We start from the raw sequence: 115343 nt of genomic DNA on the forward strand, positions 1-115343 counted from the left end.
AGGCTCAATCAGCTCGCGTTTGCTTTTCCTTTGTCGAAGAGGAATGCAAGTTCCGCGAATAGGTGTAATGGGCATAGATGTTTATTTCAGTTGCTTTCAGAGGCGTATATGTCCCAAAAAATAAAAAAAGTCGTTATTGCTGGAGGAGGAACCTCGGGCTGGTGTACTGCTGTGGCGTTATCGCGTCAATTTGGCACTTTGCTGGATATCACCTTAATCGAGTCTGCCGAGATTGGTACTGTGGGCGTAGGTGAAGCCACCTTTCCCACCATTAATTCATTCCATAAGATTAACGGCATTGATGAGCAGGAATTTTTGACGGCTACCCGCGGCACCATTAAGTTGGCCATCTCTTTTGAAAACTGGGGCCGTAAGGGTGACAAATATATTCATCCATTTGGCTCAGTTGGAAAGCCTAGCTGGATTGGTGGTTTTTATCATTATTGGTTGGCGGCTAAAGCTCGTGGTTATGAAGGCGAGCTTGAAGATTTGTGCTTTGAGCGGCAGGCAGCAAAAGCTCATAAGTTTGCCCTAATGGAGAATCCCAGACTCAACTATGCCTATCACTTTGATGCGAGTCTTTATGCGAAATTTCTACGCAAGCTCAGCGAGGAAAAAGGCGTTAAGCGCCTTGACGGAAAAATTGTTGAGGTTAAGCAGCATCCAGATACCGGCTTTATCAAGTCTGTTGTTCTGGAGTCCGGTGTCAGCATTGAAGGTGACCTATTTATCGACTGCACAGGATTTCGCGGTTTGCTAATCGAGCAGACCTTAAAGGCCGGTTATGAAAATTGGGGTCATTGGTTGCGTAACGATAGCGCCGTGGCCTTGCAGACAGAGTTTTCCGGTGATATTCCTCCCTACACCCGTGCTATCGCCCATGACGCCGGCTGGCAATGGAAAATTCCCTTGCAGCATCGTCAGGGGACGGGCCATGTTTATTCCAGTGCGTATATTTCTGATGAGGATGCTCGTAACACCTTACTCAATAATTTGGATGGCGATATTCGGGTAGAACTTCGTTTGCTCAAATTTAATACCGGGCGCCGCAAACAAGCTTGGGTAAAAAATTGTGTTGCCGTAGGTTTGGCGGGTGGATTTATCGAGCCTCTGGAATCGACCAGTATTCACCTTATCCAGATGGGTATAACCAGACTGTTGCAGCTGTTTCCCTTTGAGGGATGTAACGAGCATTTGATTCGCCGCTACAACGAACAATCGCGTGCGGAATACGAGGAAACTCGCGACTTTATCATCCTGCATTACAAGGCAACGGAACGCGACGATACTCCTTATTGGAGAGATTGCCGGGACATGGTGATTCCAGATTCTTTAGCAGGAAGGATTGAACTGTTTAAGGAAACCGGTCACTTGTACCAGGGGCCTAATGATATTTTCAGTGTAGATTCCTGGTTGCAGGTGCTCATGGGTCAGCGGATAGAACCTCGCAGTTATCATCACGCCCCGCACGTCATTAGTGATGAAGAAATCCGTGCTGGCCTTGATAGCATGAGATCAAAAATTGCAGAGGCTGTTGAAAAAGTCCCGTCGCACACTGACTTTCTAAAATCCTACTGTGCGATAAGTTAATCCCTGCCAAGTTGAATCGGCCTGATTCGAAGAACCAGTAAGCTGGACTCGAATTAGGCTGGTTCGCCATTCGATATATCTAAATTCTGCGTTAACGGCTTTTTGACGCATTCCCTTATTAGGCTTGGTTGTAACGCTATGGTGCCACCTTGTTGGCACAAACCTGAACCATCCCACGTTCCAGTTTTCCCTAAATCTGGGACGAACTTGATCTCTTCAAAATGACATTGTGCTGCGGCTGCGCGCACAGGTCTCCATCACCCAATTTCAAAAAATTACTCCGGCGGTTCTCCATGCCCCTGGGCGCATCCAGCATACAAAAAGGCGTACCCCGGTCAATAAAACATAAAAAAGTCAGCGGACTACACCTGGGTTTAATAAAAATAATCACCATACGAGGTTCGATAAAATGAGCAGATACAAAAATAATTTTTTGGCCAGAGCGCGGCTTGCCGTACTGGCTGGCGCTATGGCGCTGACGGGGGCATCTGTTACGGCAGATGTGTTAAACCCGGTTGTAGGCCCGCTTTTATACGAAGAGAATTTTAATACGCTGGATTCCGCAGTGTGGAACTCCATTGATAGCGATGGCTGCAGCATCGGCTTGTGCGGTTGGGGTAACCAGGAGCTGGAATACTACCGCCCGGGTAACCTCAGTATTGATAACGTACCTTTCGAGCCGGGCACTAAAGCTTTGGCATTCCAGGCTCGTCGTGAAGCTTTTGGTGGCAAGCCTTTTACCTCAGGCAAAGTGACTACCGAAGGTAAGTTGCAAGTGAAATACGGTTTGGTTGAATTCCGTATGAGCACGCCGCAAGTGGGCACAGGTTTGTGGCCTGCAGGCTGGATGTTGGGCACCACTTTGGCAACCTGGCCAGCAAAAGGCGAGTTGGACATTATGGAGATGGGGCATCGCTTGTCTTCCATGATTCCATTAGGTTCAGATATTAATAGCTACACCGCTTCCAACGCGATTTTCTATGCGTCTGCTGCTTGTGTTCCGGGCAATGAATCTTGTGCGGCCTCTACTGCATGGCAAACCAAAAACTCTTACGTAGCAAGCACTCCGCTGACTAACCGTTTTGTGGTTTACCGCATGTATTGGACGGATACCCAAATTCGTTTCACCGTTGTGGATAACGGCGTTGAGCACGACATGTATGCAGCGCCAATTCCTGTTGGGGGCGAGTCATCTGAATTCCAGGCTCCGTTCTACTTCCTCTTTAACCTCGCTGTTGGTGGTAACTTCACCGATGCCGCTAACGACGCCCAAGTGACTGCGCCTTTACCAGCCAAGATGTACCTCGATTACGTTCGCGTTTACCAATTGAATGGTTTGGGTGAAGTAAAACTTGGTAACCAAACGCAAAAAGAAACCGGCACTTTCGGTGTATTCACTGATGCAAATGTCACCAACAAACAAGAAATTGGTGGCAGTGCTGATTTGTGGGTTTGGAACCCGGCTTCGCTCAGTGCTGGTACTACACCTCCAGCTGAAGGCGCAAATGTAATTGCCTGGAACTACACCGCGCCGCAATGGTTTGGTGCTGGTATTGCTTCCCGTCAGCCACGCGATATGAGCAACTTTGGCAACGGTAGTTTGAAATTCAAAATCAAAATCCCTGCGAATGTTGGTTTCAAAATTGGTATTGCAGATACTTACACTAACGAGAAGTGGGTGAACTTCCCCGCTAACACGACTGCGTATGGTTTGGTTCGCAACGGCGATTGGGCGCAAGCAACAATTCCACTGTCAGAAATTCGCGGCATTAACGCGCTGCAATCCATGTCGCAATTGTTCATGATCGCAAGTCTTGATCCAACACCTGGCAGCAATTTCCCATTGGCGATTGACGATATCGTATGGGATTGCGGTAGCGATGCAGTTTGTCAATCAAGCGGTTCTTCTTCATCTGGTTCTTCTTCGTCATCAGGCGGTGTTGTTTCTAGCAGCTCTTCATCTGTTGCAAGTTCAACTGCTACCAGCTCAAGCAGTTCATCGGTTGTGAGCAGTGTTGTTGCTTCTTCTAGTTCAAGCAGTGCTGCAACTTCTTCCAGCAGTTCATCTTCCAGTGCCGCTGCATTTGAGTGGTTCGTACAAGCAGAAAGTTTTGTTGCAACTTCAGGCGTACAAGTGATTAGCACGCAAGATGCTGGTGGTGGTCAAAACGTGAATAACGTAGGTGCCGGCAATTGGATGGCTTTCGCTGGTTTGAATGTTCCAAGCTCTGGCGTTTATCAAATTGAATACCGTGTGGCGAGCCCGGCTGCAACTATGTTCTCGTCTGATTTAAACGGCGGCTCAATTGTATTGGGCAACGTAAGTGTGCCAGCAACTGGCGGCAGTCAAACCTGGACCACCATCACTCAAGTTGTGAATTTGAATGCAGGTTCTTACAGCTTTGGTATTTACGCTCAGCAAGGTGGTTGGAGCTTGAATTGGTTCCGCATTACCAAAGTGACGGGTTCGTCTAGCAGTTCTTCTGTTGCGAGCAGTGTTGCGAGTTCATCTTCAAGCAGTGTTGCAAGCTCAAGTGCTTCTTCAACGTCCAGTGAATATGGCTACACACCTTTGTCGAGCAGCAGCCTTAAATTCTACGTGAATAATGCAATCTGGGCGGATATTCATTACATCGTAAATAACGAAGGCCAACAAAATATCCGCATGACTCACAACGTTGATAACACCAACGTATTTACGCTCAGCAATATTCCAGCGGGTGCCACCGTGAAATATTTCTTCACTGTTGGGCCATTGGTGAATGGTGCCTTTGATACGCCTTGGCAAACATTGAGTTTGGGTGGTGCTAGCTCGAGTTCAAGCTCATCTGCTGCGCCTTTGATGTGTGATGTCAACAACAGTAAAACAGTTGATATAGATGATATCGACATGATTCTCGCGCGCAAAAATACTCCGGTACAAGGCGCAAGTCCGTTCGATGTGAATAAGGATGGCGTTATCAATGTGCTGGACTCGCGCGCTTGCGTACTCAAGTGTACGAAGTTGTCGTGTGCTCGCTAACATCTAAAAATAAATTCAGGAATCATAAAAATGAAACTATTAATAAAAGCTCTGATTAAAAAAATTCTGGCAGTAGGTGTGTTGGGTTTGTTCGCATCCAGCGCCTACGCAACACCGGTATTATCTTTTGGTAATTCCGGCAGCAATCTTGCGCAGTGGTACAATGTTGGCGATACGGTTTCGCTCGATTTGTGGGTATCAGGTTTGGATGGCACTGATGGAGATGGATTGGGCGGTGTAGATTTTGCCGGCTTTGATATGAATTTGTCTTTCAATGGCGCTGTAACGGGCTATCAAAATACCAGCTTTAGCTCAGACCTGGATGACTCGCTGTTTTACGGTCTTTCCTCCAATCCGACATCCAGCAATAGCCTAAACCTTTCTGGTTTATCGCTCTCCTGGGATTTATCTGGCCAGGCCAGTGCATTGAAACTCTTTACGCTGGTATTTACGGCAGGTCAGGCAGGAACCAGCACCATTAAGCTAGACGATTTTCTGTTGTCGGATTCGTGGGGTCTGGATTTTGCCAGCAGCAGTTACCTGGCTGAAATTACCGTAAAAGATCGCCCAGCCTCTGTACCCGAGCCAAGCACTTTGATGTTGTTCTTAAGTGCCTTGGGTGTAATGGCTGTGCGTCGTCGCAAGCTCATATAAAGTTAAGTTTTAGTGAGTCAAAAAGGCGAATCTTTGCGGGTTCGCCTTTTTTTATACCTTTGTTTGGAGTGGCTAACAGCTTACAATTAGCGTCTTATCGCAATATCGCCCTTTAGTGAGTTGTTTTACCCATGGCTCGATCAAAAAGTAGTAACCGTTGGCTGGAAGAACATGTCAATGATCCCTATGTGAAACGCGCCCAGGTTGATGGCTACCGCGCGCGCGCGGCTTACAAGCTTATCGAGCTGAACGAAAAGGACAAACTTATAAGGCCCGGTCATTTGGTGGTAGATCTTGGCTCGGCCCCCGGTAGCTGGTCGCAAATTGCCGGCCGCATGGTGGGGGTGAAGGGGCGGGTAGTGGCTTCAGATATTCTGCCGATGGATTCCCTCGAAAACGTTGACTTTATACAGGGCGACTTTACCGAGGAGTCGGTGTTCAACCAGATTATGGAATTGCTTGGCGGTAATAAAGCCGATGTTGTTATTTCTGATATGGCGCCTAATATTAGCGGCGTAGATGCGGCAGATCAGGCCTCGTCCATGTATTTGGTTGAACTTGCGTTAGACATGGCGCGCTCGGTATTAAAGCCAAAAGGCGATTTTGTCGCCAAGGTTTTTCATGGCGAGGGCTATGATGATTACGTAAAGGAAGTACGTACCAGCTTTGACAAAGTGGTTATCCGTAAACCCGACGCGTCGCGTCCACGCTCCCGCGAAGTCTATGTGGTCGGTAAGGGTTTTAAGGGGTAGGGCTTCTGTTGGAAGCTGCGCTCATTGTCGTTTTGCTGGACCTTCTCGCTACTTGCATTTTCTTTGCTTAATTCTTTACACATCCACACAATTAAATTCATACAGGTGCATCTAAACTGCACTCTTATGCCGTCTAAAAAACCAATGACGTATCACCGAAACCTTTTTTACCACAATTGATTTATTAAGGAATTGCTATGCCGAATAAAACGCTTATTGCTTTGGGCCTGGCGGCACTCTTGTCTGCCTGCGGTGCATCCAAAGAGGCGCCTTCCAAAGAAACCAAGCAAGCCATGCTTGTTGTAAAGGAAGATTTGGTCACCATCTCGTCCAGCCGCGTTGCCTCTGGCCCCATTATCTCCGGTTCTTTGGAAGCCAAAAAGCAAGCCGATTTGCGCGCTGAGGTATCGGCCATAGTGGTGCAGGTGCTTAAGGATAACGGTGATAAGGTTCAGGCAGGCGATTTGCTCGTGCGCCTTGACGATACGATTTATCGCCAGGCCTTAATCTCCTCACAAGAAGCAGAGCGCGCAGCCCAACAAAGTTTTGATCAGGCTGAGCGTCAATTTAATCGCTTGAAGGCTCTTTCTACCAGCGGAGCAGTTTCCACCCAAGCCAGGGAAGATGCCGAACTGCGCCGTAACGCAGCGCAAAGTGAGCTTGCGGCTGCCCGCGCTCGTCTTGCACAGGATACCCAACAGCTCGCCCGCACCCAGGTTCGTGCACCTTTCGCTGGTGTTGTAGGTAATCGTGAAGCATCCAATGGCGATACCGCACAGGTAGGCAAGGCCTTACTCAAAGTGATTGACCCTAGCAGTATTCGTTTCGAAGGGTTTGTGCCTTCTGATCAAATCCAGCATGTCAAAGTAGGCCAAGCCGTTAATTTTTATGTGAACGGTTCGCGTGACCTTATGCACGAAGGCAAAGTTGAGCGCATCAATCCTGTTGCCGATACCAGCACTCGTCAGGTAGGTGTTCAGGTCAGCTTGAAAGACACCAAAAACCTAACCGTAGGTTTGTTCGCTGAAGGTCGCGTACAAAGTCTTACCGAACAAAGTTTAACTATTCCTGAAACGAGTTTGGTACAGCAGGGCGATCACGCTTATATCTGGCGTGTGCAACAAGGCAAGCTTAATAAGGTTGAAATCCAGCTGGGCACGCGCGATGTTCAGTCCGGTGATTTTGCCATCAAATCAGGATTGAACGAGGGAGATACCATTCTCCGCCACCCACGTGGCATTTTGGTTGATGGAGCGCTTGTAAGCGTTGAGAAAACGCCGGCTAATACTGCTAAATCTGCCATGAACGCCAAGCCGGCTGTTGCCCCTTCTGCTAAGAAGGAGGGTTAAAACCCATGTTCTTATCTGATTTTAGTATCAAGCGTCCGCTGGTGACTGTGGTATTGGTTATCGGTTTGATGGCGATTGGCTGGCTTGCATTAGGCAAGTTGCGTGTTAACGAACGGCCTGATGTTGCGCCACCTGTGTTGCGTATCACTATTCCATACCCTGGTGCTTCGCCGGAAACGGTTGAACGGGAAATTGTTGATCGACTTGAAAAAGCCATGCAGGGAATTCCAGGCGTGCATCAAATGCGCGCCTGGGCTAACGAAAGCAATGCGAGCTTTAGCATTGAATTTGAATTCAACAAAAATTTAATTGAAGCGGCGGATGAAGTTCGCAACTCAATTGCAAGTGTGCGCTACAAATTACCGATTGAAATGCGCGAACCGATTATCAGCCGGGTTGATCCTGATTCATGGCCCATTATGTCGCTGTCTTTATCTTCAGAAAGCCAGAGTCATATTGAACTATCCATTCTGGCGGAAAAAGAAATTGGCGATCGTTTGCGAGCAATCCCCGGTGTTGCCATTATTAATGTTTCCGGTGATTTGCGGCGCGAACTTTCGGTGTTGTTGCGCAGCGAAAAATTGCGCGCGCACAATATTTCTGTGGTTGAAGTTCAACGTAGCTTGCAGAGCCAAAACCTCACGGCGCCGGGCGGAAAAATCCAGGGCGATCTTGAAGACCGCAGTATTCGTTTGCTTGGGCGCCTCGCCACACCTGCAGATTTTGGCAACATAGTGCTTAAGCGCAATGGCAATGAAGTTTTGCGTTTGAGCGATGTTGCAGACGTTGTTGATGGCAACGCCGAACAAAACAGTATCAGTTTGTACAACGGCCACGTTTCTGTGGGCATTAACGTTATACGTACGCGTGAAGCGAGCACAGTGTCAGTTTCAAAAGCTGTTCGCAAAGAATTAACTGAAATTCGAAAAACGCTAAAACCCGGTACTCTCATTGAAATTGCGAACGATGGGGGTGAGTGGGCTGAATCAAGTTTGAATAACGTTATTGAAGCGCTAATTCTCGGTGCAGGTTTAACCATATTTGTGGTTTACGCGTTTTTGAATTCGTGGCGCTCTACTTTAATTACTGCACTTGCTTTACCAACCTCTGTACTCGCTGCATTTATTGCGGTTTGGTTGTTCGGCTTTTCGCTCAATTTTATGACGCTACTTGGATTGTCTTTGGCAATTGGTGTATTAATCGACGATGCGATTGTGGTGCGTGAAAATATTGTGCGGCACATGGAACGTGGGTCAGATCGTGTTACTGCATCGCGCGAAGGTACAAAAGAAATTGGCTTGGCCGTAATGGCAACCACTTTTTCTATAGTTGCTGTATTTATTCCCGTTGCCTTTATGAGCGGCGGCCCCGGTCAATGGTTTAAACCTTTTGCATTAACAGTTGTTGCATCTGTTTTAGTGTCCTTGTTAATTTCGTTTTCGCTCGACCCTATGTTGTCATCGCGTTGGGGTGATCCGGTTGGATATCAACATCAACCTAAACGCGGGTTTAGCGCATTGTTAAAACGTTTTAATGAATGGTTTGATCATCAAGCAGATCGTTACACCAATGTTATTCGCTGGGCTTTGGGTCATAGACGCTCCATGGCGGGCATTGCTATCGCCAGTTTGGTAGCTGCCTTGGCTTTACAATCTGTTAAAGGCGGTACCAGCTTTTTACCCGCGGCAGACAACGGTCAATTGGTTGTGAATATTCGTTTGCCCTCCGGCGCCAGCCTTGAATATGCGCGTATTAAAACCGAACAAGCTGCTGAAATAGCGCGCAGACTTCCTGAAGTTAAATCTGTTTTTAGCGATATCAGACGCAACAACAGTCGCCTTGATATTGATATCGATAAGCCGAGTTCACGCAAGAGAACTGCCGCAGAAATTGCAAAAGAATTGCGTACCAATACCAATCGTTTGGTTGGTGCTGAATACACCGTTCAGGACGATACTAGTAACGGCGGTGATAAACCTGTACGCATCAATTTCTACGGACAAGACTCGCGTAAATTGATGGAAATTACCGAGTCCTTTATGAGTGACTTGCGTAAAGTGAAAGGCGCTGTCGATGTTGGTCTCGCCGATCAGGATGCTATGCCGGAATTGCAAATTGAATTGGACCGCGGTTTGGCAAATAGCTTGGGTATTGTAATGAGCGATGCGGCACAAGCTTTGCGTCTTGCCTTCGCGGGTACCGAAGTGGGCGATTGGGTAGACCCCAATGGTGAAACTCGCGATGTAGCTATCAGGCTTCACCCTGATGACCGCGCAGACGCTTTGGCGTTGGCTCGTTTACCGCTGGTTCCCGGTGGTAGTAATTCCGTGGTTCCTCTGGAGCAAATTGCAAATATTCGTATGGACAAAGCGCCTTCGCGTATCGCGCACTCAGACGGTAAGCGTACCGTGACGGTTACCGCTAACGTTGAAGGCGCAAACCAGGGGCAGGTGATTGACGAAGCCATGAAGCTCACCAAGGCTATAGATTTCCCTCCCGGCTACGGCATTCAATTGCGCGGAGCAGGTCAGGATCAACAAATACTGTTCAGCGCCATGCTTACTGCGCTCCTTTCAGGTATTGCCTTAATGTATTTTATTTTGGTGATTCAGTTTGGTTCTTTCCTCGCACCAGTTCCGGTAATGATGAGTTTGCCTTTAAGTTTAATTGGTGTGGTAATCGCGCTGGTTTCAACGGGGCATACGCTCAACCTCATGAGTTTTATCGGCATCATTATGTTGATGGGATTGGTCGCGAAAAATGCAATCTTGCTTCTCGATTGCGCGCGCGCTAAAGAGAAAGAAGGCTTTAGTCGTGAAGAAGCTTTGATGTACGCAGGCCGCTCGCGTTTGCGTCCAATTTTAATGACAACATTCGCATTGATTGCGGGTATGTTGCCTGTAGCAATTGGAATGGGTGAGGGCGGCGAGTTCTATCAACCACTCGCAGTAGCGATTATCGGCGGAACCATTACCTCAACAATTTTAACGCTGTTAATGATTCCAACTTTTTACGATAGTATCGAAATTGCCCGCGATCGCTTGGTTAAAAAATTCCACCGCCGTGCCAACGAGCGCGGAACTTTTGCAAGCGGTGTAATTACTGCGGTAGAAACAATCCTTACCTTAGTATTTGTACGTTTAATTTATCGCTTGATAATGCGCGTGTGGGGAATGCGAGCTGCGCGCTCGGTTGCCGCACATTAGTTGATTCGATGAGTGAGTTAAAAATAAAGCCGCAATAGCGGCTTTATTTTTTTGTTTAAGTACCTGCAAGCTTGAGTGTGGTGATGAATGTGTAAAGGAGTTAATGTTGAAATTTAATGTGCAAGAAAAGTTTTTAATTGCGGGGGGTACGATTGCTGGGCTCGCGGCTATTTGGCATTTACTGATGATTGTCGGTGGTCCTGAGTGGTATGCTTTTGCCAGGGCACCCCAATACATTGTCGAGTCCGCAAAAGCAAAAACATTCGTTGCACCTCTAGGCGCTGTGGCGATAGCGATTTTAATGTTCACTTGCACTGCTTACGCATTCTCCGGTGCGGGTTTAATAAGGAAAATTCCGTTATTAAAATCAGCACTGACAACAGTGGCCTTAATTTGCTTGGTTCGTGGGCTCTATATTTCTCCTTTATTTTATTCGGTAAAAAAATTAGGTGTATGGCATCTAACAGCAAGTGCAGTTTGGTTTTTTGTCGGAGTTTGTTTTTTAATCGGTACAATAAATCAATTTGTTGTTAAGAAATAATAGAAAACGAGCGCGAGGTGCACAACGGTTACATCTTATTTCGCCTCTTGGCGAGTCACTTTTCTTTGTCTCGCCAAAGAAAAGTAACCCAAAGAAACGCGACCCATCTCGCACCTATTCCTCGGCAACTGCTCCTGCGTTGCTCTACCTCCTGCATCCATGCAGTCGTGCGCGCTTCAGAAAATCGCTGTCGTTCCGACGCGACATCCATGTCGCGTAGTCACTAAAACAAACTTCCTGTTTGTTTTACACCGATTTTCTTCCAGTGCTCGGGGTGCTCGCGTGGGATGGTGGAGCAAAAGCGAAAAACAACAAGCAAAAGCAATTACTGTTTGGCCAATCCATAAACCTCACTCGCTGCCATCAAAAACGCACCTGTTGCAAAAGGTTCTGAATGGCTTGGATCAAACCCGTGAGGTGCTGCGCCAATCGGTTGTACGTCTTCTAATTTGCCTTCGCTAGTTACGCTGGTGGTTAACGAATTCCACGCTTTAATCACTGCAGGTTTGTAAGTTTTCTCATCAAGCACTTTATGATTTAAACCCCACGCCAATGCATAAGTAATAAATGCAGTACCGCTGGTTTCGCGGGCGGTGTGGGTTTGTGGATCTAAAATACCGGGGCGCCAGAGGCCGTCTGGTTGTTGTGCGCGTAAAAATGCGGCAGCCATTTCTTTAAATTGTGCGTGATAGCGTGGGTAATCCGGGTGATCTTTTGGGAAGTGTTCCAACACTTGTACCAAGCCTGCAACTGACCAACCGGTGCCGCGTGCCCAGTGAATGGTTTTGCCATTGCGTTCGCGCATATCTAAATAAGATTCATCGCGAAAGTACATTCCAATTGCGGGGCGATAAAGTCTTTCTGTCGTTGCCCACCATTCTTTGTTCATAAAATCCAAATAGCGTTTATCGTTTGTGACTTCATACATTAACAACCAACTCATTGGCCCCATAAATAAAGCATCGCTCCAACTCCAGCGGTCGCGATCATTCGGTGAAGCCCAATCTAGCGATGATGTTGCAGGGTTTGCGAGTAGGTAATCCAAACGCGCTTTGGAGGGCGCAATCATTTCGGGCTTTTTATATTTCATGTAGAGATGCAAATAAGCCTGCATGACGCAGTGGTCATCGGCATCGTAAATTCTGTCGTGCGGTTGCCAATTAATTTTTTCAGCTTGCGCTAGCATTTTTGCTTCCAAATCCAGCTTTGGAATTTTGCGTGCTGCATAAATATTGCCGAGATAAAAAGGTGCGAATGTCCATGCTTTGGGGTCGTAATCCCAACCACTTGGAAAATTTTTCCACTGCCAATCCGCAGTTTGTTGCGCAATTTTTGCGATAGCTTTTTTGCGTAGTGGCGAATTTAAATTCGCAGGAATAGGTTGCTCAGGTGTTGGGTGCAACGCTTGATGGCGTTCCCAATTAGTATTCCAGGCGAGCAATGCAATTGGCGATGCAAGTTGGCTTGCTGCTTGGTCATTGCCGTCTAACTGCTGCACGTTTTGAATCAACATTTGCGCTTGTCCCATACGGCTCCATTGAATGGGGTCAAGTGATGGTTCCCACGCGCCAACACTATCTTTGGTGAGTAAGTGTTCTGTCCACACCGGCTTTTCCAGATTATCGATGGTTGCGGCAGTTACTTGCCCACGAGCGTTACGATAAATCAAATGCACCCATGAACCTTTCCAACCGTTTTCTACCAATAAAGCAGCGCGTGAAATGGGCGGATGTTTCGTACCCTTACCGTTCAAGCTGAAGTTTTCCGCCGCCTCTGGTCCTGCAATGGTTTGCCATTTTCCTTTATCGCCATAAACCACATGAAAGCGCGGTTTGCTATTCGCGGTTGGTGACCAATAGGAGGCGATAAAAGGGCGGCCACTATTGTCGATGGCAACGACAGGTGGATTCATTAAGTTGGAGTTCTGCGGGATTTTCAGCGCGTAATCTGCATTAGCTTGGGTAATAGGAAGCTTGAGTGTTTTGCCATCTAATCCTGTCCAGTTAATGCCGCCATCGATGGAGCGGGCATAAGCCAAGTCATGATTGCTGGCGACATCCGGTGTTTCTCGCCAAATCCAGGCGAGATGCAAACCGCCTTTTTTATCGACATTCATATCCCAATAAGCATTGCGTTTACCCTGGCCTTCGATCAATGAACTCTGAACACGCTGCCATTGTTGGGTTTTAGTGATGTAGCGATTCATCACCAGATTGCCGTTGCCGGAACCACCGTCGCGATATTGGAAGAGCAAATCACCATCGGGCAGGCGATAAAACTGGGGATAGGTGACGCTTTGCTCTTGCTTGCCGAGCATGGCTTGTGATTCACCAAGTTCAAGGCTGCCCGCAGTTTTGCTGCGAGCGTAGTTAAGCTTGTTGTTGTGGTGATCCCAACTTACATGCAAAAAGCCAGCACCATCAACTACGAGGCTAATGTGATTGTGAGCGTCTTTAACATTGCCTTTGTGTCCGGTGTTTTGGGTTTGCCATGTGTCCTCGCCGATGCGACGTTTAGCGAGCATCAAGCTATCATCGGCACCATAGTAAGCGGCATATTGGTAAATACTTTCGGTAAACAGGGTTTGATGCACACCGGCCAGCACATTGACCGAGCTGCCCGCCCAGGCTTGGGAGTCCAACGGGATAATTCGAGCGGTTGAGTCCGCTTCCAAGCTGAAGCTCGCATGGCTTATCAAAAGGCCTGCGCTGAGTAAGAGGGTGGTTACGCAAGTTGGCAGTTTATGGGAGAACAATTTCATAGCCTGTTCCTGTCATAGAGAGTTCCTGGGTTAAATTTTTATTTTGAGGTTACGGGGCTAAGTCTAGCAGGCTGTTAAGGAGAGTTTTTGCTAGACTGCGCGCCTGAATTTATCTTGAGCTAACTAATGTTTAACGAACTCTTCGCCATCCTAGCGCCCATTATGATTACAACCGGAGTGGGTTATGTGTGGGGTAAAAGTGGCGCCGAATTTCCTACCGAGTTTATTTCCCGCATCGTCATGAATATAGGCACTCCATGTTTAATCATAGGTGTAATGGCCAAAGTTGAAGTAAAACCTGAGGTTATGGGCGGGGTTGCCTTAGGTACGGCGCTGGTTATGTTGTTTATGGGTTTGATTGGTTGGCTATGGCTCAGGCTGGTTAAACTGCAAGTTGCGACTTATCTTCCACCGCTGATTTTTCCCAATAATGGCAATATGGGCTTGCCTCTGTGTTTATTCGCATTTGGGCAAACCGGGCTCGCTTTAGCCTTGGGCTCTTTCATGGTAATGATGGTTGCTACCTTCACGGTCGGTTTATTTTTAGTGGCCGAAGGCGGCTGGCGCGACCGGATAATGTCTGTTGCCAAACAGCCAGTCATTTATTCTATGGCCGTTGCGGTTATTCTGTTTGTCACTGATACCGCTCTGCCGCGCTGGGTCAGTAATACCGTAGATTTAATCGGCGGTATCGCAATCCCCCTGATGACAATTGCGCTCGGTGTCTCACTGGCAAGTTTAAAAATCCGTTTTTTAAAGCGAAGCATCGCATTTAGCCTGGCAAGGGTGTTCGGTGGCCTCTCGCTCGGTTATATTGTCTGCCATCTTTTAGGCCTAACGGGAGTGTCCCGTGCGGTTGTTCTCTTGCAGTCAGCCATGCCTATTGCGGTATTTAATTATTTGCTCGCGCTGCGTTACAACCGGCAACCGCAGGAAATAGCGGCCATGGTCTTGGTATCCACGCTTATTGCTTTTGCAGGCTTGCCATTTTTATTGGCGATCTTGTTGAATGTTTAATTGATCATAAAAATCGAAGAGTCATTTATGTCTGGCGTACAAGAAATTGTTTTAACCTTTAGCTGTCAGGATTCCAAAGGCATAGTTGCTGCAGTCGCTACTTTGTTCGCAACCCTGGGTTTTAATATTAAAGAGTCTTCGCAATTCGAAGATGTGGAACAGCGTCGCTTTTTTATGCGCACCGTATTCGAGTGCCCAACGGGCTACAACCTCAGCCAAATCCGTTCACTGTTTAAACCCTTGGGTGAACAGTATCAAATGGAATGGCAAATATCTGACGCGCACGTAAAACCGCGCGTGTTAATTGCAGTATCCCAATGGGGCCACTGCTTAAATGCCTTGTTGAATTCGTGGAAAAATGGCTCGCTGCCAATTGATATTGTGGGTGTGGTTTCCAATCACAATGTGATGCGCGATTTAACCGAATGGTATCAATTGCCATTTCATTATTTGCCCATTACATCCTCAACAAAAGCAGAGCAAGAAGCGCAGCTTTGGCAATTAATGCAAGATTTGCAGGCAGATTTTTTAGTGCTCGCGCGCTACATGCAAATTTTGTCGGATGATCTTTGCCAAAAATTGAATGGCCGTGCAATCAATATTCACCACTCATTTTTGCCCGGTTTTAAAGGCGCTAAGCCCTACCATCAAGCATTTGATCGCGGCGTAAAACTCATTGGCGCCACTGCACATTTCGTGACGGCAGATTTGGATGAAGGTCCGATTATCGAGCAAGCCGTTGAACGTGTATCACATATTAATTCGCCAGAAGATATGGCAGAGATTGGTCGTGATACTGAAGCAGTTGTGTTGAACCGCGCAGTGCGTTGGCATGCGGAACATCGCGTATTGTTGAATGGCAGTAAGACGGTAGTGTTTTCTAAATAATGACAATCCTTTTATTTAAACTACAAAACGTTCCCGACGATGAAGCTGCCGACGTGCGGGAGCTTCTTGCCGGGAATGATATCTATTTCTACGAAACCCATGCTGGCTTTTGGCGATTAGGAATCGACGCCTTATGGTTGCCAGACGATACAAATCTTGAGCGCGCGCGTGAATTAATTCGCGTATATCAAGCTGAGCGTACGGCTAACCAACAAAAAATTTATGCTGATTTGGTAGAACAGGGTCAGGCGCCCACGCTCTGGCAAAACTTTTTGTTATCTCCCTTGCGGTTTATCGCACTCATCATTGCGGTGTTTTTTATATTGACCCTGACCCTCGCTCCTTTCGGGTTTATGGGTAAACACTGATAACTGTTGTAACCCGCAAGTCATTTGGCCTAAACGGCCATCTCATGTAGAATGCCCGCCTCGCAATTTTTAGCCCCAAACCATGTATTTTGGGGCACAAACTAAGGCAACTTTACGCATTACCATGGAAATCAACCCGCTTTTAAACGCCCTGAAAGACCTCACTGAGCGCACCAATGTGCTTAGGGGGTATCTTTGACTATGCCACCAAAAAAGAACGCTTAACGGAAGTTGAGCTGGAGCTTGGTGAATCCAACGTCTGGGAAAACCCGGAACGCGCCCAAACCCTCGGCCGCGAACGCTCAAGCCTCGAAAACGTCGTAAAAACCATTGATGACCTTGATACCGGTGTAGCGGATTGCCGCGAACTGCTGGATATGGCCGTTGAAGAAAACGACGAAGACAGCGTTGCCGATGTTCAATCTGAAATCGACCGCCTTGATCAACAACTTGCCGCGCTAGAATTCCGCCGCATGTTCTCCAACGAGATGGACCCCAACAACGCTTATCTGGATATCCAATCTGGTTCCGGCGGTACCGAAGCGCAAGATTGGGCCGAAATGGTATTGCGTATGTACTTGCGCTGGGGTGAAGCCAAAGGTTTCAAAGTTACGCTGGAAGAATGCTCTGCCGGTGATGTAGCCGGTATTAAAAGTGCGACTATTCGCTACGAAGGTGAATACGCGTTTGGTTGGTTGCGCACCGAAACTGGCGTGCATCGTTTAGTGCGTAAATCGCCGTTCGATTCCGGCAACCGTCGTCACACATCTTTCTGTTCTGTTTTTGTGTCACCAGAAATTGACGACAATATCGAAATTGATATCAACCCATCTGACCTGCGTATCGATACTTATCGCGCGAGTGGAGCAGGTGGTCAGCACGTAAACAAAACCGATTCGGCGGTACGTATTACGCACATCCCAACCAACATTGTTGTGCAATGCCAAAACGAACGTTCACAACACGCGAACCGTGATCAAGCGTACAAAATGCTGCGCGCAAAAATGTACGAACACGAAATGCAAAAACGCAACGCTGAAAAACAAGCCATGGAAGACAGTAAATCTGACATTGGTTGGGGCAGCCAAATTCGCTCATACGTGTTAGACGACTCGCGCATTAAAGATTTGCGCACTAGCGTTCAAACCAGTAACTGCCAGGCCGTATTAGACGGCGCACTCGACCAATTTATGGTTGAGAGTTTGAAGGCCGGTTTGTAATTAATTTTCGATTTATTTTTAATTTACTTTAGCAATTATCACAGTGATGACTATGACTACCGAAAATACTTCAGTACAAGCGCAAGACGAAAACAAACTTATTGCCGAACGTCGCAGCAAGCTTGATGCAATTCGTGAAAAGGGTAATGCCTTTCCTAATGACTTTAAACCATCTAATAAAAGTCAGGAATTGCAAACTGCGTTTGGCGAAAAAACTAAAGAAGAATTGGAAGCATTGAATCATGTGGTAAGCGTTGCTGGCCGTATTATGGCAAAGCGCGGTCCGTTCCTGGTATTGCAAGATGGCAACGGCAGCATTCAGCTGTATGCCGACAAGGCGGCGCAAGAAGTAATTAAAGATAAATGGGGCGTGTGGGACATCGGCGATATCGTTGGTGTAAAAGGCGCACTGCACAAATCAGGTAAAGGTGATTTGTACGTAAATTTGGAAGAGTATCAATTGCTCACCAAAGGTTTGCGTCCATTGCCCGATAAATATCACGGCTTGAGCGATCAGGAAATTCGCTACCGTCAACGCTATGTGGATTTGATTGTAAATCCAGAAGTTCGTGACACTTTCCGTTTGCGTTCACAGTGCATCAATTTCATTCGTCAATACATGGTTGGCCGTGACTTCATGGAAGTTGAAACTCCAATGCTGCACGTAATTCCTGGCGGCGCATCTGCAAAACCATTTATCACGCATCACAATGCTTTAGATATGGAAATGTTTTTGCGTATCGCACCAGAGCTTTATTTAAAGCGTTTGGTAGTTGGTGGTTTCGAGCGCGTATTTGAAATCAACCGCAACTTCCGCAACGAAGGTGTCTCAACTCGCCACAATCCAGAATTCACCATGATGGAATTCTATCAAGCTTATGCCGACTACAAAGACTTGATGGATTTGACTGAAGATATGCTGCGCAAAATGTGTCAGGAAGTGATGGGCACTACCACGCTGAAATATCAGGAAAGCGAATACGATTTTGGTAAACCATTCACTCGCTTGACCATGTTTGATTCCGTGTTGCATTACAACCCGCAAATCACTGCAGAACAATTAAGCACGGTAGAAGGTGCAACCAAAGCCGCAGAAGCCTTAGGTTTAAAAATTAAAGCGGGCACTGCACTCGGTAAAATCCAAACCGAAATTTTTGAAGAAACCGTTGAGCACAAATTGGATCAGCCGACGTTCATTACCGAATATCCAATCGAGATTTCACCACTCGCACGCCGCAGCGATCACAATCCCGCAGTAACAGACCGCTTCGAATTTTTCATCGGCGGACGTGAGTTGGCAAATGGCTTCTCAGAGTTAAACGACGCTGAAGACCAAGCCGAACGTTTCATGCAACAAGTTCGCGAAAAAGACGCAGGCGATGATGAAGCCATGCACTACGATGCAGACTTCGTTCGCGCATTAGAATACGGTTTGCCACCAACTGCTGGCCAAGGCATAGGTATCGACCGCTTGATTATGCTGTTTGCCAATGCACCATCTATTAGAGATGTACTGTTATTCCCGCATATGCGTCCTGAATAATATGATAAAAAAATAGCGCCTAAGGGCGCTATTTTTTTTCTTGAAGCAACAGATGTACTCATCTTTTCGGACTTTTTTCACGAGCATTTCCATGTCCGCTTTTTACGTTGCTTGATTTCCCGGATTCGCTTTTACCGCCGGATTTTTTGCTTTTGTCTTCTGGATGTTGGCTCATAATAAAATCCTCTAATGATTAATTAGTTTGAGCATTGTCCGGCTTATATTAAGCCGTATGATGATTTTGGGTTTGTACGCTTTTCTATTCCGTGCGATAGCTAACCTCTACATTGGTTTTGAAAAGCGCCCGTGATAATTAACAATCCTCATCTATGTGCGCGTCACTTACTTTCTAGCCTCCTTTATATAATTATAAGCTGCCTGGATTTTTTGAAAGCACTCGGTTGCTGATTGGATCATGTAAGGTGGCAACCCTAAACCGATTAGCTTGTCGGGGTGATATTGGTTCACCAGGTTGCGATAGGATTTCTTTACTTCTGCATCGCTCGCAGTCGGCGGTAAATCAAATACAGCATAAGCTGCGGGTAGTTGATCGCTTCTGGTTTCAAAATCCTTGGTTTGTTCTTCGCAAGTTTTTTTGGATTTTTTTGCAGATTGATTTTCGGTGAAGGGTGTGGATTTTGATTCCGGCGTTCTATTTTTGATTGGTTTGTTTTGCGGCTTTTGATCTTGGATGGCGTCGCCAAATTTATTTTGCGCAGATACCATTTTTAACAAGTGTTGAAAGGTAATATTGGTGTAGCCAAGCCCTAAGGCAACTTTTTGCACGGCTTCAATTTCTTGGTTAACTAATAATCCATCCACCCTTGCCAAATTGATTAAATACACCAAAAGTATTTGTACCAAATTTGGGCTTTTCTCTGCCAGCCATTGAAATTGCTTGATGGTTTTATCAATTGTGAATTCCGGCTCTGCGCCCATTTTAAATAGACGAATAGCTTCGCGTTTGTGCGCAGCATCCAGTTCCATTTTTTCCATATAGGTTTCGGTGCGTTTAACTTCGCGTTGGTTGATGGCGCCATCACGTTTTGCTACATAACCGAGGAGGGTGAAAACAGTACGAAAGAATAATTCTTGAATATCTGTATGTTGGTTAGTAGACGTACTGGAGAACACGCCTATAAGTGCGCCTGAAAATGAGCTGGAAAGTTTGTAGAGGACGAATACACCTAAAAGAAAAAGCGCGAGATATGTAATCATTTTTTGTTGCCCTGTTAGCGGTAGCAACAATTAGGATTTGCTTATTTAGGTGAAGATTCAGTTCGTTAGCACACCTTATCTCAGTCAAGATAAAGCTGCATCCCTGCAGCTTTTTCCCGGACTAGGCTTGTTGAGGTAATTCCTGGTTTTGCTTTTTTTGTAGTGGCTGCCATTTTAAGTAGGTGGCGGAGCGCCATAACCATTCAACAGGGCCATAATTAAAATGTTGTAACCATAATTTACAAAACGCAATTTGCACGCCGAAGACAATGAAACAAAGAAGGGCGTTCATCGAAGGCGATGTGATAAAGAACAAACCTAATCCAAAATGGAAGAATAGGATTACGCCGAAGAGCGATTGGGTTAGATAAGAAGTAAGTGCCATTTTGCCGATGTGCGACAGTGGTGCCAAACGGGCGTGCCATTTCGGTTTTAACATAAGCAGCGAAATACAAGCGATATAAAAAATTGTAACGCTGGCATTAAAAACATCGACCAGCGATCCGCCTATCCAGCGTACCCAGGGCGCGTTTTTAACATCAACTGCCAAGACGTTAACGGCGATGCCAAAAGCAATACTTGCAAGGGCAACTGCAATAATCGTAAGTCCTGATTTTTTCCATACTTTTTTAAAGAAGGGTTGAGATGCTTCAATGTCCTCAAACCATTTTAATCTTCCTGCAAGCATGCCCAGCAGGAAAAAACCAAAGGTAATTAAGAAGCGGCCTGAGCTTAGCTGGTAATCAATTTTTTCTTGTATTGCGTAAATGTTATGAGCGACTACATCTGCAAAAGTGCCTTGGGTTATGGCTGCATAATACTTTGCGCCATTTTCAACGAAGTTATCAGCAATAAATTCGGGCTTGCCTTGCACAATGATCGAAATTGCTTCAATAACTTTTGTTGGTAGGTTCAAAATTAAAATCGCAGCCAGTATCGCGGTGGTTTTATTGCTTAGGTTGCGAGCAAATAATAAAAGGAATCCTAAAGGAACGTAGATGGTTAAAATATCTGCACGCCAGAAAAGGTGGTGGATAACTCCAATCACTCCAAGAATAAAAAGTCGCCACGCGAAACGTACAACTGCATTTTCATGTTTGGCCGTTAAGCCTTTTATTTGTATGTAAAAGCTCAAACCAAATAAAAACGAAAAGAGTGAAAAAAACTTGGCGTTAAAAAACAAAAAATTAAACGCAGTTGCGATGCCGTTGGGAATATCCATATAGGCGGTGTAAACGTACTCGGGCAATGGGCCACCGGAATACCAAAAAATCATGTGTGCATACAAAATGCCGAAGAGCGCAAATCCACGTAATACATCAATAGTGAGGATTCTAGGTTGCGTCTGTGCCGGAGGTATTGGCGGTACGTTTTTGAGGAAGCTAACATTGCCCATAATGTTTCCTTTTGCGTGAAGTATTGTTTTTATGCTTTTTGGGTGCAGGTGTAAAAGTCTATTTGTTAAGACGTATTTTGATTGATTTTGGATGCACGCCAAAGGTTTATTTGTCACCTTCTTATGCGTTAGTTTCCGTGAACGGCTTCCCGAATTCCCAGCGCATTGTTTACGTGCGTGATAAGATGCGCGCCCGCAGAACACCCATTCGGTCACACAGATACAGACCAATTTGTTTAGATATCAAAATAGGTAACCCATGAAAAAGACGTTTAAGCTCCATGTTGAAGGCAAAAACAGCGACCGCCTGTTGGAGGCCATTAAGCACGAAGTTCGCAAATACGTTAAACGCGAGAAACGTAAGACGCTACCGCAAGGGGCAAATTATTGGGCATTCGATTGTAAGTTTGGCGCGACCGTCGAAGTGGCGGAGCCTTTACACCTGGGTGAAATCACCAAGCAGATGGACGTGGTTTCCAAAGCGGGTGGCGATAGCTTTTATGTGGAAATTTTGGCGCGCCCGGCAGTGCGTACACCGCGTGAGCGAGCTGAATCTAGCGAAGATGAGCTGGATAGCGATGATGATATGTTTGATGAATAATCGAATATAAGTGATTGATTTAAAAGCCGCCAAGGGAAGCTTTGGCGGCTTTTTTAATGCTCGGTTTACGCTTTAGGCTTTTTAGGCGCAGCCGTTTTAGGTTTGGATGCATACACTTTTTTGGCGGGCGCATTGGCTGTTTTGCCTCCACCGCGACGTACTTTTGCAGGAGCATCCGCACGGCTTACGGGCTTCTTCGGCGCTGGTGCGGCGCGCACTTTGCGTTGATTCAGTGGTGGTGATTCAGTCACATCAAAACCTTTGACGCGCACACGTTTGATTTTGCTGCCCACCAAATCCTCAATCAGGGTGAGTTTGTATTCCTCGGCAGGCGACACAAGGGAAATAGCGGTTCCTTTAGCGCCCGCACGGCCTGTACGACCAATGCGATGAACATAGTCTTCGGTGAAGAAGGGCAAATTCAAATTCACCACAAAATCCAGGCCCTGGATATCTAATCCGCGTGCCGCAACTTCAGTAGCCACAAGCACCTGTAACTTTCCATCTTTAAAATCCTGCAACGCGCGGCGGCGCGAGCCCTGGGTTTTCTCGCTGTGAATTACGGCAGCGTCCACATTGTCTTCTTTAAGTGCGGCGATAAGTTTGTCGGCTTCTTCACGCGTGCTGCTAAATGCCATCACCTGATACCAGTTTTGGCTGCGTAGCAAGTGTACAAACAACTCATATTTGCGCGCGTCATCTACCGGATAAACAACATGATCAATGGTGTCTGCCACAGCATTGCGTTTGGATACAGCAATCAGCGTAGGCTTATTCATTGCCTGTTTAGACAGGTTGGTCACTAGCGGCGAGCTGGTTGCAGAGAAAAACAGGGTTTGGTGTTTACGGGTAATGCCGGTCAGGATTTTATGGATATCGTTGACGAAACCCATATCCAACATGCGGTCAGCTTCATCCAAAACGGCGAACTCAATTTTAGAGAGGTTGATATTTCCTAATTCAACATGCTCCAAAAGACGGCCGGGTGTTGCCACAAGGATATCTACCCCTGCGCGCAATTTAGCGGCTTGGCTGGTTGCTTTTACGCCGCCAAACGCGGTGGCGACTTTAAAAGGCAGAAATTGCGCAAGCTGTTGAATGCTCTCGGCCACTTGTTGCACCAATTCACGGGTAGGTGCCAGCACCAAGGTGCGTGGATGCAAAGGCTCAGCGCTTTTAGGTTTGTCGAGCATTTGTTGAAGTATGGGCAGCGCGTAGGCTGTGGTCTTGCCGGTTCCAGTTTGGGCTGTTGCAAGCATATCCACACCGCGGCGCGCGACAGGTATTGCCTGCTGTTGAATTGGTGTCATCTGCTTATAGCCAATGACTTTAATGGCATGAAGTAGCTCTGGAGCAAGGCCAAGGGAGGCAAAATTCATAATTGTTTAACTGGTAAAAAATAGGACGGGCAGTATAACAGCTTGCAGCCGGACATTTAGCTTTAAACGGGGTGCCCGAATCCGCGTTTGTATACTTGTCTGCCGTGTAAAACAGTGTAAAAGAGCGAAGCCAACTGCCTAGTAGGGCGTATATATCATATAAAATTCTCGCGCCTGACTAATAATGAATAACCTGGGCTTTTACATTTGCAACTCTGCTAGATACATATCTCCAGAATCATCAAAAAATCCATAAAACAAATGAGTAAACGTGCTATGCAACCATTAAAATTTTTACCTGTTTTGTGTGTAACCTCAATCTTCCTCATGGGCTGTGGCGGCGGGGGAGGCGGAGGTGGAGACACTACGCCGCCAGTAACCGTTCAGAGTTCGGCTGTGGCCACTTCTTCCTCAAGCTCGTCTTCATCCTCGTCAAGCTCGTCCTCAAGCTCAAGCTCAAGCTCAAGTAGCTCCAGTGTTTCATCATCCAGTTCAAGCACTGCTACAGGGTTTACATTTTGTGCAAAGTTAACCTCGGATCCGGATGGAGACGGCATTGGTTTGGAAAATGACAAGTCTTGCCAAATGCGCACCGGCTTCGACATTACCAGCGAAATGGGCATGGGTTGGAACCTGGGTAATACTATGGATGCTTCTGGCAACAAGGCTAGCCCCATAGATGACGAAACCTACTGGGGTAACCCAAAAACAACCAAAGCCAATATGACTGCGTTGAAAGCGGCCGGCTTTAACACGTTGCGTTTGCCAGTGAGCTGGGATGACCATACAGGCGCATCTCCAGATTTCACTATTGATGCAGCCTGGATGACCCGCGTAGAAGAAATCGCTAACTACGCCTTGGACAACGGCATGTATGTGATAGTCAACATCCACCACAACACCGGCTGGGAAAACCCGACGCTCGCCAACGAAGCTAACGCAAAAGCCAGATTGCAAAAACTTTGGACGCAAATTGCAACGCGCTTTGAAAAATACGATCACCATGTAATTTTCGAAACAGTGAACGAACCGCGCGATCAAAAAGTAGAATCAGATTCAGGCGATGATGATTGGTGGGGTAACGATTCCACTTATTTTGCAGTGCTTAATCGCTTAAACGCAGCAGCATTGGATTCCATTCGTAATACGGGCGGCAATAACGCAAAACGCCTGGTGATGATGCCCGGCTATACCGCAGGCGTTGCAGAACACCAACTCAACGCTGTTGTTATTCCCAACGACAAAATGGTCGCTTTATCTGTTCACTCTTATACGTCTTACAATTTCGCCCTTAATCTTGGCGTGGGTAGCGTAACTACCTTTGGCGCCGCCGACCAAACAGAAATAGATGCAATTTTTAACCGCATTGATAGCAAGTTTCTGAAGAAAGGCATTCCAGTCATCATGGGCGAGTGGGGTTCAACTGATAAGGGCAATTTGGCCGAGCGTATCAAGCAAGCCAAGTATTACGCGCAAAAAAGTAGCACCTACAAAATCCCGCTTGTTGTCTGGGATAACGGCAATATGGCCGTCTTTGACCCTAACAAAAACCAGGGGGAAATTATGGGGATTTTCAATCGCAACACTAATACCTGGGCCTTCCCAACCTTGTTGGATGCCATTATGGGCGGCGGCAAATAAACATTATTAATTTTGCGTGAAAAAGCCCGGCAATTTGCCGGGCTTTTTTGTTAGTGTGCAAGGCTCTCAATAATATTGCGTAAGGTTAAATCGTGAATTCCTTAAATCTCTCAAGCAACGCCATCTACTGGCTCGACTTTGTGGCAGATACCTACACGCCTTTGCTTCTGCTCGTCGCAGTCTTAGAGATATACCGAAGCTGGAAGAAAAACAATCGGGCGCACTTGCTGTATTTCATTTACGCAGTCACGATTGTTTACGCCCTAATGTTTGCAGATGCACGTTGGAGTCTCTGGGCATCTTGGGGGCTAGACTATTCTACGCATTCAGCGGCGGCATTTTGTTTGGTTGTGATTATGTGTTTGTACAAAGGCGCCAGAACTTGGGTGATCGCTCTATCGACGCTGATAGCTTATGGGCTGCTTATGCACATCTTGAACTACCACAGCTGGATGGACATGTTCACCAGCGTTTTTGCCTGCACTGTGGGTTTGCTGCCTTTAAGCAGGGCTCGTGGTCGCCGTTTAAATGGTATTGGACTGGGGCGCGAAAAAACCTGTGCAAGCTAGGGCAACCAAGGTATCCAGGCAACTACGCCAAGGAACCAAAAAGCCTAAAATCTACTCAATAGGATTTTAAAGGGTGCGCGAGAAACCGGTGGTTTTATGGTATTCTGCGCGCCTTTTCCGTTAAACCCGAGTATTCACTAGAGAGTCTTATGGCAGTAAAACCCGTTTACCGTGTAATTTTCCTCAATCAAAACCAGGTTTACGAAGTCTTCGCCTGTGCTATTTACCAAAGCGAAATGTACGGTTTTATTGAAGTGGAAGAATTCGTGTTTGGTGAGCGCAGCCAGGTATTGATTGACCCGGCAGAAGAGAAATTGAAAAACGAATTCGCCGGCGTAAAGCGCTCCTATATTCCTATGCACGCCATAGTGCGCATCGATGAAGTTGAAAAAGAAGGCCCCGCAAAAATTAGCGAAGTAAAAGGCGGTGGCGATAAAATTGCGCAATTCCCTTACGGCGGTTTTATTCCAAACCCCAATTTGGGCGAATAAAACGATTGGTTTCAAAAAGCGGCTTAGGCCGCTTTTTTTATGTTCGTAAAACGCCTTACTTACGCAGTTCGTCTTGCGGTGAGCTAGTGTCGATGCTTCAATTAACTCATATCCTTTCACGGCTTGCGATTCCACTTTATGACGACCCAATCACTCATTCTCGCTATAGACCAGGGCGGCCAAAGTTCGCGCGTTGCCGTTTATTCCGCTAGCGGAACGCAAGTGCATTGTTTTTCTGCGCCTTGTGCAACCTATCGCAAATCTGTCGATGGTGTGGAATATATAGAGCAAGATCCGCAGGATATTTTAAGCGGCATAAAAGAATGCCTTGATAAAATTCGTAAGCTTATGGGGGAAGATGTAAAAAATATTCTCGCTGCGGGTTTTGCAGGGCAGGGGTCATCGCTCTTATGTTGGAATAACAAAACCGGTGAAGCTTTGTCACCCGTTTTAAGTTGGCAAGATATTCGCGGTAAAGATTATCTGGATGAAACTCTACTAACAAATTCACAAACGCAAGCCATCACAGGTTTGCGAATGTCACCGCATTATGGCGCGAGCAAAATTCGCTGGTGTCTCGATCACAATCCACACGTCCAGCAAACCTATAAAAATAATTCGCTCAGCATTGGCCCCATTGTTAGTTATATCTTTTGGCATTTATGCAGCACAAATCTTGTAGACCCTGGTCACGCGCAGCGTACTTTGTTGTGGAATTTGCAAACGAAAACCTGGGATCAACATTTGTTGGATTTATTCCAAATCCCCAGAAGTGTTTTACCAACACCCAAATTGCACAACAGCCATTTTGGCTACATAGATGTAAATAATATTTCGATTCCATTTAAAGCTAGCGCACGCGATCAGGGTGCATCTTTATTTGCGCGTGGTTTGCCTGATAAAAATGCGTGCTACGTCAATATAGGGACTGGCGCGTTTATTCAGCGTGTAAGCGAAAAGTTAATCGCACCCGAAGGACTTTTGGTAAGCCCTCTGTGGATTCCGGAAAATACCTCACCAAAAAATAGTGTAGAAGTTTCATCACCCGTCTGTTACGCCGCAGATTTTGCAAGCGACTTTCAAAAAGCATTGTACGCATGGGAGGCAACGGTAAACGGTGCTGCATCTGCAATTGACTACATCGAAAAAGAAACTAACCTGAATATTACGCCACAGCAAATCAATAAATCACTCGCACTTGCTCCCACACGGGAATGTTATTTTTTAAATGCAGTAGGTGGATTAAGCGCACCTTATTGGCGAACCGATGTGCAATCGCGTTTTAGTGAAGATCTTTCGGCAGACGAAAAAGTTCTTGCATGGTTAGAGTCCATTATTTTTCAAATTGTAATCAATGTACGGCTCATGGATTCCTTGGGTAAAACGCAAAAAATTTATATCAGCGGCGGTATTAGCAATGCCGATGCAATTTGCCAAAAGCTAGCAGACTTATTAGAAGCTCCAGTTCACCGCAGCGAAAATACCGATGCAACATTGCAGGGCATTGCTTATCTTGCAGCGGGGCAGCCCGAGTTATGGGGGAGTGAAACGGCTGAGGATATTTTCACACCTGCACCTAATGCCGGTTTGTCAGCTCGCTTTCAGTTATGGCAAAACAAGCTTGGCGATTGGTTGAAAAATTGAGGGCATACTCCTTTTTTGCTCATCGTTGTATTCCCAAATATATTTGTAATTTATCGCAATTGGATGGCAAGTGTGGCTTGATGTGCCAAACTTATAGAAGTTTTTGACGACTATTGCCTAAAAACCTCTATTCCCCTTAAAACTCAGTTACACTTCGGCCATCTTCCGGTTGGACTCTACTTGATGAAATACGATTTAGTCGTGGTAGGAGCAGGTATTCAGGGTGCGGGAGTCGCCCAAGCAGCAGCGGCAGCAGGTTACACGGTACTGGTTTTGGAGCAATCCTCACCAGCGGCTGGTACGTCTAGCAAATCTTCAAAATTAATTCATGGTGGTTTGCGCTACCTGGAAAGTGCCCAATTCGGGTTAGTACGCGAAAGCCTGCACGAGCGCGCGCTTCTACTCAAGCTGGCGCCAGAGCTGGTAAAGCTACAGCCTTTACATATCCCCGTTTATAAAGATGCCAAGCGCAGTCCGCTAACGATTCGCGCCGGCCTAAGTCTTTATTCCATGCTCTCCGGCTTTAATCCAGATGCAACTTTCCGCAGCCTTCCCCAATCACAATGGAACGAACTGGATGGCCTAAAGCAAGATAACCTACAAGCTGTTTTCCGCTATTACGAAGCCCAAACCGACGACGCCGCGCTTACCCGCGCAGTGCTACATTCGGCAATGGAGTTGGGAGCAGAGTGTGAAATTCCCGGTTATTTTGTAAAAGCGCATGTGAACTCCCAATCTTGCCTGGTGGAATTTGAAAGTGAGTTCGGCTTCAAAACGGCTAGTTGCCGCGTGCTGATTAACTGCGCCGGGCCTTGGGCAAGCGATGTTATTTCCCGCATTGAGCCAGATATGTATTTGCCCAAAGTGGATTTAGTGCAGGGCAGCCATTTGATTCTTCCCCCTTTATTAAAAGATTACTTCTACCTGGAGGCTCCGCAAGATAAACGTGCAGTCTTCGCCTTACCCTGGCAGGGCAAGTTAATGCTAGGGACTACCGAGAAAACCCATTACGGCGCGCCAGAAGAAGCACAGTGTTCAGAAGCAGAACGCGATTACCTGTTAGAAGTGCTGCTCCATTACTTCCCGCATTTATCCATTGATATGAACCAGGTCGATAGCTTTGCAGGCTTGCGTGTTTTACCGCGCAGCGATCAAAGCGCATTCTCTCGCACGCGCGAAGTCTTGTTCGAGGTAGATAACGAAGCATGTCCTCGCGTGTTATCCGTTATGGGCGGCAAATTAACCACCTACCGCTCAACAGCCCTAATGGCCCTGGCTAAAGTAAGGCGATCTTTACCGGTTAAAGAGAAAATCGCCGATACCAGCCGAATTCCCTTGTCGCCTGTGGATTGGCATTAATTCAGCGATTGATGATAAAAATCATTGGTACCAATCGCATCTGCCGTTAAAATGCCTGCACTTCATTTCGGTAAGCTTTTCTAGCTTACCTTTTGTCCACCCTCAGCTTTAAGGACTCACTGTGAATTTTACTGGCGCCCACATTCTCTCCATCAAACAATTTGAACGTGCTGATATCAAGCGAATCTTCGACGTGGCCGACGCCATGGAACCCTACGCGCTGCGCAAAAAAGTCACGCGGGTGCTGGAAGGTGCAATTCTGGGCAACATGTTTTTTGAACCGAGTACGCGCACGCGGGTAAGCTTCGGTGCGGCCTTTAACTTGTTGGGCGGCAATGTTCGTGAAACAACAGGTTTTGAAAGTTCATCAATTACCAAAGGCGAATCCCTTTACGATACCGCACGCGTGTTATCGGGTTATAGCGATGTAATTTGCATGCGCCACCCCGCAGGCGGCTCAGTCGCCGAGTTTGCCGAAGGCAGCCGCGTGCCCGTGATTAACGGTGGCGATGGCCCTAACGAACACCCTACGCAAGCGCTGTTAGATTTGTACACCATTCGCAAAGAAATGCGTTCAAAAGGGCGCGGCTTAGATGGCTTACGTATCGCCATGATTGGCGATTTAAAACACGGCCGCACCGTTCACTCCCTGTGCAAATTGGTGAGTTTATTTAGCGATATCCAGCTCACACTCATATCGCCCAAAGAATTGGCAATGCCGGAATATATTGTTGAAGAGTTGCGCATGGCGGGCAACAAAGTCACCATCACCGACGATTTAACCCACAGCATTTCTGACATTGATATTGCCTACTCAACGCGTATTCAAGAAGAGCGTTTTGGCAATAAAGAAGAAGCGGATATGTACCGCGGCCGCTACCGTTTGAATCAACGTATTTACACGGAGCACTGCCAACCTAACACTGTCATCATGCATCCACTTCCACGTGATTCCCGTGAAGAAGCCAACGAGCTGGACAACGACCTCAACGCAAATCCCAACCTCGCCATTTTCCGCCAGGCAGATAACGGCGTACTCGTGCGCATGGCATTGTTTGCTCTGGTGTTAAACGTGGCTGATCAAGTGGATAAATATTCGCGCGAAGTGAACTGGCATAGTTCGTTGCGGGGATGATCAATAATTCAGAACGAAGCCGCGCGTTTTTGTGGAGAAGTGGAATGAATATTTCGCCTAAAAGCCTGACATTTGATGATAACAATATGTGGTTACTTTTAAGTGATGGTCGTACATTAGGTGTTCCGTTGGTTTGGTTTCCACGCTTAATGAATGCGCCCAAAGCCGAGTTGGAAAAGTTTGAGCTAAGCGCTCGCGGAATTCACTGGGATGCATTAGATGAGGACATTTCGATTGATGGACTATTGCTTGGTCAAGGTGATATCACGCACAAGCCTCATAAAGCTGCTTAAATTTTTCAAATTTGATTAAGAAGGGAATCATCCTCCTCACGAATCTATTCTCCAGCGGCTTATTTAACTCTTTACGAACTGGGTCCCCACTGCGCGAGGATGACGACTCCCTATTAAATCCTGTGTTGTACAACAATCAAAAATATTACATTAAGAGCCTTCCAAGCGCGCGTCACATTTTTCGCGTAGTCAACCTTTACGGAATCCCCAATGAAAAAAATAATAATCTATGTTCTCGGCACCGGTGGTGATATTGACCCTATGGTTGGGGTCGGTATCGAATTGCAGCGGCGCGGTTTTTCGGTGGCCTTTTTATCGAACGATTATTTTAAGCCAAGAATTGTTGCGGCAGGTTTGGAGTTTGTTTCCGTTGGCACTGTTGAGCAATACCACAAGGGAAACACTCCGGAGGCCTGGGAGCGTACAAATCGCGCGGACAATTTTGAGCACTACCATGCACCTGCATTTGAGCCAGCTTTTAATTATGTAAAAAGCCTGGCTAACGAAAAAGTATTAGTTTTGGCGTTAGGCGAAGAGAGTGGTGCAAGGGTAGCTGCACGAAAATTCAACCTTCCGTTTATTGATATTATTCTATCCCCAAATATTGTTTTTTCAGCATTTAAACCTCCTGCACCTACGAGTTGGGTAATTCCTTCTTACATTCCCGGTTTTATTATGCGTTTTTTATTGCGGCGAAATCGCAAAGCAAAATTTAAACGATTTTGTAATGCGCCTCACACGGCTGCATATCGCGCTGTACGTGAGCGTTTAGGATGCCCGTTACCATTTCGAAGCAAAGCTACTGCGCTATTGCACATTGGTTTTTTTCCAGAATGGTTTGGAATGCCTGCGAAAGACTGGCCAAGGAATTTAAAGATGGTGGGCTTTCCTTTATTAAACCATGCGAGTAGCAGTAGCCGAAGTGAGTTTGATGCCTTAATTGAAAAGCAGGGTGCCCCCATTATTTTTACATCTGGCACAGGCGTAAAAGATGTGGAGGATTTGTTTAAAGAAGGGCGAAAGATTTGCGAGCAATTGCAAGTGCCGGGGTTGTTCGTGGGTGGAAACATCGGTGTTGAATTTTTGCAGGGCTCTAGTCTGTGCGCTCATATGGGCTATATAGATTTTGAATACGCGCTACCAAAAACCTTGGCGATTGTTCACCACGGTGGAATAGGTACAACTGCGCAAGCAATTAAAGCTGGAATTCCGCAATTGATTCGCCCACTTAAATATGATCAGCCAGATAATGCTGATCGCATTTATAAATTAGGTTTGGGCACCTATGTGGTGCCAGAGAAATTTAAGGCGGAGCAGGTAGCTCCTATGATTGGCAATATGATACGGAAAGGTAAAACGTCTAAGGCCTTAGCCCATTATGCAGAAAGAGTTCGCAAGAGTGCTGCGATTGTTGATGCGTGTGATTTAATTGAGCGGGAATTTATGAGTTTAGAACAAAGTAAATATAAATAATTTACTCTGTTCTAAAAATTTACGTGCGAGCCGAAAAACGCCGTAGAGATTATTGATTGCTAACAGTAACCTCAGGGTCTAAGTAAAAAGCTGCATTGGTATCGTTGGTTTTATACATCCCCAATAAATGGAATACCCAAGAACCTACCCAAGCGTCGGTTACTGTAATAGGTTTATCGAAGTCATCGCTAAAATCCAGATCCGTTTCTTTTTGTGAAGTAGTGACGTTGTATTGGGTGAGCAAACAGCTATCCATTGTCACATTAGGGTTGGCTTGTTGGTAGGTAAACGTAAGCGTATCACCTATGTCAATTTGCGCTGGCATTTTGTTTTGAGCTAGCGGCGGTTCAATAGCTGGGTCACCGGTAACTTGAAAACCTACTTGGGTGACTTTGCTTTGATCAATAGCGGTAGGGAACAGAAGAGTAAATAGATACTTGGTCATGCTGAATCCTTTAGTAAGTGACTGTAAGACTTCATTATGTAAATTAGAATTTACCGCTTATGCGGCGTAACTCCATTAAGTCAGGCTCTGCTTGAATGAACTTGATCGGGTAACCAAGTTCAACAGCGGCAGAAAGTGCTGCAATTGCCGCATCACGCTCACCTAAGAGCTCGTAGGCTAAGCCTGCACGAAATTGAACACTAGCATTCTTTGGCGCGATTGCAATTACATGAGCTAACAGAGGTTTCGCTTGTGTACTTTCTCCCACTCTTGCCAGATAAAGTGCCTTGCGTGAAATTAACGTGACATCGTCTTTTTTGCGCTCTAATCGCGGAGTTAGTAAATCAATGGCTTTTAAATACGCTTTTTGCGCTTCTGTTTTTCTCCCTGGAATCCATAACAAAGTGTCCGCTAAATTCGCCCAAGCAAGGTGGCTTTTGGGGTTGCCTTTGTCGGGTGACACGGCGGCCTCAAATGCAGTTGCAGCGCCAACATAATCCCCTTTGTTGAACAACATATTGCCAAGGTTGCCAAGTAGCTGTTCACTGGAGCGTATTTGCAAACCTTGTTGCAAAATTTGCAGGGCTTCATCAGTTCGGTTTTGGCGAATAAAAATATAACTCAAGCCTGTATAGGCGAGCACTCCGTCAGGTTGAAGTTGAATGCTTAGTCGAAAAGCTTCTTCTGCTTTCAAATCATTTTTTTGATCGACGTAAGTCAAACCTAAAGCATCAACAAACAAACTTTCTTTAGGGAATCTCTCTAATGCAAGCTTAGCAAGTTGAATGGCTTCGTCAAAACGCTGTGAGGCTCTTAATGCATATATCTTACCGAGCCATGCAAAAATACTGGTTGGCTCAAGTGCAAGGGCTTTTTCAAACGCGACCAAGGCTTTATCCTGTTCTGCCTTAAGGTTAAAAACACGTCCTAAAGCAACATGAGCCAGTGCTAATTGTGGATTCAACTTCAGTGCTTGTTGTGCGCTGGCATCTGCCTTTTGCATCCAAATAGGATCTTCAAATTCACCACGGTATCTATAGCTATACACCAGTGATAAGCCAGCAACTGCCGCCGCATTGTTCGGCATATGGGAGACAATGGTATTAAAACTTTTTTCTGCCGCATCCAAATTCTCAGGGCGATCAAAAAGTTTGAGCGCCTCCAGGCCTTTTTTAAACTCCCGTGCTTGTGAATAGGGTTCGCCGGAAGTTTGCGTCTCTGCTATTTCTTCTTGTTCAATCTTAGGCTGCATCTTCCATATCAAAGCGCCCACTGTGCCCGCCAAAATCAAACCGAACACAGCGAAGGTTGCAATATTGTTGCGTAGATAATTTTTAGCGCGTACCGAAAATGGTGCGGACTTTTTCAGCAGGTGCGTTTCAAAAGTAGGGTGCTCTTGCGTTACACCTTTAGATATATTTATACGAATGCCAGAATTGGTATTGTGCAAAGCTTGGGTGTGGTCTTCATCTACTTTGGTGTTAGCCAAAAACCATTGGTACAGTTTTTCGCACTGTGCTGCTACCCAGCGAGAATTGGCAGGTCGGTTGTCAGGATTTTTGCTTAAGAGTTGCCCTAAAAGCTCAACGGCTTCTACCGGTAAATCAGGATTATTTTTTGTAGGCGAAATTGGCGGGTGCGAAATAATCCGCTGCATAATTTGCAGTTTGTTTTCGGCTTCGCCAAAGGGATGTGCGCCGCACAAAAGTTGATAAGCCAAAATACCAAACGAAAATAAATCGCTGCGGAAATCAATCGCTTCACCCATGGCTTGCTCGGGCGACATGGATGCATAACTACCGGTTACATGATCGGTAAGTGTTGCATTGTAGTCTTGCGATTTGGCGATACCCAAGTCGGTAATTTTGGCGAGCTTGTGGTGGCTGATTAAGATGTTTTCGGATTTTAAATCGCGGTGAATAATCCCCGCGTCGTGGGCAACGGCTAAGCCTTGTGCAATTTGGGTAAGCCATTGCATGCGCTGGGTAATGGGAACTATATGCTCGCGCAAATGCTGTTGCAGGTTTTGCCCGTCAACGTATTCCATGACCAACGCGAGTTTTTCGTCTGTCTCAATGTAGTCGTAGATTTGAACAATGTGCGGGTGGTTAAGCTTGGCGAGCAGCAGTGCCTCGCGCTTAAAGCGCTCGCGATAATGGGCTTCGTATAAATCGCTGCGTAGGCATTTGATGGCAACCTGACGATCTAACCGGGGGTCGTGCGCAAGGTAGACCAACCCCATTCCGCCACGCCCGAGGGTACGGATAATCGTGTAATGACCGATTTGGATTAGGTCTTTGTTTGCCGACAATTGGGTCATTCAATAATCAAATTATAAGATGGATGAACGTTGCTATTCGGTGGTTGCCAATGGTGACTCGACGGTTAATGCTTCACCTTTGTAGATTTTGAACTTCTCGCAACCAAAACGAATTTTCCCACCGCGCCTTTCTAATAGGTGCTGTTGCCCCAGTATAGTCGGCAAACTGTCGGCTATCTGTTTACGTAAGCGAAAAATGTGAATATTCATATGAGTTGTGTCCAACCCCAGCTCACTGGCGAGTCTATCGGTGTAAATCCAGCCCCGGCTTTTGCTATCTAACCCGCGTGCGGCATCGGCAACGCGATGGCGAGCCAGTTGTGCGAGGAGGTAATGGTGGTTACGTACGGCCAAGTCCACCTTTTGCTGGCCATGTACCAATTCCAGCTGGGTGCTTTCTTCGTCCAGGCTGAGGTTGAAGATAAATTCCATATCGCTGAGCTGATGCATGGGGAATGCATGGACTTCTGTAGGGCCATAAACCTGTGCACGCATCAACTGCCAGTGTTGGCTGCCCAGCTGAACCAAACCGCCATCTTCGACGGGATGGGTGTGGTGCTCCTGGTCAGCGGTCAGGGTTTCCAATTGCCACTGCTGGCTCTGCTCATCGAAATAAACGGCAAGCTCCGGGGTAATGGCGTCGGGCAATAAATGGTAGCGCGAGAGGTAAATCGGCTGGGGCGTGACGCCAGCGGGAGTGTCCAGCGGCCAAAGCATGTCGGCTGGTGCCGAAAGATCGCTGATTTTGAATGCCGGATCGGCGAGTTCCGCAAAATGCAGTTCGTCATTCAGGTTGAGCGTTACGGATTCGTTGGCCGACAGTTTTACATCATTCACCCAAGTGCCGTTAAGCCCCAGGTTTTTTATTCGCCACTCTTTGCCGCTCCATTCAATCGCAGCGTGAAGTTTGGAGATGTAAGGTTTGTTAATTTGGGTATCAACCGAGTTCGCAAGGCGGCCAAAGGTATGATGCGGCGCGAGTGCAATGTAGGTTTGGTGAGCGGTATCGAAAATATAAGCCATAAAATTGTATACAGGGTTGTATTTGTTGCTTCGTTAATTCCCTGTTTTATCTTCCACTGATGCTCATTGAACCGGCGTGTAATAACGCGTAATGGGCAAGTTATTTAATAAACCATAGAGTGCCACAGTCAAGACAAGGTTTCACCCGTTTATAGGCGCTTATTGCACGAATGGATGCACGCACCCCCGCAAGTACCTATAAATGGGTGAAATGCTTGTCCCTCTGGAGAAGCACTTATGATCTCATTATTTCAAAATAATAAATCCAACAAACCCGTCGCCAAGGCGGTTTATGCGTTTGATGAACAATCGGGCGCGAAATGGGTTCCGCTCAATAAAAGTTTTATCACCCTCGCCAAGATTGTCTTGCAAAGCGCGGCCGAGCGTATGGGCGTAAGTCACATTGCCGTTACTTTGCGTTGCATTACCCACCAGGGATATCGCCATTTACTGTTGGCGGGTGATGAGCCGGATTCTACTAGCAGTGCGTTGGGTTTGGTTGAAGAATTTATTATCTCTAATGATTCAGCTATTGCTCCATCGACTGAGTATTTTAATCATCAAGATACTATTTCTGTTTCCATGGATTATCAGGGGCAACGTTTGGGTTATTTATTAGCCACTTTGCCTGAAGCAGATTTTATTGAACAGACGATAAAACATTCGCCACGAATTATCGAATCTGAACTTCACATGATAGCGAGTGAGTTGGGCTCGATTATTACACGCTACCAAACTCGCTACCGCGCTATTTTTATTTACGGTGACCAAAGTTATTGGATTGGCCATAGCGCAGCGCTGCGCCAAATTGATAAGCGTATCGAACAACTAAAAGATGCCAGCCAGCCGATTTTAATTCGCGGAAATAAAGGCACGGGCAAAAGTATTGCTGCACGCAGCATACATTGCTCGCGTCATCAAAGCATTTTGCCTTTTATTGAATCATCTTGTAATGAGTGGCAAGAAGGTGCCGCAGCCAGCATTTTGCAAGCGCTTTATTCTTATGCAAAAGGTGGAACCTTATATTTGCGCAATGTGGATACCTTATCGCAAAACAATTTTCGAGTATTGCAGCGTTTTTGGGAAACCATCAAAAAGGAACATGCTTCAAAGGGTGTTACAGAATCTGTAGGTATTATTTTTTCGGTAAGCAGCAAGCAATACACCAACGAATTCGAAATGGTGGCTTGGCTTAAGGAAAATACACTTGAACTTCAATTGCCGGATTTGGCAGAGCGCAAAGAGGATTTGCGTGATTTGGTGAGTTTTTTTATCAAGGAATACACGCTTTCGGTTGAATTTGATTTTACCGAGCATGCGTGGCGTTTGCTTGAATCCTATAACTGGAGGGAAAACGTAGATCAATTAAAACGGGTTATTCAAAAAGTAGCCTTAGTCGCTGAAGAACCTTTAATTAGCGTAAGTTTATTGGAGCCATTAATAAAGGATTGGTAGGAGTATATAAAAACGCCGTGTCAGGATGATGCGGCGTTTTTTTAGGGACGGTTTATTGCTCTTTTTTGATATTTACAACAGTAGGGAAGGGAATGGTGATTTTGTTTTCATCAAAGGCTAGTTTGATTTTTTCATTAATAGCGAACTTCACCGCCCAGTAGTCTTCCGCTTTAACCCAGGGGCGCACTACAAAATTAACACTGCTTTGCGCTAATTCACCCACAGCAACTTCGGGCGCGGGATCTTTTAATACGCGTTCCTCATCGCTAATGACCTTCAAGATAATGTCTTTTGCAAGACGAATGTCGTCGCCGTAACTCACACCAAAAATCATGTCGATGCGGCGAGTTTTGCGTGACGAGTAATTGATAATGTTGCTGCTGTAAATTGATCCGTTAGGAATAATCACTTCTTTGTTATCGCCGGTATAAAGCTTGGTAGAAAAAATACCAATGGAATCGATAATGCCTGACGTGCCAGCAGTTTCCACAAAATCACCGGCTTTGAACGGACGGAAAATCAGCAGCATAAAACCAGCGGCAAAGTTTTGTAACGAGCTTTGCAATGCTAGGCCAATTGCAATACCGGCTGCACCTAGCATGGCAATTAATGAGTTTGTATTTACACCTAGCTTGTCCAGTGCGGCAACTATAACCACCACTAGAAGCAGCGCGCGCACTACGGAGCTTAAAAAATCGATAAGAATTTTGTCGAGCTTGGTGTGCGAAAGTAACTTGGCGATAACACCACTAATTACTTTTGCGACAAGTTGGCCGATTACGAAAATGGTTAGGGCTACGCCAATTCGCATCATCCAGGGCACAACATGAACGTGAAAAAAATCTACCATTTGAGTTTCATTAAACATAAAGTTTTCTCTATCAATATAATCTAGCTGGATTAGGCGATTTGGCCGGTAGTGCGAACACGCTTACCGCCCTTAACAATTTCTTTGGGGCCTGCTTTTGCGTCAGCGCGCTTCCTTAATTGGGAGTCAATAACATTTTTACCGGCCATTAAAAAGCCTACCACAATAAAAGCGCCCGGCGGCAAGAGCGCAAGAATCACTCCGGGGTAATTAGCACCTAACACATTAAGTTTCCAATTAAGGGCGGCGTCACCGAACAACAACTGCATGTTGTTAAAAATCATACCTGTGCCAAGAAGTTCGCGAATCGCACCTACGCAAACCAGTACCAATGTAAAACCTAGGCCCATCATAAAACCATCTACCGCTGACGGCAGGATTTTATTTTTACTGGCAAAGCTTTCTGCTCGCCCAAGCACGGCGCAGTTAGTCACAATCAACGGAATAAAAATGCCAAGGATTTGGTATAGCTCGTAGGTGTAAGCTTTCATTAATAATTCTATGCAGCTTACGAGCGAAGCAATAATCATCACAAAGGCGGGTAGGCGAATAGTATCGCTAATCTGGTTGCGGATTAATGACACTGCCGTATTAGATGCGGTGAGTACCATGAGTGTTGCTAAACCTAAACCCAAAGCGTTAACAACGGAAGCGCTCACGGCGAGTAGCGGGCACAGGCCTAATACTTGTACCAGGGCCGGGTTATTTTTCCACAAACCTTTTTCAGCTATGTCTTGGTAACTCACCAAGTTTTTATCAGCGTCTTCACTCATGTTTAGCCTCCAGCATTGCGCTGTTCTTTTTAAACAGCTCATCGCGATGTGCATCTACAAATTCTAATACTTTGCGAACCTGATTGACTACCGCGCGTGGTGTAATAGTCGCGCCAGCAAATTGATCAAAGGTGCCGCCGTCTTTTTTAACTTTCCATTGCGAGGCGCTAGGGTTTTGTAGAGATTTTCCATTAAAGTCTAAAATCCATTGGGCTTTTTTTAATTCTATTTTATCGCCCAGCCCCGGTGTTTCGTGATGATCTAAAATGCGAACACCTGCGATAGTGCCGTCTGCATTGATGCCAACAATCATGCGAATGTCCCCGCTGTAACCATCGGGCGCAATTGCAGGAATTATAACGGCAACAGTATTGTCCGCATGGCGAGCCACGTGAATCTCATCAGCACTTTTTAAACCCAGACCAGCCCAGGCATCTGCTGGAACCTCAATGGTCTCACTTAAAATATCATTGTCGTGACGTGCGCGCGGTACTATTTCAAATAAAGCTTTTTGTTGTGCTTCACGTTCAGACTTTGCAATGCGCGCTTTTGTAAATTCTGCGGTAAACGCGAGCAATGCCGTTGTTGCCAACGCAAATATGCCAAGCAATAAACTATTTTTGGTGATGGAGGAGCCAAGCATGCTATTTTTCCTCCGAATCTTTTGCGATCACAACTCTGGCTTTTTTATGGCCGTAAGTGCGCGGTGTTGTGTAGTAGTCAATAAAAGGCGCTGCAAAGTTTAAAAAGAGCACCGCGAAGGCAACACCATCGGGATAACCTTTGCCCCAAACACGAATGACATAAATCAAAACGCCAATAGCTGCACCATAAATAATTCTGCCCTTTTTACTGACCGCTGAGGTTACCGGATCAGTCACTATAAAAAATGCACCCAACATAGTAGCGCCGGATAGCAAATGGAAAACGGGTGAGCCACCGCTATGTGAGCTGCCGTTGTCGTAGAAAATTATCGCCATCAATGTCAGGGCAATTAACATTGAAATAGGAGCGTGCCAGGTAAATATTTTTTTATAAAGCAAAAATAAGCCACCGATTAAGAAGGCAATGTTTACCCATTCCCAACCTGCGCTGGCAAAGTAACCATTTTTAAACAGGGGTTCTTTTTTGTAGATTTCTTCCAATGCAAAAGCGGAATTTTGTTTCATTACGTCCAACACAGTTGCTGATGCATATCCATCTACTTGCTGACCGATAAATATTTTGCCTAGCGCTTCGCTAATGCTTACCGCCTGTGCGCCATCCAATGTGGCGGGTGTCGCCCACTGCGTCATTGGAATAGGGAATGACACCAATAAAATAACGTAAGCAACCATCGCAGGATTAAATGGATTTAAACCCATGCCGCCGTAAAGCTGTTTGGCTAAAACTATTGCGCAAAAGCTGCCGGTGACTACCAACCACCACGGACAGTAAGGGGGGAGTGATACTGCTAACAAAAATGCAGTGACCAAGGCACTGTAGTCGCGCAAGTAAAACCCAATGGGGCGACTGCGCAATTTTAAAATAGCTGCCTCAAATCCTAAACAACTTAAGCTGGCGATTATTAAATTTAAAAATACACCCGATCCAAAAAAGTAAGCCAGGGTAAGAATGCCAGGCACAAGGGCGTAAATTACTAAACGCATTATCTGCGCAGTAGATAAAGGCCCGTGGGTATGGGGTGATGTAATATTTAATAATGCCATTCTGATCTTCTATAAGAGTTCTTTCAGCTTTTCTTCAATATTAATAACGGCTTTTTTAAAGGCTTCTACATGTGGATCATTTTCTGATTCAGCCCTGGCTAAACGTTCTTTGGCTTTTTGCAAACGCGCTTCCATCGTCTTAATTTGATCTGCACGTTTTTCTTCTTCGCTCATATTCGCCAAAGATTCAGCTCTTGCTTTCGCTTTCTGCATGGCTTGCTCAACTGCTGTTTGTTCTGCTTTATTAGAAGCTTTAGGTTGAGCTTTTTCCAATTCTGCTAGCTCGGCTTTAACATCAGCAATTTTTTCCTGCATTTTTACTACGCCGAGCTGTAACGCATTTGCGCTCGGGCTGGCTTCGGCTTTCGCTTGCTCGGCCTTTTCTTGTGCTTTCTGAAGCCGCGCTTCCAATGCTTCCAGATTTGCTCTCAATTTTTCCGCCGGTGATAAACTTAACTTGGTTTGCGCACGTGCCATAGCTGCCGTTACCAAATCTTCTGTAGGTTGGCTGTTTGCGGTAGCAAGAAATTCAGAAAGCTTTTTTTCTGCTTCGGCCAGTTTGAGTTCGGTTTGCTTGATGCGCGATTGTTGGCGAACAAGTTGTTCTTCGGTGATAGGGAATTCAGGATTTTTAGGCACGAGCGGTGCGCGGGCGCTTTCCAAGCTATTTTTGGCGGCACCGACAATTCGCTCAAGCCTGGATTTTTGTTCTTCAAAACCGGGTTGCGCTGAATTGGCCTTTGCAACAGCAGTAACTACAGCGGCGACTTGTGGCGCTGCTGCCAATATATTTTCTTCAACCACCGGTTCATCGTTCGCTTTGGCTTTTTGTTCCGCTAACTTTTGTTTTACTTCATCAGCGGCTTTTTTTCGCGCTACACGTTTTACTTCTTTCGCGGCTTCTTCTTTTTCAATACGCGTTTGTCTAAATTCAAAACGTTGACGCGAGCGATCAGCTTTTTCTTTATCTGCAAGCTGTTGGCGAATATTGCCTTTGGCAGCGCGATAATATTGAACCAGTGGAATTTTACTGGGGCATACATAAGAGCATGCACCGCACTCAATGCAATCGAAGAGATTGTGTGCCTGCAAGCGATCTGTATCCTCTGCTTGTGCATACCAAAATAATTGCTGTGGCAACAAACTGGCAGGGCATACTTCTGAACACAACCCACAGCGAATACAAGCTTGTGCTGGAGGTGGTATAGGCGCTTCTTTTTTTGTGGGAGCAAGTATGCAGTTAGTGGTTTTTATAACCGGCGCGCGCAAATCGTGTAGCGTGAATCCCATCATTGAGCCGCCCATAATTACACGCGATGCTTTGGCGGGATTAAAGCCGTGATGTTTCAACACGTAATCTATGGGCGTACCAATTAATACGTCGATATTACGTTGCGTATCAAGCGATTCGCCAACCACCGTTGTGATGCGTGAGGTTAGTGGCTCACCAAAATGCACCGCCCGCCAAGCGGCTGCTGCGGTGCCTACATTTACGCAGCTTGCATTAATATCGGCAGAATGATGTCCATGCGGAATTTCATGGCCCGTAATAATTTGTATTAATTGTTTGGCGCCGCCAGAAGGATATTTAGTTGGCACACCAATAATCTCTATTGAGCTACCAGGATTTTTCTCTACGTAATTTTTCAGCGCAGTTTGTAAAGCGGCAATTGCTTTAGGTTTGTTATCTTCAACAGCTATGACTAAACGTTTGGGGTTGTGAAGAATATGCGCGAGTAAAAAGCTGCCTGCAATAATGTCATCAGCGCGAGCTTGCATGAGCATATCGTCGGCGGTGATGTAAGGTTCGCACTCGGCACCATTGATAATTAGGGTATCAATTTTTTGCGTAGATTTAATGTTGAGCTTTACCGACGTGGGAAAGCCAGCGCCGCCTAAACCAATAACACCAGCTGCACGAATTTTATCAAGCAATCTTAAAGGATCAAGCGCAGTAAAATCCTCGCACGCTTCAGTGATAAAAGATTCGTGTTTACCATCGGTAGTAATAGTGATGCATTCGCCGCTCATTCCAGATGGATGAGGCAATACGAAATTATTTATGGCGCTGACAACACCAGAGCTTGATGCGTGCACATTTGCACTGAAAGTCCCATCTGCAGCAGCAATGAGTTGGCCTGCCAATACCTTATCACCTATTTGCACAATTGGTTTTGCGGGCGCACCAATGTGTTGGTTGAGTGGAATAATTAATTGCGGCGGAATTGGCACACTGCCTAAAGGCAATTGCATGGATTGGGTTTTGTTTTCCGGTGGATATATACCGCCAGGAAATTCAAAAATTTTAATTACATTACTAACATTCATTATGCAGCTTTATCTCCATCTTCGTGGAGTTGATTTTTATCGCTGGCGATTAATTGCACTGGAGTTATAGCTGGTAAATCCCATGCCCAACTTTTTAAAGAAGTTTCAACCGGGATCATATCAATACAATCTACAGGACATGGCTCAACACACAAATCGCAGCCGGTACATTCATCGACAATCACTGTGTGCATTTGCTTGGCAGCACCGAGAATTGCATCAACTGGGCACGCCTGAATACATTTAGTGCAACCTATACATTCATCTTCACGAATAAATGCAACTGTTTTTACGGGAGACTCTATGCCGTGTTCTGCATTTAATGGTGGAGCTTCTACGTCCAACAAATCTGCCAGTGCATTAATAGTGCTTTGGCCACCGGGCGGACATTTGTTGATTGCATCGCCATCGACAATAGCTTGGGCGTAGGGGCGGCAACCGGGATAACCGCATTGCCCGCATTGTGTTTGCGGAAGTATGGTATCGATTTGGTCGACAATGGGATTGCCTTCAACTTTGTAACGAACTGCCGCAAAACCCAAAATGGCGCCGAACGCGCAGGATAGACTGACGAGTGCAATCAAGGCGGAGGCAATTGGATTTTGGAAAATGAGTTCGAGCATACACATATATTCTTCAGTAGCTTAGTGTGTTACTAAGCCAGTAAAACCCATAAACGCTAGCGACATTAAACCCGCGGTAATCATTCCAATGGCGGCGCCTTTAAATGGCAGGGGAACATCTGCGGCTGCGAGGCGTTCCCGCATGGCTGAGAATAAAATTAACACAATAGAAAAACCGAGTGCGCCACCAAAGCCATAAAGCGTTGATTCAAAAAAATTGTGGGCCTTTTGAGTGTTTAATAATGCAACGCCAAGCACTGCGCAGTTAACAGTAATTAAGGGCAAGAAAACCCCGAGTACGCGATACAACAAGGGGCTCGTCTTTTCCATAAACATTTTTACGAATTGTACGACGGCGGCGATTACTAAAATAAAAGCGATGGTTCGTAAATAACCTAAATCGAGCGGCGATAAAATCCAATGGTCAACAAGATAAGTGCAGACGGACGCAAGCGTCATTACAAAAGTCGTTGCGCCGCCCATGCCGATTGCTGATTCGAGTTTGTTGGAAACTCCCATAAACGGACATAAGCCCAGGAATTGCACGAGCACAAAATTATTCACAAAAATTGTGCCGAGCAAAATCAGGAAGAAGTCGTTAATGGACATGGCGTCACCTGGAATGAAGCGCATGTTGGGTTAACCCAACATGCAAATTACATAACGCGTTGGCCGGGTTGTGCACCTGTGTTTGGTTCAAGCAGATAAATTTCTTTATCGCCAGGGCCCGCGGCCAACACCATGCCTTCGCTCATGCCAAATTTCATTTTGCGTGGTTTAAGGTTGGCCACAACAACTGTGAGTTTGCCAACTAAATCTTTTGGATCGTAAGCGCTTTTAATGCCTGAGAAAACATTGCGTGTTTCACCACCTAAATCCAGGGTTAAACGCAATAATTTATCGGAACCTTCAACGTGTTCGGCATTAGCAATTAACGCAATGCGCAAATCTACTTTCGCAAAATCGTTAAATTCAATTTCTGCAGCGATTGGATCGTCGACTAATGGGCCAGTAGCTTTGGGAGCTGCCGCTGCTGCGAGTGCTTCTTTAGTTGCTTCCAACATTGCATCAACCTTTTCTTTTTCTACGCGAGTTAACAGTGGTTTAAATTCATTGATGGTTGAATTGCCACGGAAACTTACGGGCGAAGTCCAATTGAGTGTTTCGCCAAGGAATGCTTCTGCATCTGCTGCAAGCGTCGGCACAACGGGTTTCAAGTAGGTGAGAATTGCGCGGAACATATTTATACCGAGCGTACATACAGCTTGGGTTTGCGCTTCTGCACCAGCTTGTTTTGCCAATTTCCAGGGTTCTGCTGTGGCGATATATTCGTTAGCTAAATCTGCCAGCGCCATTACTTCACGCAGAGCTTTACTGTATTCACGCGCTTCATAATGCGCAGCGATAACTTCACCAGCATCCACAAATTTTTGCCACAAGTCTGCATCTACGATGTCGTTCACCAAGGTGCCGCCTGCGTTGTTAATAAACTTTGCAGTGCGGCTGGCGATGTTTACAACTTTGCCTACAAGATCACTGTTAACGCGCTGGATAAAATCTTCAAGATTGAGATCAATATCATCCACAGCGCTAGTGAGTTTTGCTGCGAAGTAGTAACGCAAATATTCTGGATTCAAATGGTCGAGATAAGTTTGCGCGTTAATAAACGTACCGCGCGATTTACTCATTTTGGTTCCGTTTACCGTAACAAAACCGTGCACGCAAATTTTAGTTGGAGTGCGCAGTTTTGCGGAATCCAACATGGCTGGCCAGAAGAGTGCGTGGAAGTTAACAATGTCTTTGCCAATAAAATGATAAACCTCGGTAGTGGAATCTTGTTTCCAATAATCCATCCAATCTATGCCGTGTTTATCCGCATAATTTTTTAAGCTTGCGATGTAGCCTATAGGTGCATCCAACCACACATAGAAAAACTTGCCGGGCTGACCGGGAATTTCAAAACCGAAATAGGGCGCATCGCGGGAGATATCCCATTCTTGTAAACCGCTATCCAGCCATTCGGCCATTTTGTTGGCAACTTCATCTTGCAGGTGGCCAGCACGAGTCCAGCTTTTTAAGAAATCGTTAAACGCTGGTAAGGTAAAGAAGAAGTGTTCCGAATCTTTTGCAATCGGCGTTGCGCCGGAAATGGTGGATTTGGCATCCAGCAAATCCATTGGCGAATAGGTTGCACCGCATTTTTCACAGTTGTCACCGTATTGGTCTTCGCTCTTACATTTTGGGCAGGTGCCTTTGATGTAACGGTCGGCCAGGAACAATTGCTTCTCGGGATCAAACGCTTGCGAAATTTTGCGGCTGGCAATGTGGCCGTTAGCCAGCAAACGGTCGTAAATCATGTACGAGAGTTCGCGGTTTTCATCCGAATGAGTGCTATGGAAATTGGCGAAATTGATATTGAAGCCCGCCGATACAGATTCGTGATCGCGCTTGATGTTGGCGATGTGCTCTTCCGCGGTAATACCTTTCTCTTCTGCCTTAAGCATGATGGCGGTGCCGTGGGCGTCGTCCGCACAAAAATAGAGACAATCGTTGCCGCGCAGGTTTTGGAATCTTACCCAAATATCAGTCTGGATTTGCTCGAGCATGTGGCCGAGGTGCAAATCGCTGTTGGCGTAAGGGAGGGCGCTGGTGACGAGGATTTTACGGGCTTGGGTCATAGTTCCTACGGTGTCCGAATGCTGATTTTCAAAAGGCGCGCACTATAGCATTTTGCAGGGGGCACGTCTGTAGAATCAGGCGTAGGAGGAGGGCTAATTCGACTTTTGCGCTTTGTGCTCGGCACTGATTTCATTGGAAATTTGCGTGATGGCGGCCGCAAAGTCGGGGTCTTCACCGTGTAGCAACTGCGGCAGGGCATTGCGGAAGTCTTCCCGTGCGCACCATTCGCGCATAAAGTCCTCCCAGCTGAGCCACATACGGAGTTGTTTGCGGTTCATTTTGTCTTCGTGGACTAACACATAAGCGCGCTCGAACAAGCTCACCAAAATCGAAAACAGCACAATTCGGCGTTCTTCCTGGTCGGGCGAAAGGGGTGGTGCAACATCTGTGGAACGCAGGCGCAAGTCAGCGTTCTGCAACACAAGCTCCATAAAGCGTGTGTAGTCGTCTGACAGTTGCAGGTAAATTTCTTCTTCCTCATTAGCGCGCTCGCGGCGCTGCTCCATAATGAAAACGGCAATACCAAAGGGAAGGCCAACTATAGTCACTATAAAGCTGGCCATTTCGAATAATTCGTGCAGATTTTCCATGGGACTTGTCCTGGCTCGCCTGCATTGCAGGTTATTGGGTTGAATTATAGCCTGCCTCCTGTGTGCTACGCCTATAAACATTTGTCAGCGAATGCTATCGCGAGCGCCGGTTTATTTTTCTAAAACGGTGAAAGGGCGCATTTTTTGCCGTTGCGGAGGACAAAAGACACTGGCTATAGTAGGCGCTCATGTGGTTTCCTCTCATTCAACAAAGGTGATACTTATGGAAGAACAATCCTTTTCAAGCCCTGTTACAACGCCGTCCCAGGATTCAAAAAATATTGCGCTGCTGGTATGGATAGGCACCATCTTTTTTGGGTTTATTCCCGCATTGATTGTCTACTTAATTAAAACTGACGATGCCTATGTTGCTGACCAAAGCAAAGAAGCCCTGAACTGGTCCATTACCGTCATCATCGGGGTCGCCATAGCCTGGGTGTTGTGCCTTATCCTGATCGGCTTTTTGATTCTGCCCGTTATAGGTATTTTGAATTTGGTGTTTTGTATATTGGGCGCATTGGGAGCTTCCAGCGGCAAATTGTTCCGCGTTCCTTTCGCTATTCGCCTGATCAAATAATTTCCCACCAACAAAAGAGCACTTTTTGTGCTCTTTTTGTTTTGACTGCACCAAATTTTTTTCTCCTGCCCTTCAAAATTTTTATCCCACATCCTATTTGCCTCAAAACGGCGCTGAATTGGCGTGCAACTAGCCGCTTGCGCTAATGCGGTGCGTTTATCGTCATAAACCCCTCGTAAAATCATGATTTTCTTGGCACGTATTTCGCTCCAATGAAATTATCGATAATAAATTTTTAAGGGTGTGTGATGGCTAAACCCGTTTTTTACGATGAGATGTTTTCTGCTCCAGATGTTTTACGGCCACATTACGAAGCTTATGGACAATGGCTACATATGTTGCCAAAAGAGCGTTTGGCCCGCAAAAAAGCTGAAGCAGATTTAACCTTTCATCGCCTGGGGATTACTTTTGCAGTTTACGGCGAAGAGGCAGGAACTGAGCGTTTAATTCCTTTCGATTTACTCCCACGCATTATTCCTTCTCACGAATGGAAAATGTTACAAAAAGGTTTAGAGCAACGCGTAAAAGCGCTCAATCTTTTTCTTCACGATATATATCACGGTCAGGAAATTTTGCGCGCAGGTTTAATTCCAGCCGAGCAAATTCTTCGCAATGCGCAATATCGCCCGGAAATGCAAGGTGTTGATGTCCCAAACCAAATATATGCGCACATTGCTGGTGTAGATATGGTGCGTGCCGGGGCGGGTGAGTTTTATGTGTTGGAAGATAATTTACGCGTGCCTTCTGGTGTTTCCTACATGCTGGAAAATCGCAAAATGATGATGCGATTATTTCCTGAGTTATTCGCAAAACACGCAGTAGCACCTGTGCAACATTATCCGGATATGTTGTTGGATAATTTACGCATGTGTGCGCCACAAGGTGTGGATAACCCAACGGTTGTAGTGTTAACACCAGGCAGCTTTAACTCAGCATATTTTGAGCATGCATTTTTAGCGCAACAAATGGGCGTGGAGCTTGTGGAAGGGCGCGATTTATTTGTGCGCGATGATTCCGTTTATATGCGCACCACCCAAGGGCCCAAACGCGTTGATGTAATTTATCGCCGTTTGGATGATGACTTTTTAGATCCGCTCGCGTTTCGTCAGGATTCTATGTTGGGTGTGGCGGGTTTACTGTCCGTTTATCGTGCTGGCCGTGTGACTTTAGCCAATGCAATTGGTACTGGTGTTGCGGACGATAAATCAATCTATCCCTATGTGCCGGACATGATTCGCTTTTATCTGGATGAATCGCCCATTTTAAATAATGTGCCAACGCACATGTGTAGAAAGCCAGATGAATTAGCTTATGTATTAGACAATCTTGCTGACCTGGTTGTAAAAGAAACCCACGGTGCAGGCGGCTACGGCATGCTGGTTGGCCCTGCGGCAACCAAAGTAGAAATTGAAGAGTTTCGTGCACATTTAAAGGCAAATCCCAGCAAATATATTGCGCAGCCTACACTGGCATTATCGACGTGCCCCATTTTTGTAGATGCTGGAATTGCACCACGCCATATCGATTTACGCCCGTTTGTTTTGTCGGGAAAAGATATTCGCATGGTGCCGGGCGGTTTGACACGAGTGGCCTTGCGCGAGGGATCTTTGGTGGTTAATTCGTCCCAAGGTGGCGGCACAAAAGATACCTGGATATTAGAAGAATAGCGTTCAATTTTTGTGGAGTGAAACCTATGTTATCGCGCACGGCAGATCATTTGTTTTGGTTGGCTCGCTATATCGAGCGTGCAGAAAATGTTGCTCGTTTATTAGATATTACCTGGCAGACCTCACTTGCACCGCAATCAGCCGAGAGCGCGAGTCGCAATTGGCAAGCGGCACTTTTATGCAATGATTTATTGCCTGCTTATTTAAAAACATATTCAGAAGTCACGGCTGAAAACGTCCTGGCTTATATGGTTTTTGATACACACAACCCGTCGTCAATTTATTGCTGTTTGAAAGCGGCGCGTGAAAATGCTCATGCAGTGCGCGGTACGCTTACATCCGAAATGTGGGAGACAATTAATTCAACCTGGTTGGAAATGGTAAACCACAGTAAGCGCAAATTGCAGGACGAAGAATTTTCCGGTTTCTTCGAATGGGTGAAGACCCGTTCCTCTTTATCGCGTGGAGTTACCTTTGGCACCATGTTGCACGATGATGCTTTTTGTTTTATCCGCTTGGGCACTTACCTTGAGCGCGCTGACAATACCGCGCGTTTGCTAGATGTGAAATATTATTTAATTGCTGAAGGCGAGCCCGTTGGTATTGCTGCGGATTATTACCAGTGGGGCGCGCTGCTGAGGTCAGTATCCGCTTTTGAAGTTTATCGCCGTGTTTATCGCGATAGTGTCTTGCCAAATAAAGTAGCGGAATTATTAATTATCAATCCCGAATTGCCGCGCTCGCTAACCACCTGTATTACGGAAGTGGCGTCAATGTTACATCACTTGGCAAACCAAAATTCTTACGAAACCCAGCGGTTAGCCGGACGGTTGAGTTCGCAATTACGTTACGAAACTATTGAAGAGATTTTGGAAGAGGGCTTGCACCCTTATTTGGAAAAATTTCAAAGCCGAATTTACGATTTAGGTATGCGTATTAGTCATGATTTTTTAATGCCGATGCGCGCCGCTTAGGAACCACTGTAAACATTTTTCAGTGGCTCCTTAAGCTGGAACATAATTCAAGCGAGAGGGAAATATCATGTTGCTCAATATTCAACACGAAACTGTTTACCGATATTCTGCGCCGGTTGATTACACCATCCAGCATTTGCGTTTAACGCCGCGTCATGAAGCGCATCAGCAAGCTATTGATTGGAAAATAAATACGCCGGGAAAATACCAGCGCCATTTAGACGCCTATGGAAATGTCGGCCATATTTTAGTGTTAGATAGGCCGCACGAAGAAATTCGCATCACGGTAAGCGGGCAGGTTGAAATTTCCAAGGAGAATGCGCATTTGCCGTCAGACGGAGGTGATGTTCCTTTGTTGGCTTATTTGCAACCAACAAATCTTACTACTGCGGATCATGCTGTTCTGGATTTAGCCAAAACGGCTTACAAAGCCAAACGAGGGGCGGTGGATTCCATGTTCACTTTAATTGACGGTATCCAGCAAGCCGTTGCCTATGTTCCCGGCACCACGCAAGTTGCCAGTACCGCAGCAGAAGTTTTGGAGGCTGGGGCTGGTGTCTGTCAGGACCACGCTCATGTGTTTATTGCTTGCTGCCGGGCGCTGGATTTACCCGCGCGCTACGTGAGTGGCTACATACACCCCGGCGATACGGATCACGCAGCAAGCCACGCGTGGGCAGATGTATGGCTAGAGGGTTTAGGTTGGGTAAGTTTTGACGTAACCAATGCGAATTTCGCGGCCTCTGAACACTGCCGCTTGGCGGTTGGACGCGATTATCTGGACGCATGTCCCGTGCGTGGTGTTCGCCACGGCGGTGGGGCAGAGGCAATGGAAGTTATGGTGCGGATTGCGCATCCAGATTCGGCCGGGGTGCTGCTACAATCTATTGTGTCTTATCCGCCGCGAGCGCCCAGCTCCAAAAAAAGTCTTCAGCAACAGTAATTTGTGCGCTCTGAGCCTGCCTTGGAGCAACTCCAGGGTTTAATCTATGACGTATTGTATCGGGCTTCAGGTCGATTCGGGTTTGGTGTTTTTATCAGATTCGCGCACTAACGCCGGTGTTGACCACATCAATACCTTTCGCAAAATGACTGTGCTTGAGCGCTCTGGTGACCGCGTGATGGTGTTGCTGAGCTCTGGCAATCTGGCAATTAGCCAGGCTGTTATCAATGAACTTAAACCCCTTGATAGCAGCTTGCTGGTAGATGCGAAAAATATGGTTGAGGCTACCCGCGTGGTGGGTGATGCGCTGCGTAAAGTGTACAGCCGCGATGCCGAAGCCTTTAAAGAGTTTGGTTTGGACTTTGCGGCAAGTTTTATTTTTGGCGGACAAATTGGGCAAGAGCCACCACGACTTTTCCAAATTTATGCTGCCGGTAACTTTATTGAAACAACCCGCGAGACGCCCTATTTCCAAGTGGGCGAATCAAAGTACGGCAAGCCAATTATCGATCGTGTGGTGGACCCTGATACCAGTTTAAAGGATGCTGCCAAGTGTGCCTTGATCTCAATGGACTCAACAATTCGCTCCAATCTAAGTGTAGGTATGCCGCTGGATTTGCTCGTCTACGAAGCCAACAGCTTGCATGTTAAAACCCATGTGAGCATCGGGTTGGATGATCCTTACTACCAACAACTGCGATCGAGTTGGGGTGATCGTTTGCGGCAGGCGTTTAACGATATGCCTGATCCAGCTTATTAATTTGGGATTGTGTTCGCTAGTGCAAACCCGACATAGGAGTTTGCTGCGACACTTGTTTGAAAAATTCTCCTATCCAAGAATCTCTATTGCTTAATCAGCATCGCATCTTCGTATTTGAAGATAAGGTATAACTGAATATAAGTCCTCGTATTTCCATTTTGTTAATTTGTATGAATTATTCATCTGCTCCAGGTTTGCAGAGTTAGTCTTATTTTGAATATTTAATAAGCTTGTAATGGGGCTTGGTGTTAATGGGCGTGGGCCGGTGTTACACGCTTCATTATTAGGGCTACATCACAGAGCTTGTGATGGTCATGTCATTGGCGCGGTTACAATTAGTGACATTTGTGAATTTTGGTTTCCACGGCGCCTATGCCACAATCCATCCTGATAATTTTTTACCTTTAATTCCGTAATTGGGTGGTCTTTTGTAATGAAAAAACATAAATCGATATTAATCGCTATAGCTGCAGTAGTAGGGATATTTCTCATTCTAGCCCTTACAAAATTCAGCCAAATATTTGCGATGGTACAAGCGGGAAAAGATTTTGTTCCGCCACCGGAATCCGTCGGCGCTTTTACCGCACAGCAACAAGATTGGCCGAATACTTTCACAGCGATGGGTACAGTAGAAGCTGATGAAGGTATTAATATTTCTGCCGAAGTTGCCGGTAAAGTAAAACAAATTATGTTTAAGTCGGGCGAGTATGTTAAAGCCGGCACCGTCATTCTTATTCAAGAATCAGGTAACGAGTCTGCGCAATTAAGTGCTGCAACAGCTCGTTTGCGCCTTGCAGATGCCAATTACGAACGTATGGTGCAATTGCGTAAGAAAAATACTGTATCGCAAAACGAATTAGACACAGCATTGCAACAAAAAGAATCTGCGCAAGGTGATGTAGATAATTTAAAAACTACTCTGGAAAAGAAAATTGTTCGCGCGCCTTTCGATGGACGTTTAGGTATTCGTAAAGTGGATTTGGGTCAGGACTTGCCTGTAGGTACACAAATCGTTTCATTGCAAGCTACAAATCGTGTACGTGTTAACTTCCCGGTGCCACAACATTGGCTGGTGCGGATGACTAAAGGTTTGCCAGTTACAGTGCAATTGGGCGATGGTTCGAATAATGTTGTGAAAGGCGAAGTCACTGCTGTAGGTGCAGATATAGATGCAGTAACGCGCAATGCAACCGTTCAGTCTTCACTTGAAAATAGCAACAATCAATTTATTCCCGGAATGGCAGTTCAAACCCAGGTAACCTTATCCAACCCGCAAAAAACTTTGGCGGTACCTACTACCGCCGTTATTTTTGCTCCCTTCGGTGATACGGTTTTCGTTATCGAAAAAGATAAAGAAAAAAATGTATTGAAAGCGCGTCAACAATTTGTACGTTTGGGTAAATCCCGTGGTGATTTCATTGAAATTGCAGATGGTATTAAAGCTGGTGACCAGGTTGTAAGTGCCGGTGCGTTCAAGCTTACTAACGGCCAGTCAGTGGTTATTAGCAAAACCGCGCAGCCGGATTTTAAAGCGGACCCTAAACCAGTAGATAACTAAGTTTTGTTGAACAAAATCTTAGTGTAAATCGCCAATAAATTGTTTTTCACTCAAACATAATTGAGTTATTTATATGAATTTTACCGATATCTTTATTAAGCGACCCGTGCTCGCCATGGTCGTTAGCCTGCTGATTTTGATCGCAGGTATACAAGCGGCTAGTTCGCTTTCTGTACGGCAATATCCTCGTAGTGATATTGCAGTAATTACTATTAATACAGTGTATGTGGGTGCGAACGCCGAATTGATCCGTGGTTTTATTACCACACCTATTGAGCGTGCAATCGCATCTGCCGACGGTATTGATTACGTTGAATCAAGCAGTGCTATGAGCATGTCTACCATCAACGTGCACTTGCGTTTGAACTACGATCCACTTAAAGCAATGACGGAGATTAGCGCGAAAGTGAATCAGGTTCGCGGCAATTTACCGCCTGAATCTGAAGTGCCGTCAATTACTGTAGAAGCAGCCGATAGCCAATTTGCTTCTGCATATTTAACCTTTAACTCAAAAATTCTTGAACAAAACCAAATCACCGATTTCCTGACTCGCTCTGTTCAGCCGCGCTTAACTGCTGTTGCAGGTGTACAAAAAGCAGAAGTGTTGGGTGGCCGTACCTTCGCTATGCGTATTTGGTTAAAGTCAGAACGATTGGCTGCGTTAAATATTTCCCCGTCAGAAGTTCGTCAAGCGCTTGCAAACAACAACGTGCAAGCAGCAATTGGTCAAACTCGCGGTAGCTATACCCAGGTGAATTTGCGTGCAGATACAGATTTGAAATCGGTTGAAGATTTTAAGCGTTTAGTCGTTCGCCACAGTGCTGAAGGGACTATTCGTTTAGACGATGTAGCAGATGTTGTTTTAGGTGCAGAGGACTACAACACCGAAGTTAACTACTCAGGTGATACCGCCGTATTTATGGGTATATGGGTCGCACCCAATGCAAACTCACTGGAAGTTATTCGCAACGTCACTAAGGAAATGGAAAAAATTCAAGCTGATTTGCCCTCAGGTTTGAAAGGTGCTGTGGCCTATGATGCGACTAAATATATTGAGTCAGCGATTCACGAAGTTGTTAAAACCCTGACCGAAACCTTATTGATCATTGTTGTTGTAATCTTCTTGTTCCTGGGTTTCAGTCGCTCGGTCATTATTCCGGTATTGGCAATTCCATTATCCTTGGTGGGCGCGCTGTTTATCATGCAATTGTGCGGTTTCTCGCTCAATTTGCTCACACTACTTTCAATCGTTCTTTGCGTAGGTTTGGTAGTGGACGATGCCATTGTAATGGTTGAAAACATCGAGCGTCATATTCAGGAAGGGAAAACTCCGTTTAACGCTTCTATTATTGCTGCGCGTGAATTAGCCGGTCCTATTTTGGCTATGACGGTTACGCTGGTATCTGTGTATGTACCTATAGGTTTGCAAGGTGGTTTGACGGGAACACTCTTCCGCGAATTCGCCATTACGCTTGCGGGTGCAATTACTATTTCTGCGATTGTTGCAATTACGTTGTCGCCAATGCTCGGTTCGCGCATGTTGAAAGCGCACCGTGAAATTGATGCGCCTTTGGCAAAAGTTTTTGATCGATTTCAAGCGTGGTATAGCAACAAATTAGAGTACACCTTGCAAAATCGTAAAGCGGTTTATGCATTCTGGGTTGGTATTGCTTTATTGTGTTTCCCGCTCTATAGCATGTCACCTAAAGAGTTGGCTCCAACAGAAGACCAAGGTGTAGTTTTCGGTGTTGTGGATTCGCAAGCTAATGCGACTATGGATCAATCTTCGCACTACGCAAAAGTTGTGAACAAAGCCTTTATGGATGTTCCGGAAACTGATTTTACATTCCAGCTGACTTTCCCTACTGGCGGTTTTTCCGGCATGGTATTAAAACCTTGGGATGAGCGCGATCGTACTGTGTTCCAAATAATGCCGGAAATTCAAAAAACGCTTGCGGAAATTTCAGGTGTTCGAATTTTACCGATCACGCCTCCTGCCTTGCCAGGTGGTGGTCAATTCCCGGTTGAATTTGTTATTGCATCTACCGAAGATTCAAAAGAAATTTATAACTATGCGCTCAAGCTGCAGGAAAAAATGACGGCTAGCGGCATGTTTTATTTTAATGTTCTGGATATGAAAGTTGACCAGCCTGACTACCAATTAAATATTGATCGCGAAAAAGTGGCTGATCTCGGTTTGAATATGCAGCAAGTGATTTATGATTTAGGAACTTTGTTGGGCGGTGGTTATGTCAATCGCTTCAACATGGCTGGCCAAAGTTACAAGGTGATTCCGCAAGTAAAACGCAGCGAGCGTTTAACACCGGAAGATTTGACCAAGTTGTACATCACTGGTCCTGAAGGTAAATTAATTCGTCTCGATCAAATTGCAACGCTGAATCATTCAACTGCACCGCGCAGCATTAGCCGTATGCAGCAGTTGAACTCAGTAAAAATCAGCGGTGTAAGTGGTAAACCTTTGGCAGAAACTCTTGCATGGCTGGAAACTGAAGCCGCGCAAATTTTGCCAAAAAACTACAGTGTTGATTACACCGGTGAGTCGCGTCAGTTGAAGCGTGAAGGCAATACTTTCTTGCCCGCATTCTTAATGGCAATCACCATGATCTTCCTGGTATTAGCGGCGCAGTACAATAGTTTCCGCGACCCAATCGTTATTCTTGCAGGTTCTGTTCCTTTGGCAATTTTCGGTGCATTGGTATTCACCTTCATCAAAATGCCTAACCCGCAGATGCCATCCTTGACCGAATCTTTCTCGAGTACATTGAATATTTACTCGCAAGTAGGTTTGGTAACCTTGATGGGCTTGATCGCTCGTAACGGTATCCTGGTGGTTGAATTTGCGAACCGTTTGCAAGAGCAGGGCGCGAGCAAGTTTGAAGCAATCCGTGAAGCCGCTGTAATTCGTTTGCGTCCGGTGTTGATGACAAGTATTGCGACTGTGGCTGGTCATACACCGCTGATTTTTGCCAGTGGTGCAGGTGCCGAAGCGCGTAACTCGATAGGTGTGGTATTGGTGTTCGGTATTGCGATTGGCACCATCTTCACCTTGTTTGTGTTGCCGTCTGTCTACATTTTGTTGGCTAAAGACCATCATTTGGACAAGCAGCGCTTGGCAGATTTGGAGCACGGCCAAGCTTAAAGCACGTACCGGCTGGAGCTGGTACAATAGCGTCATCCTAAAAGGGCACCATTAGGTGCCCTTTTTCTTGAGAGTTGTTTAGGAGTGTGAGATCCCCGTTTCTCAACTCTTGATTTTGTCTTTGAGGTATCCATGTCCGTTATTACTCCCGCTAGCGTTGAACAAGCGTTACAACAGGTTATTGACCCCACCACCGGGCGCGATTTAACCAGCCTTAATGCAGTAACCGATATTGCAATTAACGGTAGTAAAGTCGATGTCACATTGTTGTTAGGTTATCCCGCCAACAGTGTGCATTCGGCAATTGCCGTAGCTGTTAATGAAGCGCTGAACAGAATTGGTGTCGCACAAGTTGGGTTGGATATAGGTTGGACGGTTTACGCGAACCCGACGGCAAATTCGCAACAGGCATTGCCAGAAGTTAAAAATATTATTGCAGTTGCATCTGGCAAGGGCGGGGTGGGTAAATCTACTACCACGGCAAACCTGGCCTTGGCTTTAGCGGCAGAGGGCGCGCGAGTTGCTGTTTTGGACGCTGATATTTACGGCCCAAGCCAACCGCAAATGCTGGGCGCACCAGAACGTCCACCGCAAGTGATAAAACACAACGATCAGCAATTTATGGTTCCAGTTGAAACCCATGGTATTCAAGTCAATTCCATGGGATTCATGGTTACCGAAAATACACCCATGATGTGGCGCGGCCCTATGGTGAGTGGAGCACTGCAACAATTGCTGGCGCAAACCTATTGGCAGGACGTGGATTACCTCTTAATTGATATGCCGCCGGGTACTGGTGATATTCAGATAACCCTCGCGCAAAAAGTCCCTGTGACAGGTGCAGTGATTGTGACCACCCCCCAGGATATAGCCCTGCTCGATGCCAAAAAAGGCATAGAAATGTTCCGTAAAGTGAACGTGCCGGTCCTGGGTGTGGTAGAAAATATGGCAATCCATATTTGCTCAAACTGCGGACATGAAGAGCATATTTTTGGCGAGGGCGGTGGCGAGCGAATCGCGCGCGATTACGATACGGAATTGCTCGGTTCATTACCTTTGAACCTGTCGATTCGTGAAGATGCAGACAATGGCAAGCCTTCGGTAGCGACTGATCCTGAATCCGCAGTGAGTAAGATCTACCGCGATGTTGCACGTAAGTTATCGGCGAAACTGTGGGTCCAAAACCTGGATAGCCAAGCTATGCCGGACATTGAGATCACCGAAGATTAATGGCTGGGCTGAACTACTGAAAGCGGGGTAGGGTTTTCGTGCCAAGGTGCGCACAACCCTGTTTTTCGCCATCCGCTACAAGCTGCTTGCAAAGACGGTTTTTAAGCCGCTTGAAAACCGTTATCATGCCGCCCCTGTAAATACCTACTCACCCTAATCATTTGGGAGCTTCAATGAGCATCAAATCCGACAAGTGGATGCGCCGTATGGCGGAACAGCACGGCATGATCGAACCTTTTGAGCCAAATCAGGTGCGCTATGACGCCGGTGGTTCCCGTTTGATTTCTTACGGCACTTCAAGCTATGGCTATGATGTACGTTGTGCAGACGAATTCAAGATTTTTACCAATGTTCACTCCACCGTGGTAGACCCGAAAAACTTTGATGAAAAAAGTTTTGTGGATATTAAAAGTGATGTTTGCATTATTCCCCCAAATTCTTTTGCCTTGGCGAGAACCGTTGAGTACTTCCGTATTCCTCGTTCAATTTTGACTGTTTGTTTAGGCAAATCAACCTACGCACGTTGCGGCATTATTGTAAACGTAACGCCGTTGGAGCCTGAGTGGGAAGGTCACGTGACTTTGGAATTTTCTAATACCACGCCGCTCCCTGCAAAAATTTATGCAAACGAAGGTGTTGCGCAAATGTTGTTTTTTGAAACCGATGAAGTTTGTGAAACGTCTTATAAAGATCGCGGTGGAAAATACCAGGGCCAACGTGGCGTGACTCTTCCTCGTACTTGATTTTCTCTTCTACCGTAAATCGGTTAATAAAATTAACTGATTTACGGTAAGCATCTTCTCTGTTTATGTCTTCATCCTATGTCTTCACCACAAAACATTGATGTTTTAATTATTGGCGCTGGCGCAGCAGGTTTAATGTGCGCTGCTAATGCTGCTGCGCGCGGGCGCAATGTGGTAGTGGTGGATCATGCGAATAAAGTTGGCAAAAAAATTCTTATGTCTGGCGGCGGGCGCTGTAACTTTACCAATATGGAAGTTCTACCCAAGCATTATCTCTCGGCAAATCCTCATTTTTTCAAATCCGCTCTTGCACGTTTTACCCAGTGGGATTTTATTGCTTTGGTGTTAAAGCATGGCGTTGCCTACCACGAAAAAAAATTGGGGCAGTTATTTTGTGATAACAAGGCGCAAGATATTTTGGATTTGTTGTTGGACGAATGCGCAGAAGCTGGCGCCAGCATTTTCACTCATTGCGATATTAAAACCATTGAAGCTTTGTCAGCGGAGCATGCACCTGCGCGCTATAAAGTAGCGACGAGTTTGGGTGATTATCTGTGCGAGTCTTTGGTGATTGCTACAGGTGGTTTATCAATCCCCACTATGGGTGCAACGGGTTTTGGTTATCAGGTTGCTGAACAGTTTGGTTTGGCATTAAAACCACGCACTGCGGGTTTGGTTCCATTTACATTGTCGCCAACACAGTTAGAACAATTCAAAGATTGTGTGGGCAACGCGGCTGAAGTTACTGTCACTTGCGGCACGCAGAGTTTTACTGAAAATCTTTTATTCACTCACCGTGGTTTGAGCGGTCCGGCGATCTTACAAATTTCGTCCTACTGGCAGCCGGGTCAGAATCTTGAAATCAATTTGCTGCCGCAATTGGATTTGGTGGATTATTTAACTCGTCAGCAACAAGAACGCCCAAAAGTTTTATTAACGACTTTAATGAGCGAGCTTTTGACGAAAAGTATTGCCCAGAGTTTTTGCAGTTTTGTTACAGAAATTCGCCCCGTAAATCAGTACACGCCTAAAGAAATTCAGGCAATTGCCGATCTGTTTCATAAGTGGGAAATTATGCCCGCGGGAACAGAAGGCTATCGTACCGCTGAAGTAACTTTGGGCGGAGTTGATGTTGATGGTCTATCCTCTAAAACGATGGAAGCAAAAAACCAACCGGGCCTCTTCTTTATTGGCGAAGTTGTGGATGTCACCGGCCATTTGGGCGGGTTTAATTTTCAATGGGCTTGGGCATCCGGCTTCGCTGCCGCGCAGTTTGTATGATCATGTATTTGTCATGGTTAATTCGTATTCTCAGTAAACATTCATCATTCCTGTATTAATTGTTATGAAATTCAGATTTTTATTCCTGTTGGTCATTTCGTCATTTTTGTTAACAGCTTGCGTTAGCCATGCGCCTCAGCAAGCCAATTGGCCGAAAGATATTCCACCCCGTGATTATTTTGTGGCTCATTACGAAAATGATATAGATAACAAAGCAACAGAGGATCTCGACGAATATCTGCTATGGGTTATTCGCTTCTACAAAGGTTGGGAGTTGTACAGCAACGGCTGGACTAAGGTAACCGAGGATGCGTTACACGGTGTTAAAGATCCGGTTGTCGCGCAGGAAATAAAAACCAAGATGGATTTAATTGGTCAAGGTATTGCGAGTGAGTGGCCAAAGAATAAAAAAGACCGCCGTATTTTTACCCGTCACATTGTTGTCTGGGGAAATGCGTTGGTTGAAGCCATTAAACGCGACCAGGAGTTACCGCTGATTAATCGCGTGCTTGCAGATGTGAATGGTTTAGTGGCATATCAAGTAGCAGTTGATGACATTAAAGCGGAGCGCTATTTTCCCCGCGATAAAGGCGATGACGTTTTTTTGTAAGCTTAGTGTTTATTTAATTCATCCAGCAATTGTTTGCTCATAAGCTCAAGTCTTGAACGCAATTCTTTTTCAATATCGGGCATTAATTTTTCAATAATGCTATCGATAAGTTCTTGCTGACTATTGTTGGGCTTCTGGTTGCTGGAGAACGAAGAGGTGTTACCTAGTAAGCGCGATGGCACACTGGAACTGGCAATTTTACGTGCAGTTTCCTGTGCAAAGAGCGGTGGTGGATTATTGCCGTGCAAACGTGAGCGAATATGCGCTGGTAAAAAAGGATTCTCACCAGTCGCTTTAGCCAGTGAAGGGCGCGTTGCTGATTTATGGTTTTCACCGGGAAATTTATTGGCTGTTACTTCTGCGGTATGTTTTTCGAGTTCATCAATAGTGTCCAACAATTCACTGGCTGATTCCTGGTGATCTTCCAGGTCGTGTGTTGGCGAATTAAAAAAATCTTGCTGTTCTTCAACAATAATTCGTGGACTGGGTTTGGGCTGTGGCTCTGCTTCAACTTTTTCGTTATAGCTGGAGCTTGCAGCTTCGTTGTTTACCTGCTGATCTATAACTTCAACTTCCTGCAATATAGGAATGTCGTCTTCCTCTAACAAAAGCCCTTTTATGGATTCCAATTCATTCAGCATAGCTGCTTTGGTTTTAATTTTGGTATCGACCATGAAAAGCCTCAATCTACCTTTCTTAGTTTAAGGAAGTTCTAACATCCTCACTCCATGTGATAAACCTTTGCCTCGTGCGACGAATTACTGCGTATTACCAATAGTGGTTACTCAGCGTTGGTGTTGGGTAATAGGATAACCCCGCTGCTTGTAAAATCTATAGTGCTCACGGGTGTTTTCTAAAATTTTTGGTTCTTGAATCACAATTTCTGCCAGGCGCGCAAAGCGACTGAAGAATTCTGGAATTTGGCTACTCAGGTTTATGAGTACATCTTGATGTGCGCCAGATTCGATAACACCTCCGCCAGTTGCATAGGTTATCTCCACTTTGGCCTCTTCACCGCCGCCAATAATTTGGTGGGCGATGAAGCTCTCGGGTTTGAAGCTCCACAGCAAATCATCTAATTCTTGGGCTGCTTCTTGTGAATCTACCACCACCAGAATACTGTGGCCGAGCCGTTCTACTTTTTCAATAAAACGGCACACATACAACCAACGCGCTTCCACGCTGGCGTCTTGAAGGATATGAAAGTCAATCTGGGTCATTTATTGGTTATCTAACAAATATTGAACGAGTAATGGCACCGGGCGGCCGGTTGCGCCCTTGGCTGCACCCGAAAGCCAAGCAGTACCGGCAATATCCAAGTGTGCCCAGGCGAAGTTTTTGGTGAAGCGCGAGAGGAAACACGCTGCGGTAATGCTGCCACCCGCTGGGCCGCCGATGTTGGCGATATCGGCAAAATTACTGTCGAGTTGTTTTTGGTAATCATCCCACAAGGGCATTTGCCATGCGCGATCATTGGCCGCTTGGCCGGCTTTTAAAATGGCTTGCGCGAGGTCTTCGTTATTGCTGAATAATCCGCTCGCGTGATTGCCGAGCGCAACAACACAAGCGCCGGTGAGGGTGGCAATATCAATCACAGTTTTAGGTTTGAAACGCTCGGTATAGGTGAGGGCATCGCACAACACCAAACGGCCTTCAGCGTCGGTATTAAGAATTTCAATGGTTTGGCCGGACATGGAGGTCACAATATCGCCCGGCTTGGTGGCACTGCCGCCCGGCATGTTTTCGCTGGCTGCAATAATTCCTACAACGTTGATGGCGGGTAGGAGTTCTACCAAGGCTTTGAAGGTTCCCAATACGCTGGCTGCGCCACACATGTCGTATTTCATTTCATCCATGCCGGCGCCCGGTTTCAGGCTAATGCCGCCGGTGTCAAAGGTAATGCCTTTGCCGACAAGAGCGAAGGGCGCATCTTTTTTGTTACCGCCTTTGTATTCCAAAACAATCAGTTTGGCAGGTTGGTCACTTCCAGCAGATACGGATAAGAGTGAACCCATGCCCAATTCCTTCATGGCTTTTTCTTCCAGAACTTTTACGCTCAGCGCTGTCTGACCACGTGCGAGGCGTTTGGCTTCGCTCGCTAAATAGGTGGGTGTACAAACGTTTCCGGGCAGGTTGCCTAGTTCGCGCGCCAAATCAACGCCCTTGGCAATGGCTTGGCCAATTTTTATGCCTTTGGTCGCATCTGCAAGTTGGGCTTTGTGAAAACCCAGGCTGACTTTTGTAAGCACAAAACTAGGTTCTGCTGGTTTACTTTTAAGGCTGTCGGCGCGGTGTTGGCTGGCGATTAATACTTCAACTGCCTGGCGCGCTTGCCATTCGGCGTTTTTTTGATCAACTTTGATGTCGCCAAGTACCAAGCTTATTTCGCTGCAGGGGGTTGGCCTTAAGGCTTCGGGGATTTTTTGTAATGCTTTACGGAAGTTGTCAGGCGATGTGCTGCCTTGTTTGTCTTGTTCGCCCAGACCAAGTACCAGCAAGCGCTCGGCAGTTATACCTTGTGGGTTAAGTAACAGTATTGATTGGCCTACCTTGCCAGAGAATTTTTCACGCTTTAATAGGGCCTCAAGTTGTTTCGCATCTGCAGCGTTTATGGCGCTAGCCGCAGCCGATAATTTGTTGCCGTCAAAACAGGCAACAACCAGGCATTGGGTGGACTGCTTTACCGAATCTACAACTTTGGCGCTAATTTGCATGAGTAATTCCTCTCGTAGGGCGAATAGATTGTGCAAGCGGGTTTAGCATTGTAGGAGCAAAAGTTCCAAGACAAACCTGCGCAGGTACGTGATAATGCCACACTTTCAGGGCCCGTGTTTAATCACTTTTGGCGCCGCTGCAGCTTTTTTATTAAAGGTTGATTTTTAAGCAAAAATTACTTTTTGCGACACAGAATTTTGGGGAATGCTGCGTGATTATTTTTCGCTATCTCAGTAAGGAAATCTTGATAAGCACCTTTGCGGTTTGCTTTTCGCTTTTACTGATTGTTTTAAGCTTACGCTTTGCGAATTTGCTGGCAGAGGCCACCGCGGGCAAATATGCAGTTAATGTGCTTTTTGAAATGATTGGTTATCGCATGCCGGGTTTTGTACCCATCATTCTTCCATTTGGTTTTTATCTTGCGATTTTATTGGCCTATGGACGGCTGTATATGGAAAGCGAAATGGTGGTGTTGTTTGCAGGGGGTTTAAGTCATCGCCAATTGCTTGCAATAACCATGGGGCCTGCCTGTTTGATTGCATTATTGGTTGCGGTTTTTACATTTTGGGTTGCGCCCAGCGGTATAAGAAATTACGCGAAAATTCTGGATGAACAGCGCAACCGTAGCGAATTTGATATGTTGAACTCAGGTCGTTTCCAGTCGCTATCCCAAGGGCAGACGATCACTTACGTAGAAGAAATTACCAACGATCATAAAAATTTAAACGATGTATTTATTGCGCGTGACAGTGGTTCCAAAACATCGCCCACCATTTTACTTGCGCGTGAGGGAACACAAATTGAACATCCTGAATATGGTCAACGTTATTTGGTTTTGAATGATGGTTATCAATACGAAGGTCAACCTGGCACTGCTGATTTCCGTATCACTCATTTTTCATCTTATGGGCAATACATGCCGCCGGTAGTTTTGTCAGGCGATTACACTAATGAGTTCGATGCAAAAACAACAGCGGAACTGTGGGCGTCCGATGAAATTGCGCAGCGTACAACTTTTCAGTGGCGTTTATCTTTACCCTTGATGGTTTTTGTAATAGCTATTCTTGCGGTGCCGTTTAGCAAAACTAATCCACGCCAGGGGCGCTATTTAAAAATGCTGCCGGCATTTTTAGTATTTGTTTTTTATTTTGTATTTTTGACAACGGTACGTGAGCTTATGGCGCAAGGTAAATGGCCTTTGTTCCCCGGATTTTGGGTTGTTCATGGTGCCTTTGCAGCACTGGGTTGGCTACTATTTAATTGGGATAGGTTGACGCTGCCTAAACGCCGACCTGTGCAGGAGATTACCACTCATGCGTAAAATATCCCGTTACGTTTTTATGAGTGTATTCAATGCTACGGCATTGACCTTATTTGTATTTATCGCGCTCTTTTTTATTTTTACATTAATTGAGCAGCTGCAAGGTTTACGTGGCAATTACACCGCACTCGAAGCCTTAATTAATGTTGTGCTGCGAATTCCCACCTATCTGAATGTATTGATTCCTTTCTCTTGCCTTGTTGGTTGCTTGGCGGGGTTGGGAGCTTTGGCTACATCCAGCGAATTAACGATTATTCGCGCCTCGGGTGTTTCTACCAAACATATTTTGTGGTTGGCCCTGCGCCCGACAATTGTATTTATGCTGTTGCAATTCTGGGTGGGTGAATATGTTGCACCTTACTCTGAGCAAATGGCCGTTAATCGCAAAGCCATCGCGCAGGGATACAGCGTTAAGCAATCGCAACAAAAACTATGGAATCACGAATCCAACGAGTTCATGCATTTTAATGCTGTCTTGCCGAGCGGTGTTATCTACGGATTAAGCCGTTATCAACTCAACGAAGAACATCAATTAGTTGCCGCCAGCTTTTCAAAGCAGGCAATTTATCAAGGCGATCATTGGCAAGAGGAAGATGTGGCTATTACTCACCTGGAAGCGGATTCAACCCGTATAGAAAATACAGCGTCGCGCCGCTGGGATACGCAACTCACTCCTGATTTGCTCAACGTTTTGGTGCTTGACCCGGATAATTTATCGATTCGCAATTTGTACTACTACAACAATTATTTGCGCGATCAACATATTGAAAATAACGATTACAGTTTGGCTTTTTGGAAAAAGGCGCTTGAACCTTTAGCTACCGCAAGCCTGGTATTAATCGCAATTTCGTTTATTTTTGGGCCATTGCGCAGCGTGACTATGGGGCAGCGTGTATTTACAGGCGTTATTGTTGGGCTGGCATTCTTAATTGCCCAACGTTTATTTGGTCCTTCCAGTTTGGTATTTGGTTTCTCGCCCGCATTTGCTGTGCTTTGTCCGATCCTTATCTGCATAGGTATAGGATTATTTTTATTGCGCAAAGCCCGATAAAAAAACGCGCCTTGAGCGCGTTTATTTTATTCAGCAAGTGATCTATTAATTGATTAGAAATTGAATTTTTTGCAGAAGCGCGTCTTTATCAACAGGTTTTTCCAAACAGCCACGAATTCCGATCGTCATATCAGAAATCGGGCGTAGACTGCAGCTGTCGTCAGAAATTAATACAATAGGAATATTGTTGGTTTTTGGATTGCGCGCCAATTGACGACACAAGCGCTCATCATTCTCGTCAGCGATACTTGCATCCAAAATAATGGCCTCTGGATGTATATCAATACAAATATCCAATGCTTCTTCAGCGGTTTCTGTGTACAAAATATTGTATTGCGGCGTTAGCATTTGGATGAGTGTTTTAGTCGCTAAAGTATCTTGCTCAACCACCAAAATAGTTTTGTGAATCGCAATATCATCTACCAAAGAGCGATTGCGACCAGAGTGCTTGGCTTTATAAAGTGCACGGTCCGCACGTTTAATTAATTCTTCCAGCGAATAGGACATGGTTTGTCCGCAGCTTGCACCACCAATACTTACAGTGACATGCTGACGAGTAGGGGATACCTCGTGGCGCAGACCAATTTTTTCCATCTCCGCATTAATTAAATCTGCAACTCGCAGCGCGCCCAAGCTGTCGGTTTCAGGCAAGAGCACAATAAACTCTTCGCCGCCATAACGCCCCAATAAATCAAATGGGCGATTTAAACAATCGCGAATTGCCTGGGTAATTTTTTTCAAGCAGCTATCACCCGCCGGGTGGCCATAATGATCGTTGTAGAGTTTAAAATGGTCTACGTCGATCATAAGCACGCTAATAGGATTCTGTTGACGCGCGGCTAGCAACCATTGTTGCTGCGCCATTTCATTGAAGGTGCGACGATTGTAGGTTTGCGTCAGGCTGTCGAGTTGGCTCAAGGCTTCCAATTCGGCATTTAATTGGTTGAGCTGGTCGCGCATTTCAGTAATGCGTTCCATAGCACGGATCTTGGCTTTGATGATCATGGCGCTAACAGGTTTGATGAGATAATCATCACCGCCGGCTTCAATGCCTTCGCGATAACTTTCATCTTCATTGCGGCCCGTAACGAAGATAATAGGAATCCAGTGCCCACCTAACCATTCGCGGATTAAACGTGTAGTTTCAAAGCCGTTTAAGCCGGGCATTTCAACGTCCATAATGATCATATCAACGGGTGTTGTTTCCAGCATCTGCAAGGCTTCTTCACCACTTTGCGCAATAAGCGGCGTATGGCCAGCCTCAATAATATAATTGCGCATGGCGTAGCGAAGGGTAGCGCTGTCTTCTACAAGGAGGATCTTCATCAATTGGGAGAACTTATGTGTGAGGTTTTATTGGTCTTAGTTTGCGCAATCAACCACTTTTAGCTGAGTGTAGCCGATAATTTATAGGCTGTAGTTTATTCTTTCTGCGCGATTTTAAAGCGGGAATATCGATGAGTCGATTATAAACAGCGATGGATGGTCATTATTTGTTGGCTTCGTAATCCCTGTCACAAAATCCAACATTTTGTCGTATAAATCATTTCAAAAAATTACGCATCTTTGTGGTTTACGTAATACCAATTTTGCAGAGTCTTTTTGAAGATCGAAATTTCATGATGTTCGTGAATTCGCCCGTGCTGCCGAAACAGTGCAACAAAACTTACCAAGCCCTCTGAATCTTGCGGCTGGCCAGCTTTTGTTTCCAAAATACGTAAACCTAACCATTCACAGCTGCTCGCCCAAGCCTGAATTTCCTGTTTGCTGGAACGAATACGCTGCTCCGGGCTCCAGGTATTCCACAGGTAATCTATCTCCAGCAGCACGTGCGCTGTATAGCGTGAACGCATGAGGGATTCCGCCGTTGGTGCTATGGACTTGCCCTGGATAAAGGGCAAGCAGCAATCCGCCAGGTTTTGTGAGCTGCCACAAGGGCAGGGCGATTGCGGCTGGAACTGTTTTGCAGGTGGCAATTTTGACCTCTTTTCGGTATGTTGTGCGGCTATTTTCGCCAGGGTTGACGGTGGTTTGCCCCGGTATTTCCTTCTGTTTGTAAAGTGAACCAAGCATGACTCAATTTGACGATATTCGTCCCTATCACGACGCTGAAGTACGCCCGACCATCGATCGCATTCTAGCTGATCCAGAGTTGGCGGATGCAGTAGCGCGTTTAAGATTCCCCAAATTAACCCAGTGGTTCGGTTGGGTAATCAAACCTTTGGTGAAAAAGAGGTTGGCGCAAGAGCTGGCGAATGTAAATGACGTGCGCGGATTTCAGGAAGTCGTTGAACGTTATATGGCGGGAATGCTTGCAGAAGCCACAACCGCGCTGACGATTTCTGGTTTGGATGTGTTGGAGCACCATCAATCTTATTTATTTATTAGCAATCATCGCGATATAGCCATGGACCCTGCATTCGTGAATTGGAGTTTGTTCCACAATGACTGCAACACCTTGCGTATTGCGATCGGCGACAACTTGTTAACCAAGCCTTACGTGTCGGATTTAATGCGTTTGAATAAAAGTTTTATTGTTAATCGTTCAGCTAAAGCGCCGCGCGAAAAATTAAAAGCGGCGAAACATTTGTCTGCCTATATTCATCATTCAATCGTCAATGAGGCTTCCAGTATCTGGATTGCGCAGCGCGAAGGTCGCGCTAAAGACGGTTTCGATAAAACCAATTCCGCTGTGTTGGGCATGATTATGCTCAATAAACCGAAAACCCAAACCTTGGATGAATACGTAAAAGAATTACGTATTGTTCCTGTTTCAATTTCCTATGAGTTAGACCCCTGCGATGCCGCAAAAGCGCGCGAGCTTTATCATCAGCGCACGCAAGGCGGTTATCAAAAAGAAGAGCACGAAGACGTAAAAAGTATTGCCATGGGTATTGCCGGCCAGAAGGGCCATGTGCACGTCGCTTTTGGTAGCGTATTAAATCATCACTATGAAGATACTGACCAAATTGTCGCGGACCTAGATCGACAAATTGTTGATAACTACGTATTGCACGCAACTAACTGCATCGCCTATGAAATTTTGCACGGTACTGTACCGGCGGTAAATTACACCGAAAAAAATATTCCGTACGATCCCGCTGCTGTTACTGAGCAGAAAGCTGCATTTGTTGCGCGCATGAATGAAATCCCTGCGGAACATCGCGATATTGCCCTGGCGATTTATGCGAATCCTGTTGTGAGTAAATTAACCAAGCCTGCGGCTGAGCCGGATGCATGCTAACAGACGCTGTTAAAAAGCAAATTCAAGGTGCTTATAGTAAATTTTTGGAAAGCAAAAATTTAAAATCCCGTTATGGCCAAAAATTGATGATTGCCGAAATTGCCAAAACCCTTGGCAATATCGAATTAGATGAAGAAAATGTGCGTGAATCATCAGGACACATTTGTGTTGTGGAAGCGGGAACAGGTACAGGAAAAACAATCGCCTATCTATTGCCTTCAATTGCAATTGCAAAAGCTCTCGGTAAAAAATTGGTGGTATCTACCGCTACTGTCGCCCTGCAAGAACAAATTGTTTATAAAGATTTGCCTGAACTGCATAGGCACAGTGGTCTATCTTTTTCATTCTCCCTTGCTAAGGGGCGCGGTCGTTATTTGTGTTTAAGTAAGTTGGATAACTTACTCGCCGAATACGAAAGCGGGTTGAACCCAACGCGTGCGCTTTATGAAGATGAGATGCCGAGTGTAACCGCGCAAGGCATAAAACTTTATCAAACTATGATGGAGGCACTTGCATCCAATAAATGGAATGGTGAACGCGATACCTGGCCGCAAGCGCTTGAACAAGATGAATGGCAAATTATTACTACAGATCATCGCCAATGCACTGGCCGTCGCTGCTCTAATGTTTCTGCTTGTAGCTTTTTTAAAGCGCGTGATTCTCTGCATAGCGTAGATTGCATTGTCACCAATCATGATTTGGTGCTGGCTGATTTGGCGTTGGGCGGCGGTGCAATTCTGCCGGACCCAAAAGATACGCTTTATATTTTTGACGAAGGCCACCACCTACCGCAAAAAGCGCTCAACCATTTTGCTCATCACAGCCGCATGACCTCTACCAGCAAATGGTTAGATCAATCCAACAAAGGCTTAGGCGCAATTCTCGGCCAAATTAGTGGTGCTGGAAATGTTGATAGGTACGCAGAACAATTACCGGCGGCTTTTATCGATTGCAAACAAAGGCTCGATCAACTTTATCCTTTGTTGGGCGAATTGGTAGAAAGCATTTCCCTGGATGATCGTCAATCTAATTACCGTTTTAAAGATGGCGTAGTGCCACAAGAACTATTATTGCCTTCGGTAGAGTTGCAGCGCAGTTTTGATCGCTTGAGTGATTTGCTCAGCAAAATGTGCGATGAGTTGACTGAGGCGATGGAAGATCCCCATTGCCCCGTTCCGAAAATCGATTTGGAAAATAACTTTCCAGTTGTGGGAACATGGCAGTCCCGCGCGGAAGCAAATCGCGAGCTTTGGGCAAGTTATGCCGTGCCTGATTCCGCAACTTCAGTGCCCAAAGCGCGTTGGCTTACACCTGTGGATAGTTCGGGCAATATGGATATTGAAGTTTGTTCAAGCCCCATTCTCGCTTCCAAAACCCTTGAATATAGTTTGTGGGATAAGTGTTGTGGAGCGGTTATTACCTCTGCAACTTTAACTGCACTCGGTAATTTTCAGCGATTCCAAATGCGTGCCGGCACACCCAATGATGCAAATTACCAAGTTGTGCCGAGTCCCTTTAATTTTACGCAAGCCACAATTGAAGTTCCCACGTTTGCAGTTGATGCAAGCAATGCGGATGTCCATACAATTTCGTTGATTGATCATTTACCAACTTTGCTGGATAAGAAAGAGGGCAGTTTGGTTTTGTTTTCATCGCGCCGACAAATGTTGGACGTTTATGATGAAATGCCCGATAGCTTGCGCGATTTGATTTTAATCCAGGGCGATAATTCCAAGCAGGAAATGTTGTCGCAACACAAACAAAAAATTGATGAGGGCGAGGGCAGTATTTTATTTGGCCTTGCCAGTTTTGCAGAGGGCGTAGACTTGCCAGGTAAATATTGCACCCACGTTATTATTGCGAAATTACCTTTTGCTGTACCCGATGATCCTATTGAAGCAGCATTGTCCGAATGGGTTACTGCGCGCGGTGGAAATCCATTTATGGATATAACTGTTCCGGATGCTTCATTAAAATTAGTACAAGCTTGTGGCCGTTTATTAAGAACAGAAACTGATACCGGAAAAATCAGTTTATTGGATCGTCGAATTATCACCAAGCGTTACGGAAAAGCGATTTTGAATTCTCTGCCACCCTTTACTCAAGTAGTACATAAATAAGCGCAGGTTGTGCACAAATAGCTTAAATGTTAGCGAAAACTATATGAGCCATAAACATATTACTGTTGCAGAAATTCTGATAGATATCGAAAAAGAATTGCGTGAGTTGCGTCTATGGGAATTTGAATCTCCTCCAGAAGAAGCGCTTGCAAGCACTCAACCCTTTGCAATTGATACCTTGAATTTCCCACAATGGTTACAGTTTATTTTTATTCCTCGCCTTTACTTTATGGTTGAACAAGGTTTGCCATTGCCGCGCGTGAGTGGTGTAAAACCTATGGCAGAAGAATATTTTGGCGTACTTTCGCTAAATAGCGCCGCATTAATTATGCATTTAGATGCAATGGATAAATTGCTGACTGAATAATTTGGATTTTTGAATGACAACTTACCAATATTCCACTGACGATCTTCTGTATTTAATGGCACGCTTGCGCGATCCCCAAACGGGTTGTCCTTGGGATATCAAACAGGATTATGCCAGCATAGCGCCCTCTACATTGGAAGAAGCCTATGAAGTGGTTGATGCCATCGAGAAACAGGATTTTGTTCATTTGAAGGAAGAGTTGGGCGATTTATTATTTCAGGTTATTTTTTACAGCCAGATAGGTAAAGAAGAAAACCGTTTTGAATTTGCCGGGGTAGTGAACGATCTTGTGGAAAAATTAGTGCGCCGTCATCCTCATGTTTTCCCTGATGGAACCTTGCACAGTAAAATAGATAATCGCCATACACTACCTGCTGACGTGAAAGAGCGGTGGGAGGCGATCAAGCAGCAAGAGCGCGATGCGAAAGGAGCAAAAGGTTTGCTGGCAGATGTTCCTGTTAATCTTCCTGCATTGAGTCGTGCGGCTAAATTACAAAAGCGAGCAGCAACTGTTGGTTTTGATTGGACTGATGTCCAGGGCCCTATTGCAAAAGTGCGTGAAGAGCTTATAGAAGTTGAAGAGGCCTTAACGACTAATGACAGCGAAGCGATTGAAGAGGAGTTAGGCGATCTGTTTTTTGCGGTGGTGAACATCAGCCGCTACTTAAAAATTGATCCGGAGCAAGCCTTGCGCAAAGCCAGCCGAAAGTTCGAAACCCGTTTTAACTATATTGAAACCCATCTTGATAAACCCTTGAACCAAGCCACAATTGAAGAGATGACTGTCCTCTGGGATGAGGCCAAGCGGGGGGATAAGGCCAAGCTTAAAAAATAACCAAATTTCGGGGTTGAGGAATAATGGGTTTGCTGCTTAGATTTTTTTGTTTTCGCCGAAATTCTGGAAAACCGCTAGACTAAAAAAGACTCTAATAATTATGCGTGTGCTTCCATAAGGCACTGATGTTTTACCAGTGAGGTTTAGCTTGGATTTCAACGAAGTGCGCCCTGGTTACCTTAAGTCTTCGGAAAAGACGATCAAGATTCATATCTCTGAGCTCAAGATTGGAATGTATGTTTCCAAACTTGATCGCCCGTGGCTTGAAACTCCCTTTTTAATGCAAGGCTTTATGATTGAAAGCCTGGATGACATTGATGCAGTTGCAGAATATGCGCAACACGTGTGGATTGATGCTGTGGGTGAGGAATGGGTAGCTCCGGAGGAGCGAGCTGCTGTTAAAGGGCAGGCCAAAAAAGTTTCCTATATCAACAAGATCGATGCCAAGGCTGAGCATGCGGCGGCCATGGATACCTACCGCGAAGCGCGTCGACTTACTCGTAGTTTGCTTGATGATTTGCGTCTTGGTGGAGTGATAAATTCCGAGCAAGCAAAGTCCACCGTTAAAGAATGTGTACACAGTATTCTTCGCAATTCAGATGCATTGATCTGGATGTCTAAAATTCGCACGCAAGACGAATACACAGCGGAGCATTGCTTGAACGTGTGTATTTTGGCAATCGCATTTGGTCGCCATTTAGGTATGAGTGAGGGTGATCTTGAACGTTTGGGGTTGTGCGGTTTGTTGCATGACGTAGGCAAAATGCGCGTTCAGCCCGAGGTGCTACACAAACCTGCGTCGCTCACCGAAAAAGAATTCAATATGATGAAGGCCCATACAGTGCACGGGCGTAATCTGTTGATGTCTTCGCCAGGAATTCCTAATAGCACTATAGATGTAGCTTATAGCCATCATGAACGAATCGATGGTACGGGTTATCCGCGTGGGTTGAGTTCATCGGGGATTTCTGAATTCGCAAAAATTATTGCGATTGTTGACGCCTATGATGCTATGACTGCTGATCGGTGTTACTCGCCGAGTATTCCTTCCACCGAAGCTTTAAAAATTATTTTTAAAGACCGCGGCACACATTTTGATGATCGCTTGGGATTGGAGTTTATCAAAAGTGTGGGCCTTTACCCGCCCGGAACTTTGGTTGAATTAGTCAATGGCTTAATTGCAATTGTGTTTGAAACCAACAGTAAATATCGCCATTTACCTAAAGTTATCGCCGTTAAAAAGCAAGATGCCAAACTGGAAAAAAATGTGCTGGTTGATTTGTCAGGTGTTGAACGCGGAAGCCTGGACAAATCTTTTTTAATCAAACGTGCACTCAACGATGGCTCTTTCGGCGTGTACATCAAAGATTATCGTGAACAGGGTTTGGCCTTAGGATAATCTCTGTTGTATTGAAATTTATTTCTCGCCTGCGGCCTCATCTACTTCCTTCATTCTCTCTTTATTGGTTTTATCCAATAACTCTTCCGTCTGTTTGGCTTTGTCCAACGTTTGTTGTTGGCTATCCGTTAGTACGCCTTGTGATTTCTTTTCCGGTAGTTGCGCAGGTTGTTGCTCGGGTTGTTTGGGTGAACATGCGCAGACGAAGCTTGCCAACAATAAGGAACCTAGCATTTTTGTGATATTCATAATCTCACTCCAAAGAATACCCTATGAATTTGTGTACTAGATAGTAATAGCACACAAATGTCGTTATATGGAGTTTAAAGATGCTATGCAGACGCGATAACGGTAATTAATCGAGTAAATCTTCGTAAGCGATAGTTTGGTATGCAGCCAGCTTACTCCAAGGCAAAGTTAACGGGGCAGGGGTGAGGGCCAGGGTTATTTTGTTGCTCATGGTGCCATCAAATCTGGTTGTTTCAATGCTCAGAGGGATTTCTTTGCGTTCGTCCCACAGGATGCGAGTAAATTGTGTGGCGTCTTTTTTCTCATACCAGTTAGTACCTTCAGCTGAACTCTTTTTCAAAATCTGCATTTTCTTCAGGGCCGCACGGTTCACTAAATAGTAAGCGGTTTCCCATTCACCATCAAAACCAAGGGTGCCATATTCGGATACTCGTGGAGCGATAATTTTTTTCTCATCGCTGCGCACGAAAGCAAATTTAATTTGATTGTTATTGTCGCGTACAATCCATTTCCCTGCGGTAGCGAAATTTAAATCATGATGATGTTCGTGGTCAGATGCTGGTTCATGAACGTGATCGTGATGAACTGCCATGGGGACTATGCGTTCGGTCCAAATCACATTGGTGTCGCGGATAAAACGCTCCTGGAATTGGGTTTGTTTTTTCACCCCGTCTGAAGTGAGAGTCATGCTCTCAAAAGTCATAATTGCAGAGAGCGGCGCAGCAATTGCTGCTTTCGCCAAAAACAAAATACCAACACACACTAAAATTTTTTTCATAGCAATTCCAAAAAAGAAAGCACCTGATCGCGGGATCAGGTGCTTTTATTAAAGCCAAAGTGGTAGAACATGTACCGCGACCAAATTAAAAACCGAAAGCTGTATTGATCAAGCTAAATACTTTGGTGTTGTCGATAGTGCCTTTAAAAGTCTTTGACGCAGCACCGGCACCTGTGGCAAACAGCATAACGTCGCCGCCACCGTGACTTTCACCGCCTACACTGGTTTTAACGGCAGATTCTTGTAAATAATCATCGTGCAACACTTGGGTTGTATCAGCAGAACCTTCAATCAATGTGCTGCGTACCGCTGGGCGATTAGGTCCGTTACCGAATACCAATGTGGTGTAATTTTTACCGTCCACATCTAACAAGTCTTTGCCGTCTTTGTAGCTTTTAACTATACCTAATACGTTGCTTCCGCGTTTACCGTAACCGTTAAACGTCATGGTGTGATCGTGGTCGGCAGTAACAACAATCAAGGTGTTTTTCAATTCCGGATCGCGTTTTTTCATTTCATCCAAGGCCGCTTTAATGGCGTCATCAAAAGCGATGGTATCTTCCAACACACGTTTTGCGTTAGTGCCGTGCAAAGCGTGATCGATGCGACCACCTTCCACCATGAGGAAAAACCCTTGCGAATTTTGCCCTAATACATCAATGGCTTTTAATGTCATGGCTGCAAGGCTTGGCTCGTCGATATTTTTCTTAACGCGATCCAATTCGTATTCCATATGGCTTGCGTTGAAGAGACCAAATAATTTGGTAGTCGTTTTGCCATCAATTGCTGCAAGGCTGCTTCCGGTATTGGCGTAGGTGTATCCAGCGGTTTTCATTTCTGCTACAAGATCACGGCCATCGGTACGCTTACCTTTGCCATTTGCAGTTGCTGCGGCTGGCAAGAAGTTATCGCGGCCACCACCTAACAAAACATCCAAACCTGTACCCAGTTTTTGGTTGTAGCCAGCGCCGCCGACTACGGCTTGTGCTGCAATATTATTTTCAGCATCGCGATGGCAAATGTGAGAAAAAGTTGCCGCAGGTGTTGCGTGAGTTACACGCGTGGTTGTCACCGCACCAACAGATTTTCCTTTTGCTTTTGCGAGTTCAAGAATGGTATCCACAGCTACACCATTGCCGGTAGCAGGGCAGTTTGAATCTGCGCCTGTAGGTCGTATAGCTTTGGTGTCGGCTGACATGGATAAGACTTCGTTATTCATTTTTACGCCGGTCATATAAGCCGCCATTGATGGCGCTGAGTCGGTGGTTTGTGCATCGTTAGAAAAAGTTTTTATACGAGCGGTACGTGTTTTACCGTCGAGTTTTTCCATATTCAATTCACCTTCTTCCTTATATTTGTAAATGCGCGCAGCAGTTACAGTGGTTGGGCCCATGCCGTCACCGAGGAAGAAAATAACATTTTTTGCTTCGCCAGCGGCGAAGGCTGCCTGCGAACATGCTGATGCTAAAACAGCAGCGAGTATTAATTTTTTCATGATCTATTCCTATAAGTCTTGGACGTTATGACAGAAGGTTCTGCAGGAAATTACAGGTCAATTGCGCTGCGAATTAGCGTAAAGACTTTGGTGTTGTCTATTACTCCGGCAAAGGAGTCTGCATTTTTGCCCATAGCGCCAAGGAATACGTTTGTACCGCCGTGAGTTTCACTGCCAGCTGCAACAGGAATGGCTGCTTCCTGATGATAAGAATCAGCAAATACTTGTGTGTCGGTTAAGGCGGCGAAGTTTTTACGGTCGCCTGCAACACGATTTTCACCGTTACCAAAACCTATAATGCCAAATGGCATGCCTTCCACATCTTTAGCAACTGATCCGTCGGTGTAATTTTTCAACAGACCCAAAACGCCAGGATTATTAACGGTGGTTTTACCGGTTCTTGCAGCGTAACCGTTAAGTACCAAGGTGTGATCGTGGTCAGCTGTTACGACAATCAAAGTGTTTTCTAAATTAGGATCGGTTTTTTTGATTTCGGCAATGGCTGCTTTGATCGCGTCATCAAAAGCGATTGTGTCTTGCAGTGCTTTGATTGCGGTAGTTTCGTGCAGCGCGTGATCGATACGGCCACCTTCAACCATAAGGAACATACCGTTAGGATTTTTCTTCAAAGTTTGAATGGCTTTCACGGTCATTTCTGACAAGCTAGGCTCACCAGTACCGTTGCGAACCAAATCGTAATTCATATGGCTTGAATTAAATAAACCGAGCAACTTGCTGGTTGATGTTGGCGTGAATGCATTCAATTCAGTTTGATTGCTGGTGTAGGTATAACCTTTCGCTTTCATTTCGGCGATTAAATCGCGGCCATCGGTACGCTTACCGCCAACGGATGTTGATTGGAAGAATTGACGACCACCGCCGAGTACAACATCAACACCGTCTAACAATTTATCGTTGTAACCTTTATCGGTCGCAGCAGGAGCAAGTTGCGCTGCAATAGTATTTTCCGCATCACGGTGACAAATATGCGAATAAGTTGCAGCGGGTGTTGCGTGAGTAACGCGTGTAGTAGTTACAACTCCGGTTGCAATGCCTTTTGATTTTGCTATTTCAAGTAGCGTGGTAACAGGCTTGCCATTGGTTGTTGGGCAAATGCTGTCTGTACCTTTCAAATAGCTTGCGCCTTTTTCATCAAAGGCTTTGGTTTCCGGTGTCATTGAAATAACTTCGTTATTCATTTTTACGCCGGTCATGTAAGCAGCCATGGATGGTGCAGAGTCTGTTACTTGTGCATCGTTTGAAAAAGTTTTTACAAATGCTGTTTCGGGAAAGGTATCGATAGTCAAACTGCCATCTTCACCGGCACCGTAAATGCGTGCTGCGGTTAAGGTGGTAATACCCATTCCATCACCTAAAAAGAACAATACATTTTTAGGCTTGGTTGTTGGGACAGGTGAAGGTTCTACAGTTACAGATGTGTTTGATGAACCGCCGCAGGCGGTTAATATTATTGAAATGGTGGTGCAAAGTAAGAGTTTTTTCATAGTAGCCTCCTTAAGCTGTCGCTAAAGTAGACTGCAAATATGAACGTTTTAAGTAGGAAAGGTGACGATTTAATTACAGTTGGGTGACGGCCAAAATAGGTTGTTTAATATAGGGCTACAGACTAAAACAATTGCGACCTGCTTGCTTCGCTCGATAAAGCGCGCGGTCAGCGTTGTTTACGAGTTGATCTTTATCCATATTCTCACCGCGATAAAAAGCAACACCGATACTGGTAGTGACATTTAATTCGACGTTATTAATATTCATTGCCTTTTGTACGTTCTGAATAATTTTATTGGCGATTTGCTCAGCGTCTGGATCACTGGCTATTGATTCAGCAATGATGGTGAATTCATCACCGCCCAAACGCGCAACTGTGTCTGATGCTCGTACAGAGGCTCGCAAACGTTGCGAAAACTCAATCAGTAATGCATCGCCGGTGGCGTGACCGTAGGTGTCATTTATTGATTTAAATTTATCGACATCCAAATACATAAGCGCCAACAAATCACCTGTCCGTTTACTGCGCAACATGGCTTCTGTGAGCCTGTCGTTAAATAAACTGCGATTAGGTATTCCAGTGAGGGCATCATTGTGCGCGAGATAAACCAGGCGTTCTTCGGCATGTTTGCGATCTGTAATATCGCGTAAAAATGCACAGAATTCATAACCATTTTTATAGGGTAGGGCTCGAATGGTAACTTCTAAAGGAAATTCCTCACCATTTTTTCGTAAGCCCGGTAATTCAATACGTTTGCCTAAAACGTTAGCAACCCCGGTTGCCACAAATCGTTTCATCCCTTCGGTGTGAGCCTGCCGGAAACGTTCGGGTATGACGAGGTCTCCCAGGATTGAGCCTATAGCCTCCTGGCGCGTCCATCCAAATGTAATTTCAGCTTGTTGATTCCAATCACTAATAACCCCATTGGCGTCCATAGCGATAAATGCATCGTAAGAACTTTCTAAAATCATGCGCGTACGCAGTTCGTTTTCGCGCACTGCTTGTTCAATTTCGATACGGCGTGCAATTTCTCTCTCTAGTGCGGCTACTGCTTCGGTGCGCTCGGAAAGTAAACGTCGGTTAGTGTCGTAATCAGCTTGATGGCCAATCGCGGCACCAATAAGGCCTGCCATTAAACGCAGGGTTTGCAAATCACGATCTGTAAAAGAGTTGGCTTCAGTAGCCATAATTTTGAGGACACCTACCGGAGTGCCCGAGTTAAACAAAGGAGCAACCACCATGGCCCCAGCTTTGACTTTTCGGCAAGCTTCGAGGTTTACCCGAGGGTCATTTTCAGTATCAATACAATTCAATACTTCGCGGCTGCGAATGCATAGCCCGGAGAGACTTTCACCAATTTTTAGCCGCATACCCACGTGTTGGGCGACTGTTCCATGAGCGGCGGTATAAACCATTTCATCGCCATCTACCATTTCCACTACGGTGCCAGTCGCGTTGGTAAGAATTGCCATGCGTTCAACGACGAGCTTAATAAATGCGTCGAGGTCGAGATCCGCTTTAGCGAGCATGGTTTGGGTGGCGATAATTTCATTCAAGCGTGATGAGTCGCGTTGTAGCGCTTCCACCGCCGCTTTGCGAATTTCGTTATGGCGCGCTAACTGTTGATTGGCAGATGCAAGCTCTGCAGTGCGATCTGCAACAGTTTTTTCAATTTCGCGATAAGCCTTATCCAGTAAAACTTTTGAGCTTATCTGGTCTTCAATATCTGCACACACACCAAACCATTTAATGATCTTGCCTGACGAATCTTTAAAGGGTAGGCCGCGCCCCAAGTGCCAGCGGTAGGCGCTATCTGCTCGTTTGAACCTATATTCAATTTCGAATGGCTCGCCAGTTGCCAGTGCGTTCTTCCATACGGAGAGACAATTTGGCAAATCATCCGGGTGCAACACTGGCGACCAGTCCCAGCCTTTGGTTTGTTCTACTGTGAGCCCGGTGTAGCTTTCCCAGCGGTGGTTGAAGAAATCTACTTCACCATTTGCTTTTGCCGTCCATACGATAAGGGGAATGGCATCCGCCATGGAGCGAAAGTATTCCTCGCTCTGGATATTGAGGGTCGTTATGGCAGCTTGGGTATCGGTCATATAGATTTATCAGAATATGCAAGATGGAAATATATTAGCGAAAATTTGGTTAGTAAATATTATAGACGGTGGAAAACCCAAACAAGGAAATTATCCTTTCCTTGTGGGCTTTTCCACAGAAATACTCTCACAACGACCTCAGAACCAAAAAGCGGCCCCTGCGACTAAACTTGTATCAGAAATTGAATTCCCTTGTCGTTCAAAGCTGTCAGCCGTTTTACCGAATTTTTTACTCCAATTCACACCAATATAGGGGGCGAATTCGCGGCAAATTTCATAGCGTAAACGCAACCCTGCTTCTGCATCGGATAAGCCTGAGCCAGTAGATGTCGCTGCATCACCTTGTCCATAAAAATTAATTTGTATTTCAGGTGAAAGAATTAAATTTTGGGTAATTAACACATCGTATTCTGCTGAAAAACGCGCAGCAGTACGGCCAGCTTCGCCCACAAATATCGCCGCATCTATTTCAAAAAAATAGGGAGCCAGGCCTTGCACTCCAACAACTCCCCAGGTTCGGGATGGCGAGGGTTCGATATCTTTTCGAATCCCTGTTTGTAGATCCCAATAAGGCGATATGGCATGACTATAAAGCGCTTGCAGTTCAGCGTGTTCAGTTTTTTTGTCATGGATTTTTATATCCGTTTTTAGCCAGAGTTTATTTATATCTTTACCAATCCATGCATCAGCCTCAAGGCTGGTTTCTTCGCTAGTAAATTCCAATTTATCCAATACCAGGCTTGCTAGTAATGGGTCATCATGCTCGTGACTGTATGCATAATTGCTTGCGAGAGTAGTAGAAATACAAAAGGTTATGGAGAAAATTGTAAATGTATTTTTCAAATTCATATTTATCTCCTACACCACCTTAACCATACGCATCATGCCGAGCATGTGGTAAAGCAAATGGCAGTGATAAGCCCAACGACCTTTTGCATCGGCAGTGACTAAGTAACTAATTTTTGAACCCGGTTGCACGAGTATCGTGTGCTTGCGCGGAATAAAATCCGGGTCACCGGTTTCAAGTTCACTCCACATACCGTGCAAGTGAATAGGGTGTGTCATCATAGTGTCGTTAACCAAAATAATACGTATGCGTTCTCCGTAAGTTAGTTCTATGGGCGCGGCATTCATAAAACTTTCGCCGTTAATTGACCACATGTAGCGATGCATATTTCCGTTGAGATGCAACTCAATTTCCCGTGTAGGTTGGCGTTTGTCTTGTGTGGGATGCAAGCTGCGTAAATCAGCATAACGAAGAACTTTACGATTATATTTTTCCTGGTGATCGCGCAAACCAATACCCGGATCATTTAAACCGCTACGCGGCATTTCCGAATGCATATCTACATGGGGGCCAAATTCTGTAGCGTAGTGAGTAGATTTGCTGCCCTGATCGAAATTGCTCCCGAATCCGGCCTTTGCGAGATTTTCCATAACGGAAGATGGTGTCGCATGCATATTGTGATTGCTGTGATCCATGCCTTCCATCGCACTCATGTCATGGCCACTGTGATCCATTTCAGCAGCATTCATATTGTGATGACTATGGTCTGGTTCGCTCTTGTTCGCAGTATTCATATCGTGAAGACTGTGATCAATCTTTGCAGGCGCTGTGTGATTACTGTGATCCATCCCAGACATATCCATTCCCATATCCTGATGACCAAGAACAGGTGCTGCATCAAGCGCGGGAATTTCAGCGCGCAGGTTTAAATTGGTTGTGAGTATGCCGCAGGTGAAGCCGGTACGATCTATGGTTTGTGCGAAAAGTGTGTGAGCTTTATCTGTATCCAGTGTCACTATCACATCATAGGTTTCGGCATTGCCTATACGAAATTCATCAACAATTACCGGTTGAACTGCTTGGCCATCAGCAGCAACGACTGTCATTTTTAATCTGGGAATACGCACATCAAAAATAGTCATGGCCGCGCCATTGATAAATCGCAAACGAATTTTTTCGCCGGGTTTACAAAAGCCAGTCCAGTTTTGGGCAGGGCTTACACCATTCATTAAATAAGTGTAACCACTAACGTCTGCAATATCTGTATCGCTCATGCGCATGCGATTCCACATGGCGCGTTCGCTCCAGGTTTGTGCAATGCCATTGGCTTTAATATCTGCCCATGTATCTGCAATAGTGCGTTCGCGGTAGTTGTAGTAGTGGCTCATTTTCTTGAGTCGCGAATAAATTTTTGCGGGCGCTGTATCGGTCCAGTCACTCAATAAAATAACCAAGTCGCGATCATAACTAATCGGGTCGGGCTCTTTGGGGTCAATAATAATCGCGCCCAGCAAACCAGTTTGTTCCTGAAAACCGGAATGGCTGTGATACCAGTAGGTGCCGCTTTGTTTTACGTCGAACTCATATTCAAATGTTTCGCCGGGTTTTATGCCCGCAAAATCAAAGCCGGGGGAACCGTCCATGGTGGAAGGCAAAATAATTCCGTGCCAATGAATTGAGCTGTCCTCATGTAAATTGTTAGTCACGCGCAAGCGCACGCGTTCACCTTCTTTCCAGCGCAAAATAGGTGCGGGCAAGCTGCCATTAACAGTAGTAGCGATTGAATTTTTACCGGTGTAATTCACAGTTTGGTAGCCAATCTGCAAATCAAACTGGTTACCGCTTAAAATTTTAACCTCGCTGTTTTTTGAATTTAAAAAAGTTTCCGCTGAAAGTGCTTGTGAGAATGGCAGTGCAGTTAATGCAACAGCTGAGGATGCACCTAGTACGAAATGTCTGCGAGATATCGGTGGTGAATTAAAAGTGTTCATTGAGCCTCCTGTTTTCAGCTCATGATAAGTAATCGATTTTTCGATAAGAATATATGTGTGCTTTTAAACGCTTTTTTTTTAGGGCGTAGCTATTTTAAGACGTAGCTGTGCCGTATTAGCTGAAAATGGGAGGTCGATAGAGGGAAGAAATATGCGGAGCGGGAAGTTTGCCTGAATAAAAATCTACTACGAGGGTAGTTGACTTAAGTACCCATAAAATCGGGTTGCTATTAGCGGTTGCCAATGAGCAAGAACCCATTGCGCAGTGCCCCATGTTTTTGCAGCAATCTGACGTGTGATGTTTTTGTGGCGAATGATCCGCATGATGCTCTACATCATCCGCATGAGACATAGCTGCCATGTCATGCATTGGCAATTCACTCATGTGATGATGTGAGCGTGTGTCTGAATTGCTGGCTGAAATCTGCGTTGATGTTTCTAACTCACATCTCATAGCCGCATTGGATAATACTTGGCAGGTAAAGGCCAAGAGCAGAAATGCGATCAGAAGATGTGAGTAGCGAGTCAGGGGCATTTTCAGTGTGCAAAAAAGTTGTTGGTGTGCAGCTTAGTTTAATTTCGGTATCCAGGTCTAGCCACAATTTTTCCCCGCGAAATTAAACTAGTTTTTTTGAAAGCTACCACTCAAGTCCGCCTGGTGCTCCAAGCCATCGTCCACCAAATTCAAATAATCCTTGCCAACTAACACGCCATTTAATGTCAGCACCGGTTTGCCCGTGCTTTGGGTAATTGCAATGTGATAAAGGCTTTTGCCAAAGCGGTAGCTCACCTTGTAACCCGGCCAGTTTTCTGGAATGCACGGGTTAATGTGCAACTGGTTACCAACACGGCTAATGCCCAAAAGCGATTCAATAATCAGGCGATAGAAAAGCCCGGCGGAGCCTGTGTACCAGCTCCATCCACCGCGACCAATATGGGGCGCAACGCCGTACACATCGGCGGCGACTACATAGGGTTCGGCCTTGTAAATGTTGAGCGTCTCCTCGGTATCGGTGTGGTTCAAAGGGTTGATAAGTGTGAGTAATTCCCAGGCGCGTTTGCTGTCGCCCAGCGCTGCAAAGGCCATAATTGCCCAAACTGCTGCGTGCGTATATTGGCCGCCGTTTTCGCGTACACCGGGAACATAGCCTTTGATATAGCCGGGGTTCATGGTGGACTTGTCGAAGGGTGGGTTTAGCAACTGGATCAAGCCGTGATCGCGGCGCACCAAATGTTTATCCAGAGATTCCATAGCGGTTTGCGAATGTGTATCGCTACCAGCACCCGAAAGCACAGACCAGCTTTGGGAAATGGAATCTATAGCGCACTCACTATTGGTTGCTGTGCCAAGCGCAGTGCCATCGTCAAACCAGGCGCGCTTGTACCAGGCGCCGTCCCAGGCGTGCATTTCCAGATTACGGCGAAGCTGGAAGGCTTCTTTTTCACAGAACTCAACGTAAGCCTGGTCGTTATAAATACCTGCCAAATCCGCAAATTTGACGAGCACATCGTACAGGAAGAACCCGAGCCAAACGCTTTCGCCCTTGCCGTGAATGCCCACCAGGTTCATGCCGTCGTTCCAGTCACCCGATCCCATAAGTGGAATGCCGTGCTCGCCATAGCGTAAACCATGTTGTATGGCGCGTTGGCAATGCTGGTAAACGGTGGCTGCCTCGGCAGAGTGGCCGGGCAGGTCGTAATAGGATTCCTCATCAGGATTAAGTTCGCGACCGTCGAGGAAGTGCAAGCGTTCATCCAGCACACTGGTATCGCCCGTGGCCTGCACGTAGCGACAAACGGCTGCGGGCAACCACAGGTAATCATCCGAGCACCGTGTGCGCACACCGCGACCAATGGGTGGGTGCCACCAATGTTGTACATCGCCCTGCGGATATTGGCGTTGCGCGCTGCGTATTAAGTGTTCCCGCATTAGCTCAGGGCGCGTATGTACCAGCGCCATGGTGTCTTGCAATTGATCGCGGAAACCGTACGCGCCGCCAGACTGGTAATAGCCGCTACGGGCCCAAATGCGGCAAGCCAGGGTTTGATACATGAGCCAACCATTGGCAAGCATATTGATGGATTCGTCGGGTGTTTCAACTTGCACGGCACTAAGGGTTTGTTGCCAGTAAGCCTGAACCCGTTGCAACGCGGCGCGTGCAGTGCCGGTCAGGCGCAGGCGTTGTGCCAGCGCACGTGTCTGGGTGAGATCGTGGCCGGAGCCCAGACGGAAAATCAGCTCGCGACTTTGGCCGTTGCCCAGCTCAAACGGGACTTGAATCGCACCGCAGGGATCAAACGCAGCACCCAGTCTGCCGGAGAGCTGCACTCGGCTCATGGCATCGGGGTTAGAGATTGAGCCGTTGCGGCCAAGGAATTCTGTACGGTCACCGCTCAGGGTGCGCGATATATCATCCACATCGAAAAAAGAAACGCGACTGCCAAATTCGGTGCTGTAGGCGTTGTAGGCAAACAAAGCTCCGCTGGTAGCATCGATTTCGGTGACTACGTGCATAGCTGTTTTGCTGCGTAAATCACCCAGCACCCATTCCACATAACCAGTTGCTGATAAGCGGCGGTTGCGGCCGGATTGATTGCGCACTTTGAGCACGGAATATTTCACCGATTCGACCAGATCCACGTAGACCCAAAGCTCGGAAACAATCCCATCTTCAATATGTTCAAACACGCTATACCCAAAACCGTGACGCGTTATGTAAGGCGTTTTGCTGCGGCATGGCAGGGGCGAAGGTGACCAGAAATGGCCGGTTTCTTCATCGCGCAGGTAAATCGCTTCGCCGCCGGTAGCGCCAACGGCATCATCGCTCCAGGGCGTAAGGCGATATTCATGGGCGTTCTCGCTCCAGGTGTAGGCGAGGCCGCTTTCGGTCACCACGCTGCCAAAGTTAGGATTGGCGAGTACATTTACCCACGGCAGGGGTGTGACCTGGTCAGGATGGGTGACTATGACGTATTCGCGTCCGTCGGCGCTAAAGCCGCCAAACGGGTTGCGCAAGCGCAGATCGGGTAGGGGCAAATCTTGCGGTTCTTCGGCTCGGTAGCGACGGCTGGGTTTTAAGCGCGGGATGCGCTTTTCTACCGGTGGGCGGCGATTGATCTGCTCAAGTAAAGTGCCGCGTCCGTCTGCGACAATTACCCGCGCTACCGATTGCAAAAGCACGCGGTCTTCATGGGAGATTTGCTCCGCAGAGCGCACGAAAATACCGCCGGGTCGGTCAATGGTATTGGCTTCGGTGCCGGTTGCAATCAGGCCAATAATTTGGTCTTGCAGACGTTGACGATAACCCGCGTGATCCTCGTTCCAAATAACCAGATCCACCATCAGGCCTTTCATACGCCAGTAAATGTGGCATTGAATAAGCTGGCGAGCCAGTTCGATATGGTCGCTGTTGGCGATTTTCAAAAGTACTATGGGTAAGTCGCCGGAGATTGCATAACCCCACAAACCAGATTGGCCCCGACGATTTTGCTGGATGATTGCGGGATCGGCACGCAGGCCAGAATGGCTGTAAATGACCGAGCGGGCGAGGCGACGATACAGAAGTGCGTCTGATTCGTTGGCGTTAATCTGGCGCAAGGTCACGCCGCTATGGGTTGCGGCCAGGTCAAAAGCGCGGTCCGCAAAATGATAATCCTGATACTTCTCAATCATTATCATGCTGGCATCGCGGCTAACAGCAGCGCCGGTAACATAGTTGAGCGTTATCCATTGATCGGCTTCCAGCACTATCTGGCAGCGAATTGCCACCACTGGATCCAGCACCGATCCCTGGCTGCCCGATAATTCATCTGTCTCGGTCAAGGCTTTGGGTGATACGAGCGTACGGCCACGGCCAATGAATTTAAGGCGATCAGTTTCGTAAGAAACTTTAGTCACTTCGCCGCCCTGAACGGCGAGCAAGTGGAACATCCAGGGCGTGAATTCTTCGGCAGAACGGGGGCGCTTGGTACAGAGCAGGGCGCGGTTGTTAGGCAAAATTTCCGTCTGCACAAAGAGTTTGCCAAAAGCAGTTTGGGTTGCATCGGCGGCTTGGGTGCCCAATACAACTTCTGCATAGCTAGTGACTTCTATGACGCGGCGGCGACCTGAGCGGTTGGTGATGCGCACCCGGCGCAATTCAATATCGTCCTCAGGAGATACCACGATTTCCGAATAGGTTTCGATATCGCTATCGCGACGGCGATATTCCGCACGGCCTTCGCTAAACATGGCGGCGTAGCTATCGGCGCGTTTCAAAGTGGGTTGATGGGCTGCCGACCAGAAATCTGCGCTCTCCACATCCCGCACATAAATAAAACTACCCCAACTGTCGCAGGTGGTGTCCTCGCGCCAGCGCGTCACGGCAAATTCACGCCAGCGGCTATAGCCTCCGCCCGCGTTGGTAAGCATAACTTGGTAGCGACCGTTGGAGAGCAACTGCACATCCGGGGTTGGGGTGTCCGCGCCAATCGCTGTGTGGACCGAACCTTCGGTGGTATCGAAGAAAGCGCTGCCTTCGTTATCTTCCGCGCTGCGGTTGTGGATGACAGTGCGTTTTGGGATTCGCTCTTGCAAGAGCAGCAAGGTCGATTGTAAGGCCGGGTCTGATTCGAAGCGGGCTTGCATGGGGCGGTTCAACAAGACATAGGCGAGTGACAACAAACTCATGCCTTGGTGATGAACCATGAAAGAGCAAATAAGCGCGTTGGTTTGGCCACGGTTTAAGCGGGCGGGTGTGTAATCCATGGCCTCATAAAATCCGTAGCGCCCCTCTAAACCAATGGCTGAAAGACGGCGCAAATTATCGCAAGCTGACTCAGGGTCAACCATAAGCGCCATCACCGTTGCATAAGGGGCAATTACTGTGTCTTCAGACAAGCCGCGCTTTAATCCAAGCCCGGGCACACCAAAGGCGTGATATTGGTAATTCAGTGAAGCATCAACCGTGTTGTAGCCAGATTCCGAGATTCCCCAGGGCAAACCACGCTGTTTACCATAGGCAATTTGGCGCGCAACGGCACCGCGGCAGGTTTGGTCGAGCAGTGTATTGTCATAGGTAGGCATCACCAGCATGGGCATGAGGTATTCGAACATGGAGCCGCTCCAGGACACCAGGGTCGGCTCACCACCCGTACTGGTGCGCAGGCGGCCAAGGGCAAACCAACTCTCTTGCGGCAACTGGTCCTGGGCGATGGCAATGAAATTACACAAACGTGCTTCCGAGGCGAGCAAATCATAGAAGCTGGCATCGCGGCGGAAATCATCTACGTTGTAACCAATGGCCAGGAGCTTGCGGTTGGGGTCGTACAAAAATTCGTAATCGATAGTGGCGAAGTCAGTGCTCTGTGCCACTAGCTGGTTAATTGTCTTGATGCGTTCTTTGGCGCGTTCATGGGCCACCCTGTAAAAACCGCGTTTTTCATCAAGCCATGCTTGTTCCGCGAGCGTGAATTCGGGGTTGGGAACAAGGCTGGTGGCCAGTATTTGGTGGGCGAGCAAAACGTCCTCGTAGCGAGCCAGTTCCTCCAAGGTGGGAATGCGGTCAAAGTCATTGAGGTGCGCGATATTTGACGGGGGATCAGCTAGTTCCAGCCAGGGCGCGAGGAAGAATAATTCTTTGTGAACAGCACCGGTTTGCCGGATAAAAGCCTGCGCCCAAAAACCGGCCTCGGTATCCAGCAATGTATCAAATTGTTCACTGACCATCGCCGAGCCCGCGAGAATGGGGTTCAGGAAATGCAGCATGCCTTTCAATGTGTTGGGTTGAGCGTTTGAAGCGGCTTTTACCAAATTGATTAGCTGTGCAATCAAAGGCTGATGGGGCAAGGGGGAGTTGTCTGCCAGTATCAACAAGGTATCCATCAATCCATCAAACACCTGTGGTCCTGTAATCGGGTGTTTGGGTAGATCGATAAGCCCCGCACGTAAGGTCAGTAAATGGCCCACCAGATTGCCACTGTCTACGGTGGAGATGTAACGCGGGGGCAAAGGTTGGAGGTTACGGGTGTCGTACCAGTTATAGAAATGGCCGAAGTGCCGTTCCATTTTACCCATGGTGTCAAATGTGTCGGTGGTACGAACAAGAAGCTCACCGGTAGTACTGTAGCCAAAATCGTAAGCGGTAAGATTGGAAAGCAATGCCAAGCCTATATTGGTAGGCGAGGTTCGGTGCGCAATGATGGGACCGGGGTCTTCCTGCATGTTATCCGGCGGCAGCCAGTTATCTTCCGCTGTGACAAAACGATCAAAGAAAGCCCAGGTTTTTCGCGCAATTTTGCGCAGAAACACCAGGTCGCGGCTCGGTAAATCAGCGGCTTTTGGCTCTGCAGGTTGGCTGATTTTCCAGGCAATATAGGGCGTTGCCAACCACAGCAAAATAACCGGTGCTGCAGCCACCAAGCCAAATGGATTGAGCAAGCTGAGGCCGAGTATGGCGATTATGCTTATCGCATAATTGGACCACATGATCCTGGCGGTTTCGGGCAGGCTGGAGGCGTCACTGTTGTAGGAGTAAACGTTCCATTCCAGCAACAGGCGACGGGTAAACAGCACTCGGCCCATGCTACATAAAATAGCGGCAAGGCTATAGAGCGCCTCGTGCGGCAAGCAGCCTAAACGAAACGCCGCTTGGGCAACATTGCGTGCAGCAGATTTCACTACCGCCGCAAGATGTTCCTGAAGGCTCACTTCCTCTGGCTTTATCAAGGTATCTACCACCGCAAACAGCAGCGTTGGGATGAGAATAATGCCGGTAACCGTGAGCGTCCAAAACCAGACATCACCCGCAATGCACCAGCCGAGCAGGAGCAATAACAGGAGCGCTATGGGCGCGAGGCTGCGCACCAAATTGTCCATAATTTTCCAGCGCGATAAGGCAGACAGCGGATTCCCTGCACTTTTGCCATTAGCGCCGGGCACACGCGGTAAAATCCAACTGGCGATTTGCCAGTCACCGCGAATCCAGCGCGAGCGGCGGGTAACATCGGCGGTGTAATGGGTGGGATATTCCTCTAAGAGTTGAACATCGCTAATAAGGCCAGAGCGTGCATGGCAACCTTCCAACAAGTCATGGCTGAGGATTCGATTTTCTGGCAGGCGATCTTTGAGTGTGAACTCAAATGCATCTATGTCGTAAATTCCTTTGCCGATAAACGAACCTTCGTTAAACAAGTCCTGGTAAATATCGGAAACCGAGCGAGTGTAGGGGTCAATACCCGGTTCACTGCCAAATAAGCGCGCATACACTGAGCGGTTTGCGCCCGCCATACTGGCGGCAATACGAGGCTGTAAAATTCCGTAGCCACCAATGACACAGCGTTTATTTTTATCAAAGCGTGGACGATTTAGCGGATGAGCCATGGTGCCCACAAATTCACGGGCGCTATCGCGTGGCAGTTGGGTATCCGTATCCAGCGTTATGATGTATTTCAATTCGTGCAGTTTTGCGGTCTTGCCCACAATCAGTGAAAACTTCGCCCGTGCCGCTTGGTCGTTGTCCGCATCTGCGCGCAAAAAAGCGTTGAGATCAGCAAGCTTGCCGCGCTTACGCTCGTGGCCCATCCACACCTGATCCACCGCGTTCCATAAACGCGGGCGATGGAATAAAAAAAAGCGGCTTGTCTCTGGCTCAATGCGAGTGTCGCCATCAAATGTATCGATTAGCGGATACTTTTCATTGAGCCGTTCAATACCTTTCTGCGCGTACTCCAATAGAGTTGAATCGGAAGGCAAAACTTCTTCAGCGGCATCACCAAAATCTGTGAGCAAAGCGAAATATAAGTTGGCGTCGCGGTTGCCGAGGAAGCGAACTTCAAGAGCTTCCAGCAACTCATCGGTGTGCTCAATGGAGCAAAGCAGGGTGGGAATTACCACCATGGTGCGAGCATCCTTGGGCAAGCCGTCGTCAAAGTTCATGCGTGGCAACAAGGTTGGTTTGACCATCATCATAGCCAGCCAATTCACCAGCGCTGAAGCCAACTGGCTAGTAGCAATTAAGGCCAAAATACCTATTACCCACAAGGGCCAACCATCGACGTCACTCGCTCGCACTTGCGCTAACAAACCACTGGAAAAAAGCAGCGTGAGCAGCACAATACTGCCTACATGCAGGCTTAAGGGGAAATACCCGGCAATACGTCGCAAACCAGTCATTATGGGTAAGCGCGCTCTTACGGCTCGCTCTAGCTGTGGTAAACCCTTATCAACAAGGTAGTAACCTACGTGGGCAGTGTGCGCTTTATCAGGATCGCTTTTATTAGCGGATGCATGTGCAAGTTGAATGGCAGAGTTTGCAATTTCTCCTTCCGAAAATTTGCTGTGCTTGGCAAGATTATCAATCACACGACGATAAGAGTCGCGTGTTGCAAAATCCATTTTTCGATAAATATCCGCAGGGTCCTGATGCAAAGTTTTTTCAACCACACTCATTGCTTCCACAAAGTAGCGCCAATCAGTTGCACCCAACACACGCAAGCTGCCAATGCTATTGCTAATTGAAACCTGATCAGCAGCTTGTTGCTGGGTTTCAATTAAAACCATTTGTTCAATCGTTAAACTGGATTCGGCAAGGCGTTGCTCAATCCAGGTAAGCGGCAATGCAAGAGCGGGGCCGTGGCCTTGTAAACGGCGAGTAAGTTCCGCCACAAATGAACTCACCATAGGTGGATTGGAACGCGCCATATCGGCGATAACCACAATCAAATTTTTTGGATCGCGCTCGGCTATTTCAATCATGGAATTCGCCCATTCCTGGGCTTTATTAAAATATTCGCGTGAGCTGCTAATGCGTGCAGCAACACGTCGTAAATTTTCAATTAGCGCGAGCCGCAACATAATCGGCGTGGCCCAAAGTTCACCCAAGGTTAAGGGGTTGAGTGTTTGATAGGCTGCAATAAATCGGCTCAGGGTTTCTATATCTATACGGCCATCTCCGTGAGAAATAACCGCTAAGGCTAAATCGTAAACACGGGGTAAACCTTCTGAGGGGCCATCGGCTAATCGTGGCAGTTCGCGGTTAAAACGTTTGGGAAGATGTTTGCGTGCAGTGCGAATTTGTTCTTCGATTAAATAAAAATTATCGAGCAACCACTCGCCCGCGGGTGCAATGCGAGTTTTGGTTTTTACTGTTTCAGTGAGCAGCGCGCGACAATCGAGTAACACTTGCTCGTTGTCATCGAGGCGCTCCAGCAAGCGCGTACTTTTTGCCAAGGGACCTAAATGATGAATGCCGGCAAGTGCCCTGCCATGTTGCTCCATTTGATCAGCGCTGAATAATTCGGCGCGCAGGGGAGGCTGGTTATCTTGTTCCAGATTGTCATTGCGTCCAAACAGACGTCCAGTATCTAACTCCAGGGTTTTACCCCAGCTCGTTGGTTTCATAATGTCAGCCTTGGGAAATAAATATTTTTAGTCTCTTTTCTTAAGAAAGAGCCAATTCAAAAATAAAAATTGCTGACTACTTCGTCTGTACGCTAACCGGCTTAGCTGCGCTTGAACTTAAGCGCCAAATAACATTGCCTACATCGTCTGCAACCAGTAAACCGCCTTTGCGATCAAGCGCGACTCCAACCGGGCGGCCATAGGCTTCGCCTTGCTCGCTTAAAAATCCGGTGAGCACATCAATTGGCATACCTTGCGGCTTACCATTTGCGAAGGGCACAAAAATAACTTTGTAGCCGCTAGGTGGTTTGCGATTCCATGAACCGTGCTGACCAATAAACATGCCCGAAGCGAAAGTGGTGCCTAGCGTTTTACCGTCGGAAGCTGCGAGTCCGAGCGGAGCTGTGTGTGAACCAAGCGCATAATCGGGAACAAGGGCGGTGGCCACTAAATCGGGGCGGGGTGGTTTTACACGTGTATCAACATTGGAACCAAAATAACTATAAGGCCAACCGTAAAAGGCACCGTCTTTTACGGAGGTTAAATAATCTGGAACCAAATCATTACCCAACTCATCGCGTTCATTAACGACTGTCCAAAGTGCGTTTGTAACCGGCTCCCATGCGAGTCCGTTGGGGTTGCGCAAACCGCTGGCAAATACGCGTGAAGAACCGGTTTTTGTATCAACTTCTAAAATAGCAGCGCGCTCGGCTTCTACATCCATACCGCGTTCAGCCACATTGCTATTTGAGCCGACAGTTACGTAAAGCATTTTGCCGTCGCGATTGGCAATTAAATTTTTAGTCCAATGATGATTAATATCGCCGGCAGGCAAAGCACTTATGCGAATCGCCGGCGAGTTGATGCGAATGTCACCGGGCGTGTAATGAAAACGCAAAATGGCATCTGAATTTGCAACATAAAAATCATTGCCAATTAATTCCATTCCAAAAGGTGAGTTGAGTCCTTCCAAAAAAACGGACTGCAATTCTGCAACGCCGTCACCATTGGCATCGCGCAATAAGGTAATTCTGTTTGCGCTTGGTGTGGCAGAACCCGCGCGTTTCATTGCAACTTTCATCGCCAAACCTTTCACGCCTTTGCCTTCTTCCGGTTTTGGTGGCGCATTAGTTTCTGCAACTAGCACATCGCCATTCGGTAAAACATAGATCCAGCGTGGATGATCCAATTTTGTCGCAAACGCATTTACCTGGGTGCCATCGGCCGCTAGTGGAATTTTATTTGCTGGCCAACCAATAGCTTTTGCAATTTTTATGGTGGGTACTAAAGATTTTTCTGGCGCAGGCAATGTGGGGTTGGGGCCCACACCTACATTAGTTGGTGCTGAAGCAGCTTGGGCATTTATAACAAAGGTTAACAATTTCACAGTAATGGATATGGTAAAAATGCTGCGCAAGCCAAGGCTCACAATATTTTTTATGTAATACATTTTTCCGATAATTTGCATAACCAATTCCCGTTAATAGATCTATGGAAGGATCAGGCGTTTGACAAAAAACATTCGCTAGGGTTTTGGAGGATACGCTTGGGTAAGCGGGCGCTCGGTTCGTCAACACACGGAAATCTTTGTTCCGCCTGGGCAGAATTTATGAGCGTTACCGCACCGACGAAAAGGACTTGCGCGCCTAGTGTGGGCACTGTTGGTTCGCACCAGAGTTTTTTACTGTTCAGTCTGTATGAGATTTTAAAAGAGGATTTTTTATGAGTACTTATGATGATTTTAGTGTCAGTCGTTTTAAAAATTTCCTTGCAGCGCACAAACCACGTGCCTGGAAGCAAGAGGCGCCACTGGATATGACTGTTTATTCAAAGCCGGAACCAACTTCCAAAACGCGTATTCCGTCCAAGAACTCATTTACAAATGCGGTAACTGAATCTGTTGTGCATCAACATCTTGGGTAATCCAGGAAACATGTGAGTAGAAGGAATCGGTTAAATGAAAAGGAATCTTTTCTGAAAAGGAAGTTGCATCATTAGAAAATACCGCTGTGAGTGAGGCACATTTATGACAATTACCCTAAGCGACATTGGAAAATTACGTAACCAGGCAAGTGATCACATAGAGCAGGGTGCAATTACCCCAAGCTACACGGCAGATCGGCTAGAAGTTATCAATTTATTGAATCAAGCCTTGGCGACTGAGTTGATATGTGTGCTGCGCTATCGTTGCCACCATTTTATGGCGCGCGGAATTCAGGCAAAAAATGTTGCTGCTGAATTTCTTGTCCACTCCAACGAAGAGCAAGCTCACGCTGATCAAATCGCTGCGCGAATTGTACAGTTGGGCGGGGAACCAGACTTTTCTCCCAATACATTAACATCGCGCAGCCATGCAGAATATCAGGTAGGCGCTTCGCTTGCTGATATGATTAAAGAAAATTTAATTGCAGAACGCATCGCAATTGATAGTTATCGCGAGTTAATTCAGTACATTGGCGATAAAGATTCAACGACAAGTCAAATGTTGAAATCGATTCTCGCCGTGGAAGAAGAACATGCAGATGAACTTGCCGATTTCTTGCAAGATCTTCCCGAAAGCATCCAATAGTAATTCTGGTTAATTGCTGTCATATACTGGTTTAGATGAGAGAGGTTAGCATGGAAACCCATGAGCATGACATGGTCACATTATTCCAACAGTTAGGTCTGCCCTCTGGTGAAGATGACATCCAAAACTTTATAGAGGAGCATCCACTCAATGCGGAAACTAATATTTTCGATGCAAGTTTTTGGACTCCAGCCCAAGCAAAATTTTTACGCGAGCAAATAAAAGCAGATGCAGATTGGGCGGTTGTTATAGATACGCTTAACACCAGCCTTCGGCAATAAAATACTTGGTCTTCCCCAAAAAATAATGCGCCTTTTGGCGCATTATTTTTTTCTGCCGAATGATTTACGCCCTGGCTGCGGCTAGATCCTGATAATCGCCAATTAACTCTTTAAAAATCGCTTGGGCCGCTGCTGTTTCTTCGGTTGATTGGGTTTCAACCACCAAGGCTATTTGCCCGGCCTTAATTGCATCATTAACCAATTCAGATAAGGGTTTTGCTTTAGCCGCTGCGCCTGCAGATGCACCTAATATACCGCCAATTCCTGCACCCCAACCCATCATGACTAAAGGCGCGATTAATGGGCTTGCTACAAATAAAGTAACGTTGGCCGCTACCAATGCGACTTGTGCCAGCCCACCAATAGTCATACCTACTGCTGTACCTACTGCACCATCGACCAAAACTTCTTTAAGAACTTCATTGCTTCCTTCAGTTGATCTGTGAGTAGGTGCGACTGACTGAGAATCGAAAATTTGTAAACGCGAACGCGGTATGCCGCTACCCATTAATTGCGTATATGCAGTTTCGGCTTGGTCGCGATGAGAGAAAAATCCTGAAATATAATGCCGATAAGTGCTCATAATAAATTACCTGATGTTTATATTTCACACGTCGTATTTTTTCATTGCTGTTCGAGATTGTAGAAATCAATTAATGATTTTTTCCAGTTTGTCGTCTTGAATATTTTTTAAAGCGTTGCGCATCTCTAATAGAATAAAAGCATCAGCTAAATCATCGTCAATATCAGGTGAATTGTCTTCAACAATTGAATGATATTTTTCAATGAGATTTCTAACATCCTCAGCGATGCTGTCGCGGTAGTTTGCTAAATCTATATGAGCGACATGTGTCATTGTGTGCCTCTTTGGTAGAAAAAAATGAGTGAGTTTAGATTACGAAATGCACACGAAAGACTCTGTTCGGCAACGAACGGATTCAGCATAGGTTTCAGTTCAGTCTTGGAACTGTAGTTGCTGTTATTAGTAGTTGCTTTTATTAGGAGTTGCTTTTATTAGCGGTTACTGTAATTAAAAGATTCCATAACTATTAATTAACAGTGTATTGAAGCTGATTAGAGGAATTAAACATGTTGCATACACTACATGATTTGGAAAGTTTTACTGTGAATGCTGCTGACGGCTACATAGGAAAAGTAAAAGATTTTTATTTTGACGACAGAACATGGACGATTCGTTATCTGGTTGCTGAAACAGGGACATGGTTAAAAAATCGCAAGGTTTTGCTGCCTGCAACAGCCATTAAATTTGTTAACCTGCAAGAGAAAAATCTGACGTTGGATATTTCCATGTATCAGGTTAAAAATGGACCAGCTATTGATGACAATATTTCCCTCACGCCACAAACTGAAATTGATTATCTCAGCTACTATGGTTATTCATTTTATCGCGGTGTTACCGATGCGCATGGTTATGATCAAGAAGATGACAGAAAGCTTGCTGAAATTTTTGCATGTATAGATGCAGTAAGACGTACCTATGGTGATCGCCATTTGCGCAGCTGCCAGGAAATCATTAATTACGATATTGAGGCCAGCGACAGTGATGTTGGTTATTTGCAGGGCATGGTGTTTGATGAAGATACCTGGTCTGTATCTTATTTAATGGTGAATACCAGTAACTGGTGGTTAGGGCATCAAGTATTAGTAGAGCCCCAATTGATCAAGGATATAAGTTGGGGAGATGCGAGAATATACGTGGATATGTTGCGCCAGCAAGTTCAGGATGCCCCCATTTTTGATCCCGACACACTGGCTAGCCTCGATAAAAATCTCGGCGAACATCTTTATCAACGCAATAAAAATATTTACGAAAAAAAGCCTCTGTTTAAGCTTGTTTAAATCCCAGATAACAAACTGTTTAGTGCCTACTAAGCAGTTTGTTCCCTCCAGGTTACTTTGATAGCATCCCGCCTGTATTTAGAACCCATTCATTTTGGTGTTACAATCTTTCTAATCATTGACCGTTTAAGCCATGGCTTTGCTTTCACGTATGCGAAGCTGCTATTTTTATAATTTATAAATATGAAGACACCACTAATAACTCGAGAAGGTCTGGAAAAGCTCAAGGCTGAGCTAGATCATCTATGGCGCGTTGAACGCCCGGACACTACGCAAAAAGTAAGTTGGGCTGCAAGCCTGGGCGACCGCTCTGAAAATGCGGACTATCAATACAATAAAAAGCGTTTGCGTGAAATTGATCGCCGTGTGCGTTATTTGCGCAAATGCATTGAGGATTTAAAAGTCGTAGATTACTCACCTGTGCAAGAGGGCAAGGTATTTTTTGGAGCCTGGGTAGAAATAGAAAATGATGACGGCGAGCAAAAGCGCTTCCGCATAGTCGGCTACGATGAAATTTTCGACACCAAAGATTATATTTCCATTGATTCCCCCATGGCGCGCGCGCTCATCAAAAAAGAAGTGGATGATGAGGCAGTCGTGCGTACAGAAGCGGGGAAGTTTGTTTGGTATGTAACTAAAATAGAATATCAGAAGTGATCTGAAAGACTCGCCATTCCGTGAAAGCCGGAGACGGCGAATCCTTAGATTTGTTAAGCTTGCTTGTGGTTAAAAACCTCTAAATAAAATTCCAGTTCTGCTTCAATCGCTTTTTGAATCGTTTCTGCCTGCCTGAAACCATGGCCTTCTTCTGCAAAGGTCACGTAGGCTGTTTTAATTCCTTTTGATCTTAATGCTGCAACCATAGCCTCTGCTTGATTCGGTGGTACAACTTTATCCTTTAACCCCTGTAAAAAAATCACCGGACAATTTAATTGCTCAATGTGATGAATAGGTGAGCGAGCGCGATAAAGGTCTTGTCGTGCTGGGTATTCGCCTACCAAAGAATCCAAATAACGCGCTTCAAATTTATGGGTGTCTTTGGCAAGTGCTTCCAGGTCGCCAATACCATATAAACTTGCACCGGCCTTAAAAGTATCGCTAAAGGTGAGTGCTGCAAGTACAGTGTAACCACCTGCGCTGCTACCGCGAATGGCGACTTTGTTTTTATCAACCAAGCCGCGTTCAATTAAATAGCGCGCGCCGCTGCATACATCAATAACATCAGTTACACCCCAATTATTTTTTAAACGATCACGATATTCACGGCCATAACCCGTGCTGCCGCGATAATTCACATCCAACACCGCAAAGCCACGGCTGGTCCAAAATTGAATTTTAATATTAAGCGATGTTTCTGTTGCGCCAGTGGGACCACCGTGACACATCACAATCAGTGGTGGGCGTAAGTTTTGAGGAATGATGGCGCTTTTATTTTTAGGTGCGTAATAAAATCCATGAGCAATTTCGCCATCGGTTGTCGCAAAGCTAATAGCCTCAGGTTGGGCAATATCATCACTGCTTAATAGGCCGGGATTTGCGGGAAGTACAGCTTTTATTTGGTGCTTGTAAAAACGATAAAGGACAGTGGATTGAACGGCGCCAGCTGCCAGGAAGTATGCCTGTGAGTTGTAGCAGTGAACACCCGCAATATCTTTAAAATCATTTGGAATTGTCGTGAGCGATTTATTTGGGATATTGATTAAGCCCAGATTCCATTGTCCCTTTTGGCTAAAACAACAAAATATTTCTGTGTGATTAAGGAACCCATAAGTGCTCATACCGAATATCCATTGCGGTGTTGCAAACTCCGCGGGCATATCACAAATACAGTCGACAATGTCTAGTTTGTCAGTGCTAGGGCTTTGGGCGCGATTACCGTCGGCGCTATTGAAAGTATGGCGATAAATATTCCACCAGTTATTGCGATCAGAGACAAAAAATAATTCGTCGTTTGGCGACCATTGGGGTTGGAACACAGATTCTGTTTTGCTGCCTGCAATAAATTGTGTGGTAGTGATATCTCCCGCAGCATTGATGCTTGCACAGTAGCATTCGCTACCATCCCATGGCATTTGCGGATGGTTCCAGCATAAGTAACTTAATTTATCGCTGGTGGAATTTAAACGCGGATTGCTGTAAAAATCGGCTCCGCTCACCAATACTTGTACATTGCCTTTTAAATCAATCGCCACAATTTCACTGCGCTCATAGATTTGTGCGGCGTGATTCGCGTGGGTGTGGTCTTCACGAATACATATTAAACGCTGCCTTCTTTGGTCCCAGCAAAAATCAGCGTATCGATAATTATCCGGTGCTGAAAGCGCTTCTAATGTATGTGTTGCACGGTCAATTACATAAATACCTTGGTCGGCATCCAGCACACAAAAAATACGCTCAGGCGTTACCAAATAACTTGAACCACCATATTCGTGTGCACGTGAGCGAACGCTATGAGGCGCCGCTAATACATCTTGACGCGCGCCATTGGTGAATAATTGAACTAAAGCGTTGCGGCCTTTTTCAGCCGGGCGTGATTCAAGCCAAAACACATCCAGGCCACAGGCTTGAGGCTCACTGATTTTGGCGCTCTGTTGCGTCAACATTTCTGCGGTTATGGGTGAAGGCCAATTTCCGTAAGTATTAGTCATTGATGAAGCCCAGCAATTTCTGATGATGTATTGTGGCGGCTCCAGAAATTCTTTTACAGTTTTTATTTCTCCCAATTTCCGCTTTAATGGCGCATTGTTGGTCAAGAACCCAATCCATTTTATGAACTTTTCACCTGCCAAGTTGCTGCCCAAGCTTCCACAAACATCGCCGAATGTTTGGTGGGTCGCGTTATCTGGCGGGCTGGATTCTTGTGTTTTATTGCATTCGCTCGCGGCTTTACAGCTGCCCGTTAAGCTGCACGCTTTACACGTTAATCACCAGATTTCTCCCAATGCAAATGCATGGCAACAACATTGTGCGGATTTGTGTGCAAGGCTAAACATTCCCTTTACGGCAGTGAGTGTTCATGTTGAAAATAGCGGGCGCGGGATTGAAGATGCTGCGCGTGAAGCGCGATATAAAGTATTCGAGCAACATCTTGCGGAGGGGGATTATCTGCTCACTGCTCACCATGGAGATGACCAAACCGAAACCATGCTGCTGCGCCTCATGCGCGGTACCGGTCCCCGCGGTCTGGCCGCCATGGCCCAGCAGCGGCCTCTAGGTGCAGGTATCTTGTATCGCCCGCTGTTAAGTTTCATGCGGGCCGATCTGGAAGCCTACGCGCAAGCTGCCGATTTGAGTTGGGTTAATGATGAAAGCAATGCTAATGACCATTACGACCGCAACTACCTCCGCAATCAGGTGATGCCGCTATTGCGTAATCGCTGGCCATCGTTCGCGAACAAATGGCAACAGACCGCTGATTTATGTGCTGCCAATGAAGCTTTAATTGAGGAATTGGCGGTACAGGATTTAGCTTTAGCTGATTTTAATCTTGAGCTTGTAGGCACCAGTATCAGCCTTGCGTATCTCGAAGGGCTATCTGTCAGTCGTCGCCACAACCTGGTCCGTAATTGGTTGCGCAGACAAGGCTTGAGTACTCCGGAGCAGCAGCATCTGGATCAAATCGAACAGCAAATTATTGCTGCCAGACAGGATGCAGAGACTCAGGTAACTTGGGGCAATGTGTCGTTACGCGTTTATCGGAACAGAGTCTATGCATTGCCTTCTGCTAATTTACCGTCCGTACCTGAAATCTTGCCCAGCTTTGCCCCTGTTATTGAATTGCCATCAGGTTTCCAGCTTAGGTTTGAGTTGCGAGAAAGAGACGCGAAACCTTTGTTAAAAGCCGATCTTCTGTTAAAAGCCGATCTTCCCAATTTGCATTGCCGTTTTCGCCAGGGCGGTGAGCGCTGCAAACCCACTGGACGTAACCACTCCCAGACTTTGAAGCGTTTGTTGCAGGATTACGGTCTGGAGCCTTGGTTGCGCGAGAGCCTGCCACTCATTTATAGCGGCGATACTTTGGTGGCCGTAGCAGATCTGTGGATTTGCGAGGGTTACCAGGCCGAGGCGGGCGGTTATTGCCTGAAATACGAGCGAACCTCAAAATCAACTGGCTCATAAGACAGCTTTTCGTTGAGCCAGCATCCTCTTTCGGGTAGACTGGCGCCCCGTCCTGAAAGATAAACCTCACGCCCCGCAACGGGTGCAAATTTGATCGTTTATCTCCATCTCTTTGTTTATTTACAGCTCAATCAATTACTTGCAATTAGGTTTTCAATGACACGATATATATTCGTTACCGGCGGTGTTGTTTCTTCTTTGGGGAAAGGCATTGCGTCTGCCTCTTTGGCGGCCATCCTTGAAGCTCGGGGTCTGAAAGTGACCATCATGAAGCTCGACCCCTACATCAACGTTGACCCCGGTACCATGAGCCCCTTCCAACACGGCGAAGTTTTCGTAACTGAAGACGGTGCAGAAACGGATTTGGATTTGGGCCATTACGAGCGTTTCATTCGTACCAAAATGACTCGTCGCAACAATTTCACCACTGGCCGTGTCTATGAAACCGTGCTGCGCAAAGAGCGTCGCGGAGATTATTTGGGCGGTACTGTACAAGTTATTCCACACATCACGGATGAAATTAAACGCCGCATTTTGGAAGGCGGCCGCGATGTTGATGTTGCGTTGGTAGAAATTGGCGGAACTGTAGGCGATATTGAATCCCAACCATTCCTTGAAGCTGTGCGTCAGTTAAAAGTAGAAATGGGTTCACGTGCGTTGTTGATGCATTTGACATTAGTTCCTTACATTGCAACCGCAGGCGAAACTAAAACCAAACCAACACAGCATTCCGTAAAAGAATTGCGTTCAATTGGTTTGCAACCCGATATTTTGTTGTGCCGTTCAGAAAAATTGGTTGATGAAGATTCACGCCGCAAAATTTCCCTGTTCACCAACGTTGCCGAGCGCGCTGTTGTGCCTCTGCCAGACGCAGACACCATTTACTCAATTCCACGTTTATTAAAATCATTCGGTTTGGATCAAATCGTTGTGGAATTATTGGGTTTGCAATGCCCTGAAGCAGATTTGAGCGAGTGGGACAAAGTTGTTGAAGGCAAATTGAATCCAACAAAAACCGTTACCATTTCCATGGTTGGTAAATACATGGAGTTGTTGGATGCATACAAATCCTTGATTGAAGCCTTAACGCACGCCGGTATTCACACCAGCACTAAAGTGAACATCAATTACATCGATGCAGAGCGTGTTGAAAACGAAGGTATTGAAATTCTGAAAGATGCCGATGCGATTTTAGTTCCCGGTGGTTTCGGTGAGCGCGGTGTTGAAGGTAAGTTGATGGCCGTTCAATACGCACGTGAAAACAAAGTGCCTTACCTTGGTATTTGTTTAGGTATGCAATCTGTTGTGATTGAGTTTGCCCGTAACGTATTAGGTTTGAAAGGCGCTAACTCAACTGAGTTTGACAAAAATTCTCCGCACCCAGTTATTGGTTTGATTACCGAGTGGATTACTGCTGAAGGCGAAGTTGAAAAACGCGATGAGTCGTCTGATCTCGGCGGCACCATGCGTTTAGGCGCACAAGAATGCCGTTTGGTTGCTGACGCAAAAGCTCGCGATATTTACGGTGCTGATGTCATTGTTGAACGTCACCGTCATCGCTATGAAGTGAACAACAACTATGTTGATCAAATGCAAAAAGCTGGCTTGAAAATTGGCGGCTGGTCTGCAGATGATACTTTGGTTGAAATGGTTGAATTGCAAGATCACCCATGGTTTGTTGCATGCCAATTCCACCCTGAATTCACATCAACTCCACGTGATGGTCATCCATTGTTTACCAGTTTTGTGAATGCGGCTTTAGCGAATAAGAAGTAAAGTTTGAATCTAAAATATTTGAAGTGTAAATCCCGGAGTTAGTCATGCAAAAGGTATTGTTTGTAATATTTGTCAGTTTGTTTTCGATAGTTGCTAAAGCTTCCATTATATATGAGTCTGCAGCAGGAGGATTCGATAGCACTTTTTGTTGTGGATCAATATTGAATACCAATCAATATATTGGAGCAACTTTCACTATTAATGAGAAAACAAAAATAGATGCAGTTGGCGGTCATTTTATGGCAAGTAAGAGCTTTGGCGGCAATCTATTTGGCGCCATAGTTAGACTGAATAATAGCGGATACCCATCAAATAGTGCATTTAAGTTGGATAACATTCTTGCTTATACGATTTTCACCCCTGAGACAGGCAAAGATTACTTGGCTCCGATTGCTGTTAATCTTGATTCCGGATCCTATGGTATCGTTTTTGGTGCGGGTTTATTTGGAACCTCAGGCTTTCAAGCATTAACGTTACTTCAGAGTCAACCAAGTTTCAGCAATGGTAGATCCTATGGTACGAGCCCCGGAAGAAATTGGCACATCGAAGATTCTATGCCATGGGCTAGGTATCGAATAATTGTGTCTGGGGAAAGGATAGTTAATGCAATTGAGCCATCTTCGCTCTTTCTATTGATTTTTGGTGTCCTTTGCATTTTTCTAAAAAAAATATCTTTATCTTTTCATCGCAAAAATACAGTTGGTTAATGTGTCCCAAGAAATTGTAAAAGTTGGCATGCTTCAAGTAGGTAACTCGTTGCCGTTTGTTTTATTCGGCGGTATGAACGTACTTGAATCGCGCGACATGGCAATGCAAGTTGCCGAAGCTTACGTGCAAGTTACGCAAAAGCTGAATATCCCTTACGTATTTAAAGCTTCATTTGATAAAGCTAATCGTTCATCAATTCATTCCTACCGCGGTCCCGGTATGGAAGAAGGATTAAAGATTTTTCAAGAAATCAAACAAACCTTTAACGTTTCTGTGATTACTGATGTGCATGAAATTCACCAATGCGCACCAGTAGCAGAGGTGGCCGATGTAATTCAGTTGCCAGCATTTCTCGCGCGCCAAACTGATTTGGTTGTCGCTATGGCGAAAACCGGTGCTGTGATCAATATCAAAAAGCCACAATTTCTAAGCCCTGGCCAAATGAAAAACATCGTTGAAAAGTTTGGCGAGTGTGGCAACGAACAAATTATTTTGTGTGACCGTGGCACTAACTTTGGTTATGACAATTTGGTTGTTGATATGCTCGGCTTCCGTACCATGCGTGAAGTAAGCGGCAATGCTCCTGTTATTTTTGACGTAACTCATTCGTTGCAGTTCCGCGAATCCAAAGACAGCGCTTCTGGCGGTCGTCGTCATCAAGTTGCTGAATTAGCGCGTGCAGGTATGGCGGTTGGTTTGGCAGGTTTGTTTTTGGAAGCGCATCCAAATCCAGATCAAGCTAAATGCGACGGCCCAAGCGCATTGCCATTAGATAAATTGGAACCCTTTTTAGCGCAAATGAAAGCCATTGATGATTTGGTGAAAGGTTTTCCATTGCTCGATATTAAATAAGACGCTGGATTCCCAGTGGGAATAACAGTGTAGTTACAACGACATTCGAAGAAGATGTCATTGCACGATAAAAGACTTTGACAGCAGTAAACATACGAATTTTTTATAACACTCGATTTAAACATTTGGAGTACACACATGACTAAGATTGTTGATATTAAAGCCTTTGAAGTTTTAGATAGCCGCGGCAACCCAACTGTGTTGGCAGAAGTTATTTTGGAAGATGGTTCAGTAGGCTCTGCAATGGCTCCTTCTGGCGCATCTACCGGTTCACGCGAAGCATTGGAATTGCGCGATGGCGATAAGTCACGTTACTTAGGCAAAGGTGTGTTGAAAGCAGTTAACAACATCAACACTATTGTTAAAGATTTGGTAGTAGGTTTGGATTCTTTGGATCAACGCGCGCTTGATAACGCCATGATCAAAGCTGACGGTACAGATTTTAAAACTGTATTGGGCGCAAACACTATTCTCGCTGTGTCATTGGCAAATGCTAAAGCAGCTGCAATTTCCAAAAAAGTTCCACTCTACGCACATATTGCTGACATCAATGGCACTCCAGGCAAATACTCAATGCCAGTTCCAATGATGAACATCATCAACGGCGGTGAGCATGCTGACAACAACGTAGACATCCAAGAGTTTATGGTTCAACCAGTAGGCGCAAAAACCTTCGCAGAAGCATTGCGTGTTGGTGCTGAGATTTTCCACACTTTGAAAAAAATCCTGCACGACAAAGGTTTGAGTACCTCAGTAGGTGATGAAGGTGGCTTCGCACCAAATTTGCCATCAAATGAAGATGCTTTGAAAGTTATCGCTGAAGCTGTTGAAAAAGCAGGCTACAAGTTGGGCGAAAACGTAACTCTCGCGTTGGACTGTGCTTCTACTGAATTCTACAAAGATGGCAAATACGATTTGGCGGGTGAAGGCCGTGTATTTACCACTAACGAATTCTCTGATTACTTGGCTGACCTCGCTGCTAAATATCCAATCATCTCTATCGAAGACGGTAAAGACGAAAGCGATTGGGCTGGCTGGGCAGATTTGACCAACAAAATCGGTCACAAAATCCAATTGGTGGGCGATGACTTGTTCGTAACCAACACCAAGATTTTGAAAGAAGGTATCGATAAGAAAATCGCTAACTCAATCTTGATCAAGTTTAACCAAATTGGTTCTTTGTCCGAAACTTTGGACGCGATCAAAATGGCACAAGATGCTGGCTACACTGCAGTTATTTCTCACCGTTCAGGTGAAACTGAAGATACCACTATCGCTGACTTGGCTGTTGCTACTGCTGCTGGCCAAATCAAAACCGGTTCTCTGTGCCGTTCAGACCGTGTATCTAAGTACAACCGTTTGTTACGCATTGAAGCTGAATTGGGTGCTGCTGCTCCTTACAAAGGCCGTGCAGAATTCAAGTCTTAAGTTGTTAAAAAACAAAGGCCGACTAGTTCGGCCTTTGTTTTTATGTGCTGATTTTTATTTAGTAAATTTTTAACTCCATAATAAATATACTATGAAGTGGCTTTTTGCAGTTTTATTGATTTTACTCGCTGCACTCCAATATCGCCTTTGGCAAGGTGAGGGGAGTCTTGCGCATGCTGCAAAATTAGAGCGCGATATAAAACAGCAGCAAGCTGAGAATGACCGTATGCGTGAACGTAACCGCATATTGGATGTAGAAGTACAGGATTTAAAATCGGGTGCGGATAGCGTGGAAGAGCGTGCACGCAACGATATAGGCATGATTAAAAAAGACGAGACCTTTTTTATGATTCCCGCCAAGAAAAAATCTGAACAGTAATGCCCCTATTAACTCCTCCTCGTTATTGGTTTGTTATTCCTGCTGCAGGAATAGGTGCGCGTATGGGCGCAGGCAAACCAAAACAATATTTGATGCTCGGCGACAAAACAATTCTTGAGCATACGCTATTGCGTATTTTAGCCCTGCCAGGTTTAGCGGGAATTGTTGTTCCTTTAAGTAGTGAAGATAGTTATTGGACATCATTAACAATTCTTCAACATCCTTTAGTGCATACCATTCACGGCGGCACAACGCGTGCTGATTCAGTGTTGAGTGGCTTAGATTATTTGGCAGATAAATCTCACGCCTTGGATTGGGTTTTGGTTCATGATGCTGCGCGCCCATGTGTAACCGTGGAAAATATTCAAACACTTTGCAATGAACTTTCTGATAGCGATATTGGTGGGATTTTAGCTGTGCCTGTTAGCGACACGCTTAAGCAGGTAGTTAACAAAAAAGAAATACAAACCACAGTTGATCGCAGCGCATTGTGGCAAGCACAAACTCCACAAATGTTCCGTTATAAGTTGTTGCGCGATTGTTTAACGCAAACTATCGCGAACAATGAAACTATCACTGATGAGTCTTCTGCCATAGAATTGTGCGGATATAAACCGCTCGTTGTTGAAGGTCGAGCTGACAATATCAAGATCACTCGTCCTGACGATTTATTATTAGCTGAGTTTATTTTGCAGCAGCAACAGAAAAGCCATGTTTAGAGAAGTCATTATGAGAATTGGTCACGGTTATGACGTCCACGCTTTTGGCGATGGCGATAAAATTGTTATCGGTGGTGCAGTTATTCCACATTCTCGCGGTTTAATCGCGCATTCAGATGGGGATGTTTTACTGCACGCGCTATGCGATGCACTTTTAGGTGCAGCTGCACTCGGTGATATAGGTAAACATTTTCCCGATACAGATATGCAGTACCGCAATGCCGATAGTCGTTCTTTGTTGCGCATGGTTTATGCAAAAGTAAAAGCCAAGGGTTGGAAGCTTGAAAATGCAGATATGACCATTGTGGCGCAAAAGCCGCGCATGGCAAACTACATTCCGCATATGGTGGAAAATATTGCTGCTGATTTACAGTCAATAAATGATCAAATCAACGTGAAAGCTACCACCACTGAAAAATTGGGTTTTACCGGGCGTGAAGAAGGTATTGCCGCTTACGCAGTTGTTCTTTTGTCAAAAATTTAAATTCGATCTTCCTGTTTTAAATCCAACATCTAAAAATGGAATGTTGGATTTTTTATTTTTCCTTCATTGAAAGTATTTTATGCAAAGTAATTTTTCATTGGATTTTCCTTACGCCTACGGTCAGCCAGAGGTAACAGCAAATTTTCGTGTTGAGCCAGAAGACTTTCAGGTTGATGAAAATTTAGGTTTTGCACCAATAGGTGAGGGTGAGCACGTTTACTTACATATTTGGAAACGCGGTGAAAATACTGCCTGGGTTGCAGAGAAAATTGCAGAGCTGGCGCAAGTGCAAGTTATGGATGTTGGCTATTGCGGTCGCAAAGATCGTCACGCCGTTACAACTCAATGGTTTAGTATTTATTTACCTAAAAAAGAACTTGAACCCGCTTGGTCTGCGCTGAACTCTGAATATATAAAAATTCTATCTATTGGCCGCCATCAACATAAGTTGCGTCGTGGCGATCACGACACTAATAGTTTTATTATTCGTTTACGCAATTTGGCTCCAGTGGATAAAACTGCTTTAGAACAAAAAATTGAAAAGATATTCGCACAAGGTGTTCCCAATTATTATGGTGAGCAAAGATTTGGCCGTAATGGAAATAATCTTCCCGAAGCACAAGCAATTTTGGTAGAAGGTAAGCGAATTCGCGACAAACAAAAGCGTGGACTAATTTTGTCCGCAGCTCGCTCTTATTTATTTAATCAGGTCTTGGCAGCACGTATTTGTGCAAATAATTGGCAAGCACTTCTGGAGGGCGAGCCACAAACATATCCTTCAGCACCTTTATGGGGGCGTGGCCGTTCAGCTGCAACGGGAGAAGCCTTACAACTGGAAAAAACTACATTGGAGCCTTGGGCTGATTGGTGTAATGGTTTGGAGCACGCGGGCTTATCGCAAGAACGTCGAACGTTGATGTTAAAACCGGAAGCAACTTCGTGGCGCTGGATAGACAACGATCTTGAAGTCAGTTTCAAATTGGGTAGTGGTGAATTCGCTACAACAATTTTGCGCGAATTAGCGATTTTACAATCGGCGATAAAAACAGAACCAGCTTCTGTGTGATATAGTTGACGCTTTAATAAGCGCGTTAATTTTAATAAATTCAAACGGGGGAGGGCTAATAATGAGTGACTTGATGTTGCAAGGTGTCGGCATGACTTCTGCCCGAACTCGTGATCGTTTGATACAGCGTTTGGTTGACCAAGGCGTAACCAACATGCGTGTGTTGGATGTTATGCGCAACACGCCGCGCCATATATTCCTCGATGAAGCGCTGGCTCATCGCGCCTACGAAGATACTGCGTTGCCTATCGGCCACGGCCAGACTTTATCTCAACCATATACCGTCGCACGCATGACCGAAATTTTACTCGGTGCGGCAGGAAAATTGGATAAGGTTTTGGAAGTGGGTACAGGCTCAGGCTATCAAACCACTGTTTTAGCCCAATTGGTTCCCCAGGTTTATAGCGTAGAACGTATTAAACCTTTGCAAGATAAGGCGCGAGAGCGTTTGCGCCAGTTGGGTTTACGCAATGTAAGCCTTCGCCATGCAGATGGCGGTTTCGGTTGGCCGGAAATGGGGCCTTACGAAGGCATATTGAGTACCGCAGCTCCTCATGCGGTTCCGCAAGAACTATTGAAACAACTCGCTCCATCTGGAGTGTTGGTAATTCCCATTGGCGGAAGAGAGCAGCACCTGCATCTTATTATGCGCGATGGCGATAGTGACAATTTCGTTACTCGCGTTATTGAACCGGTAAAGTTTGTCCCCCTCGTTTCCGGTACTTCTCGCTAAAATCCCTCCGCGATTTTGTTTTTTTATCCTTGATATTCAAATTGCCTAAATACAAGATTCGCGTTTAACTTGTGCATGACTATTTCAAAAACGGATTAAAAACTCCTAATTGGCGATTAATTAACCACTAATGGTGCACATTTATATGAAAATTTTAGATAATTTTAAAATAAATTTCATATATTTAGCACTAAAAGATATAACAAAGATCAAAAATTAACCTAATCTCTTGTGCTCTATTATGGGTAAAAAATGGCTAAAAAGTTCAACTACTGCTTTAAGCATGTTCAGTATATTGATCATTTTTTTAATCGTTTCCTCATGTTCATCCAATCGGGCAGCAGATGTATCTGACCGCTCCAGTCAACATTCCTATAAAGGAAAAACACACCGTGTGGCCAAGGGCGAAACGCTCTTTTCCATCGCATGGCGTTATGGTGTTGACTTAAAAAAACTCGCTGAATTTAATGGTATTAAGTCTCCGTACACAATATATCCTTCGCAACAGATTAAGCTTGATATTCGTGCTTCAAACGGGAGAGCTTCCCAATCTAATGGTGTTGGTGATGTATCAAAATATCCTGCAACTAAAAATCCTTCTGGCCGTTCAAAAAATGGAACGGCTGTAAGCAGATTGTCATCAAATAGTGATAATTTACAAAGCTCGCCCAAGTGGCAGTGGCCGGTGCCTGGCAAGCCAATTGCACTTTTTCAGGGCGATTCAGGTTTAAATAAAGGTATTGATCTTAGCGGTAAATTGGGAGAGCCTGTGCTTGCAGCAGCTTCCGGACGTGTCGTTTACGCAGGAAGTGGGCTGAGTGGGTATGGCAAATTGCTCATCATAAAACACAATGAAACCTTCTTAAGTGCCTATGCACACAATGATGAAATATCAGTAAAAGAAGGTGATTTAGTTAAAGCTGGGCAAAGAATTGCCGATATGGGTTCAAGCGGTACTGATAGAGTTAAGCTTCACTTTGAGATTCGTAGCGAAGGTAGTCCAGTGGATCCACTGAAATATTTGCCCAAGCGCCAATAGAGTTCACACATTCGATAAGTAAAGATAAATGGGGTCTGTGAAGCGACTCGTTAACCTGATCCAGAATAAAGAAGTAGGCTGAAGGGAATGGTATAGCTTGGGTGAGCTAGTTCTAACTGGCTAAATTTTACGATTTAAGGGGCTGAAAAATGACTTTGCAAACTAAAGAATCAAGCGTATTTGATCGCGACGACGTGTTCATGGCGCAAGAAATTGATTTCGATGAAAGTGATATGTTACTGACGGAAGAAGACGAAGTAGTACCGAAAGCAACGCGCTCAGCAGGAATTAGTGAACGAATTGTAGATGACAAGTTTAACAAAACCCTCGATGCAACTCAGATTTACCTCAACGAAATTGGATTTTCCCCATTATTAAGTGCAGAAGAAGAAGTCTTCTTCGCTCGCAAAGCCCTGAAAGGTGATGAAGCAGCGCGCAAGCGTATGATTGAAAGTAACCTTCGTCTGGTTGTAAAAATTTCCCGTCGTTATGTAAACCGTGGTTTGGCGCTTCTCGATTTAATTGAAGAAGGCAACCTGGGTTTGATTCGCGCTGTTGAAAAGTTTGACCCCGAGCGCGGCTTCCGTTTTTCTACCTACGCGACTTGGTGGATTCGTCAAACCATCGAGCGTGCCATCATGAACCAAACGCGCACTATTCGTTTGCCCATTCATGTTGTTAAAGAATTAAATATTTATCTGCGTGCTGCACGCGAACTTTCCCAAAAGCTCGATCACGAGCCATCACCAGAAGAAATTGCACATTTATTAGAAAAGCCGGTAGCCGATGTAGAGCGCATGCTGAGCTTGAATGAGCGTGTAACGTCTATTGATACTCCTATTGGTCCATCGTCTGACAGAACCATCGTTGATACGATTGCCGACACTCATGTTTCAGATCCAGCTGCGATTTTGCAAGAACGCGATTTAACGATGAGTTTGGATTCATGGTTAGACGAATTGACTGAAAAGCAACGTGAAGTGCTTTCTCGCCGCTTTGGTTTGCGTGGCCATGAAGTGAGCACTTTGGAAGAAGTTGGCCATGAAATTGGTTTGACACGCGAGCGTGTTCGCCAAATTCAAGTAGAAGCATTAAAGCGTCTGCGTGACATTATGGAAAAGCAAGGTTTGGATAGCGCCGCTTTATTTAGCGCTTAATCGATTCCAGCTTAAAAACAAAAGGCAGCTTCGGCTGCCTTTGTTGTTTCTGGGTATATCTATTCAGAATTGGATTTTCGGACAATAAAAAACCGCGGCTAGCGCGGTTTTTGGCAATAAATTGGGGCGATTAACGCTCTAAATATTGCAACTTGCCAGGAACGCCATCCCATTCAGCGGCATCAGCCGGAGATTCTTTAATCTCGGTAATGTTTGGCCAAACTTCTGCGAGTTCAGCATTAAGCTGCAGGAATCCGGCTTGGTCTTCCGGTAATTCATCTTCGGAGAAAATGGCACCTACGGGGCATTCGGGCTCACAAAGCGCGCAATCGATACATTCGTCCGGGTGAATAACCAAAAAATTGGGGCCTTCGTAGAAGCAATCTACCGGGCAGACTTCCACACAATCTGTGTGCTTACATTTAATGCAGTTTTCCCCAACAACAAAAGTCATAGTTGACTCCCCACGACAAAATAAAGTTACAACATCAAGAAGCGCGCATTCTAAACAGCCTAGGCTCTTTTGAATAGCATTTTGCGCATTGAGTTTTTACGAGCCTAAGCTGCGCTCGTCAAAACTCCGGTAAGCTTTTAAAAAACTAACGTCCTTTCTTTAAAATCTCTTTCAGGCGATAGAGTTGTTCCAGGGCTTCTCTCGGTGATAGGTTGTCTGGATTGATCTTCTTCAAAGCCTCTACCGCCGGGTTAGGTAAGGCATCGAATAAGCCCGATTGCAGTGGAGATGTAAGCTCTGCTGTGACTGATAATTCGGCTACTGGCGCAGGTGCTGTTTGGGTAATCGCTAAAGTTGAATGTTCCGGATGAACACCTTGCTCCAGAAGTTGCAACTGAGCTTGTGCTTGCGCCAATACCTCTGCAGGAATGCCTGCTAGCTTGGCGACTTGTAAGCCGTAACTCTTGCTCGCCGGACCCTCCTGTACCTTATGTAAGAACACTATATTGTCGTTGTGTTCAGTCGCGTTTAAGTGAACATTGGCGATCCCCGGAATAGTCTCCGGCAAGCTCGTAATCTCAAAGTAATGCGTGGCAAACAGGGTGAATGCGCTAACTTTCTCAGCAAGGTGTTTTGCGCATGCCCAAGCTAAAGATAAGCCATCAAAGGTACTGGTGCCGCGACCAATTTCATCCATTAATACCAAGCTTCGGGCAGTGGCGTTGTGCAGGATATTGGCAGTTTCGGTCATTTCCACCATAAAGGTTGATCTGCCACCAGCCAAATCATCTGACGAGCCTATACGCGTAAAAATGCGGTCCACAATGCCTATTTCTGCACTCTGGGCAGGAACAAAACTACCTATGTGGGCAAGCAATACAATTAATGCGGCCTGACGCATATAGGTCGATTTACCGCCCATGTTTGGGCCGGTCACAATCAGCATATGGCGTTCGCGGTGAAACAATAAATCGTTGGGAACAAAGGGCGCCGTAGTAACTTGCTCGACGACTGGATGCCGTCCGCCTTCGATATTTATGCCAGCTTTTAGCGATAGGGTTGGACAGCAAAAGCCAAGTGCATCTGCGCGTTCAGCCAAGGTTGCCAGCACATCCAGTTCCGATACAGCATTTGCGGAGTTTTGCAGCGGAATGAGCTGTTCGTTAAGAATATCCAGCAGTTCATCATAAAGCGCCTTTTCACGGGCAAGAGCGCGGCTCTTGGCAGACAGGGCTTTATCTTCAAACTCTTTCAGTTCTGGCGTGATGTAACGCTCGGCATTTTTCAACGTTTGGCGACGAATATAGTCAGCAGGGGCCTTTTCAGATTGCGCGCTGGTTAGCTCAATAAAATAACCATGCACACGGTTGTAGCCCACCTTGAGCGTTGGAATCCCCGTACGTTCACGCTCGCGAAGCTCAAGGTCCAGCAAATATTGGCCTGCATTAGTGCTGATGTTCCGCAAGTCATCCAGTTCAGCGTCATAACCGTCTGCAATCACGCCGCCTTCACGAATGACAACCGGTGGGTTCTCGATAATAGCGCGTGACAACAATTCTACGAGCTGGGGAAAGGTGCTTATCTGGATTGCCAGATCATTCAACAGTGGCGATTTGTGTTTGGCGAGTTCAGATTGCAGTTCTGGATAACAAGCAATCGACATCATTAAGCGGGACAGGTCCCGCGGACGCGATGAGCGCAAAGCCAGGCGTCCTAGAATTCGCTCCATATCGCCGACTTGCTTCAAAATCCCATTGATCACTTCAAAGTTGTAGTTGTGACGCAAGGTTGTAATGGCGTTTTGGCGCGCGTTGAGCAATTCAATATCGCGCAAAGGGCGGTTTAACCAGCGGCGCAAAAGACGGCTGCCCATACTGGTGGCGGCGCGATTCAGCACCGAGAACAAGGTGTGTTCATCCCCACCGTTAAGATTGATATCCAATTCAAGATTGCGACGAGTTGCGGCGTCCATGATTACCGCTTCGTCACGGTTTTCATGGGAGAGGCTGCGTACGTGCGGCAGGGCGGTGCGCTGGGTTTCACGCGCGTAACTGAGCAGGCAGCCAGCGGCGCAAAGTGCAGTTTTAAGATGTTCGCAACCAAAGCCAGCTAAATCTTTGGTGCCGAATTGTTGAATCAGCAGGCGCTCGGCAGTTTCGTAATCGAATTCCCAAGGACCGCGGCGGCGAAGGCCTTTGCGGTTTTCAATCAGGGCCGGGGTCGTTAAATGATCGCTTAACAGCAGTTCGGCAGGGCTTAAGCGTTGTAATTCTCCCAATGCAGCATCCAGTCCTTCAACTTCCAGAACTAAAAAGCGGCCGCTCGCCATATCGAGAGAAGCGATGCCAAAGATGTCGCCGGCCTGGTGTAACGCAACCAATAAATTATCGCGGCGAGAATCCAGCAGCGCCTCGTCGCTTACAGTGCCGGGTGTAACAATACGCATAACCTTGCGTTCTACAGGTCCTTTGCTCGTTGCCGGGTCGCCAATTTGCTCACAAATAGCGACAGATACACCTTCTTTCACCAGCTTTGCGAGGTAACCATCGGCAGAGTGAAAGGGAATTCCCGCCATAGGGATAGGTTCCCCATTGGATTTACCACGGGCGGTGAGGGTGATATCTAAAATCTCGGAGGCTTTTTTTGCGTCGTCGAAAAACAACTCATAGAAGTCGCCCATACGATAAAACACCATTTCGTGCGGGTGCTGAGCCTTGATCCGCAGGTATTGGGTCATCATGGGCGTATGAAGGGCTTCTTGGCTCGCTTGCAACTCGTTGTTTTGCATAATTATTCTGTCTAGGTTCCGTGGATCTATAGATGTTCTGGCGGGTGACCTGATATTTGAAAATCATTTCAGCTTAGGTCATTAAATCAGTGGCAGGATTCTACCAAACACCCAACCGCACTCACAGCAAAAGAGTTCATAAACTGAAATGATTTGAAGGCAAATTGTCGGCAGTTAACTTCTTCATGTGGGTGATTGGGATGATGTGAGTAGGAATTTCTCAATTCCTTAACGCATATACCGTCTTATCACAGAAATAAATTTTTTATATAAATAAATCTAGCAAACACATAAAGCTGAACTATTATCAGCTTATGTATATCCACACCAGTGAGGCGACATCATGAACTTACAAACTCTAATAGATAATGCTCAAAAATTGCCCAACATTCCTAAGGTTGTTCAAGAACTTATAGAGAGTTTTGGCGATGAGAATGTGAGCAATGATGCTATCGCGAAAAAAATTAGTGCAGACCAAGTGCTCACTATTAAAGTACTTCGCGCAGCCAACTCGGCGCACTACGGTGGTAATAGAAAAGTAGGCTCAGTAAGTGATGCTGTATTTTTATTGGGCTTTAACGCGGTAAGAACTTTGGTGTTGGCTTCTGGTTTGACCGGCGCGTTTAAAGCACCCGAAGGTTTTGATTTGAAAAAATTCTGGCACGACAGTTTTGCCGTTGCTGCTACCTGTAAATGGATTGCACGTTATTCTCATGACGATGCAGAAACTGCATTTACCTGCGGCATGATTCACAATATTGGCGAATTGTTAATTCACATTTTGTTGCCTGCTGAGTGTGCAGAAATGCAAAAGGTTGTTGATAAAGGCGCGCGCAACGTCGATATCGAAAAAAATTATTTAGGTTTCGATTTCTCAGAAGCGGGTGCTGAACTTGCTCACCGCTGGAAGTTCCCTGAAGCAATTGTGAAGGGCATTCGCTACCAGTTGGATCCGCACGAGGCAGAGGTTTTCCCACGTTTAGCAGGTGTTATCAACATCGCGCTTTATATTAATAAGATGAACGATTCAGGTGCAGATAGCGCAGCGATTCTGGCTGGATTCCCAAATACTTTGGCAACCGAGTTGGGAATTAATCTGGTTAAAATGATGGAGAAAATTGAAGAGACTAAAGAACTTGCAACTGCAATCGATGCCTTGTTG

94 protein-coding genes (1 of these 94 running past the window's edge) are annotated in these 115343 nt (G+C 45.9%); 58 read left to right on the forward strand and 36 right to left on the reverse strand.

Annotated features, from left to right (window positions below; all coding sequences use genetic code 11):
• The first annotated feature begins 108 nt into the window (after window positions 1-108).
• The 7 genes from IE104_RS05660 (at window position 109) to IE104_RS05690 (ending at window position 11114) form a co-directional block, all read left to right on the forward strand.
• The gene (locus IE104_RS05660; protein WP_189416599.1) at window positions 109-1590 is read left to right on the forward strand and encodes a tryptophan halogenase family protein; all 1482 of its coding nucleotides are present in this window, start codon (window positions 109-111) and stop codon (window positions 1588-1590) included.
• A gap of 409 nt (window positions 1591-1999) precedes the next feature.
• Window positions 2000-4612 carry a carbohydrate-binding protein gene (locus IE104_RS18970; RefSeq protein ID WP_229837622.1) on the forward strand — a complete coding sequence of 871 codons (2613 nt, stop codon included), beginning with the start codon at window positions 2000-2002 and terminating at the stop codon, window positions 4610-4612.
• Window positions 4613-4642: 30 nt separating this feature from the next.
• Window positions 4643-5266: a PEP-CTERM sorting domain-containing protein gene (locus tag IE104_RS05670; RefSeq protein ID WP_189416601.1), complete on the forward strand. Its 624-nt coding sequence runs from the start codon at window positions 4643-4645 to the stop codon at window positions 5264-5266.
• A gap of 131 nt (window positions 5267-5397) precedes the next feature.
• Entirely contained in the window at window positions 5398-6018 is a 621-nt protein-coding gene (rlmE, locus tag IE104_RS05675) for a 23S rRNA (uridine(2552)-2'-O)-methyltransferase RlmE (protein ID WP_189416603.1), read from the forward strand.
• Window positions 6019-6215: 197 nt separating this feature from the next.
• Window positions 6216-7367, forward strand: coding sequence for an efflux RND transporter periplasmic adaptor subunit (locus IE104_RS05680; RefSeq protein WP_189416604.1), 1152 nt, complete (start codon window positions 6216-6218; stop codon window positions 7365-7367).
• Between the two features lie 5 nt (window positions 7368-7372).
• Window positions 7373-10573, forward strand: a complete 3201-nt coding sequence (locus IE104_RS05685; protein WP_189416606.1) for an efflux RND transporter permease subunit — start codon at window positions 7373-7375, stop codon at window positions 10571-10573.
• 103 nt (window positions 10574-10676) lie between these two features.
• Window positions 10677-11114 (forward strand): hypothetical protein, encoded by a 438-nt coding sequence (locus IE104_RS05690; protein ID WP_229837629.1) that lies wholly within the window; start codon window positions 10677-10679, stop codon window positions 11112-11114.
• Window positions 11115-11439: 325 nt separating this feature from the next.
• Here the strand turns inward: IE104_RS05690 and IE104_RS05695 are convergent, their stop codons facing one another.
• Window positions 11440-13875 carry a BNR-4 repeat-containing protein gene (locus IE104_RS05695; protein WP_189416608.1) on the reverse strand — a complete coding sequence of 812 codons (2436 nt, stop codon included), beginning with the start codon at window positions 13873-13875 and terminating at the stop codon, window positions 11440-11442.
• Window positions 13876-14037: 162 nt separating this feature from the next.
• On the opposite strand from IE104_RS05695, the gene IE104_RS05700 reads away from it, so the two are divergent.
• The 5 genes from IE104_RS05700 to lysS all read left to right on the forward strand — a co-directional run bounded on the left by IE104_RS05700 (window position 14038) and on the right by lysS (window position 18911).
• On the forward strand, window positions 14038-14892 hold the full coding sequence (locus IE104_RS05700) for an AEC family transporter (protein WP_229837631.1): 855 nt from the start codon (window positions 14038-14040) through the stop codon (window positions 14890-14892).
• A gap of 27 nt (window positions 14893-14919) precedes the next feature.
• Window positions 14920-15780, forward strand: coding sequence for a formyltetrahydrofolate deformylase (gene purU / locus IE104_RS05705; protein ID WP_189416611.1), 861 nt, complete (start codon window positions 14920-14922; stop codon window positions 15778-15780).
• Window positions 15780-16148: a DUF6164 family protein gene (locus IE104_RS05710; protein WP_189416613.1), complete on the forward strand. Its 369-nt coding sequence runs from the start codon at window positions 15780-15782 to the stop codon at window positions 16146-16148. Before purU ends, IE104_RS05710 begins: the two co-directional genes overlap by 1 nt.
• Window positions 16149-16272: 124 nt before the next feature.
• A protein-coding gene (gene prfB, locus IE104_RS05715; protein WP_189416614.1) for a peptide chain release factor 2 occupies window positions 16273-17368 on the forward strand; the annotation gives its coding sequence in 2 pieces (ribosomal slippage) (window positions 16273-16344 and window positions 16346-17368; 1095 coding nt in all).
• Window positions 17369-17420: 52 nt separating this feature from the next.
• Window positions 17421-18911, forward strand: a complete 1491-nt coding sequence (gene lysS, locus IE104_RS05720) for a lysine--tRNA ligase (protein ID WP_189416616.1) — start codon at window positions 17421-17423, stop codon at window positions 18909-18911.
• 342 nt (window positions 18912-19253) lie between these two features.
• Here lysS and djlA read toward each other — a convergent pair whose 3' ends face one another.
• Both djlA and IE104_RS05730 read right to left on the reverse strand, forming a co-directional pair.
• Entirely contained in the window at window positions 19254-20129 is an 876-nt protein-coding gene (gene djlA / locus IE104_RS05725) for a co-chaperone DjlA (protein ID WP_189416620.1), read from the reverse strand.
• Window positions 20130-20250: 121 nt separating this feature from the next.
• Complete coding sequence (locus IE104_RS05730; protein WP_189416622.1) at window positions 20251-21741, reverse strand: DUF418 domain-containing protein; 1491 nt, start codon at window positions 21739-21741, stop codon at window positions 20251-20253.
• 43 nt (window positions 21742-21784) lie between these two features.
• On the opposite strand from IE104_RS05730, the gene IE104_RS05735 reads away from it, so the two are divergent.
• Window positions 21785-22126, forward strand: a complete 342-nt coding sequence (locus IE104_RS05735; protein ID WP_189416623.1) for a DUF6172 family protein — start codon at window positions 21785-21787, stop codon at window positions 22124-22126.
• A gap of 65 nt (window positions 22127-22191) precedes the next feature.
• On the opposite strand, the gene IE104_RS05740 is transcribed toward IE104_RS05735, so the two are convergent.
• The gene (locus IE104_RS05740; RefSeq protein WP_189416625.1) at window positions 22192-23505 is read right to left on the reverse strand and encodes a DEAD/DEAH box helicase; all 1314 of its coding nucleotides are present in this window, start codon (window positions 23503-23505) and stop codon (window positions 22192-22194) included.
• A gap of 276 nt (window positions 23506-23781) precedes the next feature.
• On the opposite strand from IE104_RS05740, the gene IE104_RS05745 reads away from it, so the two are divergent.
• From IE104_RS05745 to IE104_RS05780, 8 genes are all read left to right on the forward strand, one after another.
• On the forward strand, window positions 23782-25146 hold the full coding sequence (locus tag IE104_RS05745; RefSeq protein ID WP_189416626.1) for a glycoside hydrolase family 5 protein: 1365 nt from the start codon (window positions 23782-23784) through the stop codon (window positions 25144-25146).
• A 92-nt stretch (window positions 25147-25238) separates the two neighbouring features.
• Window positions 25239-25715, forward strand: coding sequence for a hypothetical protein (locus IE104_RS05750; protein ID WP_189416628.1), 477 nt, complete (start codon window positions 25239-25241; stop codon window positions 25713-25715).
• Window positions 25716-25864: 149 nt separating this feature from the next.
• A complete protein-coding gene (locus IE104_RS05755; protein ID WP_189416630.1) occupies window positions 25865-26206 on the forward strand; it encodes a DUF1820 family protein in 342 nt (113 codons plus the stop codon).
• 138 nt (window positions 26207-26344) lie between these two features.
• Window positions 26345-27850, forward strand: a complete 1506-nt coding sequence (locus IE104_RS05760; RefSeq protein ID WP_189416631.1) for an FGGY family carbohydrate kinase — start codon at window positions 26345-26347, stop codon at window positions 27848-27850.
• Window positions 27851-28033: 183 nt separating this feature from the next.
• Window positions 28034-29209, forward strand: coding sequence for a glycerol-3-phosphate dehydrogenase/oxidase (locus IE104_RS05765; protein WP_189416633.1), 1176 nt, complete (start codon window positions 28034-28036; stop codon window positions 29207-29209).
• Window positions 29210-29330: 121 nt separating this feature from the next.
• On the forward strand, window positions 29331-30344 hold the full coding sequence (locus IE104_RS05770; protein WP_189416634.1) for an aspartate carbamoyltransferase: 1014 nt from the start codon (window positions 29331-29333) through the stop codon (window positions 30342-30344).
• A 44-nt stretch (window positions 30345-30388) separates the two neighbouring features.
• Window positions 30389-30637, forward strand: a complete 249-nt coding sequence (locus IE104_RS05775) for a DUF2442 domain-containing protein (protein WP_189416636.1) — start codon at window positions 30389-30391, stop codon at window positions 30635-30637.
• A gap of 210 nt (window positions 30638-30847) precedes the next feature.
• Complete coding sequence (locus IE104_RS05780; protein WP_189416638.1) at window positions 30848-32110, forward strand: glycosyltransferase; 1263 nt, start codon at window positions 30848-30850, stop codon at window positions 32108-32110.
• A 49-nt stretch (window positions 32111-32159) separates the two neighbouring features.
• On the opposite strand, the gene IE104_RS05785 is transcribed toward IE104_RS05780, so the two are convergent.
• From IE104_RS05785 to IE104_RS05795, 3 genes are read right to left on the reverse strand one after another with little or no spacing between them, the layout of a single operon-like run.
• Complete coding sequence (locus tag IE104_RS05785) at window positions 32160-32555, reverse strand: hypothetical protein (protein ID WP_189416639.1); 396 nt, start codon at window positions 32553-32555, stop codon at window positions 32160-32162.
• A gap of 43 nt (window positions 32556-32598) precedes the next feature.
• Entirely contained in the window at window positions 32599-34875 is a 2277-nt protein-coding gene (locus IE104_RS05790) for a serine/threonine-protein kinase (protein WP_189416641.1), read from the reverse strand.
• 33 nt (window positions 34876-34908) lie between these two features.
• Entirely contained in the window at window positions 34909-35898 is a 990-nt protein-coding gene (locus tag IE104_RS05795; RefSeq protein WP_189416642.1) for an FHA domain-containing protein, read from the reverse strand.
• A gap of 237 nt (window positions 35899-36135) precedes the next feature.
• Here IE104_RS05795 and IE104_RS05800 point away from each other — a divergent pair, with 237 nt between their 5' ends.
• Window positions 36136-37353, forward strand: coding sequence for an AAA-type ATPase lid domain-containing protein (locus IE104_RS05800; RefSeq protein WP_189416644.1), 1218 nt, complete (start codon window positions 36136-36138; stop codon window positions 37351-37353).
• Window positions 37354-37405: 52 nt separating this feature from the next.
• Here the strand turns inward: IE104_RS05800 and IE104_RS05805 are convergent, their stop codons facing one another.
• The 9 genes from IE104_RS05805 to IE104_RS05845 all read right to left on the reverse strand — a co-directional run bounded on the left by IE104_RS05805 (window position 37406) and on the right by IE104_RS05845 (window position 46923).
• On the reverse strand, window positions 37406-38221 hold the full coding sequence (locus IE104_RS05805; RefSeq protein WP_189416646.1) for a mechanosensitive ion channel family protein: 816 nt from the start codon (window positions 38219-38221) through the stop codon (window positions 37406-37408).
• A gap of 32 nt (window positions 38222-38253) precedes the next feature.
• Window positions 38254-38994 (reverse strand): electron transport complex subunit E, encoded by a 741-nt coding sequence (locus IE104_RS05810; protein WP_308429266.1) that lies wholly within the window; start codon window positions 38992-38994, stop codon window positions 38254-38256.
• Window positions 38987-39637: an electron transport complex subunit RsxG gene (rsxG, locus tag IE104_RS05815; protein WP_189416647.1), complete on the reverse strand. Its 651-nt coding sequence runs from the start codon at window positions 39635-39637 to the stop codon at window positions 38987-38989. Before rsxG ends, IE104_RS05810 begins: the two co-directional genes overlap by 8 nt.
• Before the next feature lies 1 nt (window position 39638).
• Window positions 39639-40703, reverse strand: coding sequence for an electron transport complex subunit RsxD (gene rsxD, locus IE104_RS05820; protein ID WP_189416648.1), 1065 nt, complete (start codon window positions 40701-40703; stop codon window positions 39639-39641).
• A gap of 9 nt (window positions 40704-40712) precedes the next feature.
• Window positions 40713-43031, reverse strand: a complete 2319-nt coding sequence (gene rsxC / locus IE104_RS05825; protein WP_189416649.1) for an electron transport complex subunit RsxC — start codon at window positions 43029-43031, stop codon at window positions 40713-40715.
• On the reverse strand, window positions 43031-43654 hold the full coding sequence (rsxB, locus tag IE104_RS05830; protein WP_189416650.1) for an electron transport complex subunit RsxB: 624 nt from the start codon (window positions 43652-43654) through the stop codon (window positions 43031-43033). The genes rsxC and rsxB overlap by 1 nt, the downstream gene beginning before the upstream one ends.
• 21 nt (window positions 43655-43675) lie before the next feature.
• On the reverse strand, window positions 43676-44263 hold the full coding sequence (rsxA, locus tag IE104_RS05835; protein WP_373298465.1) for an electron transport complex subunit RsxA: 588 nt from the start codon (window positions 44261-44263) through the stop codon (window positions 43676-43678).
• Between the two features lie 47 nt (window positions 44264-44310).
• A complete protein-coding gene (metG, locus tag IE104_RS05840; protein WP_189416656.1) occupies window positions 44311-46332 on the reverse strand; it encodes a methionine--tRNA ligase in 2022 nt (673 codons plus the stop codon).
• 93 nt (window positions 46333-46425) lie between these two features.
• Window positions 46426-46923: a hypothetical protein gene (locus tag IE104_RS05845; RefSeq protein WP_189416658.1), complete on the reverse strand. Its 498-nt coding sequence runs from the start codon at window positions 46921-46923 to the stop codon at window positions 46426-46428.
• A 223-nt stretch (window positions 46924-47146) separates the two neighbouring features.
• On the opposite strand from IE104_RS05845, the gene IE104_RS05850 reads away from it, so the two are divergent.
• The 11 genes from IE104_RS05850 (at window position 47147) to IE104_RS05900 (ending at window position 60426) form a co-directional block, all read left to right on the forward strand.
• Window positions 47147-47500 (forward strand): DUF4870 domain-containing protein, encoded by a 354-nt coding sequence (locus tag IE104_RS05850; protein ID WP_189416659.1) that lies wholly within the window; start codon window positions 47147-47149, stop codon window positions 47498-47500.
• 248 nt (window positions 47501-47748) lie between these two features.
• Window positions 47749-49167: a circularly permuted type 2 ATP-grasp protein gene (locus IE104_RS05855; protein WP_189416661.1), complete on the forward strand. Its 1419-nt coding sequence runs from the start codon at window positions 47749-47751 to the stop codon at window positions 49165-49167.
• A gap of 26 nt (window positions 49168-49193) precedes the next feature.
• Entirely contained in the window at window positions 49194-50141 is a 948-nt protein-coding gene (locus IE104_RS05860) for an alpha-E domain-containing protein (protein ID WP_189416662.1), read from the forward strand.
• A 67-nt stretch (window positions 50142-50208) separates the two neighbouring features.
• Window positions 50209-51084 carry a transglutaminase family protein gene (locus IE104_RS05865; protein ID WP_189416664.1) on the forward strand — a complete coding sequence of 292 codons (876 nt, stop codon included), beginning with the start codon at window positions 50209-50211 and terminating at the stop codon, window positions 51082-51084.
• Between the two features lie 46 nt (window positions 51085-51130).
• Window positions 51131-51844 carry a proteasome-type protease gene (locus tag IE104_RS05870; RefSeq protein ID WP_189416666.1) on the forward strand — a complete coding sequence of 238 codons (714 nt, stop codon included), beginning with the start codon at window positions 51131-51133 and terminating at the stop codon, window positions 51842-51844.
• A gap of 433 nt (window positions 51845-52277) precedes the next feature.
• On the forward strand, window positions 52278-53402 hold the full coding sequence (locus IE104_RS05875; RefSeq protein WP_189416667.1) for an efflux RND transporter periplasmic adaptor subunit: 1125 nt from the start codon (window positions 52278-52280) through the stop codon (window positions 53400-53402).
• Between the two features lie 73 nt (window positions 53403-53475).
• Window positions 53476-56562 (forward strand): efflux RND transporter permease subunit, encoded by a 3087-nt coding sequence (locus IE104_RS05880; protein WP_189416669.1) that lies wholly within the window; start codon window positions 53476-53478, stop codon window positions 56560-56562.
• Between the two features lie 132 nt (window positions 56563-56694).
• Window positions 56695-57792 carry an iron-sulfur cluster carrier protein ApbC gene (gene apbC / locus IE104_RS05885; RefSeq protein ID WP_189416671.1) on the forward strand — a complete coding sequence of 366 codons (1098 nt, stop codon included), beginning with the start codon at window positions 56695-56697 and terminating at the stop codon, window positions 57790-57792.
• Window positions 57793-57965: 173 nt separating this feature from the next.
• Window positions 57966-58535, forward strand: coding sequence for a dCTP deaminase (dcd, locus tag IE104_RS05890; protein ID WP_189416672.1), 570 nt, complete (start codon window positions 57966-57968; stop codon window positions 58533-58535).
• 78 nt (window positions 58536-58613) lie between these two features.
• A complete protein-coding gene (locus IE104_RS05895) occupies window positions 58614-59816 on the forward strand; it encodes a BaiN/RdsA family NAD(P)/FAD-dependent oxidoreductase (protein WP_189416673.1) in 1203 nt (400 codons plus the stop codon).
• 64 nt (window positions 59817-59880) lie between these two features.
• Window positions 59881-60426 carry a hypothetical protein gene (locus tag IE104_RS05900; RefSeq protein ID WP_189416674.1) on the forward strand — a complete coding sequence of 182 codons (546 nt, stop codon included), beginning with the start codon at window positions 59881-59883 and terminating at the stop codon, window positions 60424-60426.
• Window positions 60427-60428: 2 nt separating this feature from the next.
• On the opposite strand, the gene IE104_RS05905 is transcribed toward IE104_RS05900, so the two are convergent.
• The 3 genes from IE104_RS05905 to IE104_RS05915 all read right to left on the reverse strand — a co-directional run bounded on the left by IE104_RS05905 (window position 60429) and on the right by IE104_RS05915 (window position 63140).
• Window positions 60429-61100: a hypothetical protein gene (locus IE104_RS05905; RefSeq protein WP_189416676.1), complete on the reverse strand. Its 672-nt coding sequence runs from the start codon at window positions 61098-61100 to the stop codon at window positions 60429-60431.
• Window positions 61101-61211: 111 nt separating this feature from the next.
• Entirely contained in the window at window positions 61212-61646 is a 435-nt protein-coding gene (locus IE104_RS05910) for a DNA polymerase III subunit chi (RefSeq protein WP_189416678.1), read from the reverse strand.
• Window positions 61647-63140: a leucyl aminopeptidase gene (locus tag IE104_RS05915; protein WP_189416679.1), complete on the reverse strand. Its 1494-nt coding sequence runs from the start codon at window positions 63138-63140 to the stop codon at window positions 61647-61649.
• A gap of 212 nt (window positions 63141-63352) precedes the next feature.
• On the opposite strand from IE104_RS05915, the gene lptF reads away from it, so the two are divergent.
• Together lptF and lptG are read left to right on the forward strand one after the other, a co-directional pair.
• Window positions 63353-64462: an LPS export ABC transporter permease LptF gene (lptF, locus tag IE104_RS05920; protein ID WP_189416680.1), complete on the forward strand. Its 1110-nt coding sequence runs from the start codon at window positions 63353-63355 to the stop codon at window positions 64460-64462.
• Entirely contained in the window at window positions 64455-65513 is a 1059-nt protein-coding gene (gene lptG, locus IE104_RS05925; protein WP_189416682.1) for an LPS export ABC transporter permease LptG, read from the forward strand. Before lptF ends, lptG begins: the two co-directional genes overlap by 8 nt.
• 45 nt (window positions 65514-65558) lie before the next feature.
• Here the strand turns inward: lptG and IE104_RS05930 are convergent, their stop codons facing one another.
• Together IE104_RS05930 and IE104_RS05935 are read right to left on the reverse strand one after the other, a co-directional pair.
• Window positions 65559-66839, reverse strand: coding sequence for a response regulator (locus tag IE104_RS05930; protein WP_189418309.1), 1281 nt, complete (start codon window positions 66837-66839; stop codon window positions 65559-65561).
• Between the two features lie 230 nt (window positions 66840-67069).
• On the reverse strand, window positions 67070-67489 hold the full coding sequence (locus tag IE104_RS05935) for a YchJ family protein (RefSeq protein WP_189416683.1): 420 nt from the start codon (window positions 67487-67489) through the stop codon (window positions 67070-67072).
• 95 nt (window positions 67490-67584) lie between these two features.
• Between IE104_RS05935 and IE104_RS05940 the strand changes: the two genes are divergently transcribed.
• The 5 genes from IE104_RS05940 to IE104_RS05960 all read left to right on the forward strand — a co-directional run bounded on the left by IE104_RS05940 (window position 67585) and on the right by IE104_RS05960 (window position 73478).
• Window positions 67585-68757: a 1-acyl-sn-glycerol-3-phosphate acyltransferase gene (locus IE104_RS05940; protein ID WP_189416685.1), complete on the forward strand. Its 1173-nt coding sequence runs from the start codon at window positions 67585-67587 to the stop codon at window positions 68755-68757.
• Window positions 68751-70877 (forward strand): ATP-dependent DNA helicase DinG, encoded by a 2127-nt coding sequence (gene dinG, locus IE104_RS05945; protein WP_189416686.1) that lies wholly within the window; start codon window positions 68751-68753, stop codon window positions 70875-70877. The genes IE104_RS05940 and dinG overlap by 7 nt, the downstream gene beginning before the upstream one ends.
• Before the next feature lie 43 nt (window positions 70878-70920).
• Window positions 70921-71244 (forward strand): YqcC family protein, encoded by a 324-nt coding sequence (locus IE104_RS05950; protein ID WP_189416688.1) that lies wholly within the window; start codon window positions 70921-70923, stop codon window positions 71242-71244.
• Between the two features lie 13 nt (window positions 71245-71257).
• Window positions 71258-72079: a nucleoside triphosphate pyrophosphohydrolase gene (gene mazG, locus IE104_RS05955; protein ID WP_189416690.1), complete on the forward strand. Its 822-nt coding sequence runs from the start codon at window positions 71258-71260 to the stop codon at window positions 72077-72079.
• A gap of 163 nt (window positions 72080-72242) precedes the next feature.
• The gene (locus IE104_RS05960; RefSeq protein ID WP_308429285.1) at window positions 72243-73478 is read left to right on the forward strand and encodes an HD-GYP domain-containing protein; all 1236 of its coding nucleotides are present in this window, start codon (window positions 72243-72245) and stop codon (window positions 73476-73478) included.
• Window positions 73479-73496: 18 nt separating this feature from the next.
• Here the strand turns inward: IE104_RS05960 and IE104_RS05965 are convergent, their stop codons facing one another.
• From IE104_RS05965 to IE104_RS06010, 10 genes are all read right to left on the reverse strand, one after another.
• On the reverse strand, window positions 73497-73727 hold the full coding sequence (locus IE104_RS05965; RefSeq protein ID WP_189416693.1) for a hypothetical protein: 231 nt from the start codon (window positions 73725-73727) through the stop codon (window positions 73497-73499).
• Between the two features lie 106 nt (window positions 73728-73833).
• Entirely contained in the window at window positions 73834-74505 is a 672-nt protein-coding gene (locus IE104_RS05970; protein WP_189416695.1) for a hypothetical protein, read from the reverse strand.
• Window positions 74506-74590: 85 nt separating this feature from the next.
• Complete coding sequence (locus IE104_RS05975; protein ID WP_189416696.1) at window positions 74591-76000, reverse strand: alkaline phosphatase; 1410 nt, start codon at window positions 75998-76000, stop codon at window positions 74591-74593.
• Between the two features lie 50 nt (window positions 76001-76050).
• Complete coding sequence (locus IE104_RS05980; protein ID WP_189416698.1) at window positions 76051-77505, reverse strand: alkaline phosphatase; 1455 nt, start codon at window positions 77503-77505, stop codon at window positions 76051-76053.
• Between the two features lie 115 nt (window positions 77506-77620).
• Entirely contained in the window at window positions 77621-79612 is a 1992-nt protein-coding gene (locus IE104_RS05985) for a diguanylate cyclase domain-containing protein (RefSeq protein WP_189416704.1), read from the reverse strand.
• Between the two features lie 138 nt (window positions 79613-79750).
• Entirely contained in the window at window positions 79751-80461 is a 711-nt protein-coding gene (locus IE104_RS05990; RefSeq protein WP_189416706.1) for a copper resistance protein B, read from the reverse strand.
• A 9-nt stretch (window positions 80462-80470) separates the two neighbouring features.
• Complete coding sequence (locus IE104_RS05995; RefSeq protein ID WP_189416708.1) at window positions 80471-82390, reverse strand: copper resistance system multicopper oxidase; 1920 nt, start codon at window positions 82388-82390, stop codon at window positions 80471-80473.
• A gap of 115 nt (window positions 82391-82505) precedes the next feature.
• On the reverse strand, window positions 82506-82775 hold the full coding sequence (locus tag IE104_RS06000) for a hypothetical protein (protein ID WP_189416710.1): 270 nt from the start codon (window positions 82773-82775) through the stop codon (window positions 82506-82508).
• Between the two features lie 237 nt (window positions 82776-83012).
• Window positions 83013-91769 (reverse strand): glycoside hydrolase family 94 protein, encoded by an 8757-nt coding sequence (locus IE104_RS06005; protein ID WP_189416712.1) that lies wholly within the window; start codon window positions 91767-91769, stop codon window positions 83013-83015.
• A 76-nt stretch (window positions 91770-91845) separates the two neighbouring features.
• Complete coding sequence (locus tag IE104_RS06010; protein ID WP_229837636.1) at window positions 91846-93237, reverse strand: PQQ-dependent sugar dehydrogenase; 1392 nt, start codon at window positions 93235-93237, stop codon at window positions 91846-91848.
• Window positions 93238-93491: 254 nt separating this feature from the next.
• Between IE104_RS06010 and IE104_RS06015 the strand changes: the two genes are divergently transcribed.
• The 3 genes from IE104_RS06015 (at window position 93492) to IE104_RS06025 (ending at window position 94619) form a co-directional block, all read left to right on the forward strand.
• Window positions 93492-93692 (forward strand): hypothetical protein, encoded by a 201-nt coding sequence (locus IE104_RS06015; RefSeq protein WP_189416713.1) that lies wholly within the window; start codon window positions 93492-93494, stop codon window positions 93690-93692.
• A gap of 103 nt (window positions 93693-93795) precedes the next feature.
• Window positions 93796-94338 (forward strand): ferritin-like domain-containing protein, encoded by a 543-nt coding sequence (locus IE104_RS06020; RefSeq protein ID WP_189416715.1) that lies wholly within the window; start codon window positions 93796-93798, stop codon window positions 94336-94338.
• A 50-nt stretch (window positions 94339-94388) separates the two neighbouring features.
• A complete protein-coding gene (locus IE104_RS06025; RefSeq protein ID WP_189416716.1) occupies window positions 94389-94619 on the forward strand; it encodes a DUF2789 domain-containing protein in 231 nt (76 codons plus the stop codon).
• 64 nt (window positions 94620-94683) lie between these two features.
• Here the strand turns inward: IE104_RS06025 and IE104_RS06030 are convergent, their stop codons facing one another.
• Both IE104_RS06030 and IE104_RS06035 read right to left on the reverse strand, forming a co-directional pair.
• Window positions 94684-95202: a hypothetical protein gene (locus tag IE104_RS06030; RefSeq protein WP_189416718.1), complete on the reverse strand. Its 519-nt coding sequence runs from the start codon at window positions 95200-95202 to the stop codon at window positions 94684-94686.
• A 66-nt stretch (window positions 95203-95268) separates the two neighbouring features.
• On the reverse strand, window positions 95269-95475 hold the full coding sequence (locus IE104_RS06035; RefSeq protein WP_189416719.1) for a hypothetical protein: 207 nt from the start codon (window positions 95473-95475) through the stop codon (window positions 95269-95271).
• Between the two features lie 233 nt (window positions 95476-95708).
• On the opposite strand from IE104_RS06035, the gene IE104_RS06040 reads away from it, so the two are divergent.
• Both IE104_RS06040 and greB read left to right on the forward strand, forming a co-directional pair.
• The gene (locus IE104_RS06040) at window positions 95709-96479 is read left to right on the forward strand and encodes a PRC-barrel domain-containing protein (protein WP_189416721.1); all 771 of its coding nucleotides are present in this window, start codon (window positions 95709-95711) and stop codon (window positions 96477-96479) included.
• Between the two features lie 183 nt (window positions 96480-96662).
• A complete protein-coding gene (greB, locus tag IE104_RS06045) occupies window positions 96663-97136 on the forward strand; it encodes a transcription elongation factor GreB (RefSeq protein WP_189416722.1) in 474 nt (157 codons plus the stop codon).
• A gap of 53 nt (window positions 97137-97189) precedes the next feature.
• Here greB and IE104_RS06050 read toward each other — a convergent pair whose 3' ends face one another.
• Window positions 97190-99127, reverse strand: coding sequence for an alpha/beta hydrolase family protein (locus IE104_RS06050; RefSeq protein WP_189416723.1), 1938 nt, complete (start codon window positions 99125-99127; stop codon window positions 97190-97192).
• Between the two features lie 121 nt (window positions 99128-99248).
• Here IE104_RS06050 and tilS point away from each other — a divergent pair, with 121 nt between their 5' ends.
• From tilS to rpoS, 12 genes are all read left to right on the forward strand, one after another.
• Window positions 99249-100598, forward strand: coding sequence for a tRNA lysidine(34) synthetase TilS (gene tilS, locus IE104_RS06055; protein ID WP_229837639.1), 1350 nt, complete (start codon window positions 99249-99251; stop codon window positions 100596-100598).
• Between the two features lie 156 nt (window positions 100599-100754).
• The gene (gene pyrG, locus IE104_RS06060) at window positions 100755-102374 is read left to right on the forward strand and encodes a CTP synthase (protein WP_189416725.1); all 1620 of its coding nucleotides are present in this window, start codon (window positions 100755-100757) and stop codon (window positions 102372-102374) included.
• A 44-nt stretch (window positions 102375-102418) separates the two neighbouring features.
• On the forward strand, window positions 102419-103081 hold the full coding sequence (locus IE104_RS06065; RefSeq protein ID WP_189416726.1) for a hypothetical protein: 663 nt from the start codon (window positions 102419-102421) through the stop codon (window positions 103079-103081).
• Window position 103082: 1 nt separating this feature from the next.
• Complete coding sequence (kdsA, locus tag IE104_RS06070) at window positions 103083-103934, forward strand: 3-deoxy-8-phosphooctulonate synthase (RefSeq protein WP_189416728.1); 852 nt, start codon at window positions 103083-103085, stop codon at window positions 103932-103934.
• A gap of 138 nt (window positions 103935-104072) precedes the next feature.
• Window positions 104073-105362 carry a phosphopyruvate hydratase gene (gene eno, locus IE104_RS06075; RefSeq protein WP_189416730.1) on the forward strand — a complete coding sequence of 430 codons (1290 nt, stop codon included), beginning with the start codon at window positions 104073-104075 and terminating at the stop codon, window positions 105360-105362.
• 91 nt (window positions 105363-105453) lie between these two features.
• The gene (gene ftsB, locus IE104_RS06080) at window positions 105454-105741 is read left to right on the forward strand and encodes a cell division protein FtsB (RefSeq protein WP_189416731.1); all 288 of its coding nucleotides are present in this window, start codon (window positions 105454-105456) and stop codon (window positions 105739-105741) included.
• Window positions 105741-106460, forward strand: coding sequence for a 2-C-methyl-D-erythritol 4-phosphate cytidylyltransferase (gene ispD / locus IE104_RS06085; RefSeq protein WP_189416733.1), 720 nt, complete (start codon window positions 105741-105743; stop codon window positions 106458-106460). Before ftsB ends, ispD begins: the two co-directional genes overlap by 1 nt.
• Window positions 106461-106470: 10 nt before the next feature.
• A complete protein-coding gene (gene ispF, locus IE104_RS06090; protein ID WP_308429268.1) occupies window positions 106471-106944 on the forward strand; it encodes a 2-C-methyl-D-erythritol 2,4-cyclodiphosphate synthase in 474 nt (157 codons plus the stop codon).
• A gap of 79 nt (window positions 106945-107023) precedes the next feature.
• Window positions 107024-108010, forward strand: coding sequence for a tRNA pseudouridine(13) synthase TruD (gene truD / locus IE104_RS06095; RefSeq protein ID WP_189416734.1), 987 nt, complete (start codon window positions 107024-107026; stop codon window positions 108008-108010).
• A 61-nt stretch (window positions 108011-108071) separates the two neighbouring features.
• Window positions 108072-108743 (forward strand): protein-L-isoaspartate(D-aspartate) O-methyltransferase, encoded by a 672-nt coding sequence (locus tag IE104_RS06100; protein WP_189416736.1) that lies wholly within the window; start codon window positions 108072-108074, stop codon window positions 108741-108743.
• 241 nt (window positions 108744-108984) lie between these two features.
• Window positions 108985-109782: a peptidoglycan DD-metalloendopeptidase family protein gene (locus IE104_RS06105; protein WP_229837640.1), complete on the forward strand. Its 798-nt coding sequence runs from the start codon at window positions 108985-108987 to the stop codon at window positions 109780-109782.
• A gap of 149 nt (window positions 109783-109931) precedes the next feature.
• Window positions 109932-110939, forward strand: coding sequence for an RNA polymerase sigma factor RpoS (rpoS, locus tag IE104_RS06110; protein WP_189416738.1), 1008 nt, complete (start codon window positions 109932-109934; stop codon window positions 110937-110939).
• Window positions 110940-111069: 130 nt separating this feature from the next.
• On the opposite strand, the gene fdxA is transcribed toward rpoS, so the two are convergent.
• A complete protein-coding gene (gene fdxA / locus IE104_RS06115; protein ID WP_189416739.1) occupies window positions 111070-111393 on the reverse strand; it encodes a ferredoxin FdxA in 324 nt (107 codons plus the stop codon).
• Between the two features lie 145 nt (window positions 111394-111538).
• On the reverse strand, window positions 111539-114181 hold the full coding sequence (gene mutS, locus IE104_RS06120) for a DNA mismatch repair protein MutS (protein ID WP_229837642.1): 2643 nt from the start codon (window positions 114179-114181) through the stop codon (window positions 111539-111541).
• Window positions 114182-114524: 343 nt separating this feature from the next.
• Between mutS and IE104_RS06125 the strand changes: the two genes are divergently transcribed.
• Window positions 114525-115343 carry the 5' portion of an HDOD domain-containing protein gene (locus tag IE104_RS06125; protein WP_189416741.1) on the forward strand. 9 nt of this gene lie beyond the right edge of the window, so only the first 819 of its 828 coding nucleotides appear in the window; it begins with the start codon at window positions 114525-114527; its stop codon lies off the right edge, out of view.

Source organism: Cellvibrio zantedeschiae (genome assembly GCF_014652535.1).
In the GTDB taxonomy this organism is placed as follows: Bacteria; Pseudomonadota; Gammaproteobacteria; order Pseudomonadales; family Cellvibrionaceae; genus Cellvibrio; species Cellvibrio zantedeschiae.

Excerpts from the sequence above, each read along its gene's own strand:
- IE104_RS05740 (WP_189416625.1), bottom strand. The coding sequence starts at position 23,505 with ATGAATTTTGCCTCCCTTGGCCTTGCTCCAGAGCTACTTCATGCCATT.
- IE104_RS05855 (WP_189416661.1), top strand. The coding sequence starts at position 47,749 with ATGGCTAAACCCGTTTTTTACGATGAGATGTTTTCTGCTCCAGATGTT.
- IE104_RS05915 (WP_189416679.1), bottom strand. The coding sequence starts at position 63,140 with ATGCAAATTAGCGCCAAAGTTGTAGATTCGGTAAAGCAGTCCACCCAA.
- IE104_RS05765 (WP_189416633.1), top strand. The coding sequence starts at position 28,034 with ATGAAATACGATTTAGTCGTGGTAGGAGCAGGTATTCAGGGTGCGGGA.
- IE104_RS05905 (WP_189416676.1), bottom strand. The coding sequence starts at position 61,100 with ATGGTCGATACCAAAATTAAAACCAAAGCAGCTATGCTGAATGAATTG.
- IE104_RS05865 (WP_189416664.1), top strand. The coding sequence starts at position 50,209 with ATGTTGCTCAATATTCAACACGAAACTGTTTACCGATATTCTGCGCCG.
- rsxA (WP_373298465.1), bottom strand. The coding sequence starts at position 44,263 with ATGTCCATTAACGACTTCTTCCTGATTTTGCTCGGCACAATTTTTGTG.
- greB (WP_189416722.1), top strand. The coding sequence starts at position 96,663 with ATGAAGACACCACTAATAACTCGAGAAGGTCTGGAAAAGCTCAAGGCT.
- dinG (WP_189416686.1), top strand. The coding sequence starts at position 68,751 with ATGCTAACAGACGCTGTTAAAAAGCAAATTCAAGGTGCTTATAGTAAA.
- rsxB (WP_189416650.1), bottom strand. The coding sequence starts at position 43,654 with ATGCTCGAACTCATTTTCCAAAATCCAATTGCCTCCGCCTTGATTGCA.
- IE104_RS05810 (WP_308429266.1), bottom strand. The coding sequence starts at position 38,994 with ATGAGTGAAGACGCTGATAAAAACTTGGTGAGTTACCAAGACATAGCT.
- rpoS (WP_189416738.1), top strand. The coding sequence starts at position 109,932 with ATGACTTTGCAAACTAAAGAATCAAGCGTATTTGATCGCGACGACGTG.
- IE104_RS06015 (WP_189416713.1), top strand. The coding sequence starts at position 93,492 with ATGAGTACTTATGATGATTTTAGTGTCAGTCGTTTTAAAAATTTCCTT.
- IE104_RS05850 (WP_189416659.1), top strand. The coding sequence starts at position 47,147 with ATGGAAGAACAATCCTTTTCAAGCCCTGTTACAACGCCGTCCCAGGAT.
- IE104_RS06065 (WP_189416726.1), top strand. The coding sequence starts at position 102,419 with ATGCAAAAGGTATTGTTTGTAATATTTGTCAGTTTGTTTTCGATAGTT.
- IE104_RS05980 (WP_189416698.1), bottom strand. The coding sequence starts at position 77,505 with ATGAAAAAACTCTTACTTTGCACCACCATTTCAATAATATTAACCGCC.
- fdxA (WP_189416739.1), bottom strand. The coding sequence starts at position 111,393 with ATGACTTTTGTTGTTGGGGAAAACTGCATTAAATGTAAGCACACAGAT.
- IE104_RS05735 (WP_189416623.1), top strand. The coding sequence starts at position 21,785 with ATGAAAAAGACGTTTAAGCTCCATGTTGAAGGCAAAAACAGCGACCGC.
- metG (WP_189416656.1), bottom strand. The coding sequence starts at position 46,332 with ATGACCCAAGCCCGTAAAATCCTCGTCACCAGCGCCCTCCCTTACGCC.
- IE104_RS05870 (WP_189416666.1), top strand. The coding sequence starts at position 51,131 with ATGACGTATTGTATCGGGCTTCAGGTCGATTCGGGTTTGGTGTTTTTA.
- IE104_RS06010 (WP_229837636.1), bottom strand. The coding sequence starts at position 93,237 with ATGCAAATTATCGGAAAAATGTATTACATAAAAAATATTGTGAGCCTT.
- IE104_RS05685 (WP_189416606.1), top strand. The coding sequence starts at position 7,373 with ATGTTCTTATCTGATTTTAGTATCAAGCGTCCGCTGGTGACTGTGGTA.
- IE104_RS05695 (WP_189416608.1), bottom strand. The coding sequence starts at position 13,875 with ATGAAATTGTTCTCCCATAAACTGCCAACTTGCGTAACCACCCTCTTA.
- IE104_RS05990 (WP_189416706.1), bottom strand. The coding sequence starts at position 80,461 with ATGAATTTGAAAAATACATTTACAATTTTCTCCATAACCTTTTGTATT.
- mazG (WP_189416690.1), top strand. The coding sequence starts at position 71,258 with ATGACAACTTACCAATATTCCACTGACGATCTTCTGTATTTAATGGCA.
- IE104_RS05985 (WP_189416704.1), bottom strand. The coding sequence starts at position 79,612 with ATGACCGATACCCAAGCTGCCATAACGACCCTCAATATCCAGAGCGAG.
- IE104_RS06050 (WP_189416723.1), bottom strand. The coding sequence starts at position 99,127 with ATGACTAATACTTACGGAAATTGGCCTTCACCCATAACCGCAGAAATG.
- IE104_RS05775 (WP_189416636.1), top strand. The coding sequence starts at position 30,389 with ATGAATATTTCGCCTAAAAGCCTGACATTTGATGATAACAATATGTGG.
- eno (WP_189416730.1), top strand. The coding sequence starts at position 104,073 with ATGACTAAGATTGTTGATATTAAAGCCTTTGAAGTTTTAGATAGCCGC.
- rlmE (WP_189416603.1), top strand. The coding sequence starts at position 5,398 with ATGGCTCGATCAAAAAGTAGTAACCGTTGGCTGGAAGAACATGTCAAT.
- IE104_RS06035 (WP_189416719.1), bottom strand. The coding sequence starts at position 95,475 with ATGACACATGTCGCTCATATAGATTTAGCAAACTACCGCGACAGCATC.
- dcd (WP_189416672.1), top strand. The coding sequence starts at position 57,966 with ATGAGCATCAAATCCGACAAGTGGATGCGCCGTATGGCGGAACAGCAC.
- IE104_RS06040 (WP_189416721.1), top strand. The coding sequence starts at position 95,709 with ATGTTGCATACACTACATGATTTGGAAAGTTTTACTGTGAATGCTGCT.
- IE104_RS05880 (WP_189416669.1), top strand. The coding sequence starts at position 53,476 with ATGAATTTTACCGATATCTTTATTAAGCGACCCGTGCTCGCCATGGTC.
- purU (WP_189416611.1), top strand. The coding sequence starts at position 14,920 with ATGTCTGGCGTACAAGAAATTGTTTTAACCTTTAGCTGTCAGGATTCC.
- ftsB (WP_189416731.1), top strand. The coding sequence starts at position 105,454 with ATGAAGTGGCTTTTTGCAGTTTTATTGATTTTACTCGCTGCACTCCAA.
- IE104_RS05760 (WP_189416631.1), top strand. The coding sequence starts at position 26,345 with ATGACGACCCAATCACTCATTCTCGCTATAGACCAGGGCGGCCAAAGT.
- lptG (WP_189416682.1), top strand. The coding sequence starts at position 64,455 with ATGCGTAAAATATCCCGTTACGTTTTTATGAGTGTATTCAATGCTACG.
- IE104_RS05895 (WP_189416673.1), top strand. The coding sequence starts at position 58,614 with ATGTCTTCACCACAAAACATTGATGTTTTAATTATTGGCGCTGGCGCA.
- IE104_RS06030 (WP_189416718.1), bottom strand. The coding sequence starts at position 95,202 with ATGAGCACTTATCGGCATTATATTTCAGGATTTTTCTCTCATCGCGAC.
- IE104_RS06025 (WP_189416716.1), top strand. The coding sequence starts at position 94,389 with ATGGAAACCCATGAGCATGACATGGTCACATTATTCCAACAGTTAGGT.
- apbC (WP_189416671.1), top strand. The coding sequence starts at position 56,695 with ATGTCCGTTATTACTCCCGCTAGCGTTGAACAAGCGTTACAACAGGTT.
- IE104_RS05700 (WP_229837631.1), top strand. The coding sequence starts at position 14,038 with ATGATTACAACCGGAGTGGGTTATGTGTGGGGTAAAAGTGGCGCCGAA.
- ispD (WP_189416733.1), top strand. The coding sequence starts at position 105,741 with ATGCCCCTATTAACTCCTCCTCGTTATTGGTTTGTTATTCCTGCTGCA.
- tilS (WP_229837639.1), top strand. The coding sequence starts at position 99,249 with ATGAACTTTTCACCTGCCAAGTTGCTGCCCAAGCTTCCACAAACATCG.
- IE104_RS05845 (WP_189416658.1), bottom strand. The coding sequence starts at position 46,923 with ATGGAAAATCTGCACGAATTATTCGAAATGGCCAGCTTTATAGTGACT.
- rsxG (WP_189416647.1), bottom strand. The coding sequence starts at position 39,637 with ATGCTTGGCTCCTCCATCACCAAAAATAGTTTATTGCTTGGCATATTT.
- IE104_RS06100 (WP_189416736.1), top strand. The coding sequence starts at position 108,072 with ATGAGTGACTTGATGTTGCAAGGTGTCGGCATGACTTCTGCCCGAACT.
- IE104_RS05860 (WP_189416662.1), top strand. The coding sequence starts at position 49,194 with ATGTTATCGCGCACGGCAGATCATTTGTTTTGGTTGGCTCGCTATATC.
- IE104_RS05950 (WP_189416688.1), top strand. The coding sequence starts at position 70,921 with ATGAGCCATAAACATATTACTGTTGCAGAAATTCTGATAGATATCGAA.
- IE104_RS18970 (WP_229837622.1), top strand. The coding sequence starts at position 2,000 with ATGAGCAGATACAAAAATAATTTTTTGGCCAGAGCGCGGCTTGCCGTA.
- rsxC (WP_189416649.1), bottom strand. The coding sequence starts at position 43,031 with ATGAATGTTAGTAATGTAATTAAAATTTTTGAATTTCCTGGCGGTATA.
- IE104_RS05790 (WP_189416641.1), bottom strand. The coding sequence starts at position 34,875 with ATGACCCAATTGTCGGCAAACAAAGACCTAATCCAAATCGGTCATTAC.
- IE104_RS06000 (WP_189416710.1), bottom strand. The coding sequence starts at position 82,775 with ATGAGTGAATTGCCAATGCATGACATGGCAGCTATGTCTCATGCGGAT.
- IE104_RS05910 (WP_189416678.1), bottom strand. The coding sequence starts at position 61,646 with ATGACCCAGATTGACTTTCATATCCTTCAAGACGCCAGCGTGGAAGCG.
- pyrG (WP_189416725.1), top strand. The coding sequence starts at position 100,755 with ATGACACGATATATATTCGTTACCGGCGGTGTTGTTTCTTCTTTGGGG.
- IE104_RS05805 (WP_189416646.1), bottom strand. The coding sequence starts at position 38,221 with ATGTTTAATGAAACTCAAATGGTAGATTTTTTTCACGTTCATGTTGTG.
- rsxD (WP_189416648.1), bottom strand. The coding sequence starts at position 40,703 with ATGGCATTATTAAATATTACATCACCCCATACCCACGGGCCTTTATCT.
- IE104_RS05975 (WP_189416696.1), bottom strand. The coding sequence starts at position 76,000 with ATGAAAAAATTAATACTCGCTGCTGTTTTAGCATCAGCATGTTCGCAG.
- IE104_RS05785 (WP_189416639.1), bottom strand. The coding sequence starts at position 32,555 with ATGACCAAGTATCTATTTACTCTTCTGTTCCCTACCGCTATTGATCAA.
- IE104_RS05940 (WP_189416685.1), top strand. The coding sequence starts at position 67,585 with ATGACTCAATTTGACGATATTCGTCCCTATCACGACGCTGAAGTACGC.
- IE104_RS05745 (WP_189416626.1), top strand. The coding sequence starts at position 23,782 with ATGCAACCATTAAAATTTTTACCTGTTTTGTGTGTAACCTCAATCTTC.
- IE104_RS06020 (WP_189416715.1), top strand. The coding sequence starts at position 93,796 with ATGACAATTACCCTAAGCGACATTGGAAAATTACGTAACCAGGCAAGT.
- mutS (WP_229837642.1), bottom strand. The coding sequence starts at position 114,181 with ATGCAAAACAACGAGTTGCAAGCGAGCCAAGAAGCCCTTCATACGCCC.
- djlA (WP_189416620.1), bottom strand. The coding sequence starts at position 20,129 with ATGATTACATATCTCGCGCTTTTTCTTTTAGGTGTATTCGTCCTCTAC.
- IE104_RS05680 (WP_189416604.1), top strand. The coding sequence starts at position 6,216 with ATGCCGAATAAAACGCTTATTGCTTTGGGCCTGGCGGCACTCTTGTCT.
- IE104_RS05930 (WP_189418309.1), bottom strand. The coding sequence starts at position 66,839 with ATGAAGATCCTCCTTGTAGAAGACAGCGCTACCCTTCGCTACGCCATG.
- truD (WP_189416734.1), top strand. The coding sequence starts at position 107,024 with ATGCAAAGTAATTTTTCATTGGATTTTCCTTACGCCTACGGTCAGCCA.
- IE104_RS05875 (WP_189416667.1), top strand. The coding sequence starts at position 52,278 with ATGAAAAAACATAAATCGATATTAATCGCTATAGCTGCAGTAGTAGGG.
- ispF (WP_308429268.1), top strand. The coding sequence starts at position 106,471 with ATGAGAATTGGTCACGGTTATGACGTCCACGCTTTTGGCGATGGCGAT.
- IE104_RS05670 (WP_189416601.1), top strand. The coding sequence starts at position 4,643 with ATGAAACTATTAATAAAAGCTCTGATTAAAAAAATTCTGGCAGTAGGT.
- IE104_RS05995 (WP_189416708.1), bottom strand. The coding sequence starts at position 82,390 with ATGAACACTTTTAATTCACCACCGATATCTCGCAGACATTTCGTACTA.
- lysS (WP_189416616.1), top strand. The coding sequence starts at position 17,421 with ATGACTACCGAAAATACTTCAGTACAAGCGCAAGACGAAAACAAACTT.
- IE104_RS05660 (WP_189416599.1), top strand. The coding sequence starts at position 109 with ATGTCCCAAAAAATAAAAAAAGTCGTTATTGCTGGAGGAGGAACCTCG.
- IE104_RS05970 (WP_189416695.1), bottom strand. The coding sequence starts at position 74,505 with ATGAAAAAAATTTTAGTGTGTGTTGGTATTTTGTTTTTGGCGAAAGCA.
- IE104_RS05690 (WP_229837629.1), top strand. The coding sequence starts at position 10,677 with ATGTTGAAATTTAATGTGCAAGAAAAGTTTTTAATTGCGGGGGGTACG.
- IE104_RS05780 (WP_189416638.1), top strand. The coding sequence starts at position 30,848 with ATGAAAAAAATAATAATCTATGTTCTCGGCACCGGTGGTGATATTGAC.
- IE104_RS06005 (WP_189416712.1), bottom strand. The coding sequence starts at position 91,769 with ATGAAACCAACGAGCTGGGGTAAAACCCTGGAGTTAGATACTGGACGT.
- IE104_RS06105 (WP_229837640.1), top strand. The coding sequence starts at position 108,985 with ATGGGTAAAAAATGGCTAAAAAGTTCAACTACTGCTTTAAGCATGTTC.
- IE104_RS05710 (WP_189416613.1), top strand. The coding sequence starts at position 15,780 with ATGACAATCCTTTTATTTAAACTACAAAACGTTCCCGACGATGAAGCT.
- IE104_RS05900 (WP_189416674.1), top strand. The coding sequence starts at position 59,881 with ATGAAATTCAGATTTTTATTCCTGTTGGTCATTTCGTCATTTTTGTTA.
- IE104_RS05755 (WP_189416630.1), top strand. The coding sequence starts at position 25,865 with ATGGCAGTAAAACCCGTTTACCGTGTAATTTTCCTCAATCAAAACCAG.
- IE104_RS05800 (WP_189416644.1), top strand. The coding sequence starts at position 36,136 with ATGATCTCATTATTTCAAAATAATAAATCCAACAAACCCGTCGCCAAG.
- IE104_RS05795 (WP_189416642.1), bottom strand. The coding sequence starts at position 35,898 with ATGGCTTATATTTTCGATACCGCTCACCAAACCTACATTGCACTCGCG.
- IE104_RS05965 (WP_189416693.1), bottom strand. The coding sequence starts at position 73,727 with ATGAATATCACAAAAATGCTAGGTTCCTTATTGTTGGCAAGCTTCGTC.